The sequence below is a fragment of the Macrococcus epidermidis genome, from assembly GCF_003259695.1.
In the GTDB taxonomy this organism is placed as follows: Bacteria; Bacillota; Bacilli; order Staphylococcales; family Staphylococcaceae; genus Macrococcoides; species Macrococcoides epidermidis.
This window is the reverse complement of the sequence record NZ_PZJH01000007.1, coordinates 1-93,458: the sequence shown is the minus strand read 5'-3', so window position 1 is coordinate 93,458 and position 93,458 is coordinate 1. Positions and strand designations below refer to the sequence as shown.

Annotated in this window: 88 protein-coding genes, 3 tRNA genes, 1 other RNA gene, 2 pseudogenes, 1 riboswitch and 1 other annotated feature; of the genes and pseudogenes, 51 read left to right on the top strand and 43 right to left on the bottom strand. The window is 34.0% G+C overall.

The window, feature by feature from the left end; translation table 11 throughout:
- Positions 1–305: 305 nt before the first annotated feature.
- Positions 306–1,157 (bottom strand): patatin-like phospholipase family protein, encoded by an 852-nt coding sequence (locus BHU61_RS11580; protein ID WP_111717017.1) that lies wholly within the window; start codon positions 1,155–1,157, stop codon positions 306–308.
- A 129-nt stretch (positions 1,158–1,286) separates the two neighbouring features.
- Here BHU61_RS11580 and BHU61_RS11575 point away from each other — a divergent pair, with 129 nt between their 5' ends.
- The 5 genes from BHU61_RS11575 (at position 1,287) to phnE (BHU61_RS11555) (ending at position 5,675) form a co-directional block, all read left to right on the top strand.
- A complete protein-coding gene (locus BHU61_RS11575) occupies positions 1,287–2,174 on the top strand; it encodes a phosphate/phosphite/phosphonate ABC transporter substrate-binding protein (protein ID WP_111717015.1) in 888 nt (295 codons plus the stop codon).
- A 137-nt stretch (positions 2,175–2,311) separates the two neighbouring features.
- Positions 2,312–3,241: a phosphate/phosphite/phosphonate ABC transporter substrate-binding protein gene (locus BHU61_RS11570; protein WP_111717013.1), complete on the top strand. Its 930-nt coding sequence runs from the start codon at positions 2,312–2,314 to the stop codon at positions 3,239–3,241.
- 78 nt (positions 3,242–3,319) lie between these two features.
- Positions 3,320–4,093: a phosphonate ABC transporter ATP-binding protein gene (phnC, locus tag BHU61_RS11565; protein WP_111717012.1), complete on the top strand. Its 774-nt coding sequence runs from the start codon at positions 3,320–3,322 to the stop codon at positions 4,091–4,093.
- Positions 4,093–4,872, top strand: a complete 780-nt coding sequence (gene phnE, locus BHU61_RS11560) for a phosphonate ABC transporter, permease protein PhnE (protein ID WP_111717010.1) — start codon at positions 4,093–4,095, stop codon at positions 4,870–4,872. The genes phnC and phnE (BHU61_RS11560) overlap by 1 nt, the downstream gene beginning before the upstream one ends.
- Complete coding sequence (phnE, locus tag BHU61_RS11555) at positions 4,869–5,675, top strand: phosphonate ABC transporter, permease protein PhnE (RefSeq protein WP_111717008.1); 807 nt, start codon at positions 4,869–4,871, stop codon at positions 5,673–5,675. The genes phnE (BHU61_RS11560) and phnE (BHU61_RS11555) overlap by 4 nt, the downstream gene beginning before the upstream one ends.
- A gap of 74 nt (positions 5,676–5,749) precedes the next feature.
- Here phnE (BHU61_RS11555) and recR read toward each other — a convergent pair whose 3' ends face one another.
- From recR to treP, 8 genes are all read right to left on the bottom strand, one after another.
- Positions 5,750–6,346 carry a recombination mediator RecR gene (gene recR, locus BHU61_RS11550; protein ID WP_096077803.1) on the bottom strand — a complete coding sequence of 199 codons (597 nt, stop codon included), beginning with the start codon at positions 6,344–6,346 and terminating at the stop codon, positions 5,750–5,752.
- A gap of 1 nt (position 6,347) precedes the next feature.
- Positions 6,348–6,668 (bottom strand): YbaB/EbfC family nucleoid-associated protein, encoded by a 321-nt coding sequence (locus BHU61_RS11545; RefSeq protein ID WP_096077802.1) that lies wholly within the window; start codon positions 6,666–6,668, stop codon positions 6,348–6,350.
- Between the two features lie 18 nt (positions 6,669–6,686).
- Positions 6,687–8,348 (bottom strand): DNA polymerase III subunit gamma/tau, encoded by a 1,662-nt coding sequence (gene dnaX / locus BHU61_RS11540; protein WP_111717006.1) that lies wholly within the window; start codon positions 8,346–8,348, stop codon positions 6,687–6,689.
- Positions 8,349–8,466: 118 nt separating this feature from the next.
- Positions 8,467–10,176, bottom strand: a complete 1,710-nt coding sequence (locus tag BHU61_RS11535) for an immunoglobulin-like domain-containing protein (RefSeq protein WP_170122550.1) — start codon at positions 10,174–10,176, stop codon at positions 8,467–8,469.
- Between the two features lie 181 nt (positions 10,177–10,357).
- Positions 10,358–10,623, bottom strand: an RNA gene (gene ffs, locus BHU61_RS11530) — signal recognition particle sRNA large type.
- 47 nt (positions 10,624–10,670) lie between these two features.
- Positions 10,671–11,408, bottom strand: coding sequence for a trehalose operon repressor (treR, locus tag BHU61_RS11525; RefSeq protein WP_111717003.1), 738 nt, complete (start codon positions 11,406–11,408; stop codon positions 10,671–10,673).
- Between the two features lie 48 nt (positions 11,409–11,456).
- Positions 11,457–13,094: an alpha,alpha-phosphotrehalase gene (treC, locus tag BHU61_RS11520; RefSeq protein WP_111717001.1), complete on the bottom strand. Its 1,638-nt coding sequence runs from the start codon at positions 13,092–13,094 to the stop codon at positions 11,457–11,459.
- A gap of 97 nt (positions 13,095–13,191) precedes the next feature.
- The gene (treP, locus tag BHU61_RS11515; RefSeq protein ID WP_111717000.1) at positions 13,192–14,664 is read right to left on the bottom strand and encodes a PTS system trehalose-specific EIIBC component; all 1,473 of its coding nucleotides are present in this window, start codon (positions 14,662–14,664) and stop codon (positions 13,192–13,194) included.
- Positions 14,665–14,844: 180 nt separating this feature from the next.
- Between treP and BHU61_RS11510 the strand changes: the two genes are divergently transcribed.
- Positions 14,845–15,573: a serine hydrolase gene (locus tag BHU61_RS11510; RefSeq protein ID WP_111716998.1), complete on the top strand. Its 729-nt coding sequence runs from the start codon at positions 14,845–14,847 to the stop codon at positions 15,571–15,573.
- Here BHU61_RS11510 and BHU61_RS11505 read toward each other — a convergent pair.
- The 4 genes from BHU61_RS11505 to BHU61_RS11490 all read right to left on the bottom strand — a co-directional run bounded on the left by BHU61_RS11505 (position 15,552) and on the right by BHU61_RS11490 (position 18,191).
- Positions 15,552–16,460, bottom strand: coding sequence for a C40 family peptidase (locus BHU61_RS11505; protein ID WP_111716997.1), 909 nt, complete (start codon positions 16,458–16,460; stop codon positions 15,552–15,554). The genes BHU61_RS11510 and BHU61_RS11505 overlap by 22 nt on opposite strands.
- A complete protein-coding gene (locus tag BHU61_RS11500; protein WP_111716995.1) occupies positions 16,444–17,541 on the bottom strand; it encodes a dipeptide epimerase in 1,098 nt (365 codons plus the stop codon). Before BHU61_RS11500 ends, BHU61_RS11505 begins: the two co-directional genes overlap by 17 nt.
- 115 nt (positions 17,542–17,656) lie before the next feature.
- Positions 17,657–17,749: transfer RNA gene (locus BHU61_RS11495), tRNA-Ser, on the bottom strand.
- A 73-nt stretch (positions 17,750–17,822) separates the two neighbouring features.
- Positions 17,823–18,191 (bottom strand): nuclear transport factor 2 family protein, encoded by a 369-nt coding sequence (locus BHU61_RS11490; RefSeq protein WP_111716993.1) that lies wholly within the window; start codon positions 18,189–18,191, stop codon positions 17,823–17,825.
- 507 nt (positions 18,192–18,698) lie between these two features.
- On the opposite strand from BHU61_RS11490, the gene spn reads away from it, so the two are divergent.
- Entirely contained in the window at positions 18,699–19,007 is a 309-nt protein-coding gene (gene spn / locus BHU61_RS11485) for an SPIN family peroxidase inhibitor (RefSeq protein WP_111716991.1), read from the top strand.
- Between the two features lie 53 nt (positions 19,008–19,060).
- On the opposite strand, the gene guaA is transcribed toward spn, so the two are convergent.
- From guaA to xpt, 4 genes are all read right to left on the bottom strand, one after another.
- Positions 19,061–20,602 carry a glutamine-hydrolyzing GMP synthase gene (guaA, locus tag BHU61_RS11480; RefSeq protein ID WP_111716989.1) on the bottom strand — a complete coding sequence of 514 codons (1,542 nt, stop codon included), beginning with the start codon at positions 20,600–20,602 and terminating at the stop codon, positions 19,061–19,063.
- A 63-nt stretch (positions 20,603–20,665) separates the two neighbouring features.
- Positions 20,666–22,135: an IMP dehydrogenase gene (guaB, locus tag BHU61_RS11475; protein ID WP_099581613.1), complete on the bottom strand. Its 1,470-nt coding sequence runs from the start codon at positions 22,133–22,135 to the stop codon at positions 20,666–20,668.
- Positions 22,136–22,179: 44 nt separating this feature from the next.
- Positions 22,180–23,448 (bottom strand): nucleobase:cation symporter-2 family protein, encoded by a 1,269-nt coding sequence (locus BHU61_RS11470; protein WP_111716987.1) that lies wholly within the window; start codon positions 23,446–23,448, stop codon positions 22,180–22,182.
- Between the two features lies 1 nt (position 23,449).
- On the bottom strand, positions 23,450–24,025 hold the full coding sequence (gene xpt, locus BHU61_RS11465; RefSeq protein WP_111716985.1) for a xanthine phosphoribosyltransferase: 576 nt from the start codon (positions 24,023–24,025) through the stop codon (positions 23,450–23,452).
- Positions 24,026–24,123: 98 nt separating this feature from the next.
- Positions 24,124–24,225, bottom strand: a riboswitch (purine riboswitch).
- A gap of 369 nt (positions 24,226–24,594) precedes the next feature.
- On the opposite strand from xpt, the gene BHU61_RS11460 reads away from it, so the two are divergent.
- The gene (locus tag BHU61_RS11460) at positions 24,595–25,614 is read left to right on the top strand and encodes a YsnF/AvaK domain-containing protein (RefSeq protein WP_111716983.1); all 1,020 of its coding nucleotides are present in this window, start codon (positions 24,595–24,597) and stop codon (positions 25,612–25,614) included.
- A 128-nt stretch (positions 25,615–25,742) separates the two neighbouring features.
- The gene (locus tag BHU61_RS11455) at positions 25,743–26,351 is read left to right on the top strand and encodes a GNAT family N-acetyltransferase (RefSeq protein ID WP_111716981.1); all 609 of its coding nucleotides are present in this window, start codon (positions 25,743–25,745) and stop codon (positions 26,349–26,351) included.
- A 61-nt stretch (positions 26,352–26,412) separates the two neighbouring features.
- Here BHU61_RS11455 and BHU61_RS11450 read toward each other — a convergent pair whose 3' ends face one another.
- The 17 genes from BHU61_RS11450 to rpmH all read right to left on the bottom strand — a co-directional run bounded on the left by BHU61_RS11450 (position 26,413) and on the right by rpmH (position 39,139).
- Entirely contained in the window at positions 26,413–26,961 is a 549-nt protein-coding gene (locus BHU61_RS11450) for a YfbU family protein (protein ID WP_111716979.1), read from the bottom strand.
- A 230-nt stretch (positions 26,962–27,191) separates the two neighbouring features.
- Positions 27,192–27,434 (bottom strand): 30S ribosomal protein S18, encoded by a 243-nt coding sequence (gene rpsR / locus BHU61_RS11445; protein ID WP_096077771.1) that lies wholly within the window; start codon positions 27,432–27,434, stop codon positions 27,192–27,194.
- Between the two features lie 33 nt (positions 27,435–27,467).
- On the bottom strand, positions 27,468–27,998 hold the full coding sequence (ssb, locus tag BHU61_RS11440) for a single-stranded DNA-binding protein (RefSeq protein ID WP_099581623.1): 531 nt from the start codon (positions 27,996–27,998) through the stop codon (positions 27,468–27,470).
- Positions 27,999–28,022: 24 nt separating this feature from the next.
- The gene (rpsF, locus tag BHU61_RS11435; protein ID WP_096077769.1) at positions 28,023–28,313 is read right to left on the bottom strand and encodes a 30S ribosomal protein S6; all 291 of its coding nucleotides are present in this window, start codon (positions 28,311–28,313) and stop codon (positions 28,023–28,025) included.
- Positions 28,314–28,436: 123 nt separating this feature from the next.
- Positions 28,437–28,760 (bottom strand): hypothetical protein, encoded by a 324-nt coding sequence (locus BHU61_RS11430; protein ID WP_111716977.1) that lies wholly within the window; start codon positions 28,758–28,760, stop codon positions 28,437–28,439.
- Between the two features lie 21 nt (positions 28,761–28,781).
- Entirely contained in the window at positions 28,782–29,882 is a 1,101-nt protein-coding gene (ychF, locus tag BHU61_RS11425) for a redox-regulated ATPase YchF (RefSeq protein WP_111716975.1), read from the bottom strand.
- 12 nt (positions 29,883–29,894) lie between these two features.
- Complete coding sequence (locus BHU61_RS11420; RefSeq protein WP_111716973.1) at positions 29,895–30,086, bottom strand: DUF951 domain-containing protein; 192 nt, start codon at positions 30,084–30,086, stop codon at positions 29,895–29,897.
- A complete protein-coding gene (locus BHU61_RS11415; protein ID WP_379883827.1) occupies positions 30,076–30,963 on the bottom strand; it encodes a mechanosensitive ion channel family protein in 888 nt (295 codons plus the stop codon). Before BHU61_RS11415 ends, BHU61_RS11420 begins: the two co-directional genes overlap by 11 nt.
- A gap of 9 nt (positions 30,964–30,972) precedes the next feature.
- Positions 30,973–31,821 (bottom strand): ParB/RepB/Spo0J family partition protein, encoded by an 849-nt coding sequence (locus BHU61_RS11410; protein ID WP_111716971.1) that lies wholly within the window; start codon positions 31,819–31,821, stop codon positions 30,973–30,975.
- Positions 31,814–32,575 carry a ParA family protein gene (locus BHU61_RS11405; RefSeq protein WP_111716969.1) on the bottom strand — a complete coding sequence of 254 codons (762 nt, stop codon included), beginning with the start codon at positions 32,573–32,575 and terminating at the stop codon, positions 31,814–31,816. Before BHU61_RS11405 ends, BHU61_RS11410 begins: the two co-directional genes overlap by 8 nt.
- Before the next feature lie 112 nt (positions 32,576–32,687).
- On the bottom strand, positions 32,688–33,533 hold the full coding sequence (gene noc / locus BHU61_RS11400) for a nucleoid occlusion protein (RefSeq protein ID WP_111716967.1): 846 nt from the start codon (positions 33,531–33,533) through the stop codon (positions 32,688–32,690).
- A gap of 47 nt (positions 33,534–33,580) precedes the next feature.
- Positions 33,581–34,297 carry a 16S rRNA (guanine(527)-N(7))-methyltransferase RsmG gene (rsmG, locus tag BHU61_RS11395; RefSeq protein ID WP_111716965.1) on the bottom strand — a complete coding sequence of 239 codons (717 nt, stop codon included), beginning with the start codon at positions 34,295–34,297 and terminating at the stop codon, positions 33,581–33,583.
- Positions 34,298–36,172 (bottom strand): tRNA uridine-5-carboxymethylaminomethyl(34) synthesis enzyme MnmG, encoded by a 1,875-nt coding sequence (gene mnmG, locus BHU61_RS11390; protein ID WP_111716964.1) that lies wholly within the window; start codon positions 36,170–36,172, stop codon positions 34,298–34,300.
- A 12-nt stretch (positions 36,173–36,184) separates the two neighbouring features.
- Positions 36,185–37,567: a tRNA uridine-5-carboxymethylaminomethyl(34) synthesis GTPase MnmE gene (mnmE, locus tag BHU61_RS11385; RefSeq protein ID WP_111716962.1), complete on the bottom strand. Its 1,383-nt coding sequence runs from the start codon at positions 37,565–37,567 to the stop codon at positions 36,185–36,187.
- A gap of 131 nt (positions 37,568–37,698) precedes the next feature.
- A complete protein-coding gene (gene jag / locus BHU61_RS11380; protein WP_254256952.1) occupies positions 37,699–38,514 on the bottom strand; it encodes an RNA-binding cell elongation regulator Jag/EloR in 816 nt (271 codons plus the stop codon).
- Positions 38,515–38,535: 21 nt separating this feature from the next.
- Positions 38,536–38,883 (bottom strand): ribonuclease P protein component, encoded by a 348-nt coding sequence (gene rnpA, locus BHU61_RS11375; RefSeq protein ID WP_111716958.1) that lies wholly within the window; start codon positions 38,881–38,883, stop codon positions 38,536–38,538.
- 103 nt (positions 38,884–38,986) lie between these two features.
- Positions 38,987–39,139: a 50S ribosomal protein L34 gene (gene rpmH / locus BHU61_RS11370; protein WP_096078141.1), complete on the bottom strand. Its 153-nt coding sequence runs from the start codon at positions 39,137–39,139 to the stop codon at positions 38,987–38,989.
- Between the two features lie 456 nt (positions 39,140–39,595).
- Here rpmH and dnaA point away from each other — a divergent pair, with 456 nt between their 5' ends.
- The 12 genes from dnaA (at position 39,596) to budA (ending at position 54,481) form a co-directional block, all read left to right on the top strand.
- Positions 39,596–40,933 carry a chromosomal replication initiator protein DnaA gene (gene dnaA / locus BHU61_RS11365; protein ID WP_111716956.1) on the top strand — a complete coding sequence of 446 codons (1,338 nt, stop codon included), beginning with the start codon at positions 39,596–39,598 and terminating at the stop codon, positions 40,931–40,933.
- 173 nt (positions 40,934–41,106) lie between these two features.
- A complete protein-coding gene (dnaN, locus tag BHU61_RS11360) occupies positions 41,107–42,243 on the top strand; it encodes a DNA polymerase III subunit beta (protein WP_239242259.1) in 1,137 nt (378 codons plus the stop codon).
- Between the two features lie 170 nt (positions 42,244–42,413).
- On the top strand, positions 42,414–43,310 hold the full coding sequence (locus BHU61_RS11355) for an ABC transporter ATP-binding protein (protein WP_111716953.1): 897 nt from the start codon (positions 42,414–42,416) through the stop codon (positions 43,308–43,310).
- Positions 43,303–44,544, top strand: coding sequence for an ABC transporter permease (locus BHU61_RS11350; protein ID WP_111716952.1), 1,242 nt, complete (start codon positions 43,303–43,305; stop codon positions 44,542–44,544). Before BHU61_RS11355 ends, BHU61_RS11350 begins: the two co-directional genes overlap by 8 nt.
- A 129-nt stretch (positions 44,545–44,673) precedes the next feature.
- Positions 44,674–45,393 carry a DsbA family protein gene (locus BHU61_RS11345; protein WP_111716950.1) on the top strand — a complete coding sequence of 240 codons (720 nt, stop codon included), beginning with the start codon at positions 44,674–44,676 and terminating at the stop codon, positions 45,391–45,393.
- Positions 45,393–45,812 carry a disulfide oxidoreductase gene (locus BHU61_RS11340; RefSeq protein ID WP_099581655.1) on the top strand — a complete coding sequence of 140 codons (420 nt, stop codon included), beginning with the start codon at positions 45,393–45,395 and terminating at the stop codon, positions 45,810–45,812. Before BHU61_RS11345 ends, BHU61_RS11340 begins: the two co-directional genes overlap by 1 nt.
- Positions 45,813–45,961: 149 nt before the next feature.
- Positions 45,962–46,180: a S4 domain-containing protein YaaA gene (yaaA, locus tag BHU61_RS11335; RefSeq protein WP_096077751.1), complete on the top strand. Its 219-nt coding sequence runs from the start codon at positions 45,962–45,964 to the stop codon at positions 46,178–46,180.
- A complete protein-coding gene (gene recF, locus BHU61_RS11330; protein ID WP_111716948.1) occupies positions 46,180–47,289 on the top strand; it encodes a DNA replication/repair protein RecF in 1,110 nt (369 codons plus the stop codon). The genes yaaA and recF overlap by 1 nt, the downstream gene beginning before the upstream one ends.
- A 7-nt stretch (positions 47,290–47,296) precedes the next feature.
- The gene (gyrB, locus tag BHU61_RS11325; protein WP_111716946.1) at positions 47,297–49,219 is read left to right on the top strand and encodes a DNA topoisomerase (ATP-hydrolyzing) subunit B; all 1,923 of its coding nucleotides are present in this window, start codon (positions 47,297–47,299) and stop codon (positions 49,217–49,219) included.
- Between the two features lie 27 nt (positions 49,220–49,246).
- Positions 49,247–51,910 (top strand): DNA gyrase subunit A, encoded by a 2,664-nt coding sequence (gene gyrA / locus BHU61_RS11320; protein WP_111716944.1) that lies wholly within the window; start codon positions 49,247–49,249, stop codon positions 51,908–51,910.
- Between the two features lie 191 nt (positions 51,911–52,101).
- On the top strand, positions 52,102–53,769 hold the full coding sequence (alsS, locus tag BHU61_RS11315; RefSeq protein ID WP_111716942.1) for an acetolactate synthase AlsS: 1,668 nt from the start codon (positions 52,102–52,104) through the stop codon (positions 53,767–53,769).
- A 10-nt stretch (positions 53,770–53,779) separates the two neighbouring features.
- Complete coding sequence (gene budA / locus BHU61_RS11310; protein WP_111716940.1) at positions 53,780–54,481, top strand: acetolactate decarboxylase; 702 nt, start codon at positions 53,780–53,782, stop codon at positions 54,479–54,481.
- A gap of 41 nt (positions 54,482–54,522) precedes the next feature.
- Here budA and BHU61_RS11305 read toward each other — a convergent pair whose 3' ends face one another.
- The gene (locus BHU61_RS11305) at positions 54,523–55,332 is read right to left on the bottom strand and encodes an NAD(P)H-hydrate dehydratase (protein WP_099581668.1); all 810 of its coding nucleotides are present in this window, start codon (positions 55,330–55,332) and stop codon (positions 54,523–54,525) included.
- Positions 55,333–55,431: 99 nt separating this feature from the next.
- Positions 55,432–55,639: a binding site (T-box leader), on the top strand.
- Between the two features lie 51 nt (positions 55,640–55,690).
- Between BHU61_RS11305 and serS the strand changes: the two genes are divergently transcribed.
- From serS to BHU61_RS11270, 7 genes are all read left to right on the top strand, one after another.
- Positions 55,691–56,962 carry a serine--tRNA ligase gene (gene serS / locus BHU61_RS11300; RefSeq protein ID WP_111716938.1) on the top strand — a complete coding sequence of 424 codons (1,272 nt, stop codon included), beginning with the start codon at positions 55,691–55,693 and terminating at the stop codon, positions 56,960–56,962.
- Positions 56,963–57,225: 263 nt separating this feature from the next.
- Complete coding sequence (locus BHU61_RS11295; RefSeq protein ID WP_111717025.1) at positions 57,226–57,741, top strand: YceI family protein; 516 nt, start codon at positions 57,226–57,228, stop codon at positions 57,739–57,741.
- 140 nt (positions 57,742–57,881) lie between these two features.
- Positions 57,882–58,799, top strand: coding sequence for a DUF2232 domain-containing protein (locus tag BHU61_RS11290; RefSeq protein WP_170122549.1), 918 nt, complete (start codon positions 57,882–57,884; stop codon positions 58,797–58,799).
- A gap of 24 nt (positions 58,800–58,823) precedes the next feature.
- Positions 58,824–60,791 (top strand): DHH family phosphoesterase, encoded by a 1,968-nt coding sequence (locus BHU61_RS11285; protein ID WP_111716934.1) that lies wholly within the window; start codon positions 58,824–58,826, stop codon positions 60,789–60,791.
- A 2-nt stretch (positions 60,792–60,793) separates the two neighbouring features.
- Positions 60,794–61,240 (top strand): 50S ribosomal protein L9, encoded by a 447-nt coding sequence (rplI, locus tag BHU61_RS11280; protein WP_111716932.1) that lies wholly within the window; start codon positions 60,794–60,796, stop codon positions 61,238–61,240.
- Positions 61,241–61,258: 18 nt separating this feature from the next.
- Positions 61,259–62,656: a replicative DNA helicase gene (gene dnaB / locus BHU61_RS11275; RefSeq protein WP_099581677.1), complete on the top strand. Its 1,398-nt coding sequence runs from the start codon at positions 61,259–61,261 to the stop codon at positions 62,654–62,656.
- Positions 62,657–62,975: 319 nt separating this feature from the next.
- A complete protein-coding gene (locus BHU61_RS11270) occupies positions 62,976–64,271 on the top strand; it encodes an adenylosuccinate synthase (protein ID WP_099581679.1) in 1,296 nt (431 codons plus the stop codon).
- A gap of 81 nt (positions 64,272–64,352) precedes the next feature.
- Here BHU61_RS11270 and BHU61_RS11265 read toward each other — a convergent pair whose 3' ends face one another.
- Positions 64,353–65,240, bottom strand: coding sequence for a YitT family protein (locus BHU61_RS11265; protein WP_111716930.1), 888 nt, complete (start codon positions 65,238–65,240; stop codon positions 64,353–64,355).
- Between the two features lie 130 nt (positions 65,241–65,370).
- Here BHU61_RS11265 and BHU61_RS11260 point away from each other — a divergent pair.
- The 13 genes from BHU61_RS11260 to BHU61_RS11200 all read left to right on the top strand — a co-directional run bounded on the left by BHU61_RS11260 (position 65,371) and on the right by BHU61_RS11200 (position 75,413).
- Positions 65,371–65,445, top strand: a tRNA-Glu gene (locus BHU61_RS11260).
- 17 nt (positions 65,446–65,462) lie between these two features.
- Positions 65,463–65,535: transfer RNA gene (locus BHU61_RS11255), tRNA-Asp, on the top strand.
- Between the two features lie 170 nt (positions 65,536–65,705).
- Positions 65,706–66,407, top strand: a complete 702-nt coding sequence (gene yycF, locus BHU61_RS11250) for a response regulator YycF (RefSeq protein ID WP_096077737.1) — start codon at positions 65,706–65,708, stop codon at positions 66,405–66,407.
- A 6-nt stretch (positions 66,408–66,413) separates the two neighbouring features.
- Positions 66,414–68,252 carry a cell wall metabolism sensor histidine kinase WalK gene (gene walK, locus BHU61_RS11245; protein WP_111716928.1) on the top strand — a complete coding sequence of 613 codons (1,839 nt, stop codon included), beginning with the start codon at positions 66,414–66,416 and terminating at the stop codon, positions 68,250–68,252.
- Positions 68,245–69,558 (top strand): YycH family regulatory protein, encoded by a 1,314-nt coding sequence (locus BHU61_RS11240; protein ID WP_170122548.1) that lies wholly within the window; start codon positions 68,245–68,247, stop codon positions 69,556–69,558. The genes walK and BHU61_RS11240 overlap by 8 nt, the downstream gene beginning before the upstream one ends.
- A complete protein-coding gene (locus BHU61_RS11235; RefSeq protein ID WP_111716925.1) occupies positions 69,558–70,349 on the top strand; it encodes a two-component system regulatory protein YycI in 792 nt (263 codons plus the stop codon). The genes BHU61_RS11240 and BHU61_RS11235 overlap by 1 nt, the downstream gene beginning before the upstream one ends.
- A gap of 17 nt (positions 70,350–70,366) precedes the next feature.
- On the top strand, positions 70,367–71,158 hold the full coding sequence (locus BHU61_RS11230) for an MBL fold metallo-hydrolase (protein ID WP_199798231.1): 792 nt from the start codon (positions 70,367–70,369) through the stop codon (positions 71,156–71,158).
- Positions 71,159–71,457: 299 nt separating this feature from the next.
- Positions 71,458–71,937 carry a 23S rRNA (pseudouridine(1915)-N(3))-methyltransferase RlmH gene (rlmH, locus tag BHU61_RS11225; RefSeq protein WP_111716923.1) on the top strand — a complete coding sequence of 160 codons (480 nt, stop codon included), beginning with the start codon at positions 71,458–71,460 and terminating at the stop codon, positions 71,935–71,937.
- 140 nt (positions 71,938–72,077) lie between these two features.
- Positions 72,078–72,596 (top strand): GNAT family N-acetyltransferase, encoded by a 519-nt coding sequence (locus BHU61_RS11220; protein WP_111716921.1) that lies wholly within the window; start codon positions 72,078–72,080, stop codon positions 72,594–72,596.
- The gene (locus BHU61_RS11215) at positions 72,593–73,015 is read left to right on the top strand and encodes a cytidine deaminase (RefSeq protein ID WP_111716920.1); all 423 of its coding nucleotides are present in this window, start codon (positions 72,593–72,595) and stop codon (positions 73,013–73,015) included. The genes BHU61_RS11220 and BHU61_RS11215 overlap by 4 nt, the downstream gene beginning before the upstream one ends.
- Positions 73,016–73,165: 150 nt before the next feature.
- Positions 73,166–73,534, top strand: coding sequence for a VOC family protein (locus BHU61_RS11210; RefSeq protein WP_111716918.1), 369 nt, complete (start codon positions 73,166–73,168; stop codon positions 73,532–73,534).
- 130 nt (positions 73,535–73,664) lie between these two features.
- Positions 73,665–74,888, top strand: a complete 1,224-nt coding sequence (locus BHU61_RS13630; RefSeq protein WP_242444255.1) for a GNAT family N-acetyltransferase — start codon at positions 73,665–73,667, stop codon at positions 74,886–74,888.
- A 24-nt stretch (positions 74,889–74,912) separates the two neighbouring features.
- The gene (locus BHU61_RS11200) at positions 74,913–75,413 is read left to right on the top strand and encodes an isochorismatase family protein (protein WP_111716916.1); all 501 of its coding nucleotides are present in this window, start codon (positions 74,913–74,915) and stop codon (positions 75,411–75,413) included.
- Positions 75,414–75,460: 47 nt separating this feature from the next.
- On the opposite strand, the gene BHU61_RS11195 is transcribed toward BHU61_RS11200, so the two are convergent.
- The gene (locus BHU61_RS11195) at positions 75,461–75,874 is read right to left on the bottom strand and encodes a carboxymuconolactone decarboxylase family protein (protein ID WP_111716914.1); all 414 of its coding nucleotides are present in this window, start codon (positions 75,872–75,874) and stop codon (positions 75,461–75,463) included.
- Positions 75,875–75,976: 102 nt separating this feature from the next.
- Here BHU61_RS11195 and BHU61_RS11190 point away from each other — a divergent pair, with 102 nt between their 5' ends.
- The 3 genes from BHU61_RS11190 to BHU61_RS11180 all read left to right on the top strand — a co-directional run bounded on the left by BHU61_RS11190 (position 75,977) and on the right by BHU61_RS11180 (position 78,188).
- Complete coding sequence (locus tag BHU61_RS11190) at positions 75,977–76,390, top strand: Lrp/AsnC family transcriptional regulator (RefSeq protein WP_111716913.1); 414 nt, start codon at positions 75,977–75,979, stop codon at positions 76,388–76,390.
- Between the two features lie 54 nt (positions 76,391–76,444).
- Entirely contained in the window at positions 76,445–77,290 is an 846-nt protein-coding gene (locus BHU61_RS11185; RefSeq protein ID WP_111716911.1) for a hypothetical protein, read from the top strand.
- A gap of 292 nt (positions 77,291–77,582) precedes the next feature.
- A complete protein-coding gene (locus tag BHU61_RS11180; protein WP_111716909.1) occupies positions 77,583–78,188 on the top strand; it encodes a helix-turn-helix domain-containing protein in 606 nt (201 codons plus the stop codon).
- Positions 78,189–78,299: 111 nt separating this feature from the next.
- Here BHU61_RS11180 and BHU61_RS11175 read toward each other — a convergent pair whose 3' ends face one another.
- Complete coding sequence (locus tag BHU61_RS11175; protein ID WP_111716907.1) at positions 78,300–78,716, bottom strand: VOC family protein; 417 nt, start codon at positions 78,714–78,716, stop codon at positions 78,300–78,302.
- Between the two features lie 159 nt (positions 78,717–78,875).
- Between BHU61_RS11175 and BHU61_RS11170 the strand changes: the two genes are divergently transcribed.
- The 5 genes and pseudogenes from BHU61_RS11170 to BHU61_RS11155 form a co-directional block, all read left to right on the top strand.
- On the top strand, positions 78,876–79,166 hold the full coding sequence (locus BHU61_RS11170; RefSeq protein WP_111716906.1) for a hypothetical protein: 291 nt from the start codon (positions 78,876–78,878) through the stop codon (positions 79,164–79,166).
- Positions 79,167–79,177: 11 nt separating this feature from the next.
- Positions 79,178–79,357: a helix-turn-helix transcriptional regulator gene (locus tag BHU61_RS11165; RefSeq protein WP_379883824.1), complete on the top strand. Its 180-nt coding sequence runs from the start codon at positions 79,178–79,180 to the stop codon at positions 79,355–79,357.
- 26 nt (positions 79,358–79,383) lie between these two features.
- Positions 79,384–79,551, top strand: a complete 168-nt coding sequence (locus BHU61_RS13490) for a hypothetical protein (RefSeq protein WP_170122547.1) — start codon at positions 79,384–79,386, stop codon at positions 79,549–79,551.
- A 35-nt stretch (positions 79,552–79,586) separates the two neighbouring features.
- Positions 79,587–79,700 (top strand): annotated as a pseudogene (locus BHU61_RS11160) (ZinT/AdcA family metal-binding protein); the annotation flags it as partial.
- 214 nt (positions 79,701–79,914) lie between these two features.
- Positions 79,915–80,535, top strand: a pseudogene (locus tag BHU61_RS11155) (ATP-binding protein); the annotation flags it as partial.
- Positions 80,536–80,664: 129 nt separating this feature from the next.
- Here the strand turns inward: BHU61_RS11155 and BHU61_RS11150 are convergent.
- Positions 80,665–82,248 carry a M20/M25/M40 family metallo-hydrolase gene (locus BHU61_RS11150; protein WP_111716898.1) on the bottom strand — a complete coding sequence of 528 codons (1,584 nt, stop codon included), beginning with the start codon at positions 82,246–82,248 and terminating at the stop codon, positions 80,665–80,667.
- Positions 82,249–83,494: 1,246 nt separating this feature from the next.
- Here BHU61_RS11150 and BHU61_RS11145 point away from each other — a divergent pair.
- Positions 83,495–83,875 (top strand): winged helix-turn-helix transcriptional regulator, encoded by a 381-nt coding sequence (locus tag BHU61_RS11145; RefSeq protein ID WP_170122545.1) that lies wholly within the window; start codon positions 83,495–83,497, stop codon positions 83,873–83,875.
- 131 nt (positions 83,876–84,006) lie between these two features.
- Positions 84,007–84,357, top strand: a complete 351-nt coding sequence (locus BHU61_RS11140; RefSeq protein WP_111716894.1) for a hypothetical protein — start codon at positions 84,007–84,009, stop codon at positions 84,355–84,357.
- 315 nt (positions 84,358–84,672) lie between these two features.
- On the opposite strand, the gene BHU61_RS11135 is transcribed toward BHU61_RS11140, so the two are convergent.
- From BHU61_RS11135 to BHU61_RS11120, 4 genes are all read right to left on the bottom strand, one after another.
- Positions 84,673–85,467, bottom strand: a complete 795-nt coding sequence (locus tag BHU61_RS11135; RefSeq protein WP_111716892.1) for a class C sortase — start codon at positions 85,465–85,467, stop codon at positions 84,673–84,675.
- Positions 85,464–86,366, bottom strand: coding sequence for a class C sortase (locus BHU61_RS11130; RefSeq protein WP_242444254.1), 903 nt, complete (start codon positions 86,364–86,366; stop codon positions 85,464–85,466). Before BHU61_RS11130 ends, BHU61_RS11135 begins: the two co-directional genes overlap by 4 nt.
- 64 nt (positions 86,367–86,430) lie before the next feature.
- Entirely contained in the window at positions 86,431–87,939 is a 1,509-nt protein-coding gene (locus BHU61_RS11125; RefSeq protein WP_111716890.1) for a SpaH/EbpB family LPXTG-anchored major pilin, read from the bottom strand.
- 48 nt (positions 87,940–87,987) lie between these two features.
- On the bottom strand, positions 87,988–92,268 hold the full coding sequence (locus BHU61_RS11120; protein ID WP_111716888.1) for a SpaA isopeptide-forming pilin-related protein: 4,281 nt from the start codon (positions 92,266–92,268) through the stop codon (positions 87,988–87,990).
- Between the last annotated feature and the right edge of the window lie 1,190 nt (positions 92,269–93,458).

Here is a 93,458-nt window from a genome sequence, read left to right as displayed (position 1 = left end):
CTTTGATTGCTTATGGCAATCACTCTTGGGAGTGAACTAAGTTCACTCAAATTATTGGAATTAACGTTGACATATTGTCATTCAGTTTTCAATGTTCATTGTGTTTGTCTTTCTGTCTCACAAGATTTAATTATACTCTCTTGTGTTTTGAAAGTCAACAACTTTTTTAAAAAAGTTTTTTTGTTGTCTTTCGAAGTGCTTGCCCCGTATGAGTTATCTCTACCGGACAAGATATAACTATACAGGGTTTCAAACACTATAACAAGCATAAAAATTACACTTTTGCTGCTTTTTTTAAACTTTTTTTAATTTTCTTTTGTATTAAGCCATTCTTTTATCTTCGGCAGTTGTTCTAAAGCATCTTGATAACCTAAATCATACATTGCTGAAAGCTTATCTCGATTCTTTTCCATACGATCAACTTTTAAATCTTTAGATGGACGAATTACAATTGCATGACCATTCTTTTCCTGGTTATCGACATATTGCAGTGTTTCATTATAAACTGCAGGACGTTTTTGCATCGCCTCATCTACTTTCTTATAACCTTTCACTTTAAAGTATTTAGAAAGTCGACTCGAACGTTTTATATATCCTTTCGGTCTCGTAAGTACAACAACATTATTGATCATGCCATCACGTTGTGCTTTTCTTAAAGGTATCGGGTCTGTAACACCACCATCCAGTAGCTTCTTACCATCGTATTCTACAATGGGTGCCATTAGCGGTAATGAACTTGATGCACGCAGAATCGTCATTAAGTCTTTCTTTAAATATGCTTTATTAAAGTATTCCGTTTCTCCTGTTTCACAGTTTGTGCACGCAATGACATATTCGCCTTTATATTGAAGAAAGTCTTCCATATTAAACGGCACATGCTCTCTCGGGATTTCATCAAAGATAAAATCCATTCCAAACATCTCTTTATTCTTTATATAGTTAGAAAAAGATAAGTAACGTTTATCATCTAAAAACTCTAAAGATACTTTCTTATTTCTTCCTTTCTGTTTAGAAAGATAAGATGCTGCCATGTTTCCCCCAGCTGAAACACCGATTACATAATTAAAATGAATATCATGTTCTAAAAAACAGTCTAATACTCCTGCAGTATATATCCCTCTCATACCGCCGCCTTCTAATACTAATCCAGTTGTCATTTTATTCACCTCATTATATTTAATAATTATAACAGGCTATATAGAAAATTTCTTATTGTAGAAGCAACAATTTTCTAATACATTAAAATAGCAATAAAAATATATCAATTAAACTCGAGGAGCAAATCAATGAAAAAATATTTATTATTACCGTTACTTATTTTAGTCCTATTTGGATGTAGTAACAACGAAACGCAAGAAACCTATCACCCAAAAACATTAAAGGTTCAGTTTGTACCTTCTCAAAATGCCGAAACTTTGGAAGCAAAAGCAAAGCCGTTAGGTAAACTACTATCTAAAGAACTGAATATGCCTGTAAAAGTATCGATCGCCACAAGCTATAATACTATAGTAGAAGCAATGCGTTCTAAACAAGCTGATGTTGCTTTCTTACCACCTACTGCATATGTTATGGCTCACGACCAGGGCGCTGCAGATGTGATTCTAAAATCACTCCACGAAACTGAAGTAAATGGTAAAAAATCAGTTACAGACTATTACAGAGGGCAATTTGTTGTTAATCGTGATAGTAAAATCAAGAATATTGAAGATATCAAAAATAAACGCATCGCATTACAGGAATCTACTTCAACATCAGGTTATCTTTATCCAGTTGGATTATTACAAGATAAAGGCATAGATATCGAAAAAGATTTAAAAACAGTGATGGTAAAAGGTCATGATAAAGCAATTACTGCACTTATCAATAACGAAGTGGATGTCGCAGCAACTTTCCAGGATGCGCGTGATTATTTAGAGAAAGACTATCCTCGTGTTAAAAAAGAAACACGTATCATTGCTGTAACGAAAAAAATTCCAAATGATACGATATCAGTGCAAGCTGATTTAGATAAAAAATTAAAAGAAGATATTAAAGGTGCATTTATCAAACTTTCAAAAGATAAAGCATCTAAAAAAATTATTAAAGAAATATATTCTCATGATGGATATGCACCAACGAATGATAAGTCGTACGACACAATTCGAAAATATGTTAAGGCACAAAGTAAGGAATAATATTTATGTATGTAAAAAATATATGTTTTGTTAATTTAGTGTAAATGGATTAACAAAAACTTAACTGTTCTCTTTTCTCATTTTTGCTAATATTAGTACTGTAGTTAAAAACAAAATTTCAAAGGAGCTTTAAAACTATGTTCACAAACACATTAAAGACAGCTGTTCCTGTAATTTTAGTAGCAACAGTACTAGGTGCATGTGGTGGAGAAAAGACAGCTGAGAATAGCAAAGAAGCGAGTAAAGGTTACACACCTGAAAAATTAACAGTTCAGTTCGTTCCTTCTCAAAATGCTGAAACATTAGAAGCAAAAGCAAAACCTTTAGAAAAATTACTTAAAAAAGAAATTGGTATTCCAGTAGAAGTTTCAGTTTCTACTAACTACAACACAATCGTTGAAGCAATGAAGTCAAAAAAAGTCGATGTTGGCTTCTTACCTCCAACAGCTTATGTATTAGCACATGATCAAAAAGCAGCGGAGGTATTATTACAAGCACAACGTTATGGTGTAAATGATGACGGTACACCGACAAAAGAATTAGTAGATTTCTACAAATCTCAATTTATCGTTAAAAAAGATTCTGATATTAAAAGCTTAAAAGATATGAAAGGCAAGAAAATTGCCATGCAGGATGTAACTTCAACAGCAGGTTACGTTTTCCCGGCAGTTGATTTAAAGAAAGAAAATATCGATCCACTAAAAGATATGGAAGTTACAACAGTTAAAGGACACGATCAAGCTGTTATCTCTTTATTAAATGATGATGTCGATGTTGCAGTAACTTTCCAGGATGCACGTAATATCGTAAAAGGTGATCAACCTAACGTATTTAAAGATACTAAAATCGTTAAGTACACAGAAAAGATCCCGAATGACACAATCTCTGCTCGCTCAGATATGACGGATGAGTGGAAGAAGAAATTAACAGATGCTTTCATCAAAATCGGTAAAGATAAAGAAGGTCAAAAAATCATTCGTGAAGTGTATTCTCATGAAGGTTATGTGAAGTCTGATGATTCTAAATTTGATATCATCCGTGAGTACGACAAAAAAGTTAAAGAATAACCCCTTCTTTAATTTGAATAATTAAATTAAGCTAAACTCAATTGATGAGTTTAGCTTTTTCTGTAAAGGAGCATTACAATGACACAAATTATTTTTAAAGGCGTCAATAAAGTTTATCCCAATGGACATGTTGGTTTGGATAACGTCAATCTAGAAATCAATAAAGGAGAATTTATTGTCATTGTCGGTCTATCTGGTGCAGGTAAGTCTACTTTATTGCGTTCGATTAATCGATTACACGAAATTTCATCAGGTGATATATCAATTGACGGTGTTTCCATCACTCAGGCAAAAGGCAATAAATTGTTAATGATGCGCAGGAATATCGGGATGATCTTTCAAAGTTTCAATTTAGTAAAACGTTCTTCTGTTATTCGTAATGTACTTAGTGGTCGTGTGGGATATCATCCAACATGGAAAATGGTGCTTGGATTATTCCCGAAGAAAGATAAACAAATTGCATTGGAAGCTTTAGATAGAGTAAATATCGTTGAAAAAGCATATAGTCGTGCAGACGAACTATCCGGTGGACAACAGCAGCGTGTCTCTATCGCACGCGCCTTAGCTCAAGAACCAAAGATTATATTAGCTGACGAACCTGTTGCATCATTAGATCCACTTACTACGAAACAAGTAATGGATGACTTAAAACGTATTAATCAAGAACTAGGCATAACTATTATCGTTAATCTGCACTTTGTAGATTTGGCAAGGGAATATGCTACACGTATTATTGGATTACGTGCAGGTAAAGTTGTGTTTGACGGACCGGTAGAACAAGCAACCGACAATGCATTTTCACATATCTATGGTAGAGACATTAAAGACGAAGAGTTGATGGGGGTTAAATAATGAAAAATCCCGATATCAAATCTACCGGTCACATAAAAGCGACATTTACAATACTATTGATATTATCATTGATTATCTGGAGCGGATGGAAGACCAACTTCAGTTTGTCCGGGCTAGCCTTAGGTGCGCCAGAAATGATGAACTTAATACGAGAAATGTTGCCACCAGATTGGAGTTACTTTAAAGAAATTGTTGATCCGATGCTGGACACTATTCGTATGGCGGTTCTTGGTACTACATTTGGATCATTACTCGCTATTCCTGTAGCACTATTATCTGCAAGTAATGTATTTAAATCAAAGTGGATTAATATACCAGTACGTTTAGTGCTCAATGTCATTCGAACAATCCCAGATTTATTACTCGCTTCGATATTCGTTGCAGTGTTTGGTATCGGCGCATTACCCGGGATATTTGCTTTAACCGTATTATCATTCGGTATTGTGGCAAAATTATTTTATGAATCTTTAGAGAATATCGATGATGGTCCGTTAGAAGCGATGACTGCTGTTGGTGCAAATAAATCAAAATGGATAACTTTCGGTGTTTTACCTCAAGCTATTGCGCCGTATCTTTCATTTGTATTATTTACATTTGAAATTAACATTCGTGCTGCAGCTGTACTCGGTTTAGTAGGCGCTGGTGGTATCGGATTATTTTATGATAAGACACTTGGCTACTTTGAATATCCAAAAGTAACAACTATTATTATTTTCACTTTGTTTATTGTTATGGTCATCGATTACGTGAGTACGAGAGTAAGGGAGCGTTTACTATGAGCAAAAACTACGATTATTTGAAACCTAAATCATCCGTACCCACTATTATTCGTACAGTTCTTATTATCATAATATTACTTACTATCTATATTTGGGCGTTTAGTGGAATGCCTAAAATTGAAATTAAAGAAAAGTCTTTTGAAATTTTATCAAATATCTGGAATGGTATTATCCACCCTGATACAGGATACATCTACATGCCCGAAGGAGAAGATTTATTACGCGGCTTATTAGAAACGTTTGCTATCGCTTTTTTAGGAACGATGATTTCTGCTGTACTATGTATTCCTCTAGCTTTTCTTTCAGCCCGAAACATTTCGAATCGATTCTTATCTGAAGTAAGTAAATTTTTCTTGAGTTTAATTCGAGTATTCCCTGAAATTATTATGGCGCTACTATTTATTAAAGCAGTGGGACCAGGTGCTTTTGCCGGTGTACTTGCCGTAGGTATACATTCTATAGGAATGCTCGGAAAGTTATTTGCTGAAGATATGGAGAATTTAGATATGGGACCATCAGAAGCTTTAATGGCAACTGGTGCCAATAAAACAAAAACTTTAATGTTTGCAGTTGTCCCTCAAATATTACCTGCTTTCTTATCATTCGTGTTGTACCGCTTCGAGATTAACTTACGAAGCGCCTCTATTTTAGGATTAATTGGTGCAGGTGGCATTGGAACTCCACTAATATTTGCACTCCAGGGACGCACATGGGATCGTGTCGGAATGATATTAATCGGTATCATCATTATGGTTATAATCGTCGATACTTTATCAAGTGCTATTCGAAAAAGACTAGTTTAAGCATTAATATTAATAGATATAAAAATAAGCATCGTCAATCAATGATTGACGATGCTTATTATTTTGAATGAACGTTATATCTCTGTTCTACCAGATATCGCTTTAGATAAAGTTACTTCATCTGCATATTCTAAATCGCCACCAACAGGTAAACCATGTGCTAAACGCGTTGTTTTAATACCAATCGGTTTAACGAGTCTTGAAATATACATTGCAGTAGACTCACCTTCAATATTTGGGTTGGTTGCCAGAATTAATTCCGTTACTTCTTCATCTTTTAAACGCGTTAAAAGTGATGGAATATTAATATCTTCCGGACCTACACCTTCCATCGGTGAAATTGCACCATGTAACACATGATACATCCCTTTATATTCGCGCATCTTTTCCATTGCAATAACATCTTTCGTCTCTTCAACAACACAAATCATAGAACGATCACGTGTTGTATCACTACAAACGTAGCAAGGATCCGTATCAGTAATATGACCACAAACTGAGCAATATGTCAGTTCGCGTTTCACGTCTACTAATGCTTTCGCAAAATTCATCACGTCATCTTCTTTCATATCTAACACATGAAAAGCAAGACGACTTGCAGTCTTCGGACCTATACCAGGCAACTTCATAAAACTATCGATAAGTTTCGATATTGGTGCAGGATAATGCATATTACATCATTCCTGGAATGTTTAATCCTTTAGTATGTTGTCCTAAACGTTGTGCAGTAACATCATCTGCTTTTGCTAATGCATCGTTTGTTGCAGCTAATACTAAGTCTTGTAACATTTCGATATCTTCTGGATCTACTACTTCTTCTTTAATGATGACATCTAGTACTTCTTTATGTCCAGAAACAACAACAGTAACCATACCACCACCTGCTGTCCCTTCAATTCTTTCTTCTTTTAACTTTTCTTGCTCTTCAGCCATTTTCTTTTGCATCTTTTGCATTTGTTTCATCATTTGTTGCATATTTCCGCCACCGCGCATATTCATTTCCTCCTAAGTTTAATCAATAATATTAATTGCATCTTCACCAAATAAATTTGCTGCTTCTGATACAATATCAACTTCTACAGGTTTCTCTTCCTGTTTTGGTTGTTTTCTATTCTCAATATAAGTATGTCGAACTTGTAGCCATTGAGAATCTGGTACTCCTACCATTTTAACTTGTTTTTTAATAATTGTGTATACTATTGCTTCAATCTGTTCTCTTTTTGCATCATCATTATTGACCATATCACAATGAATCTCTTCACCAAATTTAATAAGCACATGCGTACTACTTGCCGCGACAGGCTCTGAATGTTTCAGCAAGCTCACTAATGAACGCTGGCCTTGTGATTCAACGTGAGCAAGCAGCTCTGCCCAATTACTCTTCAAGAAGCTTAGATCCTCACGATTCGCATTATCAAGAACTGTTTCTATTTGACGCATTGAGAAAGCATTCTTGTTCTTCTTAGGCTCTTTCTTAGTTTTCTGAGGTGCTGATGCTTGGGTAGCACCTTGATTGATACGAGATTCTAAAGCATTGATACGCGCTTCAATATGACTTGTATCTACCACTGGTGTACCAGCATTGCTTTGTACACTTTGCTGAGATACAGCCGCTTCACTTTGTTTCACGAGCTCAGACAGTTTAACAATCAGTACTTCAAAATGTACGTTCGAATTGACAGAAAAACGCATCGCTACTAGCGTATCGTTAATCTTATCAATCATTTCATAAATCGTAGGTAATGCTAATGAATAAATTGCAGCATCACCTTTTTGATCTGTCGCAAATTCCACAATAACATCACGCAGAAAATAAATTAAATCATTTACCAGACGGGTAACTTCCTTACCATCCGCAAGTAATTGATGATACTGTTCAAAAGCACCTTTAACGTCATGTACAATCACTTTATCCATGAGTGACATTAAATCTTCACGACCGACACTACCCGTTACATTTAAAACATGATTTAACGTTAACTTCGCTTCACCAAATGCGATTGCCTGATCTAAAATACTTAATGCATCACGCATACCACCTTCAGCACTCGTAGCAATAAATTCAAGTGCCGCATCTTCATATTCGATACCTTCCTTGTTACAGACAAATGCTAAGTGGTCTTTAATATCAGGTAAAGCAATTGCTTTGAAATCGAATCGCTGACAACGCGAAATAATTGTAGCAGGAATTTTATGTGGTTCAGTTGTCGCAAGAATAAATATGGCATGTGCAGGTGGTTCTTCTAATGTCTTTAACAACGCATTAAAAGCACCCGTAGTAAGCATATGCACTTCATCGATAATATACACTTTATATTTGGATTCACCCGGTGCATATTTGACTTTATCACGAATATTACGAATCTCATCTACACCATTGTTACTCGCCGCATCGATTTCTATTACGTCAGAATTCGTTCCATTTGTAATCGACACACAAGTCGGACAATGATTACAAGGTTCACCCGTATCACTTTCCGTACAGTTAATCGCTTTCGCAAAAATTTTAGCGATACTCGTTTTCCCTGTACCACGTGGACCATTGAAAAGATAAGCATGAGAGATTTTATTTTTCTGAATTGCATTTTTTAAAGTTGTCGTAACATGCTTCTGCCCCACAACTTCTTCGAAAGACTGTGAACGAAACACACGATATAAAGCTTGATAACTCAAGTGAGTCCCCTCCAACAAAAATTAGTACTCTTATTATAACATTGAACGGAAAACCGTCCTATTAAAAGCATCAAAAAAAGCTTGAGGAAAAACCTCAAGCCTTGAAAACTTTAAATTATTATTTTACAACGACATAACGCGTCTTTTTAGCAGTGTTACCTTTGCTGTCTGTAGCAGAGTAGTAAAGTTTGTATTTACCTTTTTTACTTGGATTAACCTTACCTTTATATGTTACTTTAACATATTTCTTATCTACATAGTCATAAGCTTTAATACCCTTAGTATAAGAGAAGGTCTTTTTGCTGTAAGTTGTATTTTTAACACCAGAGATTACAGGTGCTGAGTCTACAACGGTTGCAGTGTTAGAAACATAGATATAGCTTCTTTCTTTACCTTTATAGTCTCTTAATTTTTCTCCATTTTTACCACGGATAGCGAATTTAACTGTGTAGCTACCAGGTTTTGAGAATGTAAACTTATTATCTTTAACAGATAATTTTGTTTTACTTCCAGCGCGTGTAACGCTCATTACTTGAATATTGAAATCTTTATTATTCATTTGAACATTACTATTTGGTTGTTCGTATAACTCAACATATACAGGTAATGTATATTTTTGACCCGCTTTAAATTGATAGCCATTGAATGAAGACATACCAGGACCATCAATTACAACTGGTGCAGGTGGTGCTTCAGGCTTTTTAATAAAGTTAATCTCAGCAGTTTGGTAGAAACTATCTTTGTTGAAAGTATATTTAGTTGTTGAAGGGTCTACAATATAACCTTCTTTTAAGTAATATGTTTTGATATCTTTTAATTGATCAGCAGTTAATTTATCCATCACTTCAGAATATTTATTTTCAAAGTTTGTTTCTTGTAATACTGTGAAGTTTGGAATTGCTGAGTCAATAACTTGTCCGTCACGTTTTAAAGTGAAAGTAACTAAAGCTTCGCTAAATTGGAAACCAGGTGTTTGTTTCAATTCAACTTTCTCAAAGTCAGCAACTTCTTTGATTGGTTTATCTGGATTTGCTAATTCAAAACCTTTAGGTAATTTTAAACCGTAGTTCGTTAAATCTCTTAAAGTATTTACTTCAATATAATCTGTATCTTTAGCAGGTGAAACTGAACCAGAAGATACTAATTTACCTGCAGATAATGGGAAGCTTGTTCTTCCATCAGCAGTAGTAAATTTAACAGTAACAGCATCTTTTAAAGGAATTTTAACTACTGTGCCCGCTTCTGAAATAGCCTTCGTTGCAGCTTTTAACTTTTCATTTTGAGCATCCACGTCAGCAGTTTTTGCTAATTTTTTTCTTAAATCTAAAGATGCACTTAATTCTTTAGTGAAGTTCGTTTGTAATTGAGTCGGTTTTAATTTAGTGTCCGCTTTCTTCTGAACTACAATCGCTTCTGCAATAGACTTATCTAAACGATCTTCTGCATTACGACGCTCTTGAACTACAATGACAGCACTTAATTTAGCATCTAAATTAGTTTTTGCTTTATTGTACTCTTCTACTTTAGAAGCTGCGTTACCAGAAACTTTTTTAGCAATACTAACTTCTGTTAATAAAGCTTTATAACTTGGATCAAACTTCATTGTTGTATCTTTTTCATACGCGGCTACAGTTTCTTCAGCGCGTTTGATAATTGTATCTAAGTCAGCTTTTGCTGCTGTTTGTTCTGCAGTTAGTGCAGGCGTAGTAGTTGTTGTACCTGTTGAAGTATTTGTCGTTGTTGTGTTAGCACTCGCTACCCCAGTTAAAATTGTTGTCGATAAAAGTACAGCTGCGATACTTGTAGAATATAACTTTGATACTTTCATTAAATTCGCCCCTTTTTCAATAATATTGATATCTACCTCATTATAATCAAATTGATACAAAATATCCATATTATTTACAAGTACTACACAATATTTACAATTTTAATCATTTTTAATGAAATAAAAAAACACGCCATATGACGTGTTCATCTATAAAAATTCTATTAATTTATAATTAAAGCCGTGCACCTTTGCTTTGAATAACAAACACAAGCGTTACCCAAGTCGACAGCTCAAAACCGGCTACCCCAGTCACATACAAAGTACCACTTAATGCTGCTTCCTTCCGGACCTGACATGATTCATGGGTTTATATTGGCTAGGACCGATCTCTCAACACTACGTATTCGGGTCAGACCTCACAACTTGTTACCCGAGGCAAAGGGATTAGGTCTTGCCTAAGCGGATTGCAAGTACAGGGAACCGCTACCTCCCCACTTAGCACGGTAATATTTATAATACTAAATCTAACTATATAATGCAACAATAAACTTCTACTTCTCTTTACCAATCGTTCTTCTCGAGAAATCTACAAACTTAAATTCACTTGCTCTATGTTTAGAAACGTTGTATTGAAATGGTGTCGCATCAGCAAGATGTACAATTGAGCGCACGACTGCTGCATACGGTGGTGTTGCTTCAACAAATAAATCTATTTCATATTCAGACATTGGTTCAAACGTAATTACTTTATTAGAATATGCAATTTTTAATCCTAAGCGACGTTCGATATAATCATAAATTGATTGTTCAGCAATTTCCTTAGAAAGTGCTGGCATCATTTCTTGAATAAAATAATCAGTATCTACGATGTTAACAAGATCATTCTTTCTTCTTGAACGAACAACTCTAAATAACTTCGTATCTTCACTAATATTTAACGCTTCCTGTACTTTCGGGTGATCTTTTGCCACAACTGTTTCAAAACTTTCCACTACAGTATGATAATCCATATTAAGTGATTGTTTTATCTCTTCGAAACTAATCAATTGTGACACCGGAAAGTTCAATGATTGATCATAAATAACAACCGATCCTTTGCCTTTGAGCTTTTGGATAAATCCATTCGTTTGTAATAAACTTAATGCTTTTCTTACTGTTTCACGTGATACGCCATACTTTTTTACAAGTAAGTTCTCAGATGGTAACTGTTCACCATGCTTGTACTCATCATTAATAATCTTTCCACTTAACTCCTGATAAATCTTTCGATACTTATTACTGTTCACCATGTCACCCCTATACTTTATGAATCAATTAGCATCAAAAAATCGGAAAGTTTATCGAAGAATAGAGATTGCTTGATAAGGTTCCAGTACATTTGAATGATATGTTCCATTGTTGATTAAGATGCTACCTTCAATATCTATTGAAGATGGCACATCAACCGGTTCATCTGTAAAGTTCGCTAATACAAGGATAGACTTATCATCAAGCTTTCTTTCATACGCAAAAATTTGCGGATGATCTTCTAATAAAGGTTTCACCTCTCCGTATGTGATAATATCTAAGTTATGTCTTAATTCAATTAACTTTTGATACGTATAAAATACAGAGTTTTTATCTGCTAGTGCTTGTTTTACATTGATTTGTTTATAATTTTTAGCCACATCAATCCAAGGTGTGCCAGTTGTGAATCCTGCATTTTCACTATCATCCCATTGTACCGGACTTCTTGAATTATCTCGTGATTTATCTTGTAATATATCTAATATTGCACCATTTGTAAACCCATTATCTGACATGATTTGATAGGCATTTGTAGACTCTATATCACGGTATTGACTAATATCGTCCAAATAAAGGTTGGTCATACCTATTTCTTCACCTTGATAAATATAAGGTGTACCTTGTAAGAAATGTAATGTTATCGCTAACATCTTCGCACTTTTTACACGACGCTCTTCAGTAGAATCATCTCCGAAACGGCTCACAACACGAGGTTGGTCATGATTACACCAGAAGATTGCGTTCCAGCCGCCACCTTTAGAAATACCAACTTGCCATTCGAATAAAATACGTTTCAATTCAATAAAATCAAACGGCATTTTAGTCCATTTTTCACCATCTTTATAATCTACTTTAAGATGATGGAAGTTAAAGACACTACTTAATTCATGACGATCTTCGCGCGTGTAGTTAATACAATGCTCTAAAGTCGTAGAACTCATTTCACCAACGGTCATAAATCCTTCTTTATCACCAAATGTATTGCGATTCATTTCATTTAAGAATTCGTGAACACGCGGACCATCTGTATAAAACTCTTTACCAATCTTATCAGAATCTTTATATTCCGCTTTAGAAATCAAATTGATTACATCAAAACGGAAACCATCCATACCAAAGTCAATCCAATAATTAATCATATCGTAAATTTCTTTACGCAACTTTTCATTTTCCCAGTTTAAATCAGCCTGAGTAACATCAAATAAGCGTAAATAATATTGATTCGTCACAGAATCTAACTGCCATGCATTACCACCAAACTTTGATTCCCAGTTTGTCGGAGGCTGTCCATCTTTCCCGTCTTTCCAAATATAATAATCGCGATATGGATTATCTTTAGATTTACGTGACTCAACAAACCAGTTATGTTCAGTACTCGTGTGATTGATAACAATATCAGACATGATCTTAATGCCACGTGCATGCGCTTCATCTAACAAACGCTTGAAGTCTTCTTTCGTACCGAAATCTGGATTAATCTCATAATAGTCGCTAATATCGTAACCATTATCATTCATTGGAGAACGATACACCGGCGTTAACCATAAATAATCTACACCAAGCGTCTTTAAATAATCTAACTTTTCAATAATACCGTTAATATCTCCCTGACCTTTGCCTGTCGTATCGTTAAATGACTTAGGATAAATTTGATATACAACCGACTTTCTCCAATCAGTAACTGCCATTATTAAAACTCCTAACGTTTTTTTTGATAATATAATTTTACAACGAACAACCTGTAAGTACAAGTTGTTCGTTGATTAATTTATTAACTATGAAATTTTATATATTTTTGTCTGATACGATAGGCTCCGCTACATCTTCACCCATCTTTTTCTTAGCGAAGTTTGAGAAGATTAATGTTAATACGATAGGTAAGACGATTGCAATAATCATACCAATTAAGAATGTCATTTGGAATTGAGATTGGATACTCATGATACCAGGCAATCCCCCTACTCCTACTTTACCTAACACTTGTTGTGAACCGAAGATTGCTCCTACTAAACCAGTCGTTAATACAGCTGCTATAAATGGGTATTTTAATGGAATGTTAACACCGAACATTGCAGGTTCTGTAACCCCTAACCAACCTGAGATACCAGAAGTTAATGCTAAACCTTCTTCTTTGACCATCTTTTTACGTTTGTATAAGAACCAAGCTGCAAATGCTGCCGAACCTTGAGAAATATTAGAGATTGCAAGGATTGGCCATAAGTATGTTCCGCCTAACGGAGAACTCATTAATTGGAAATCTACCGCTAAGAACATGTGATGTAAACCAGTAATTACAAGTGGGGCATATACTAATCCGTAAATTAATCCACCTAACCATCCAGCATTTTCAAAGATCATTTGAACAAAACCAGTGATTTGATTACCTAACCAGAAAGCAACTGGCCCAATGATAATGAATGATAAGAAACCTACTAATAATAATGCAACTGGTCCTACAACTAACATCTTAATAGAATCATGAACACGTTTATTCAAGAATCGTTCAACTTGAGCTAAACACCAAGTTGCGATTAAGATTGGTAATACTTGTGCTGCGTAGTTTAATTGTTGAACTTTTAATCCAAATACGTCCCACGTTGGGATTTCATTTAATTTACCAGTTTCAGCGTCTGCTAAACCGTATTGTGATGCTAGAGCTGGGTTAACCAACACTAAACCTAATACTAAACCTAAAATTGGACTACCACCAAACACACGCATCGCGCTCCAACCAATTAATGCAGGTAAGAAGTGGAATGGTGTTACAGCAATTAATTTAATAATTTCTGCTATACCTTTAAATTGTGGAAATACATCTACTACAGATTTTTTATCGTAAAACACACCTGGATCAAGTAATAAATTAGAAAGACCTAATAATAAACCGGCTGTTACGATTGCAGGTAATAATGGAATAAATACATCACCTAACGTTTTAATCGCACGTTGTAACGGGTTCATCTTTTCTGCTGCTGCTGCTTTTACATCGTCTTTTGAACTTTCACCGATCCCTGTTTCATCAACGAATACTTTGTAAGCTTCATCAACTGTACCTGGTCCAATTACGATTTGGAACTGGTTATTCGCCGCAAAAGATCCTTTTACTAAATTAATTTTATCTAAAGCTGCCTTATCTACTTTTGATTCATCTTTTAATGCTAAACGTAATCTTGTAACACAGTGCGTTGCTGCTGATACGTTATCCTTACCACCAATTGCACCAATAATGTCTTTTACTTCTTGTCTGTTGACTGCCATTCTGGTCAACTCCTTTGTTTTAATATGCATTCATTGTACACTGTCTATACAAGTATGTAAAGGTTTTCTGAAAAGGTTTTCAACATTAAAATTTTTATTTAAATATTATTTTTTTACACATTTTATCTTTATAAAGTTGTATTATATTGATATACAAGCAACGAAGGGGATGTGAAATATATGGAAAATAATCCAGTATTATTGCAGCATAATAATTTCAGCAGCACTTTAATGTCATTGAACGGTGATATAGTGTACAAATCAAATGAGAAGCAGGTTTATCCCTCTGCAAGTTTAATCAAATTACCAATCATGTTATATATCTTCGATCAGCGTTTGCATGATTTAGAGACAATCATTCCAATCGATGAAAAAGTGGAAGGTGCTGGTGTTTCTCCTTATTTATCACAAACTGAATATACTGTTCACGATTTAGTTACGTTAATGATTATTGTGAGTGATAATCGTGCAACAAATACATTGATTGAATGGATTGGCATGGATACTTTAAATGCATATTTCCTGCGCAATAATCTTGGTGATACGAAACTGCAAAGAAAGATGATGGATACAGAGCGTCGCGCACTTGGATATGATAACTTTACATCTGCACACGATATATTCCAAACGCTGTCACTCATAAAATCCCATGAACAATTTAAAGCGATGTTTCAAATTATGAAACAGCAACTTTTAAAAGATAAGACTTTGATGTATTTAACAGATGAAACAATAGAATTTGGAACAAAAACAGGTGACTTCGATAATGTGCATCACGATGCAGGGATTGTTCGATTTCAAGATAACGAAATTATCTTCGTTGTCTTAACAGATTATGATGATGCACAATTCATTCATCAGGCATTCCATGACCTAGGTTTATACTTTCAATCATTAATAAAGTCATAGACACGGCTTGCACCCACATATATATCTGAGTATAAACCAGATTCAATTGTTCTTTCTTCAATTGCGTTCGGTGTATTCGGTGAATGAATCATAAACCCGCTGCCAATATAAATGCCGATATGCGATATTTTATCGATATCTTTAACATCAGAGAAATATACTAAGTCTCCTGGTATTAAATCTTGTTTATCGATTGCTTTCGTTGCTAAATATTGTTCATGTGCATCTCGTGGTAAGGTAAAACCAAGATGACGATACATATGATAAACAAAGCCTGAACAATCATAACCGTAACTAGACATGCCACCCCACAAGTAACCTAGATCAACATACATTGAAGATGCTCGATACAGTTCGCGAAAACTTGGGTTCTGCTCAGGAACCCTATGTTGCTGTATTGCGATGGCATCTTTTTTTAGTTTTAATTGACCGTCCGGACTATTAACATATACATCATCATCTTCTATGTAGTTAATAGGTAATGTTGTGTTGAATGATAGCACATAGAAAGGCATATCTTCTTTATAGCTTAATGTCTTCGGCACAATAACACGTGCATATTGAATATTATCTGTTACTTCTATTTCACCAATATGAGATTTTGGAATAAATCCAGGATAACCACGACTATCACTTTCTGATCCTTGTTCCACACACACAACTTTACACCATTCATCACTCTCTTCAATCACTTCAAGCGGCTCTCCGTACAAAAGTTGCGTATCAATTCTAGAATCATCACAAAACGATAATTTCTGTTCTAAATTTAATTTGAGTAACCACTTTTGAATGTTTACTGGATAATCCGTTGCCTCAGAATCGATATCTCTAGCTTTACCTATACTACGCCATACTGTACTTACCGGTACATTACAAACTTTCTGCATCTCTTAACGCCTCCAATAGTTTTTCATTATCGATACCTAAACCGTTTCCTTCACTCAAACTTACTTTCGGTCCATCATATGTGATACCGCCTGAGATTGTTTTTTCTTCCAACATAAAAGGTGCATCAAAATCTACTTTTTCTATATTAAGCGCGAGCGCTAAGTGCATTGCTGCTGTAAGTGCTATATGTGACTCCATCATCGATCCAAGCATACACTGAATACCTTTAGCTCGTGCCACTTGATGAATCTGAAGTGCACCGTATATACCTCCTGACTTCATGAGCTTAATATTAAACCACGATACACCACCAAGCTTTGCGATTAACGCTGCATCATAGACATCAAACAAACTTTCATCTGCCATAATGTGTATATCACTTGATTGTGCTATATTAGACATCTCTAAATAATCTTTTCTATACATCGGCTGCTCAATACAATCTACTTCAATATGTTCATACTTTAAATAATCAATGAAACGGGAAGTATCCTCTTTACTCCATCCCTGATTTGCATCAATCGCTAACTTTAAATCTGGCACTACATCGCGAATAGCATGTATCCTCGCCATATCTAGATCGACATCATTACCAAGCTTCACTTTTAAAGATTCGAATTTTTCTTCAGCATACATAACAGCATCATGCGTCATTTCTCCTACACCATTCAAACTTACAGTATGACTTGTAGTTAATTTATGTGCACTAGCACTTTTGTTTAAATATTGATAGAGTGGTAAATTTGCTTCTTTTGCCAGCAAATCATAAATTGCCATGTCCAGTGCCGCTTTAGCACTCGTATTATTTACAATACCTTTCTGTATTATTGGCAATAAATCTGTCGATACTTTTTGTTCAACGAGTTTTGGTCTTAAATACTGTATCGCTGCGACAATACTTTGAACCGTATCACCGGTAATAACAGGAGTAGGTACCGCTTCTCCTACTCCTACCAACCCAATATCAGTTTTAATAAACACAATGATACTTTCAATCACATCTGTTTCACGAAGTGCAGTTTTGAACGGCTTTTTGAGCTTTGAAATTTGTCGTTTAATATCGATATCTTCAATAATCATCCCATCACCTCATAAATTTTCTGAATATTCTATAATTATATCAGAATATAAAAAAATGACTCAAAATTTATTGAGTCATTTAATATATATAAAAAGATGTAATTAGTCTAAATAATGGCGGAGGAAGAGGGATTCGAACCCCCGCGAGCCGTTAAGCCCCTGTCGGTTTTCAAGACCGATCCCTTCAGCCGGACTTGGGTATTCCTCCAAATAAGACAATATCAATCTTATAATAAACTCATAATACTGTCAATAATATTTACTAAGAAATATTAAAAAAATTAATATGTAGAGGCTTCAACGTGTGAAATCTTCCAATCCTTTTCAAATTTCACCATACTCATCGTTAATTCAAGCGGCCATGTATTTCTTGAGCCATATATTCTTGCATCTACTTTATTTTGTGCTACCAATGTCGCTTTTTTCTCTTTTAATATAATTTCGATATTTTCTTCTTTTGTAGAATAATATTTCATCGACTCATCTTCTATCGCTTGTAACCATTCTCTTTTCGGCTGCCTGACACCTGTCATATGTACTAATACACTACCATCCATCATTAAATTATCAATTGTTTCAGTATCTCTTTCAATCATTGCTTCATACAACTTTTTATATACCGTATAAACTTCTTGTTCAGGAGTATCCATAACATCGCCCCAATCATTTCTTTTATAATTCTTATACCCCGAACATTTATACGTTACTCTATATATTTTGTTTTCATTTAAAAATTTATATTTTTTAATTATTCTAAAGATGAAATTTCACAATATAAATAAAAGAAGATGAGATTTAGAATCCCACCTTCCACCAAATTATATTAAGTTGTAAGTCGCTATTCTTCTGTTTGAATGTCTGTGGCAATTTCATTAATCGCTTCAGCACATAACACTGTACCGTAAGCAATTGCAGATGCACCAATTACTTTAAAGATACCGTTCATTTCAATCACTCCTCTAATAAATATAACGATTGGCTGAAATTACTTTAGTTCTCACAGTCAATATCAACTGTATTTTCTCTTTACCCCCTCTTCTATTATCGAAACAAATTGCTTAACTAAATCTCAATAATTCTTAAAAGCCGTTCATAATCCACTTTTAAAAAATAAATCGTGCTAACATGTATGCATCAACTACAAAGGAGTGTTTTATATGAAATTTAAACATATTGTAATCGCAACAGTTGCAACAAGTGCATTATTTATAGGGGACGTTACTGTACATCAAGCTGAGGCAAGTGTCATTCAACAGAACGGTATAATATTGCATGATGATTCTAAGATGCTTGAGCACGAAGTGACATATATCGATTATTTAGTGAACCCTAACACAGATCAAGAAACTAAAGAGAGATTAGAGCAATACTTTGCGAATCAGGGTTTAAATAGTGTTGCTGAGATTGTATCGAAAGCAAAGCAAGATGGATTTGATGTGACTAAGTACGAATATTTACTGCATTAATGACAAAAGACCCTACAACCATTGTGGCTGTAAGGTCTCTTAAATTTATTATTCTATTCCCACTCAATCGTACTTGGGGGCTTAGATGTAATATCATAAACAACACGGTTAACGTGTGCTACTTCGTTTACGATACGACTAGATACTTTTTGAAGTACTTCCCAATCGATTCTAGCGAAGTCACTTGTCATACCATCGATACTTGTTACGGCACGTACACCAACTGTATAGTCATATGTTCTATAATCTCCCATAACACCTACTGAACGGATGTCAGGTAATACAGTGAAGTATTGCCAGATATCTCTTTCAAGACCTTCTTCAGCTATTACCTCTCTTAAAATCGCATCAGATTCACGTACGATTTCAAGCTTTTCTTCAGTAATTTCACCTAATACACGGATACCAAGACCCGGACCAGGGAATGGTTGACGCCATACTAAATGTTCAGGGATTCCTAATTCAATACCTAACGCACGTACTTCGTCTTTAAATAATGTATTGATTGGTTCAATTAACTCAAACTGCATGTCTTCCGGTAATCCACCTACGTTGTGGTGTGATTTAATCGTTTGTGCAGTCTTTGTACCTGATTCAATGATATCTGTATAAAGTGTACCTTGTGCTAAGAAATCCACACCTTCAAGTTTCGATGCTTCATCATCAAATACATATACAAATTCATTACCGATGATTTTACGCTTTTGTTCTGGATCAGATACACCTGTTAATTTACTCATAAAGCGTTCTTTCGCATCTACACGAATAATATTCATGTTGAATCCTTCACCAAACTGCTTCATAACCATATCGCCTTCGCCTTTACGAAGTAAACCATGATCGACGAAGATACATGTTAACTGATCTCCAATTGCTTTATGGATTAATACTGCAACTACTGATGAATCTACGCCACCACTCATCGCACATAATACTTTTTTATCTCCGACTTTTTCACGAATCTTCTCGATTTCGATATCGATGAAGTTCTCCATTGTCCATTCACCTGTACACTTACAGATTTCACGGATAAAGTTACGTAATAAGTCATTACCGTATTCTGAATGACGTACTTCCGGATGGAATTGAACTCCATATAAATTACTTTCAGCATTCTCAATCGCTGCGTATTTACAACTTGGAGAATTTGCGATCATTCTGAATCCTTCAGGAATATTAATTACTTTATCACTATGACTCATCCAGACAGTTTGTTCTTCTGGTAATTTTGTAAATAGTGAGTGTGTTTCTGCAGTAATGATTGCTTTACCGTATTCACGTTCATTGGCACGTTCTACAGTTCCGCCTAATAATTTTGTCATTAACTGCATGCCATAACAAATACCTAACACAGGTACACCTAAATTAAAGATTTCAGGGTCAACTGTAAATGAGCCTTCTTCATAAACTGAATTTGGTCCACCAGAAAGAATAATACCTTTTGGATTCATCTTTTTAATTTCTTCGATTGAAATTTCATGATCGTGAAGTTCTGAATAAACACCCATCTCACGTATACGACGTGTGATTAACTGATTATACTGACTTCCAAAATCAAGAACTAATATAAGTTCCTGTTCAAATGCCATTTCCATAGTTTGTTCTCCTTTTAGTTAAGTTAAGTTTATTATAATGTAATTTGTCGTTTGAAGATATTCTTACATTGAATAGTTTGGAGATTCTTTCGTAATTTGAACGTCATGTGGATGACTTTCGATTAATCCAGCACCTGTCATACGAATAAACATTGCTTCTTCACGTAAAGCTTCTAAATCTTTTGAACCAGTATAACCCATACCGCTTCTTAAACCGCCCATTAATTGGTATACAGTGTCTTGTAATGCACCTTTATATGCGATACGTCCTTCAATACCTTCTGGTACAAATTTCTTCGCATCTTTATCTTCCTGGAAGTAACGGTCTTTAGAACCTTTTTCCATCGCGCCAAGTGACCCCATGCCACGATATACTTTGTATTGACGGCCCTGGAAGATTTCAGTATCCCCAGGTGATTCAGTCGTACCTGCAAGTAATGATCCTAACATTACTGCATGTCCACCGGCAGCTAATGCTTTCGCGATATCTCCAGAGAATTTAATACCACCATCTGCAATAATTGCTTTTCCATGTTTCTTCGCTTCTGTTGCTGCATCATAGATTGCCGTAATTTGTGGTACACCAACACCAGCTACAACACGTGTTGTACAAATTGAACCTGGTCCAATACCAACTTTAACAACATCCGCGCCTGCTTCGATTAATGCACGTGTGCCTTCAGCTGTGGCAACGTTACCTGCAATTAAAGTTACTTCAGGGAAATGCTTCTTAAGTTCAGAAACCATCTCTAGTACACCTTTAGAATGACCATGTGCTGTATCGATAACTAACGCATCTGTTCCTGCTTCAACAAGTTTTGTCGCACGAGTAATCGTGTCTTTAGCAATACCAACCGCTGCTGCTACTAATAAACGTCCGTGTTCATCTTTTGCAGCATTTGGGAATTCAATAACTTTCTCAATATCCTTAATTGTGATTAAACCTTTTAAATGACCTGTTTCATCAACAATCGGTAACTTTTCGATTTTATGCTGCTGTAACATCTTTTCAGCTTGTTCTAACGTTGTTCCTACAGGTGCAGTTACAAGGTTTTCACTTGTCATTACATCTGAGATTTTAATTGAATAATCTTCAATGAAACGAAGATCACGGTTTGTTAAGATTCCTACAAGTTTCATTTCTTCTTCGCTATTAACGATAGGCACACCAGAAATACGGTACTTACCCATTAGATGTTCTGCAGCGAATACTTGTTCATCTGGTGTTAAATAGAAGGGATTTGTGATAACACCATTTTCTGAACGTTTAACCTTTTGAACTTCGTCAGCTTGTTGCTCGATACTCATATTCTTATGAATTACACCAAGACCACCTTGACGTGCCATTGCAATTGCCATCTTTGCTTCTGTAACTGTATCCATACCTGCTGATAACACTGGAATCTTTAAGTTTAAACGCTCTGATAAAGAAACGCTTAAATCTACAGTGTGTGGTAATACTTCTGAATGACCTGGCACTAATAATACATCATCAAATGTTAAACCTTCTTTTTGAAACTTGTTTTCCCACATAATTAACTTGACCTCCATATATTTTTAAAATTTTAGTAGTTCTATTATTTCACATTTTCACGTATTTGTTTATCATTTAATCCATTAAAAAATAAATTAAGGATAATAGCAGTAAACGTACCAATAACAATCCCATTTTGTGTCAACCATTCATAGTCACTACCAAACTTGCTGAAAGCTTCCGGTACTGTTGTTATACCTAATCCGATACCAACAGATACTGCAATGATTAATAGATTATCTTGTCTTGTGAAATCAATAGCACCTAGCATCTTTACACCATATGCCATGACCATACCGAACATTGCAATCATTGCCCCACCTAGAACAGATGTCGGGATAATCGTCGCAATTGCACCAAGTTTCGGAATCGATCCACATAACAATAATAAACCGACCATGCCATACATCACTTTATTTGATTTCACACCTGATAATGAAACGAGTCCTACGTTTTGTGAATATGCTGTATACGGAAATGCGTTGAAGATAGAACCTAATACAATTGCAATTCCTTCTGCACGATAGCCTTTTGAAATATCTTTTCTATCAATCTTTGTTTTTGTAATTTCACTCAGTGCAGAATAAACCCCTGTTGATTCGATCAAACTGACAATCCCTACAATAACAAATAATAAAATTGAGCCTATTTCAAATTTAAATCCTGCAAATCTAAATGGTTTCGGTAATTCGAACCATTGCGATTCATGTACGGCATTTAAATTTACTAATCCAAAGAATGAAGCAATTACTGTACCGATGACTAAACCGAGTAATATCGCGATTGAACGGATAAATCCAGTAGATAATCTATGAATAACTAATATAATGATTAAAGTGATTAAACCTAACAAAATATTAAGCGGTGCACCAAAGTCTTTACTACCTTGACCCCCTGCAAGGTTATTCATCGCTACCGGCATTAACGTAATCCCAATAATCGTTACAACACTACCTGTTACTACTGGCGGGAATATCTTTACCAGGTATGAAAAGAACGGTGAAATAAGTACGATAATAATCCCTGAAGCAAAGAGTGATCCATAAAGGACATCTATTCCGTGTTTTGAACCTACCATTATCATTGGGGTTACGGCAGTAAAGGTACATCCAAGTACTACAGGTAAGCCAATCCCGATACCTTTATATACTTGAAGGAATGTAGCAACACCACACATAAAGATATCGACAGAAACTAAATATGCCGTTTCTTGTGCACTAAATCCTAATGCATGCCCGACGATGATTGGAACAATAATTGCACCGGCATACATTGCAAGCAAATGCTGAACACTTAATAATAAATTTTTCATCTTATTCGCCTACCAATGTTACTTGATTATTATCTAAAGAAGCGATTCTACATAAACTTGTGACACTTAATCCTTTATCTATTAGTCTTTGGTATCCTTTTTGGAAGCTTTTTTCAACTACGATACCAATACCCACGCAACTTGCCCCTGCTTGATCTACTAAATCATATAATCCGAGTGCCGCCTCACCATTTGCTAAGAAATCATCAATGATTAATACTCGGTCATTTTCATTTAAAAACTTTTTAGAGATAATAACATGATTCGTTTTATTCTTCGTATAAGAATGAATATCAGTCTGATAAACTTCTTCTGTTAAAGTACTAGGCTGTGCCTTTTTTGCAAATAAACAAGGAACATCAAAATGCAATGCAGCCATAATAGCTGGTGCAATACCTGATGCTTCGATCGTCAGGATTTTTGTAACATTCTCATCTTTGTACGTTTCATAGAACGTTTTACCGATTTCATGCATCAGTTTAGCATCAATTTGATGGTTCAAAAATGAATCAACCTTCAAAATTCCTCCATCAATTACTACACCGTCTTCTTTAACTTTTTGTTGTAATAATTCCATAATGACCTCCATCACTTTATTAAAAATTGAAAAAGAATATAAAAAAAACTCATCTTAAATAAAATTTAAGATGAGTAATACGTGTATTTATATAAATAAATACAACTTTTATTACTCATAGTCACATCATTTACGGTAATGTGGTAGAAACGCTAAAGCCATATCCTTTAATTTATATGAGTTATTCTTATTAATAATATTTTATAGATAATATCAAAATTATGAGCAATTAGCAATACCACTTCAAAATGACGCATTATTCAAAATAATCAGTATTTATTTATATTGGATTAGTTATTTTATTTAATGTTTTAAATGGTCATATAACCGTGTTAACTATGAAATTCCCACTAAAACTTAATATTTTTTAAAAGATTTTTAATTTTTTCGTTAATTTTTTTATGAAAAAAGTATGCTTTTCTTCTATATATATGTCATTTATAATTCTCTAAATTTAGAAAAAATTCTTTTTTATTTGTGTTTACCTTTTAAGTTCACGGGTATCTATTTAGCATAACAACAAAACAACAGTCATCAAGCAACGACAATACAAACAATTTGGAGGTACGATGAAAATGAGAAACTTAGAAACATTTTTAAATGAAGAAAGTTTATTACGTAGAATCGACCAACTAAAATCACAAGGTATTGCAGAGCATGACTTACATGTCATTTCTAAAAACAAATTAGATGGTTCAGCTTTAGATTACACAGATGTACAATTTAAAGATGCTGAAGGTTCTTTCGGTGATAAAGTAGCAGCATTCTTCACTGGAGAAGACCCACAACATCGAGTGTTTGACAAATTAGAATTAAGTGAATCAGAACGTGTCGAGTATGATAATGCTGTAGACAGCGGAAAAATCTTATTATATGTAGATAATGATGCTTACACTACAGATGAAGGCGACACATTAAGACACAACGATGTTCCAGGTCACCTTAATGAAACTGACCATACTGGTCTTGGGTATGCAGCAAGTACAAATACTGAGACTGATGCACAATATGCTGAGAAACACAGAACAAACAACTTAAACAATGGAGAGGAAGTAGTAAATATGAATAACAATAACAATTACAATAACAGTGGATTAAGCTATGAAGAGTACAACAACTTATCAAGAGAAGAGCGTTTAAACTATTTAGATAGCGATTTAAGAGACCGTAACGACATTTCAGATGACGAAAAAATTCAATTACACGAAGAACGTTTACGTGTTAACAAAGATGTAGTTCAATCTGGTGAAGTTACAATTGACAAAAATGTAGTATCTGAGCGTCAAGAATTTGATGTACCAGTATCTCACGATGAAGTTACAATCGAACGTCGTAAAGTTAACGAAACAGTAGCTGATGGTCACTTCGATAACGATTTAGACGAAGAAACTATCCGTGTCCCTTTAACTGAAGAACGCGTATCTATCGATAAAGAAAACGTAGTATCTGAAGAATTATTAATCAAGAAAAATCGTGTAACTGACACTGAACACGTTTCAGAAGAAGTTCGTCGTGAAGAAGTTGAAATCGACGATACAAATGCACACCGTCGTAATGATTTAGATAATGACTTAACTGACCGTCGTTAATTACAACAAATAAACCTTTAGAAAAGCCCTTCGGGGCTTTTCTTTTTTTATGTAGAATTTCTAAAAGTGCTTTAAATGAGATGAAGTGATATAATAAGAATATTAAATAATGTAAATGGAGTATTAAAATGAAATTTTTACATCTTACAGAACCGGATCATTATTTTCAGCAATGTATGGATTTATATAATGCTGAATTTGATTATGAAATCCGAGAACCTATTGAAGTATTTACACAATCTTTTAATGTTAAAAGAAAAGATGAAGAACGTTATCATTTTATCGCCGCTTATGAGGATGATACATTGTATGGGTTTATTGCATTCCATTTAGAAGTGACATATCGTATTGGCTACATCGTATATCTTGTTGTAAATCCAGAAGTACGTGGTAAACAAATAGCGCGTCAGCTTATGGATGAGGCTGAAGATATTATGGTGAAACTTTGTGAGAATAATGGTACTGTACTCGAACATATTATGCTCGAATGTGAAAAAGATGGCGATGGTAATAGCCCACTTGACTCATTTTATAAGAAATTTGGTTTTTCAAAAACAGACTTCAATTATCATCAACCCGGTCTACATGAAGACGATCCTGTACCAATGAATTTGTATTTAAAAACAAGCAATAAAACAGAGGCACGAACAGCAATCGAACATATTTATCGTGTTAAATATATTCAATGTAATAATATTGACCCTAAAACAATCGATCATTTATTAGCTGAAATGTAACAAGAGATATATAGACAACATCTATATATCTCTTATTTTTATTTTTTATGATTATGTATAGCTACTTTAATATTTTACATAGCACTTCAAATGAAAGGTACGAGTTTATTTTGTGATGCTCATAAACATCTAACATACCTTGATAAGCTTTGATGCTTAACGGTTTTTTTGGAAGCGTGCTAAATAGTGATAAATCTAGCTTTCCTTCATAATGGCGCATTTCATGAAGATAAAAGAATGCGTATAACTCGTAATCCGTTTCTTCGTTAAGATTAAATCCTAAGAAAGAAAAATAAGGATGCTCTTTTAATACTTCAACCTCACTTTTTGTAAGTGCCATATATGACTTTGTCATATGTGCATACATAGAAATTACTGCTTCCACAAATTCTGTTACATAAGAAGGTATTTTTTCATATTCTAATGCCAGTTCTTCCAGCAGAATATGATTTTGAGTGTCAAGACCATCTCTCACAATCTTCTGATGTAATCGATGCATTTCAGCATTAGGTGGATCAAGCTTTTCTAAGATTTGATAGATTTTGTACAAAATCAATCGGTTAAATGGATTCAATTCAAATGAATGATTTGTATCCAGCCAATTGTTCATATCGGTCAACCTCCCTCCTAAATTTTATGTAATTATCAAAAGATATTAATAATTACAAAATTTATTATATTTACTTTTTATAACAATTTCAACATTTTAATTGTAAAATGACACTACAATTTACATTAAATTTTTATAATAAATATGAATTAAATATAAATTTTTTGAATATTTGATGAACATAAAAAATAAGCTGCAATCCTAATGGATTGCAGCTTATAAATTATATCTTATTGCTCATCTTTAACATATGGTAATAATGCCATATGACGTGCACGTTTGATTGCTACAGTTAACATACGTTGGTATTTAGCTGAAGTTCCTGTTACACGACGTGGTAAAATTTTACCGCGTTCAGAAATGAATTTTTTAAGCATTTCTACTTCTTTATAGTCGATATGTGTAATTCCGTTTGCTGTGAAATAACAAACCTTTTTACGACGACGACCGCCTCTTCTTGGTCCACCTGCCATGATTGTTGCCTCCCTTACTTACAATTTTCTTTATTAGAACGGTAAATCATCATCACTAATATCAATCGGTCCAGTTGCATTTGCAAATGGATTCGTTGATGGTGCTGATGTATTAGACTGTTGTTGATTGTTGTTATTATAATTTGATTGATAATTTTGACCTTGAGATTGTTGTCCATAATCACCTTGATCATAACTTGAATAGTCTTGACTCGGGTCATTATTTGAACGGTTTTGATTTGCATTCTTCGGTTCTAAGAACTGTACTGAATCACAAATTACTTCCGTTACATATACTCTACGGCCTTCTTGATTATCATAACTACGTGATTGCAATCTGCCATCTACCCCAGCTAAACTACCTTTGTTTAAGAAGTTATTCACATTTTCTGCTTGTTTACGGAAAACGACACAATTGATAAAATCAGCTTGTCTCTCTCCTTGCGCATTTGTAAATGTGCGATTAACTGCTAATGTAAATGTAGCTACTGACACGCCTGATGGTGTGACTCTGTATTCTGGATCTTTTGTTAAACGACCTACTAATACAACTCGGTTAAGCAAATAAATCGCCCCCACATGTTAGGTTTATTTTTCTTCTTCGCGTATAACGATATGACGGATAATGTCATCGTTGATTTTTGCTAAACGATCGAATTCGTTTGTAGCAGCATCAGTTGAGTTTACTTTAACGATTTGGTAGAAACCTTCTTTAAAATCGTTGATTTCGTAAGCTAAACGACGTTTACCCCAATCCTTTGATTCGATGATTTCCGCTCCGTTAGAAGTAAGAATTTCTTCGAAACGCTCGATTAAAGCTTTCTTAGCATCTTCCTCAATGTTCGGACGTACGACATACATAATTTCGTATTTTCTCATCTTTTACACCTCCTTATGGTCTATGCGGCTTTATTATTTAATAAAGCAAGGAATAATTTTCATTACTCACAATAGAGAATTATAGCATAGTTTACTTTTTTCATCAATCATTTGTTTTATAAATTACTGATGAACTTCATTTAATTGATAAGTCACCAGTTCTTTTGAATAGAATAATTTAATATCACCAGTGCGATGCAAATATACATATTCTTCATAATCTGAATCATCAGGATTTATTTCATCTGTTTCAATAATGTCTAAATAGCGTATCGCAGTCCTTGGAAACGAGACTTTATTATAGATTGAATCATTTAGTTTCACCGGTTCAGATAATGATACTGCCTGTACTAAATAATGATATGTAACATGGTACATCGGGTTTACTTTATCTTCAGACTTAATAATAATTTTGATACAGTATATGATTCGTTTTAATGGTTGCATGCTATGCTCCTGTTTGTTTAATTATACGTTAAATCTAAAATGAACAACGTCGCCATCCTGCATGATATAATCTTTTCCTTCTAAACGTACACGACCCGCTTCTTTTGCAGCAGTCATACCATTATGTTCAATTAAATCATCATAGCTTACAGTTTCTGCTCTGATAAATCCACGTTCAAAGTCAGTATGAATGATTCCTGCACATTGTGGTGCAGTCATACCACGTTTAAACGTCCACGCACGCACTTCTTGTACACCAGCTGTAAAGTAAGTAGCAAGACCTAATAAATGATATGAAGCTTTGATCAATTTATCTAACCCAGATTCTTCAATACCCAAATCTGCTAAATATTCTTTTTTATCTTCTTCATCTAATGCCGCTAACTCTTCTTCAATACGCGCACTGATAACAATGACTTGTGAACCTTCATTATCAGCATATGCTTTAATTGCTTTTACATGTTCATTTTCTTCGCCTGCCACTAAATCATCTTCAGATACATTTGCCACATATAGCATTGGCTTTGCAGTTAACAAGTGCATACCTTTAACAATTTTCTCTTGTTCCGGAGAAAATTCAATACTTCTTGCAGGACGTTCATTTTCTAGAGCTTCTTTAATAATTGCTAAGATTGATTCTTCAACCATTGCATCTTTATCTTTTTGTTTTGCCATCTTCTGAACACGTGCGTAACGTTTCTCAACAGATTCTAAATCCGCTAAGATTAACTCCATATTGATAACTTCGATATCATCAACAGGATTTACTGTTCCTGATACATGCGTGATATTCTCATCTTCAAATGCACGAACAACTTGACAAATTGCGTCAACATCACGGATATGAGATAAGAATTTATTTCCTAACCCTTCACCTTTAGAAGCACCTTTAACGATACCAGCGATATCAGTAAATTCAAATGCTGTTGGTACTGTCTTTTTAGGTGTTACTAATTCAGTTAATTTATCTAAACGTACGTCTGGTACTTCAACGATACCAACGTTAGGATCAATCGTAGCAAACGGATAGTTCGCTGCAAGTGCTCCTGCCTTTGTAATTGCATTAAATAATGTTGATTTTCCTACGTTTGGTAATCCTACAATTCCTGCTGTTAAAGCCATAATTTCTTCTCCTTATTCGGCCTGTGCCGTTATCTTTTTAATTTTTTTATTGAATTCTTGTCTTGGCAACATAATACTACGACCGCAACCTTCACATTTAATACGGATATCCGCACCTAAACGAATTACTTTAAACAGTTTCTCTCCACATGCATGTGGTTTCTTCATTTCAACAATTGTATTTAATTCATAATCATTTTGCATTGTGATCATCCTTATTTGGTTGATTGTACATAACAACACGTGGCATAGGTACGTGAATGCCATTTTGATCTAAAAATTCTTTAATATCACCACGTAATATTCTTGAAACTTTCACATGATTATTCGGTAAAGTTTCTGCCGACATTCTTATTTTTGTTTCTCCTGCACTAACCATTTCAACACCTAACATTTCAGGTGCTTTTACTAAATCAACATATTTCTCAGGTAATGTTAGTAAATACGGCTGCAATATTGATTCTATATGCGAAATATTTTCTTCACTTGATACGGAAATATCGAAGATTGCAATCGAGTTATTCACCGAGAAGTTTACAATTTCATTCATTGTGCCATTAGGCAAAATCGTAAGTTCACCTGTAAAAGATTTAATACGTGTTGAACGGAGACCAATAGATTGAACAGTCCCCTCTGCAACAGTAGTACCTGTTGTATTTATTCTAACATAATCTCCAACATCAAATTGATTTTCAAAGATAATAAAAAAGCCAGTAATAACATCTTTGACCAAAGTTTGTGCTCCAAACCCAATGGCGATACCCGCAATACCAGCCCCCGCAATAATACTTTCGACTTTCACACCAAAGTTACTCAGTATTGTCGTTAATACGATAAACCAAATCACATACGATGCAATACTTTGCAGTAGTTTAATCAAAGTTGTGTCACGCTTCGTTGATTGGGATAAATATGTTTTACGCCTTACTCTAAAAAATTGTTCAATGAATTTATGTACGACTCTAATGACAATAACGGCGAATAACAATAAAATAATCGACCATAAAATATCTGTCCCAATACTAATCCATAGTTTTGAATCAAAAAAGGTACTTTCTATTTCATTCATAATATCGTTCACTACATTCACCTACTGTGTATTCTCTAACAATGCAATAAGACGATTAAACTCTTCTTCAGAAGTAAACTCTATTGCAATTTTTCCTTTTTTACGTGATTTAGAAATTTCAACTTTTGTTCCTAAATGACGCTTTAAGTTTTCTTCATGTTTCACAAGAAACACTGGTTTTTTCTTTTCTTTCTTCGGCTTAGCTTCTGTATGATTTAAATCTTTAATATATTTTTCTAGTTCACGTACGCTCATCGATTCAGCGATTACTTTTTTAGCAACTGAAATCATTTCTTCTTCTGATTTTAGTCCAAGTAATGTACGTCCATGTCCGCCTGAAATTTTCTTTTGATCAATTAAATCTTTAACCGCATGTGGTAAATTCATAAGACGCAGCATATTCGCAATATACGGTCTTGATTTACCTAAACGATCTGCTGTTTCAGCTTGTGTTAAATTCAATTTATCCATTAGAAATTGATAGCTCTTCGCTTCCTCCAGTGGATTTAAATCTTCACGCTGTAAATTCTCAATCACCGCAAGTTCCATCATTTGTGTATCAGTTAATTGCTTAACGATTGCCGGAATCTTTACTTTACCTGCTAATTTACTCGCTCTAAAACGTCTTTCACCTACAACAATGTCATAACCTTTCACTGACTTACGTACAACGATAGGTTGCAGTACACCATGCACCTTAATCGATTCACTTAATTCGTTCAATGCCTGCTCATCAAATTCATGACGCGGCTGATATGGATTTGGTCGTAATTCTGAAAGACTGATATCTTCTACTAATTCATCCTGCTGGTTTTCCTGGAAAAGTGCATCTAAGCCCCTTCCTAATCCTTTACCTAAACCTCTAGCCATGGCGTACAACCTCCTCAGCTAAGCTCTTATAAGTCTTAGCTCCCGTTGAACGGGCATCGTATACATTGATCGGTTGCCCGTGAGAAGGTGCTTCTGATAATCGGACATTACGCGGAATAATCGTATCGTATACTTTTTCACCAAAGTGGTCTTTTACTTCTGCAATCACGTCATTACCTAAATTCGTACGTGCATCCAGCATCGTTAATAATACACCTTCAATTTCAAGCGATTGATTTAAATGGCGTTGTACTAAACGAATTGTATTCAGTAATTGACTCAAACCTTCTAGCGCATAGTATTCACATTGTACAGGGATTACGATTCCATTGGCTGCAGTAAATGAATTGATTGTGAGTAAACCTAATGAAGGTGGGCAATCAATGATGATATAATCAAAATCAGTATCTAACTCTTTAAATGCATATTTTAAACGTACTTCTCTGCTCATCGCAGAAACTAACTCAATTTCAGCTCCAGCTAATGCAATATTAGCTGGAATGATATATAAGTTTTCAACCGCTGTTTCTAAAACACATTTATTGATATTTACATCTTCAACAAGCATGTCGTACACTGAATTTTCTACGTTATTCTTATCTACACCAACACCACTCGTGGCATTACCTTGAGGATCAGTATCTACTAATAAAACTTTTTTACCAAGTTCCGCTAATGCAGCACTTAAGTTAACTGATGTTGTCGTCTTACCAACTCCACCTTTTTGGTTTGCGATGGCCAATATTTTTGTCATCAATATTCTCTCCTACTCATGTTTTTCATATAGTAACGATTATAACAATTTTATCGAATTTCTGCACAGACAATCCGTGAACAGAAAAAAGCGGATGAAAGTATCATCCACTTTATTGATTCATATCATTCTTAAATACTTTTATAGAAATTTCATAGAAATTTTCATACTCGGTATCTTTACGTTTTACTTTTACGCCGCTTTTCTCAACTGCTTTTAAACTTTCACCGATTGTATTGAATGCAAGCTTTAAATCTCTCGTAAAGCCAATACGTTTAGGTTTCACATCTTCTCCACCCAACATACGCTTAACACGTTCTTCTGTCTGCTTCACATTTAAATTTTGGCTTTTAATAATGTCCAGCATCTTTTTTTGTCCAACTTCATCTAATGCAAGCAATGCTCTGGCATGTCGTTCTGTAATTTGCTGCTTGCTCAATGCATCTAAAATCGGTTGAGATAAGCGTAATAGTCTTAACTTATTCGCAATAAACGACTGACTTTTACCTAAACTTGTCGCAAGATCCTGTTGCGTAATACCATCTAAGTCTAATAACTTCTTATAAGCTTCCGCTTCTTCAACAGCTGATAAATTTTCACGTTGAATATTTTCGATTAAAGCAATCGCAGCAGTTTCTTTGTCATTCATTTGTTTAACAATTACTTCTGTTTCAGCAGTGCCATTGAACTTTAATGCACGGAAACGTCTTTCTCCGGCAATAATTTCATACATACCTTCTTCAATTGGACGTACAACGATAGGTTGTAATAAACCATATGAACGAATGGATTCTGCTAATTCTTTAATCTTTTCTTCATCAAAAATTTGTCTTGGTTGATATCTGTTCGGTACAATGCGTTCTACTGGAACTGTAACGACATTACCGTTCTGACGTTGTACTTCAACATCTTCTTCTTTATCTTTTAGTCCAAATAATTTAGAAAAGGGTTTTTTCATATCAATCGACTCACTTTCACTTCAAAATACGATAACAATTTAGTATCTTACTTTAATAAAGGCTCTTTATTCGGTGTGCCTGGTTTGCGTGGATATTTTTTAGGTGTTTGACGTTTCTTTTCAATATTTAAAATATAACGCATACTATCTTCTTCTGGTAGCGTTAAAGGATGATTATGAATGACTTCTCCACCTAAAATTGAAATTGCAAATAAACCTTCTTCAACTTCTATTTCACCTTGGGCACCTTTTAACGCTATAAAATGACCACCTTTTTTAACAAGAGGTAGACATAATTCACTAAGTACTGAAAGACGAGCAACTGCGCGTGCTGTTACAACATCAAATGATTCACGGTACTCACTCTTACCAAACGTTTCAGCACGATCATGAATAAATCGAACGTTCGTCAAATCAAGTTCTGCACTTAAATGATTTAAGAAGTTGATGCGTTTATTTAATGAATCAACGATTGTCACTTCAAGATGAGGGAACATAATTTTTAATGGTATGCTTGGAAATCCAGCACCTGCACCAACATCACAAATGGATTGAACCTTCGTAAAATCATAATAGAAACTTGGTGTAATTGAATCAAAAAAGTGCTTTAAATATACTTCTTCTTTTTCAGTTACAGCAGTTAAATTCATTAGCTTATTCCACTCTACTAAAGTTTCATAGTAAATTGCAAATTGTTTTTGTTGTTTTTCAGTGATAGTAAAGCCTTTTTCCTGTAATTTTTGTACGAATTGCATCTCGTTCATCTAGTTCACCCTTTTAATTTTTCCCTGTTCAATATAGACTAATAAAATTGAAATATCTGCAGGATTCACACCTGAAATTCTTGAAGCCTGAGCAATACTTAAAGGTTTAACTTCCTTTAATTTCTGACGAGCTTCTGTCGCTAATGAATGAATATCATCATAATCAATATTTTCTGGAATTTTTTTATTTTCCATACGTTTTACTTTTTCAACTTGTTGTAATGACTTTTGAATGTAACCTTCGTATTTCGTCTGGATTTCTACTTGTTCAGCTACTGCTTCATCCACTGTAATATCACTGTCAATAAGTGACACAACTGAATTATAATCCATTTCAGGACGACGTAATAAATCAATCGCTAAAATACCATCTTTTAAAGCAGTTCCACCACGCGATGCAATCATACTTTGTGTCAACGCATTTGGTTTAATGCGCGTATCAGTTAAACGTTTTATTTCCTCGGAAATAGCAGCTTTCTTTGCAATAAATTTAGCATAACGCGCTTCATCTATCAAACCAATTTCTTTCCCGATTTCCGTTAAGCGTAAATCAGCATTATCATGACGTAATAATAAACGATGTTCTGCACGACTTGTAAGTAGTCGATATGGTTCATTTGTACCTTTCGTTACTAAGTCATCGATTAATACACCAATGTATGCTTCGTGACGCCCTAAAATTAACGGTTCGTGATTTAATACTTTTGCTGCAGCATTAATACCAGCCATCAAACCTTGACCTGCCGCTTCTTCATATCCACTCGTTCCGTTAATTTGTCCCGCAGTAAATAAGCCATCTATCTTTTTCGTTTCAAGTGTTGGCCATAATTGTGTAGGAACGATTGCATCATACTCAATCGCATAACCCGCACGCATCATGTCTGCTTTTTCTAGCCCAGGAATGGATTGTAACATTTGAAGTTGCACATGCTCAGGTAAACTTGTAGATAAGCCTTGTACATAGACTTCTTTCGTATTGCGTCCTTCCGGCTCTAAGAAGATTTGGTGACGTGGTTTATCATTGAAGCGCACGAATTTATCTTCAATCGACGGGCAATAACGTGGACCTGTTCCTTTAATCATGCCTGAATACATCGCTGATAAATGTAAATTATCATCAATCACTTTATGTGTTGCAGCATTCGTATATGTTAACCAGCAAGGTAACTGATCTAAGATGAACTCAGTCGTTTCGTAACTGAATGCACGTGGTACTTCATCACCAGGCTGAATTTCAGTTTTAGAATAATCAATTGTATTGCCATTCACACGAGGTGGTGTTCCCGTTTTAAAGCGCACAATATCAAACCCAATTTCACGTAAGTGATCTGCTAATGTGATTGATGGCATTTGGTGATTTGGTCCTGAAGAATATTTAATGTTACCTAAAATAATTTCTCCACGTAAGAATGTCCCTGTTGTTAATACAACAGCATCTGCATAATACGTTGTACCAATAATTGTTTCGACACCTTTTACTTTATCGTCTTCTATAATTAAACGCTCAACCATACCTTGCATAATATCTAGGTTGTCCGTATTCTCAATAACATCCTTCATTTCTTGTTGGTAAAGTACTTTATCTGCTTGAGCACGTAATGCACGCACTGCAGGACCTTTACCAGTGTTTAACATACGCATTTGAATATGCGTTTTGTCGATTGTTTTAGCCATTTGGCCACCTAAAGCATCTATTTCTCGAACAACAATCCCTTTTGCTGGTCCACCTACCGATGGATTACATGGCATAAAAGCGACTGAGTCCAAATTAATTGTTAGCATTAAAGTCTTTGCACCTTTTCTCGCTGCAGCGAGTCCCGCTTCAACACCTGCATGACCGGCACCAACAACAATTACATCATATCTTTGTTCCAAAATGTTTCCTCCTTATTTTCCTAAACAGAACTGGCTAAATAACTGATCGATTAAGCCGTCTGCAACAGACTCTCCAATCACTTCTCCAAGCAATTCCCAAGTTTTTATTAAATCAATTTGAATCATATCTATTGGCACGCCACTTTCAGCAGCCATAATAGCATCACTGATTGATTGTTTAGCGTCTTTTAATAAACTAATGTGTCGTGCATTTGAAACATACGTCATATCTTGATTCGATACTGTACCTTCAAAGAATAGATCACGAATCTTTTCTTCTAACTGTTCTATACCACTTTGGTCAACCATCGATGTCATCACAATTGGTGTATTTACACCAACCATTTGTTTCACCGCTTCAATGTCTAATGCTTGTGATAAATCTGTTTTGTTAATAATAACGATAACATCTTCATTTTTAATGACTTCAGCAAGCTGATAATCACTTTCTGTTAATGCTTCATTATAATTTAATACGTAAAGAATTAAATCAGCTTTGCTTAAAGCCTCGCGACTACGTTCAACACCAATCTTTTCTACAATATCGTCTGTTTCACGAATACCTGCCGTATCTACTAAACGTAAAGGTACGCCGCGTACGTTTACATATTCCTCTAATACATCACGTGTTGTTCCTGCGATTTCCGTAACAATTGCTTTATTATCTTGAATTAAATTATTTAACATTGATGATTTACCTACATTAGGTTTACCAACGATAACTGTTGATAATCCTTCACGTAAGATTTTACCTTGCGTACCAGTTTGTAATAAAGACTCAATGCTCGTCTTTATCTTCTCAGCTTCTGCTAATAGAAATTGATTCGTAGCTTCTTCTACGTCATCATATTCAGGATAATCAATATTAACTTCTACTTGGGCTAGAATTTCCAGGATTGATTGACGCAATCCTTTAATAAGTGTGCTAAGTCGACCTTCAATTTGCTGCATTGCAACTTTTGAGGCACGATCTGTTTTAGAACGAATAAAATCCATTGTCGCTTCTGCTTGAGATAAATCAATACGACCGTTCAAAAATGCACGTTTTGTAAATTCTCCTGGCTCAGCTAACTTTGCACCATTCGATAATGTTAGTTCTAGTACACGATTAACCGTCATAATACCACCATGACAATTGATTTCAACAATATCTTCTCTTGTATAGGTTCTAGGTGCACGCATTACTGCCACCATTACTTCTTCAACAACGTCATTTGTCTCAGGATCAATAATATGGCCGTAATTTATCGTGTGTGAATCAACATTGATTAATTTATGCTTACCTTTATATATCTTGTCTGCAATATTTATCGCTTCATCTCCAGAAAGTCTAACGATAGCAATGGCCCCTTCTCCCATTGGTGTTGAAATACTTGAAATTGTGTCGAATTCCATACATTGATCCTCCTTTAAATGTCCATTTGTTGATTGTAGTTTGAAATGTTAAAAATGAAAACACTTTTGCTTTAAATAAACAGATTAACTCTAAAAACTTAATGTTTTTAGAGTTAGTCAGAGTTATAGAATTAACGTGCTTTAATGACTAAATAACGGTGAGGTTCGCGACCTTCTGAATATGTTTCGATATTCTCGATATTGGTCAATATTTGATGCATAATTTTTCGCTCATAATTCGGCATAGGTTCAAACTTTACCGGTTTACGTGTAGCAACTGCTTTTTTTGACATATTTAATGCGAGATTTTGTAACGTTTCTTTACGTTTCTCACGGTAATTCTCGATATCCAGCGTCACAGTCATATAACCTTTTTCAATATGGTTATAATAATTTTGAGCAAGCAACTGCAGACTATTTAATACTTGTCCGCGCTTTCCGATAATTCGTCCAGCGTCATTTGATTCCAAATTAATTACAACTTCACTATTATTCTTAAAGCTGCTTGTAGCAGAAGTATTAATACCCATTTCCTGAATAATAGCCGTGATATATTTTTCAGTTTGATTCAGTGCATCTGTTTTTGCTTGTTGTTTTGATAGCGACTCTTTTTCAGTAGTAGCAATTATAACTACATCAGTATCAATAACCTTTTTATCGTCCGATTGTTCATGTTGCACGCGTTCAGTCTTAATCGTTTGTTCTTCTGTTTCCTGAGTTATGTATTCACTTCTATTTTTAACTGCTTCAATAGTAGAAAGCTTCTTTAATTCAGGATCAATTACAGTAAGTTTCACTTCTGCATCAGCTTTGCCAATACCAAAAAAGCCTTTCTTTCCTGGGTGAATAACATCAATCTTTACTTGTTTTTCTTGCAGATTTAATTCATCAAGTCCTTGTTGAATCGCAAGTTCAACAGTACCGGCTATATAATTTTTCTCTAACACAGGCATACCTCCATCATTAGATTAACTGATTCTTTTATTAAAACCTTTCGCAATCTTCATGACATGCTCCAGACTCTTATGAATCTCTTCAACTGTCATATCTTTTGAAGGGTTTCTGGCAATCACAATAAAATCATCTTTAATGATATCTTGTTTATGGCGCGTAAAACTTTCTCTAATCGCTCTTTTTATACGATTACGTGTCACAGCATTTCCAATTTTTTTTGACACTGAAATGCCTAATCTAAAATGCTCATTTTCCTGATTTCTTAGTCTATAGATGATAAATTGTTTATTAGCAACGGACTTACCTTGTTTATAAACTTTTTGAAAATCATCATTTTTTTTGATTCGATATGCTTTTTCCACGATACACCAACTTCTATCACTAAATAGATACTTTTATTCATTATACTAGAATACAGACCTGTTTTAAACAAAATAAAAAAGACCACTGAATTGTTCAGTGATCTTATGCTGATAATACTTTTCTACCTTTACGACGACGACGCGCTAATACGTTACGGCCGTTTTTTGTGCTCATACGTGCACGGAATCCATGAACTTTACTATGTTTACGTTTATTTGGTTGATAAGTACGTTTTACCACTAAAAACACCTCCATTAATTTATATTTCATCTATCGAATTTCGTCTAGTGATTTACAGTAACTATTGAAGTATATCAAAAGCGACGTCTAAAATCAACCTGTTTCTAAGAACAGATTGAAAGAAAGATATCCACTTATCCACATTTATTCACAGATTTTTGTGGATAATCATAAATCATATTTAACTTATTCTATAGTTATTCACATCCTAAATCACATATTCAACTTTACTTTTAAAGTCCAATGTGGTTAAGTATATGTTTGTGGATAAGTCGATGTAACACTTGATATTATAATCTCTTTTTGATAAGATTTTGATATGTTTCCTGTGGATAAAGAATTAGTTTATGACTTTTATCCACATTTTGTGTATAGGTTGTGGATAAACTATTCAAACCTGTGTTTTATGTTTATTCACATTTTTAATACTGTGTATAACTTTGAAATTTTTTTATAAGAAAGAGGAACATTATGAGTGGAATCGATACGATATGGGATAAAGTTTTAACAAAATTACAGACAAAACTAACGAACGCAAGTTACGATACTTGGTTTAGTGAAACAAAGATCAAATCTCTGGATAACAATCAAATCGTTATTTTAGCACCAACTTCTTTCAATGCAGACTGGCTGAAAAAAAATTATTTAAATTTAATTCAGGAAGTAATAGAAGAAACTATCGGAGAACATTTAAATATTAAAGTCATTTCTGATGAATTTGATGATTCCGATACTGATTTTCAGGCAAATAAGCCTGCTGAAAGACCTGCTTCTCAGGAAATTTTGCCAAGTCAACTCAACACTGATAATACCTTTGACACTTTCGTCATCGGAAGCGGTAATCGCTTTAGTCATGCAGCAAGTTTAGCAGTTGCTGAAGCACCAGCAAAAGCATACAATCCGCTGTTTATATATGGTGGCGTAGGATTAGGTAAGACACATCTAATGCACGCAATTGGTCATTACGTTATGGAACATAAGGAAAATGCAAAAGTCGTATATACTTCAAGTGAAAAGTTTACGAATGAATTCATCAATTCTATTAAAGACAACAAAACTGAAGAATTTAGATCGAAATATCGTAATGTTGATGTACTGCTTATAGATGATATTCAGTTTTTAGCTGGAAAAGAATCGACACAAGAAGAATTTTTCCATACATTTAACGAACTTCATCAAAATCATAAACAAATTGTAATTTCAAGTGATCGTGCTCCAAAAGAAATTCCTACTTTAGAAGAACGTTTACGCTCACGTTTTGAATGGGGATTAACGACAGACGTTACCCCACCTGATCTTGAAACACGTATCGCAATATTACGTAAAAAATCAGAGGAAGAAAATATAGAGATTCCAAATGAAGCAATGCTTTATATCGCCACTCAAATTCAATCAAATATTCGTGAACTTGAGGGTGCTCTGACAAAAGTTGTTGCCTATTCTAAATTAGTAAACCGTGAACTAAACTCTGATTTAGTAGCTGAGGCTTTAAAAGATATTATCGCTTCTAGTAAACCAAAGAAAGTAACGATTCAGGATATTCAGGAAGCTGTTGGTGCATACTATAATATACGTCTAGAAGATTTCAGTGCAAAAAAACGTACTAAATCTATTGCATTTCCTAGACAAATTGCAATGTACTTAGCACGTGAGCTTACTGACTTTTCTTTACCTAAAATTGGTGAAGAATTTGGTGGAAGAGATCATACAACTGTCATACATGCGCATGAAAAGATCAGAAAAAAATTAGAACATGATAATAGTTTGAAAAGTGATTTAAAAAATATCGAAAAAGATATCAAGGGATAAAGTTAAAATTGTGTATAACTTTTTGCGACATATAAACAAGTTATACACATGTGGATATCTACGCTTCACTCAGTTCAATAGACTTATCCACCTATTCACAGCCCTTACTACTATTATTACGATTTTAAAAGAGATAAAATATATATATAAATATCATTTTAAGGAGCTTATTCATTATGAAATTTACAATTCAAAGAGATCACTTTATTACTCAATTGAATGATACATTAAAAGCCATTTCCCCAAGAACAACTTTACCAGTGTTAACGGGTATTAAATTAGATGCTTTTGATAACAAATTAGTATTAACAGGGTCAGACTCAGAAGTATCGATTGAAATTACGATTCCTACTGAACAAGGCGACAATGAAATTTTATCTGTTGATACGAAAGGATCAATCGTATTACCAGGTCGTTTCTTTGTAGATATCATTAAAAAATTACCTGCAGATACTGTAACAATTGAAACAAACGATAACTTCCAGGCAAAAATTACTTCAGGACAATCAGAATTTAATGTATCGGGTATTGATTCAGATCAATATCCATTATTACCACAAGTAAGTGAACAAGAAGCAATAACTTTGCCAATTAAAGTATTAAAAAATATTATCAAACAAACTAATTTTGCAGTGTCCACGTCAGAAACACGACCAGTGTTAACAGGTGTTAACTGGATGATAAGTGATGGTATATTAAACTGTACTGCAACAGATTCACATCGCTTAGCTTTAAGAAAGTTGCAACTGGAAAACACGAACATTGAAACAATCAATGTCATTATTCCAGGAAAAGCATTAAGTGAGTTAAATAAAATTATTGATGATACTGAAGAAACAATCGATATTTTCTTTGCATCAAACCAAGTATTATTCAAAGTTGGTAATATTAACTTTATTTCACGTTTGCTTGAAGGAAATTATCCAGATACATCACGTTTATTCCCGGAAAGCTATGAGACGGCATTATCTATTAATAACGGAGACTTTTTCCACGCGATTGATCGTGCTTCATTACTCGCGCGAGAAGGAGGAAATAACGTTATTAAATTATCCGCTGTAGAGAATGCAGTAGAATTATCTTCTACTTCTCCTGAAATCGGTACGGTGAAAGAAGATGTTAAGACAAATAAATTTGAAGGAGAAGGTATCAAAATTTCCTTTAACTCAAAATATATGATGGATGCACTACGTGCCATTGATAATGATGATGTTCAAATCGAGTTCTTTGGAACGATGCGCCCATTTATTCTGAAGCCCGAAGAAGATGAAAATTTAGTTCAGCTTATTTTACCGATAAGAACATATTAATTTAAAAGCTTAAGCCAAATTCTGGTTTAAGCTTTTTGTTTTGACAAATAAAGTTTTTATTTTGACAAATATACTTGTCATAAAATATGAAATATATTACTATTTTAAGTGAGATAACATTATTTTCTTAAAGTATGGAAATCCTCAAAAACTATGATGGAGGTAGCAAAATGCTGATTCTGGAGAATGTTAGTAAAGAATTTAATGATTTCAAAGCAGTAGACAATGTCAATATTTCTGTACCTGCTGGTGAGATGCTTGGTTTCTTAGGCGGAAATGGTGCGGGAAAAACGACAACATTTCGCATGATTTTAGGTCTTCTATCTAAGACGGCAGGAATAATTACATATAACGGTAAACCGATTGATTATTCTGTCACTGACAAAATAGGTTACTTACCTGAAGAACGTGGCTTAAATCCAAAATTAAAAGTAAGTGAACAAATTCAGTATTTAGCCCAGTTAAAAGGTATGAACAAAAAGGATATTGATAAAGCTCTGGATTATTGGCTCGATCGTTTCGATGTACCAGAAAATAAAAATAAGAAAATCGAAGACTTATCTAAAGGTAATCAACAAAAAATCCAATTGATTGGTGCCATCATTCATAATCCATCACTACTAATCCTGGATGAACCATTTAGTGGTCTTGATCCAGTGAATGTAGAATTGTTAAAATCAGCTGTTAAAGAAATCAATGAAAATGGTGCTACGATTGTATTTAGTTCGCATCGCATGGAACATGTAGAAGAGATGTGTGAACATGTATGTATTTTGAATAAAGGTAAGACGGTTGTTTCAGGAGAAATTAAACAAGTGAAACATGATTTTGGCAAGAAAGAAATTATTATCGAAGGACAACATGATTTTAGTACGTTAGCGAATATTCCTGGCGTAACAAAATTTAGTCAAAATAAAAATGATGTGCGTATTCAAATTGCTAATGGAGAGGTAGCACCTATCATATTCGATGCTGTTAAACAAATGGGCTATGTTTCAAGATTCCAGGTCAATGAACCATCTCTAAATGAAATATTCATTGAGAAAGTAGGTAATAGACATGAATAAATTTATACCGACATTTTGGTTAACATTCTGGAAAAAAGTATCGAGTAAATCGTTTATCATTTCGACGTTGATCGTAATACTAGCGATTATCGCATTAAGTAACGCTGATAAAATTTATGATTTCTTTGATAAAAGTGAAGATGATATTACTGTTATTTCTTCCGAAGACAAAACATTATCAACCGTATTTAAAAATGAATATCAAAAATTAGATAAGAAAAAGAAGTTAAAGATAGTTGATCTTGAAGCGGGAAAAAAAGGTATAAAAAATGAAAAATATAAAGTATTGATTGATATTAAAGAAAATACAGATAAAACAATTGAAAGTAAGGTTTATACACTAGATAGCTTAGGAACAGATGAACTGATGCAGATACAATCAACATTGACTGCTTTTCAAAGCAATAATATTGCAAAGTCTCTAAATCTTGCGCCTGATAAATTAGCAAAAGTTTTATCACAGGCTAAAGTTGATAATGAAGTTATTAAACCATTAGATGCTAACGATAAAGTGTCAGAGGAAAGTAAAGCAGTAAATACAGCATTAGTGTATGCAGGAATCTTTTTAATTTTCTTTATTACGATTAACTATGGAAGTCAAATTGCTACAGAAATTGCTCAGGAGAAATCATCACGCGTTATTGAAATGATTGTCACAAGTATTTCACCAATTACACATTTAATGGCTAAGATTATTGGAGTCATTGCAGTAGCGTTGGTACAGATTATCATCTATGCGATTACAATTTTTGTATGTGTTCAAGTATTTAATTTAAATAAAACGATTGAAAGTTTTGGATTTAAATTTACACAGGAAAATGTTCGTGTACTTATGTATGCACTTATTTTCTTAATTTTAGGCTTATTGCTATATATCAGTTTAAGTGCGATTGTCGGTTCTCTTACAAACCGTATAGAAGATATAGGTCAAGCGATAATGCCGGTCACATTTTTAAATATGGCGGCATTCTATATTGCGATGTTTAGCTTAACAACACCAGACACAATGCTTGTTAAGATTACAAGCTTTATTCCTTTCTTCACACCACAAGTAATGTTACTCAGAACCATTTCTCAGAAAACGAGTGATGCTCAGATTATCATTGGTATCATTATTTGTATCGTTACAATTATTGCACTGTTTTTTATCGCAGCAAAAATATACAAGGGCAGTGTATTCAGTAACGATAAAGGACTGATTAAGAATTTTAAAAGAGCATTGCAAACAAAATAGTTCACAAAAGATTAACTATTTTATTGTGGCATTGTTATTTTATTTAATATAATATTTATACTATGTATTTTAAAAATATATAAAAATAAATAACAAATTGTGTATACACAATAAAGAGAGGTCAATTCGATGAAGAATAAAAGCTCATTAATTTTTACGATGGTTCTTACATTACTAGTTGTAGGAGCATTAGCAGCAATGGTGATTATGAAGCAAAAAGATAAAGCTGAAACAGATAGTGTCGACACATCGACAGTTGATTCTACAGTCAATAACAATCAAGGTAAAGATCCTGTGGACACTAATAAAGTCGATCTTAAAGGTCAACCGATGATGGGGAAAAAAGATGCGAAAGTTACAGTCATTGAATTTGGAGATTTTAAATGTCCAGCATGTAAATATTTTGATAGCAATATGAAACCTGAACTCAAGAAAAAATACTTTGATACAGGGAAAGCAAACTATTACTTTATTCATACACCGTTCCATGCTGAAGAATCAATTTTAGGCGGACTTGCTGGTGAAACAGTATTAAAAAATGATCCTGATAAATATTGGGCATTCCATGATGCATTATTTAAATTACAAACGCATAATGGTTCTCAAGATAAATGGTTAACGATATCTGCAGTTAAGAAAGCACTTAAAACAGCAGGCGTAAAAGACGAAGCAAAAATAGTTGATGCAATTAAAGCGAACAGTGAGAAAGCTGCTGTTCAAAAAGATATTGATTTATATCAAAAACACAATATCACTTCTACACCAACAATTATTGTTAACGGTAAAGCACTTGCTGATCCGATGAACATCGATGCGGTTACAGAAGCTATTGATAAGGCGTTAAAATAATGAAAAACACCAAATATTTTTATATTTCCTGGGTAATTGCACTGGTTGCGATGTTAGGTAGTTTATATTTTTCAGAAATCATGCATTATGTACCTTGTGAAAAATGTTGGTATCAAAGGATTTTAATGTATCCTTTAGTGATTATTGCTGGTTTTGCAGCATTTACAAATGCATATCACTATAAATATTTGATTATGACATTCTCTGTTATCGGGTTTTGTATTTCAGTTATTCACTATATGGAACAGAAGATTCCCGGATTTGCACCAATCAAACCTTGTGTTGGTGGTGTTCCTTGTAGTACACAGTATGTGAATTATTTTGGTTTTATTACAATTCCGTTTTTAGCGGGAACAGCATTTTTGTTAATTACAGTGATGATGCTACTCGTTAGAAAATCAAATGCAGATGCAAAATAAAGGATTTTAAAAACAATATGGAATGTTCATAAATAAAAACGTTGAATGATAAGCATTCAGCGTTTTTATTTATGTGAAAAGACATGCAATTTTTAATGATTAAAGGTATAATTATATAATGACTGACATGGAATAGGAGTGAACCGTGAATGGTAAATATAGTCGAACTAAATAGTGAGATTACGTTAGGTCAATTTCTAAAAGCAGAAGGGATTATCTCAACGGGCGGACAAGCGAAATGGTATCTGCAGGATAACCCGGTAATGTTGAACGGAGAAGAAGAAAACAGACGTGGTAAGAAGCTTCATCAGGATGATCTTTTAGAAGTTGAAGGCGAAACTTACAAGATTACTTACACGGAAGCATAATGAAGTTAAAATCATTATCCTTATCGCATTATCGTAATTATGATTCCGTCAAATTAGACTTTAGCGATGAAGTAAATATTTTGATAGGTATTAATGCACAAGGAAAGACAAATCTTTTAGAAGCGATATATTGTTTAGCGATGGCTAAAAGTCACAGAACTTCAAATGATAAAGAATTAATTACCTGGGGTGAACAATTTAGTCATATTGAAGGTGACTTAGCATACCGACATGGCGTCATGCCATTATCACTCACAATTTCATCAAAAGGTAAAAAAGCGAAAGTGAATCATTTAGAACAAAAGCGACTGACTGAATACATCGGCCATATGAATGTCGTTTTATTTGCGCCGGAAGACTTAAATTTAGTTAAGGGTAGTCCGCAAATAAGACGCCGCTTCATCGATATGGAAATCGGCCAGATATCTGCTGTTTATCTTAATGATTTATCCAACTTTCAAAGAATACTCAAACAAAAGAATCATCATCTGAAGCAACTTAAAATCTCAGGTAATAATGATACAACGATGCTTGAAGTATTGAATGAACAATTTGCGGAATATGCGGTAAAACTTACGCAGCGACGTAAATCATTCATTGAAAAACTGGAGGAACTTGCCCTACCTATTCATCAAGGTATTACAAAACAAAAAGAAAACTTAAAATTACAGTATGTATCAAGTCTTGAATATATTGATGACGTACAGGCCATGATTGAAGTCTGTGTTACATTGCTAAATAAAGAAAGTAAACGTGAGATAGAACGTGCACAAAGTTTATTTGGCCCACATCGTGATGATATTACTTTTGCCATCAATGATATTGACGTGCAAACGTACGGATCACAAGGTCAACAGAGAACGACAGCTTTATCAGTGAAGCTTGCTGAAATAGAATTGATTAATCTGGAAGTGGGAGAATATCCGATTCTATTGCTGGATGATGTATTAAGCGAGCTTGATGATTTAAGGCAGACACATTTACTTACGACAATTCAACATAAAGTTCAAACATTTGTAACAACAACATCAGTGGATGGTATTGAACATGAAACAATCAACAGAGCGAAATTATTTAATGTTTCTGATGGACATATTTCGACTAATTGAAGGCTAGGTGACAATCTTGGAACAAAATTTAGATCAATATGGTGCTGACCAGATACAAGTATTAGAAGGATTAGAAGCAGTTAGAAAAAGACCAGGGATGTATATCGGCTCTACTGCATCACGTGGTTTACACCATTTAGTATGGGAAATCGTTGATAATAGTATCGACGAAGCATTAGCAGGATATGCGGATGAAATTGAAGTAGTAATAGAAAAAGATGACTGGATTAAAGTTACAGATAACGGGCGTGGTATTCCTGTTGAAATGCATAAGAAAATGCGTCGTCCTGCTGTTGAAGTTATCTTAACAGTACTGCATGCCGGAGGTAAATTCGGCGGTGGCGGATATAAAGTTTCTGGTGGTTTACATGGAGTAGGTTCTTCTGTCGTTAACGCCTTATCATCGACTTTAGAAGTATATGTACATAAAGACGGACAAATTCATCATCAGGCATATCATCAAGGTGTACCTGCTTTCGATTTGAAAGTTATTGGTGAGACAGATAAAACTGGAACAGAAATACGCTTTAAAGCAGATCCGGAAATATTTACGGAAACAACAGTTTATGAATACGAAATTTTACAAAAGCGTATACGTGAACTTGCTTTCTTAAACAAAGGCATTAAGATTACAGTGCGTGATGAACGTGAAGAAGAAGTAATTGAAGATGAATACCACTATGAAGGTGGTATTAAGTCTTACGTTGAATTGTTAAATAAATCTAAAGAAGTATTATTTCCTGAACCGATTTATATTCATGATACGCGTGATGATATTGAAGTAGAAATATCAATACAATATAACAATGGTTACTCAACAAACCTTTTAAGTTATGCAAATAACATTCATACATATGAAGGTGGAACACATGAGGATGGCTTTAAACGTGCATTAACACGTGTTATTAATAACTATGGTGCTAAAAATAAACTGATTAAAGAAAACGATGAGAAATTATCAGGGGAAGATGTACGTGAAGGAATTACTGCGGTAGTGTCTATTAAACATGGTGATCCGCAGTTTGAAGGACAAACGAAGACGAAACTAGGCAATACAGAAGTACGTCAAATTACAGATAATCTATTTGCGGAAAACTTTGAAAGATTCTTAATGGAGAATCCACCAGTTGCTCGCATTATCGTTGAAAAAGGTATTATGGCATCTCGTGCGCGTCTTGCTGCGAAGAAAGCACGTGAAGTAACGCGACGTAAATCTGGCCTGGAAATTTCTAGTCTTCCAGGTAAACTTGCAGACTGTTCAAGTAAAGATCCATCAATAAGCGAATTGTACATCGTTGAGGGAGATTCTGCCGGTGGATCAGCGAAGTCTGGTCGCGATTCTAAGACACAGGCAATTCTTCCGTTACGAGGTAAGATTTTAAACGTTGAAAAAGCGCGATTAGATCGTATTTTAGGAAATAATGAAATCCGTTCTATGATTACTGCGATGGGTACTGGTATCGGTGGCGAATTTGATATTTCAAAAGCAAGATATCATAAGATTGTTATTATGACCGATGCAGATGTTGATGGTGCGCACATTAGAACACTATTACTTACTTTCTTCTATCGCTTTATGAGACCACTACTTGAAGCGGGATATATTTATATTGCACAGCCACCATTATTTAAAGTGGAACAAGGAAAGAAAAAATATTACGTCTATAATGAACGTGAATTAAATAAATTAAGAGAAGAATTACCAGCTACACCGAAGTGGCAATTAGCACGATATAAAGGTTTGGGTGAGATGAATGCTGACCAGTTATGGGAGACGACAATGAACCCTGAGAACCGTTCGATGTTACAAGTGACTTTAGGTGATGCGATAGAAGCGGATGAAGTTTTTGAAATGTTAATGGGTGATGTTGTTGAACATCGTCGTACATTTATCGAAGAAAACGCCGTTTATGCAAACGTTGATGTATAAAGATAGTATTTTAAGGAGGCGCCATTTATGGCTTTAGAGCACGATTCAAAACTACAAGACCAGAATATTGTCAAAGAGATGAAGGATTCGTTTCTTGACTATGCGATGAGTGTAATCGTTTCTCGTGCGTTACCGGATGTACGTGATGGTATGAAACCTGTACATCGTCGTATATTATACGGAATGAATAATCAAGGAATGACGCCAGATAAACCCTATAAGAAGTCTGCACGTATCGTAGGAGATGTTATGGGTAAATATCACCCACACGGTGACTCTTCAATTTATGAGGCAATGGTTCGTATGGCACAAGATTTCAGCTATCGTTATATGCTCGTTGATGGACAAGGAAACTTTGGTTCTATGGACGGCGATGGTGCAGCTGCGATGCGTTATACTGAGGCGCGTATGTCTAAGATTGCTATGGAATTAATGCGCGATATCAACAAAGATACGATTGATTTTACAGATAACTACGATGGTAACGAACGTGAACCAGTCGTGCTACCTTCTAGATTCCCAAACCTGCTTGTGAATGGTGCGTCAGGAATTGCGGTTGGTATGGCAACAAATATTCCTCCACACAACTTAACAGAAGTGATTAACGGTGTGTTAGAGTTAAGTAAAAATGCTGACATTTCGATTCCTGAATTAATGGAATTTATTCAAGGTCCTGATTTTCCTACTGCAGGCTTAATACTAGGACGTAGTGGCATCCGACGTGCTTATGAGACAGGTCGTGGTTCTGTCATTATGCGTGCGAAAACTTTAATTGAAACACGTCCTAATGGTAAAGAAACAATTATCGTAACAGAAATTCCTTATCAAGTGAATAAAGCACGTTTAGTAGAGAAGATAGCGGAACTTGCCCGTGATAAAAAGATTGATGGTATTACAGATTTACGTGATGAGACAAGTTTAAAAGAAGGTGTGCGTATCGTTATTGACGTTCGTCGTGATGCGAATGCCAATGTGATCTTAAATAATTTATATAAATTAACACCATTACAAACATCTTTCGGTGTGAATATGTTAGCGCTTGTTGATGGACAACCGAAAGTTTTAAATATCAAACAAGCAATCTATCATTATTTAGAGCATCAAAAAGTAGTGGTTCGTCGTAGAACGCAGTATAACTTGAAGAAAGCTGAAGATCGTGCACATATTTTAGAAGGATTACGTATTGCATTAGATCATATTGACGAAATTATTGCTTTAATTCGTGGTTCAAAAAATGATGCTGAAGCGATGGCAGGCTTAATGGAACAATTTAAGCTTTCTGAGCGTCAGGCACAAGCAATTTTAGATATGCGTCTGCGCCGATTAACAGGACTTGAACGTGACAAAATTGAAGAAGAATACCAGGAATTACTGAAATATATCGATGAATTAAGAGCCATCTTAGCGGATGAAGAAAAATTACTGGAAATTATTCGTGAAGAATTAATTGAAATCCGTGAAAAATATGGCGATGAACGTCGTACAGAAATTACTGCAGGTGGATTTGATCATTTAGAAGATGAAGATTTAATCGATGAAGAAAATATCGTTATTACTTTAAGCCATAATAACTATATTAAACGTTTACCAGCATCAACATACCGTACACAACATCGTGGTGGACGTGGCGTTCAAGGTATGAATACTTTGGACGAAGACTTTGTTAGTCAAATGGTAACGACGTCAACTCATGATAATGTATTATTCTTCACGAATATGGGACGTGTATATAAAGTTAAGGGCTATGAAATACCTGAACTGTCTCGTCAATCAAAAGGAATCCCAATCGTTAACGTATTAGAACTGGAAAAAGATGAAAAGATTAGCACGATGATTGCGGTGAAAGACTTAGAACGTGAAGATGCCTTTATTATATTTGCGACGAAACAAGGTATTATTAAACGTACGAATCTTTCTCATTTTGCGCGCATTAATAAAAACGGTAAGATTGCAATTAACTTTAGAGAAGACGATGAACTGATTGCTGTACGTTTAACAGATGGTAATAAACAACTAATTATCGGTACAAAAAATGCATCACTCATCCGTTTCGAAGAAGATAAACTGCGTCCACTCGGAAGAACAGCTGCAGGTGTAAAAGGTATTTCATTACGCGAAGGCGATGAAGTAATAGGACTTGACGTTATTGAATCTAATGGTGAACATGAAGTATTGATTGTTACTGAAAATGGTTATGGTAAACGTACGGGTGAAGCAGAATACCGTATTTCTAACCGTGGTGGTAAAGGGATTAAAACAGCAAGCATTACTGAGAAGAACGGTAATCTTGTTTGTATCACAACAGTTAACGGTGACGAAGATATTATGTTGGTGACGAATCAAGGTGTAATCATTCGTTTAGATGTTGCTGAATTCTCTCAAAATGGTCGTTCAGCACAAGGTGTTCGTTTAATTAAGTTAGGTGAAGGACAACTTGTTGCGACCGTTGCAAAAGTAGAGAAAGAAGAAGACGTCGATGTAATTGACGAAGATAAGTTGCCCGGTGAAGTGATAGCCAAACAAGAAACGACATTAACAGAAGAAGCATTAGAAGATAACAACGAAGATATTGAAGCTGAAGACGGCCATGTTGTTGGTACGCTTGAAGATGAAGAAGATGACACTCAAAAAGATATTTTAGAAAATTCATCTTTCGATGATATTTTTGAAGACGAAGAAGAAACAGAATAAATTAAAAAGACTAAAGCCCAATTTTTAAGTTGTGCTTTAGTTTTTTTATTTCCCGAACAGTATTGAAAACGCTTCAATATTGTTGAAAACGTTTTATATGTATTTTAAAGGCGTATCATTTGAAGTAAGCATGCATTCGTACTAGCATTTAAATTGTAAAAAATATAATTCTAATTAGGAGCGTTAATATTATGAAAAAATCTGGTGGAGATTTATTCGTTGATACATTAATTAATCATGGTGTGACACATGTATTTGGAGTACCTGGAGCGAAAATCGATAAAGCATTTGATGTTTTAGAAGATAGAGGGCCCGAAGTCATTGTGACACGTCATGAACAAAATGCGGCACTTATTGCACAAGGTATCGGTCGTATCACAGGTAAACCTGGTGTTGTACTTGTAACAAGTGGACCTGGGGTAACCAATTTAGCGACAGGATTAGTGACCGCAAATTCTGAAAGTGACCCGGTTGTTGCGATTGGTGGTAATGTTAAACGAGAAGACAGTTTAAAACGTACACATCAATCTTTAGATAACGCTGGTCTGATGAGTCACGTTTCTAAATATTCAGTTGAAGTTCAGGATGCAAACAGTATTTCTGAAGCAGTTACAAATGCATTCCGTGCCAGTGTTGAAGGGCGTAAAGGTGCAGCTTTTGTAAGTATACCTCAAGATGTTATATCTGCAGAAAACGTGGAGGTAAATGCGATAGAAGTAAAAGAACCACCTGTTTTAGGACCGGCACCTAATTTTGAAATTGATACTTTAGCTGAAAGAATTAAACAAGCCAAGTTACCTGTATTTTTACTTGGTATGCGTGCATCATCTGAAGAAAATACTGCCGCAATAAGAAAATTTATGACGAATAATGCGATACCAGTTGTAGAAACCTTCCAGGGATCTGGCATTATTTCAAGAGAATTAGAAGAACATTTCTTCGGACGTATTGGATTATTTAGAAATCAACCCGGTGATGAATTATTAAAACATGCAGATTTAGTGATTTCAGTGGGTTATGATCCAATTGAGTATGATCCGGTGATTTGGAATAAAGAGAATGAAAAAACAATTATTCATATTGATGAAGTGCAAAGTGATATTGACAATCATTATGCACCGGTAACGGAATTGATCGGTAATACTGCGCTCACAATTCAACGATTAGATGAAAAATTAGAGCCAGGTGATATACAGCTTGATGAAAATGCTCAAAAAATATTATTAAATATTGCAAATATGATTCAAAAGAAATATGAATTGCCTGAAGATTACATGAATGCTGAGAAAGTAAATCCTAAACATATCGTTAAAGCAGTACGTGAATTAATTGATGATGAAACGACAGTTACTGTAGATGTAGGATCTTTATATATTTATATGGCACGTTATTTTAGAAGTTATGCACCACGTCATCTCTTGTTCTCAAATGGGATGCAGACATTAGGTGTAGCACTGCCTTGGGCGATTGCAGCATCAATTGTCCGACCAGGTAAAAAAATCGTTTCTATGGCGGGAGATGGAGGTTTCTTATTCTCAGGTCAGGAACTTGAAACTGCAGTAAGACTTAAAGCGCCAATCGTACAACTTATTTGGAATGATGGCTATTATGATATGGTTAAATTCCAGCAGGTAAGTAAATATGGTAAAGGTGCAGCAGTTGACTTAGGTCCTGTTGATTATGTTAAATATGCAGAATCTATGGGTGCAAAAGGATATAAAGTGAATCACTCTAGTGAATTAGAAGATGTACTGAAGAAAGCAATGGCAGAAGAAGGACCAGTTATCGTAGATATTCCTGTAGATTATAGCAACAATGCAAAATTAATGGAAGATTTATTACCAGACGCTACAAACTAGGAGGATAACGATGAATAACTTATATCAATATTCAACAATGGGTGCACTTGTAGGAGGTATGTTTGAAGGTACATTTAAATTGTCAGATGTACTTTCAACAGGAAATTATGGTATCGGAACAATGGATGGCTTAAATGGTGAACTGATTGTTTTGGACGGCACACCATACTTAATTGAAAGTACAGGGAAAGTACGTATTGTATCACCTGAAGAAACAACACCATTTGCAAGTATGATGGACTTTAACCCGACCAAGACATTAACTTTTAAAGGTAGTTTAAATAAAGAACAGTTAGACGAAGAAATATTAAAAGCAATGCAGGGTATGAACTATTTTCATGCAATAAAGATTACAGGTAAATTTAAATTGATTAAAGCAAGATCAGTGAAGAAACAACAACAACCCTATCCGAAACTAGTCGAAGCAGTGAAAGAACAGGGCTATTTTGATATTCAAGATACAGAAGGGACGTTGTTTGGATTTTATACACCCCATTTTATAATGGGTATTGGTGTTGGCGGTTATCATGTACATTATTTAAGTGATGATGAGACACAAGGTGGTCATGTATTTGATTATGAGATTGAAGACGTGAAAGTTGAACTTGCCTTGCAGGAAGATTTTATCTTAAAAATGCCGGATACCAATCATTATCGTGAAAATGATTTGAATGATCCGGAAATGCTTAAAGATATAGAGGCAAGCGAATAGAAAAAGCAATCCTGAATCAGTTGATTCAGGATTGCTTTTTTCTATGCTTCTAACTTCTTCATCATATATGGTAATTCATCGATAATACGACTTGCTGGTACAACATACATTTCCTGGGCTAATTGATCTCCGATTAAGCTATGAATAAATACAGCTTGTTTAATAGCTTCTTCTGTATCGAATTGACCTAGGAAACTTGCAATAATACCTGCTAATGCATCTCCCATACCGCCTGACGCCATTGCTGCATTACCGACAGTAATTTTATAATCACCGCTTTTTAAATATAATTCTGTTTCATGTTTCTTTAATATAACATGTGCACCTAGTTCATCAGCTTTAGCACGGTTACGTTCAGGTGTCTGTTCTGCAATAGGAATGCCGCTTAATCGTTCCCACTCCATTTGGTGGGGTGTGAAGATAACGTTACATTTCGGTAATGGATGTTTTAATTTGCTTAATATAGTAATAGCATCACCATCTATAATTAACGTTTGATGTTCCTGAATGTGTTGAAATAATAATGTTAAAACATTATTACCCTGGAAATCCAGACCAAGTCCAGGACCGATTAAAATACTATCTGCATTGTCTATTAGTTTTGTCAGACGTTTTATATCATTAATGTCAGATACCATTGCTTCAGGACATCTTGAATGCAATGCTGTATGATTTGTATTGTGTGTAGCAACTGTTGTGAGTCCGCCACCACTGTATACACAAGCACGAGCTGCCATCATAATAGACCCACCCATATTCTGGTTGCCACCGATGAGCAATATGCGACCGTAATCCCCTTTATGTGTAAGTACTTTGCGTTTTGGAATGCTGATAGACTCAATAATTTGCATTATTATTCTCCTTATAATGTGATATCCTTATTCGCTATAGAATGACATAAATAGTTGTCATTCTTATATCTATATGATACTATATTATCAAATAAGATAATAAATTTGTCATTTGGGATAAGTAATGTTGAGGTAATTTTTAGAGACATAGCGGTTGGTGAAAGCTATGATACTACATACATGAAATTCTACCCATAATTAAAGTTTGGCAAACCGGTGATGAGCCGTTATGTAATGGAGAGAATAGTTGAGACGAAAGTTTTAACTATTAATTAGGGTGGCAACGCGTAAATACCACGTCCCTTTTGGGGATGTGGTATTTTTTTGTACCCAAAAATAAAATTAGGAGGCAATCAACATGTTAGACATTAAATTATTTAGAAATGATGCTGAGTTTGTTAAGAAAAAATTAGAAATGCGTGGTATTGATACGTCAATCGTCGATGAAATTTTAAATTTAGATTCAAAAACACGTGAATTGACTGCACAGACTGAGGAGTTAAAAGCAAAACGTAATAAAGCAAGTGAAGAAATCGCACTTAAAAAACGTAATAAAGAAAATGCAGATGATGCAATCGAAGCAATGCGCGCAGTTGGTGATGAGATTAAAACGATCGATGCAGAATTAAATACAGTATCTACAGATTTACGTGATAAATTAGTACGTTTACCTAACTTGGTAAGTGATGAAACACCTTTCGGTAAAGATGAAGATGATAATGTAGAAGTACGTAAATGGGGTACACCACGTGAGTTTGATTTCGAAGCGAAAGCACACTGGGATATCGTTGAAGATTTAAAGATGGCTGATTTTGAACGTGCTGCTAAAGTATCTGGTGCACGATTTGCGTTCCTAACTAAAGATGGTGCGCGTCTAGAGCGTGCTTTAATGAACTTTATGCTGGATACTCATCGTGAAAATGGCTATCAGGAGATGGTGACACCACAACTTGTAAATGCTGATTCTATGTTCGGTACGGGTCAATTACCGAAGTTTGAAGAAGACTTATTTAAAGTTGAAAAAGAAGGATTATATACTATCCCTACTTCAGAAGTGCCTTTAACAAACTTTTATCGCAATGAAATTATGACATCTGACATGTTACCGACTAAATTTACTGCGATGACAGCTTGTTTCCGTAGTGAAGCGGGATCAGCGGGTCGTGATACACGTGGTTTAATTCGTATGCACCAATTCAACAAAGTTGAGATGGTTCGTTTTGAAACACCTGAAAATTCATTTGCAGCATTAGAAGAGATGACACGTCATGCTGAAGCAATATTAGAAAAATTACAAATCCCTTATCGTACGATTAATTTATGTTCTGGTGATATTGGATTTGGAGCAGCAAAAACATATGATGTTGAAGTTTGGTTACCAAGCTATAACGCATATAAAGAAATTAGTTCTTGTTCAAATATGACTGATTTCCAGGCGAGACGTGCAAACATTCGTTTCAAACGTGATAAAGATGCGAAAGCTGAATTTGTGAATACATTAAACGGATCAGGTCTTGCTGTAGGTCGTACATTTGCAGCAGTTGTTGAAAACTATCAAAATGAAGATGGTTCAATTACTGTTCCGGAAGTACTTGTTCCTTACATGGGCGGACAAACAGTTATTAAATAATCTGGATAAAAAAATAAATTGTTTAAAATAATTTAGACAAGGTATCTGTAAAAGAGGTATCTTGTCTTTTTATTTTAAACATATGGTAATCAAAAAAATAAAAAAACAAAATAATATATTTTTTATACTTGTATATATTTAATATATCTGATATATTAAATATATAAGTTAGAAATAAGGAATGATTACATATGTTTAAAAAACTTTTTGGTAAAGACAAAGCAACAAAAACTAAAACAAATAACGAAAGAGGTAATTTAACAATGACAAACTTTACTTTAGACAAAACACACTCAGGAATTGACTTTTCGATTAAACACATGATGGTTTCAAAAGTTAAGGGAGAATTTACAGATTTCGATGCAACAGTTACTGGTGATATCAATGATTTATCTTCTTTAAATGTTAAAGCATCAGTTAAAGTTGATTCAATTGATACAAACAATGCTGATCGTGATGGTCATTTAAAATCTGGAGATTTCTTCAATGTAGAACAATACCCAGAAATCACTTTCGTATCTAAATCATTAACAAACAACACAATCACAGGTGACTTAACAATCAAAGATGTAACAAACGAAGAAACATTTGATTTAGAATTCAACGGAGTTCACAAAAACCCAATGACTGGTGGAGATGTGACTGGTTTAGTAGTATCAGGATCAATCAACCGTGAAAAATATGGTTTAACTTGGAACCAAGCGTTAGAAACTGGCGGCGTTATGGTTGGTAAAGACGTTAAATTTGAAGTTGGTGCGGAATTCTCAATCGAAGGTTAATTAATAATTTTTAGACTGCCTAATTATTAGGTAGTCTTTTTTTGTATTTTTAATAAAAATGTACATACATTGAGGTATTTTAAGTAAAGTTGTAAAATAGAATAGTTATAGAAATATTTTTTAGAAAGTGAGAATTTATGTTGAAGTTTGATTTAAGTAAGACAATTATCGTTACGATGATTATGATGATGGCAACGTTACTGATAAATTTCTTGCCATTTATGGCATTCATTATCGCTCCGTTTTTGCTTTTACCGACTGTATATTTGTTCTGCAGGTCGCGTAATAGTTTTTATATCATGAGCTTAATCGTAATACTTATTACTATTTTTATGTCGATATTTACGATGCAGGTCATAATGGGATCGATATTTGCTGGGTATATCATAGGTCAATTATTGATAGAACGTACATCAAAAGAACGCATGCTATATATCCTTACAGTTTTTTATAGTATATATACACTTGTATCGATTATCTTCCTTCAGGTAACTGACTATTTACCTAAAGTACAGACGTGGTTTAAGCCAACAATTGATATTTATAATGAATACTTGTCTAAAGGTGTTAAAGAAGGCACAATTCCTGCTTATCAGTTAGAAATGTTTAATACAAGTATGAATGAAGTGATTAAACAAGTGCCTGGAATTGTTATTTTAGCGCTATTTTTATTAGCCTTATTACAATTGGTGATAACTTTACCTGCATTACGCCAGTTTAAGATTGCAACACCTAACTTTAGACCGTTATCTACATGGCAGATGCCGAAAGTACTATTAATTATTTATTTATTTGTACTATTAGCGCATTTTGGAATATCAGAAACTGATTATGTTCCACTCGGAATCGTGATAAACTTAAGATATGTATTAGAGTGGATGTTATTCATTCAAGGATTATCTTTATACAGCTATTTTATAAAGATGAGAAAGATTCATCCGATTGTCAAAGCTTTTATATTCTTTATCGCGTTTTTATACGCGCCCATTACGCAACTTTTCGGAATTATTGATTTGATGGTAAACTTAAAGAAAAGAGTGCCGAAAAAGTTTAAGTAATAAATAATTTAATGAGGTGTCACAATGAATAGAAAGTACAATAAGCAAACATTAATTATGCCATTTATTGTTATGTGTCTCGCAGCTTTTATTGTCACAGGAATACTTTATACGGTACATCCTATGACAGCGATGGTTACATTCGGCATACTTTTTGTCATCACGTGCATCAGTCTTTTCTATTTAAGATATGGTATCAGACACAACGAATCTTATATTGCGAATTTATCAACATCTATTGATAAGGGAAAACGTTATGCAATTAGTGAATTACCCATCGGTGTCATTCTTTTAGATGAAAATGAGCATATTGAATGGCATAATCATTTTATTAATGAGAAGATTACTGCCCCTATTATTTCAGAATCTATTCATGATTTGTTTCCTAATTTGCTGAATCAACTTAAAAATACAGGCGTAAAAGAAGCTACTGCCAACTTTGAATCTTACAAATTTAAAGTAACATATGGTGAAAATTTAAATACTTTGTATTTCTTCGATATTACCGATAAAGTTGAAATAGAACAATTATATGATGAAGCTAAACCTATTATTGGAATATTGTTCCTGGATAACTTTGATGAAATTACACAAAACATGGCTGATGCACAACGTACGGAAATTAATAGTATGATGTCGACTGAAATTAATAAATGGGCTGAAGAAAATAACGTATACATTAAACGTTACCAATCAGATCAATATATGATGTTCTTTAATCAAAAGATCTTACATAAAATTGAAGAGACAAAATTTAATTTATTAGATAATATTCGTGATAAAAGTCGAGAAATCAAAACACATATCACTTTGAGTGTCGGTATTGGTGAAGGTTCTGAAAATTTACTGGATCTTGGTACTTTAGCTCAATCAAGTTTAGATTTAGCACTTGGCCGTGGCGGCGATCAGGTAGCGATTAAGAACATGAATGGAAACGTTCGATTCTATGGTGGTAAAACTGATCCTATGGAGAAACGTACACGCGTTAGAGCACGTGTTATCTCTCATGCACTCCGCGATATTTTAATCGAGGGTGAAAACGTCATTATTATGGGACATAAACGTCCTGATATGGATGCGATCGGTGCTGCAATTGGTGTTGCACGCTTTGCTAAGATGAACAATTTAAAGGCAAATATCATTTTAAATGATTATGATGTTGATGATACTTTATCCCGTGTTATGGCTGAAATTGCAGAAAAACCTGAGCTCGATGAAATATTTGTGTCTTCTGAAGAAGCATGGAATTTAATGACGAAGAAGACGACATTGGTTATCGTAGATACACATAAACCTGAAATGGTGATTGATGAAAGTATATTAAATAAAGCGTATCGTAAAGTGGTGATCGATCATCATCGTCGTGGTGAATCATTTATCGATAGTCCACTGCTTGTGTATATGGAACAATATGCAAGTTCTACAGCAGAGCTTGTAACTGAATTACTGGAATATCAACCGACAGAACATAAGTTGACGCGTTTAGAGGCAACGGTAATGCTTGCCGGTATTATTGTTGATACACGTAACTTTACGCTGCGTACAGGTTCCAGAACATTTGATGCAGCAAGTTTCTTAAGAAACCATGGTGCTGATACGATTCTTTGTCAGCATTTCTTAAAGGATGATATTGAAACGTATATTAAACGTTCAGAAATTATTCGTACCGTGCAGTTAGAAGATAATGGCATAGCAATTGCGCATGGCCCGGTAGGTGAGATCATTCATCCGGTTATTGTTGCACAAGCTGCTGACGAGCTTTTAGGTATCGAAGGTGTTGAAGCATCTTTTGTGGTGGCAGAGCGAAAAGAGAATGTCATCGGTATTTCTGCGAGATCGTTAGGAGAAATAAATGTTCAGCTTGTTATGGAAAGTATGGGTGGCGGTGGTCATTTATCAAATGCTGCAACACAACTTGAAAATGTCACGATCAATGAAGCAATTTTGCAATTACAACAAACTATAAATGAACAAAGTGAAGGAGAAGATTAGTTATGAAAGTTATATTTACGCAAGATGTTAAAGGAAAAGGTAAAAAAGGCGAAATTAAAGAAGTACCAGTAGGTTATGCAAATAACTTCTTATTAAAGAATAAATATGCTGTAGAAGCTACACCAGGAAACTTAAAGCAGTTAGAAGCACAAAAGAAACGTGTTGAGTTAGATAAGCAACATGAATTAGAAGAAGCGGAAAAACTAAAAGAGAAATTAGAATCACTGGAAGTAAAAGTAACAGCGAAATCAGGTGAAGGTGGCCGTTTATTTGGATCTGTAAGTTCTAAACAAGTAGCTGATGCTTTAAATAAGCAACACGGTATTAAACTTGATAAACGTAAAATGGACTTACATGATGGTATCAGAAGTCTAGGTTATACGAATGTACCGGTTAAATTACATAATAAAGTAAGTGGTACATTAAAAGTTCACGTTACAGCAGAATAAAATTTCGAGGAGGATAATATGTCAGATTATCTTGAAGGTAAGAAACTGCCTTTTAATTTAACAGCTGAGCAATCTGTATTAGGTGCTATCTTTATTGATAATGAAGTATTATCTTCTGTGCTTGAAACATTATTGCCGCTACATTTTTACAGACAAAGTCATCAGAATATATTCCAGGCAATGCTTACTTTATCTGAACAAAACGATGTTGTAGATATCATCACTGTTATGAATCAAATGACGCAGGACGGAACGCTTGAAGCGAGTGGCGGTGAACTTTATCTTATTGAATTGTCAGAGAAAGTTCCTACTGCTAGAAACGTTGATTTCTATGTGGATATTGTTTACCGTGATGCTGTAAAGCGTCGTTTAATTCATGTTGCTGATAGTATTATGGCAGATGGGTATAATGAGTCACTTGATTTGGAAACATTACTTGCAGATGCTGAAAAACGTATAATGGAAGTATCAACCAATCGAGGCGCAGATGGATTTAAAGAAATTAAAGACGTGTTAACACAAGTCTTTAATAATGCGGAAGAACTTGATAATAATAAAGGGCAAACGCCAGGCATACCAACCGGATATCGTGACCTGGATCAGATGACTGCAGGTTTTAACCGTAATGATCTGATTATTATTGCTGCACGACCATCAGTTGGGAAGACAGCGTTCGCTTTAAATATTGCCACACAGGTGGCTACAAATGATCATCCGTATACGGTAGCGATATTTAGTCTTGAGATGGGTGCGGATCAACTTGCGACACGTATGATTTGTAGCACAGGGAATGTTGATTCAAATCGTCTGCGTACTGGACAGATGGACGGAGAAGATTGGAATCGTTTCACAGTCGCTGTTGGTAAATTATCTCGAACAAATATTTTTATTGATGATACGCCAGGGATTCGTATTACAGATATCCGTTCAAAATGCAGACGACTTCATCAGGAACATGGACTGGATATGATATTGATTGACTATCTACAGTTGATTCAAGGGTCTGGAAGTCGCTCAAGTGAAAATAGACAACAAGAAGTCTCTGAAATTTCACGTATGTTAAAAGCATTAGCACGTGAATTAGAATGTCCTGTGATCGCTTTATCTCAGTTATCTCGTGGTGTAGAACAACGACAAGATAAGCGTCCGATGATGAGTGATATTCGTGAATCCGGATCGATTGAACAAGATGCGGATATTGTTGCCTTCTTGTATCGTGATGATTATTATAACCGTGGACAAGGCGAAGATGGCGAAGAAGTGGAAGTTGATGCAGGTGCACAAGATGAGAATGGGGAGATAGAAATTATTATCGCCAAGCAGCGTAACGGTCCTACAGGGACTGTTAAACTGCACTTCTTGAAACAATATAACAAATTTACTGATATTGATTATGCACATGCGGATATGATGTAAAAAAACTATAAAACACGTACTTTAAATCAAAGGATATATTTAAAGTACGTGTTTTTGTTTGTAATTTACAAATAAATTTCATGAATGTTTGTACTTATTATATTGATTTTTGAATAAAAATATTAAATTTCAAAACGAAAAAACAGTATAAATCAAATGCAATAAAGAAAAATATTCATTTATACATTCCTAAATACATAAAACCTTAATTCATGAGGAAAAATTATGTATAATTATTAATGTTCGGTTTTTGGTTGATTTTTCAGCTATATATTGATAGAATGGCTAAGGTTAGTCAAGAAAATTTGGAGGTGCACGCATGTCATCAATCGTAGTTGTTGGGACGCAGTGGGGAGACGAAGGTAAAGGTAAAATCACAGATTTTTTAGCTGAACAGGCAAATGTGATTGCTCGTTTTTCAGGTGGTAATAATGCAGGTCATACTATTAAATTCGGTGGAGAAACGTATAAATTACACTTAGTACCATCAGGAATTTTCTATTCAGATAAATTATCAGTAATCGGTAATGGCGTTGTTGTAGATCCGGTTGCTTTATTAAAAGAATTAGATGCATTAAATGAACGTGGTATAAGTACAGATAACTTACGTATCTCAAATCGTGCCCAAGTTATTTTACCGTACCATTTAAAACAAGATGAATTAGAAGAAGAAAAGCGTGGCGACAATAAAATCGGTACAACGAAAAAAGGTATTGGACCGGCATATGTTGATAAAGTACAACGTATCGGGATTCGTATGGCTGATTTATTGGACGAAGAAACATTTAGAGCAAAGTTAGAAGAAAACTTAAACGCTAAAAATGAATTATTCGAAAAAATGTTCAATGCTGAAGGATTCACTTTTGATGAAATCTTTGAACCTTACTTTGCTGCAGGACAACGATTGAAACAATACACAGTGGACACTGCAAAAGTATTAGATGACGCTTTCGAAGCAGAAGAAAAAGTATTGTTTGAAGGTGCACAAGGTGTGATGCTTGATATCGATCATGGTACGTATCCATTTGTTACATCAAGTAACCCGATTGCAGGTAACGTAACAGTTGGTACTGGTGTAGGACCAACTTTTGTTGATAAAGTTGTAGGCGTATGTAAAGCTTATACATCACGTGTAGGAGATGGGCCATTCCCAACTGAACTATTCGATGAAGATGGGCACCATATCCGTGAAGTAGGTCGTGAATACGGTACAACAACAGGACGTCCACGCCGAGTAGGTTGGTTTGATTCAGTTGTATTACGTCATTCACGTCGTGCGAGTGGTATTACAGATTTATCAATTAACTCTATTGATGTATTAACAGGTTTAGAAACTGTTAAAATCTGTACGGCATACGAATTAGATGGTGAAATTATTACTGAATACCCTGCTAACTTAAATGCATTAAATCGTTGTAAGCCAGTATTTGAAGAGTTACCTGGATGGACTGAAGATGTTACTGGTGTTAAGACGATGGAAGAATTACCAGATAATGCACGTCGTTATTTAGAGCGTATTTCTGAATTATGTAATGTTAAGATTTCTATCTTCTCAGTAGGACCAGATAGAACGCAAACAAACTTACTTGAAGATTTATGGCAAACTGATAAATAAGCTTTAGATAAATGATAAATATAAAAATAGCAATAAAGGAATCTATTAAAATAGACTACTTTATTGCTATTTTTGTATGTTTTAATGAATATCTCTCTTTTTGAATCTTCCGCCTTTAACTTCCGATACGTTGCCGATTGCAACAAATGCACTTTCATCATAATGATTAACGATGTCTTTTAATTTAAATTCTTCTAGACGAGTAATGACACAGAAGATAACTTTCTTATCTTCACCAGTATAAGCACCTTCTCCAGTTAAATATGTAACACCACGACCTAAACGGTCATTAATAGCATCACCAATTTCTTCGTGCTGATCACTTATAATCCAGACAGATTTAGATTCATCTAAACCTTGCTGGACGATATCAATCGTTTTAAAAGCAATAAAATAGGCGATTACTGAATACATTGCTGATTCCCATGTAAAGATGAATCCGGCAGCAACATAGATGAAGAAATTAATAACCATAACGATTTCTCCGACTGAAAACGGAGATTTATTACTAATAAGAATGGCAAGAATTTCAGTGCCATCTAATGAACCACCATAACGAATGACGAGTCCAACACCAAGGCCAAGAATCACCCCACCAAAGATAGTAACTAGAAATTTCTCATCCGCAAAAGGAGGAACGGGATGTAATAGAGCTGTACCAATTGATAAAATAGTAATGGCATATAAAGTTGATAGAGCAAATGTTTTACCGATTTGTTTATATCCTAGGTAAAAGAATGGGATATTTATTAAAAAGATAAATAATCCAAGAGGTAGTTCAAGTAAATGTGAAGCCATAATTGAAATACCTACAATACCTCCATCGAGTAATTTGTTAGGTACTAAAAAGAGTTCGAGTGCCACTGCCATGAGAATTGCACCTAAAGTAATGAAAGAAAAACGCTTAATCTTTTCTTTTAAAGGCAGCTTGTTGTGTTGTTTTACCACTTTTTCCAAGGGTATCGACATAACATGCTCCTTTCTTTAATAATTCAGAGTATATATATCAATTATACTAAATTTTTTAATATTTTTTAAAAATAATGCTTGATAAATGTAAATTCAACATGCTATAATCAATCTTGTGCTATTAATTAATGGCCCCTTGGTCAAGCGGTTAAGACACCGCCCTTTCACGGCGGTAACACGGGTTCGAATCCCGTAGGGGTCACCATTTAATTTAATACATTAGGTCCCGTGGTGTAGCGGTTAACATGCCTGCCTGTCACGCAGGAGATCGCGGGTTCGATTCCCGTCGGGACCGCTAATTAGTAAGGCAATCGCCTTACTCATTCATATTTAGAAGTTAGACTTTTGTCTAGCTTCTTTTTTTATGTGGAAGGTATAAAATGCGACCTTATAGAAAAAAGTACAAAACAGTGGTAAATTATAGAGTAGGATATTATTGAATTTTACCAGAGAAGAGGGACGCCAATGTCGAGAAAAATCGTTGTTGTAGATGATGAAAAACCGATTGCAGATATATTAGAATTTAACTTGAAAAAAGAAGGCTATGAAGTACATGTTGCTTATGACGGTGATGATGCTGTAGATCTTATCTATGATGTGCAACCAGATATCGTATTGTTAGATATCATGTTACCTGGTCGTGATGGTATGGAAGTATGTCGTGAGGTGCGTAAGAAATATGATATGCCGATTATTATGTTAACAGCTAAAGACTCTGAAATTGATAAAGTATTAGGCTTAGAGTTAGGCGCTGACGATTATGTTACGAAACCATTCTCAACACGCGAATTGATTGCCCGTGTTAAAGCGAATTTACGTCGTCATTACACACAGGCACAAACTGAAGAAAAAGAAGAGTCGACAGATATCGTTATTAAAGATATTATCGTTTATCCTGAAGCATATTCTATTAAAAAGCGTGGTGTAGATATCGAACTTACGCATCGTGAGTTTGAGCTATTCCATTACTTAGCAAAACATATCGGGCAGGTAATGACGCGTGAACACTTACTGCAAACAGTATGGGGTTATGATTATTTTGGAGATGTGCGTACAGTGGACGTTACTATCCGTAGATTACGTGAAAAAATTGAAGATGATGCAAGCCATCCGGAATATATCGTAACACGTCGTGGTGTAGGATACTTCTTACAAACGCAGGAGTAGTGCAGAATGAAAACGTTATATAAAAAGCTTCAATCTTTGCACATTAAACTCGTTGTAATCTATGTATTACTTATTATTATCGGTATGCAGATTATTGGGTTATATTTTACGAATAACTTAGAAAAAGAGTTAACGAAAAACTTTGAAACAAATATTAACCAGCAAATAAAATCAATCAATTATGATATAAGAAATATATATAAAGAAAATAAAAAAACACCGAATAGAATACAACGAGAGATTCAAAAGACTGTTGATGAATATGCATTGCGTACAGAAATCGATACAATCCGTTATGTTGATAATTCAGAAGTTATTTTAGCGACAAGTAGCGATTCAAACCGTGAGAGTATTAATCAAAAGATTAATGATAGCCAGATTAAAATGTCTCTTTCTTTAGGTAAAACAAATGATCGTGTAAAACTGCGTGATGATCCCGGTGGTAAAGTACGTGTCTGGATTAAAAATTTCCCGATCAAAGATAACAATAAAATTTTAGGTGTTATCCATGTCGAGGAGTCCATTGAACCGGTTTACGCACAACTTATGAAGATTAACAGTATCTTTATTATCGGTACAGGATTGTCTTTATTAATAACAATCATATTAGGATTCTTTATTGCCCGCACTATTACGAAACCAATTTCAGATATGCGTAATCAGGCATTAGAAATGTCAAAGGGTAATTATACAAATCGTGTTAAAGTTTATGGAAATGATGAAATCGGTGAACTTGCTTTAACATTTAATAACTTATCGAAACGTGTGCAGGAAGCACAAGCGAACACTGAAAGTGAGAAACGTCGTCTTGATTCTGTAATTACACACATGTCTGATGGTGTTATTGCGACGGATAGACGTGGACGTGTACGTATTGTAAATGAAATGGCATTAAAGATGCTCGATATGAATAAAGATGAAGTAGAAGGTCGTCACGTATTAGATATTTTAAATATTGAAGAGCATTATTCGTTAGATGAATTACAAGATATCGCTGGTGGTATTGTTATTGACCTTAATGAGAAAGAGCAGTTAATTGTGCGTGCTTCATTTTCTACAATTATTCAGGATACAGGATTTATTACGGGTTACATTGCCGTATTACATGATGTTACTGAACAACACCACGTTGAGAATGAACGTCGTGAATTCGTAGCCAATGTTTCACATGAATTGCGTACGCCGCTAACTTCTATGCGCAGTTATATAGAAGCTTTAGAAGAAGGTGCATGGAAAGACGATGATTTAGCACCCCAATTCTTAAGCGTTACACGAGAAGAGACTGATCGTATGATTCGTCTTGTAAATGACTTACTGCAATTGTCTAAGATGGATAACACAGATGATCATCTTAATAAAGAACTGATTGATTTCAATATGTTCATTCATAAAATTATTAATCGTTTTGAAATGTCTGAAGGTAAAAATGCTACGCTTATTCGTGATATTCCGAAGACGGGTATATTCGTTGAGATTGATCCGGATAAGATGACACAAGTATTTGATAACGTGATTACGAATGCATTGAAATATTCAAAAGGTAAAAAGAAAGTTGAATTCCACGTGAAACAAAATACTTTATTTAATCGTATGACCATTCAAATTAAAGATAATGGTATTGGAATTCCATTGAATAAAGTAGATAAAATCTTTGATCGTTTCTTCCGAGTAGATAAAGCAAGAACGAGAAAAATGGGTGGAACAGGTTTAGGACTAGCCATTAGTAAAGAAATCATTGAAGCACATAATGGACGTATTTGGGCAAATAGTAAAGAAGGATTCGGTACATCAGTTTATATTACACTTCCGTGTGAAGTATTAGATGACGGTGATTGGGATGTTTAAGAGTATCTTAAAAGGGATTATTCTGTTAACACTCGTGATATCTAGTATAGTGTTGACCTATAAAATATGGAACTTTAGACCGAACCTTGCAAATATCGAAACGTCTATTACTAAAACAAATACAGCACTTAGTCCAAAAAATGTAGATGATATCAACAGTATCTTTCTACCCTATCAAGTCGTTGTATATTCAGATAATAATATATATGGCACAACAGATAAGGATATGTTACTTGAATTTGTTAAACGCATTTCAAGTTTAAAAGTTTCTGACATTAGTGATAAAAATCAAGGTATTTCATATATGTCTAAATCTTTAAAAGATAAATTTGTTATTTTAGATTATGCTGGTGAATTACCTGTTGCCATGTATTTAACAGATATTTTAGACAATACAGTAAAAGGTGATAGTAACGCGCAATTTAAACGCATTATTATTGATAGTCATAAACAACAAAATATCATTCTTTACATGATGACAAATGATAATCGTATGTTAGAAATTGAAACAAATGGTTCTAGTAAAGCATTTAACACATTAGTAAAATCATCTCGTAAATCGATGGAGAGTTATACAGGTGTTATTACAAATGAAAGAACAACTGATGAATTAACAAGTTTATATGTACCGGAAAAGCCGAAACAAACGCAAGCATACAGCTACCTGGCAGATAATATTAATGTAGATGACATTAACAAAGCGGTACTCGGCGATAAAAATAGTATTATTGAACGTTCGGACAACAATCGTTCTAAAACTTACAATTCAAACACAGGTATTGTAAAGATGACGAATAATGAAAACTATAAATTTAATAATTTATCAGAAGTCGATCATGGGAAACCAAATCCGATGAATAACTTGATTAATTCATTTAATTTTATTAGTGAACATCGCGGATTTACGGATGACTATCGTTATTTTGGCGTAAGGCATGCGGATAGTGCAATTAAATATCAAATGTTCTTCAAAGGATACCCGGTATTCAATCGTCGTGATTTATCTGAGATAGATATTATTTGGGGAGACGATAACATTTATGAATATAAACGTGGACTGTATACAACAAGCGTAGCAGTACCAGCAAAGCAAAAAGTTAAACAACTCCCGACAGCTGAAGAAGTACGTTTTGCATTAGCATCGAATAAACATTATCAATTTGAACGTGTATCGAACATGATGATTGGTTATAATATGGAACGCTCAGATGAAGAAACCATTCAATCAACGTTATCATTTAAACCTGCATGGTTTATTAAATATAATGATGAATGGAAAGAGTATGATAATGGGAGGCTGAAATAATGGATTGGAAACATGCCACATCGTTATTTATCTTTGTATTCCTGATTATCAATATTGCTCTAGGCTTTATCTATCATGAGAAAGTTCAACGCGCAAATATTGTTGAAGATGCTAAATCAGAACGTATTGATTTTGATAAAGAAGGTATCAAGTTACCAGAACTACCTTCTGCTAAGCATGTGATGATGAATATTATGTCTGCAAAGAGTGCTGGATTTACAGAAAACTCAGCTGACTTTGATAAAAAAAGCGATGAATTAAAAACAGTCGTAACTAGTGAAGTCAAACCTAAAATTAAATTATCTAAAATCGAAGAAAGAGCGATAATTAGTGGCTTAAAAGAGTATATCAATATTGAAATAGATAAAGGAAAAGAATATACACTTAGTGGCATAGATAGAAAAAAACATACTCTTTACTTTGATCAAGTATATGGCAAGTACCCGATTCTAAATAATGATAAAGCACAGCTCGCATTTCGATATAATGATAATAATGAAGTGACAACTTATAAACAAACCTATCTTAAAGATATACAAGAAGGACTAGGAAAGAATAACGAAAAGAAAAAAGTGATTCCAGCGAAAGAAGCGATTGAAGTATTGTACTATAAAACAGCTTTAGAACGTGGCGATACAGTGACATCAGTGAGGCTTGGATACTATTCAATCGTACGAGAAATACGTGGACAAGTGCTGAAGCCAACATGGCAAATCGCTGTACGAAAAGCAAATGGTACGTCGACTACTTATTATGTAGATGCTGTGAATCCAGAGCAACCAATATTGTAAATTAAGTGAGTGATTTGATGATTAATATGTCAGTACTAGCAAGTGGTAGTACGGGGAATGCAGTGTACGTTGAAAGTGAGAAAGGATCGCTACTCGTCGATGCAGGACTAACAGGCAAGAAGATGGAAGGTTTGTTTGAACAAATCGGCCGTAAAATAGAAGATTTAAATGGGATACTTGTGACGCATGAACATATCGATCATATTAAAGGATTAGGTGTGCTTGCAAGAAAATATAAGTTACCGATATATGCGAATGAAAAGACGTGGGAACGCATTAATCGTGCTGATGGAAAAATACCCGATGAGCAGAAATTCATTTTTAATCCATATGAAATTAAGACATTAGCAGGAATGGATATTGAATCATTTAATGTTTCGCATGATGCGGTAGATCCACAGTTCTATATCTTCAATAATAACTATAAAAAGTTAACGGTGATTACAGACACAGGGTACGTATCAGACCGTATGAAAGGTATGATACATGGATCAGACTGTTTCGTATTTGAAAGTAATCATGACGTAGATATGCTACGCATGGGACGCTATCCATGGAGTACGAAACAACGTATATTAAGTGATATGGGACATGTATCCAATGAAGATGCGGCGTATGCGATGAGAGATGTGATTACAGGAAGTACGAAACGTATCTATCTATCGCATCTATCACAAGATAACAATATGAAAGACTTAGCGCGTATGAGTGTTGAGCAGGTGCTGAATAAACATGATATCGATACAGTGAATGAAGTGATGATACATGATACAGATAAAGCAGTACCGACGAAAATATATGAAATTTAGTGGTAATATATCAAACTAAATAAAAATATCGAGTAAATAAATTATTAACAAGTGGATAAGTCAGGTTATTCACGAAAAAATGTGTATAACTAGGGATAACTTTGTGGATAAGTACCGATTTATACACAATGTATAAAGATGTCCGGTAAAATGGGCATCTTTTTTTATTTTTATACAGAGTAAAATGTTACATTTGCTATTATTAATGATGAAAATATGATTATAATAGGGTTGTGAAATGTGCATATGTGAGTAACTTGTGGATAACTAGGATAACTTTATAAAAGGAATGAATAAAAATGAAAATAACAATTATAACTGTGGGTAAATTGAAAGAAAAATACTGGAAAATGGCAGTAGATGAGTATGTGAAAAGATTAGGTGCCTATACAAAAATGGAACTGATAGAAGTCGCAGATGAAAAAGACTTTGATAACATGAGTGAAAAAGATATTGAAATTGCGAAGGAAAAAGAAGCACAGCGTATATTATCAAAAATAAAAGACGATAGCTTCGTGTATACACTTGAGATATTAGGAAAGCAACTAGACTCATTGCAACTATCTAAAGACATCGAACAAAAAATGAATACCGGAAAAAGCCATCTGACATTCATCATTGGAGGATCAAACGGACTACACCAAAGCGTGCTGGACAGATCAAACTACGCCCTATCATTCAGCAAGATGACCTTCCCACACCAAATGATGAAAGTCATTCTACTTGAGCAAGTGTATAGAGCGTTTAGGATTATTAGGGGGGAAAGTTATCACAAATGATGCGGTTTTTTTCTAGAAAATACCGCAGTCTTTTGAGATACACTCATGCTTATCATAAATAATGAGGTTTTTAACAATCTTCTTTAACGTTTTTTTAAGTACACTTTACATAAATTATTGAAATAGAGAGTGAGATTTTTATGACTATACTAGAAACAGAACGTATGATTTTAAGAGAATTACGAACAGAAGATAAATTCTCTCTTTCTAAAGTATTATCTGATTCTGAATCTATGCAATTTTACGATCATCCGTTTAATGAGCATGAGATTGAAGAATGGATTAAGTGGAATATCGAAAATTATGCTATATATAATTGTGGTCTATGGGCGGTTATTCTGAAGGAGGATGGGACTTTTTTAGGTGACTGTGGTATAACGATGCAAAATATTGATGGAGAAGTACTACCTGAGATTGGATTTCATATTATTAAAGAATACTGTAATAAAGGTTATGCGTCAGAAGCGGCAAAAGCATGTATGGAGTATGCTTTTGATGTATTAGGGTTTGAACAAATATATTCATATTCAACTATAAATAATTTACCATCTCAAAAAGTAGCATCAAAAATTGGGATGAAGAAACATAAAGTATTTGAAAAGAACGGGTTACAACATATTGTTCAAATAGCTATCAAAGAAAAGGAGAGTATAATATGAGTATCGAACAAAAATTATTTGATGAAGCTAAATCTTTTATTATTAAACGTTTCCCTAAAGGATGGGGAGGTGCTGCAGCGATGTATTCCAAGAAAGGTGAAATTTATATTTCAGTTGCTCCCGAGGTTATAAATGCTTCAACAGAATTATGTATTGAAACAGGTGCAATTTTAGAAGCTCATAAATTTGATGATATTATTACACATAGTATCTGTGTAGTAAGAGATGATGAGAATAGTGAATTTAAAGTGTTAACACCATGTGGTATATGCCAAGAAAGATTACTTTATTGGGGTAACAATGTTAAGGTGGCTGTCACTAATGATAGTAGCAATTTAGAATATAAGACATTAAAAGAGTTACAGCCGTTCCACTGGACAAATGCATATGATGATATCGAATATAAAGAGTACTTATAAAACCTAAAGGACAGTGTAGAAAAGTAAGGAGTTAAGCATTGCTCGTTTTGAGTAATGCTTTTTCTTATAATCAGTAATAAATTTAAAGTATTATTACTCTCAAAAGTTAAGTGATAATATATAGCTATGAATAACTTGGGGGTATGATAAATGGATAATTATAATGGATTAGACCATGTACAAGTGGCAGGTCCAAAAGGCAAAGATACAATTGCAATTGAATTTTATGAGGGAGTTTTAGGATTTAAGCATATCGAAAAACCAGACACTCTTAAGAGTAGAGGTGGTGCATGGTTTGAAATTGGGAGAAATCAACAGCTACATTACGGTGTAGAAGATGATTTTCGTTCTGCAAATAAGGCGCATCCAGCATTTATAGTAAAGAATTTAGAAACTTTAACAGCTTTATTAAATAAAAAGGGCTATGATTTTATTAAAGACGATTTATTGCCACACGCAAAAAGAATATTTTTATATGATCCTTTTGGAAATAGATTAGAATTCATGGAATTAAAATAAGTGTTCTAGTGAATTACGCCTATAAAGTTGAACTGTAAACCTCAACTTTATAGGCGAATATTTTATAAATTACCTCACTCTTAACCGATACGCTGAGTCGTATCATAAATAATAGTGGAAGGTGATGTGCATGGATTACAATAGACTGTATCAAAGATACATAGGGAACTATAAACCTTTACCTAAAGATATTAAATCGATAATAGACCTTATAAAGAACCGTTTACGAGGATATGAAATTCCACTGGAAAGTTTGAGTAAAGAAGAGTACATATATGATGACGATATTGATGAACATCATGTTTACAAACTATTTCATGTAAATGACGACGATATCGTTAATGAGTATATAGATGTAGAAGAATCTTTAAGTCCAGAAGAAATAGCTCAAGATAAAGCTTTATTTTTAACAGAGTGGTCAGAAGAAGAATGGGAAGCAATTAATAAAAAATATTATACGGATGATATGAAATTTAAACATGACTACGATAAGCTGATTATTAAGCACAATGAGCAAAAAGCATTTTCAATAATATTAGAAAGTATTGATGATGTTAATATTTCAGCTTTCAAAATACTTGGCAGTAGTCAAAAAGCATTTGATTTATTAGTGTGTTATATAGGTATTATAGGAGTGTATGTGAGCATGAGATACAATGATTTTAACCAGCCCATTGGAGAACCGGTTAGCAATTTTACAGTAGGTGCACGTCCTGATATTTCTGTTTTAAATGGTGAGAGTGTAAGAATAGAAAGAATCAGTCCTTCACACTTTGAAGATCTTTTTGAAGTGTATGGAAGTTTGTCATCTGAAGATAGTTTGACATATATGTCTTTTGACAGATTTGAGAGTAAAGAAGCGTTCAAATCGTTTTTTGAACGTCTATTAAATTCAGATGATCCATACTATTTGTCTATCATTGAAAATAAATCGAATAAAGTGGTAGGGTGTTTTTCTCTTATGAGAATTGATCCTAAAAATAGAGTTATAGAAGTAGGGAGTATTGTATACTCTAATAATTTGAAAAGAACAGTACTTGCAACTGAGGCACAATATTTATTAATGAAATATGTATTTGAAGTGTTATGTTACAGGAGGTATGAGTGGAAATGTGATAGCTTAAATGATCCTTCCAAGAAAGCAGCTGAAAGATTAGGTTTTACTTTTGAAGGGACTTTTAGACAGGCGATTGTTTATAAAGGTCGTAATAGAGACACAAATTGGTATTCAATTCTTGATAATGAATGGCCAAATATAAAAATGTGTTTTGAGAAATGGTTAAGTGCATCAAATTTCGATGAGAAAGGACTTCAAATGCAATCTTTAAGAGAGATGATAGCTAGTAGTAGATGAATTTACAGAGATAGGTGGATTAATATGACAAAAGCAGATGCTTTATTAGTAATTGATATGCAAAACGGTGTGTGTTTTGAAAATGGAAAAATATATGATTATGAAGGTTTAGTTGATAGAATTAACAATGTAATCGAAGCATATCATAAAGAAAATAAGCCAATTATATTTGTACAACACGAAGATGAGGATTTAGTCCAAGGTACGAAGACTTTTGAGGTTGTAGATGATATCAAAAAAAGTTTAGGAACACATAATATTTATAAAACGCATGCAAATGCGTTCTATCATACGAATCTTCAACAAGTACTTGAGGAATTAGAAGTGAAATCACTTGAAATTTGTGGTGCTGAAACACCGTTTTGTGTGGATTCAACGGTGAAATTTGCACATGGTTTAGGATATAAATTATATATGAAAAGAAACATGACATCGACCAACTACAATGATATTATGACACCTGAAGAATCAGTAAAATTTTATGAAATGATTTGGGACAAAAGATTTGTTGAATTTATAGATTAAAGAAGAGGTAACCGTATTTTTGTGGTTACCTTTTTGATGTATGATGTTTAATCTTCAGCAGTAAGTTTTAATATCGATCCAAAATGCTGTTGAGCTGTAGTGAATAAAGTAAAAGTAATTAATTCAATAATTTCTTCATTTGTCATTGAATCTTTTAATAACTGAATAGTAGATTCAGGTACATTTTCTTTCATTTTTAAGTACACTTCTACAAAACCAATACAAAGTATAGATTTTTCGTCTTGAAATTTATTAGTAGGTCTACCCTTTGCTTTGCAGTAAAGACATCCATTTTCTTGCGCAAGTACTCTTCTTAATTCTTCTTTTAATTCTTTACTCAATGCGCCGTCTTCACTTAAAACGTCTGCTAGGTTATTCCAAGGGTTAAGGATAATTTCATTGTGTCCTAATAATTTTTGGAAAGGTGTATCGCCTATCTTACTATAATTTATTAATGTCATATTATCATCTCCTTGAATTAATAATATACGTGATATAATTAAGAATTAATAAATTAAATAAGGAATTAAAGTATATGAGCTTTAATAAAAGAGGTAATTTAAATGGAAGACTTAATTAATGAGAAAATATTAAATACATTAGAAATGAACAGCCGAATTACGATTAATGAGTTAAGTAAACAGGTGAATTTATCTGCTCCAGCGGTAAGAGAACGAATAAATAAAATGGAGGAGCAGGGAATAATAAAAGATTATACGATTAATATTGATTATAAGAAGTTAGGATATGATGTTGAGATTCTAATTGAAATTATCATTAAAAATAATAGATATAAAGATTTCAAGGAGTTCATATCTGAACAGGATAATGTTGAATTTTGTTATCGTGTATCAGGAGAAGCATGTTTTGTTTTTAAGGTTAGATTGGAAAATATGGGCGCAGTCGAATCATTTATTGATCTATTACAGCCATACGGACATACAAAAAGTCAGTTTATTTTTTCATCATTTATATAATATATAGATAATTTATTAACAAGTATCATTTTTATTAAGGTTGGGTGTAAATATATGTTATTTAAATATTTCTTGAACTTAATATTAGAGGATGAGGAGTCTTTTGGTATTGATCCATATCCAGATTCTTTAAAGATTACAGAAGGCATAATTAGTGATGCTCAAAATCGATTAATTACTATTGAAGTACATGCAAAAGATATCGAACCTATATTTATTAGACTAGTAAAAGATAAAAAATTTGAATCAATAATTGATGGATATGGGATGTACGTTGATAGAGAAACTTTAGATTTTGAAGATGAAGCAGAACAAGGATATTTTCTCACAGTATTACTGGACAAAAGAAATGAACCTATATTTATTTGGGATCCTCTTATCGGTAAATTAAGTTATGATCAATCTATTCAATCATATATCAAGTGTGATAATGAAAACCTAAAACCACCATATTTATTACCTGTGGAGAAAAGTGAGATGCTTATTGTGGGAGGCATAATATATACAGGTAATGACGCTTATCTGTTAGAGATGGAAGATGATTATCGAGAGCGTTTGTTAATGAAGATGATGAACCATAAGAAATCAATTTTTATCAAAGGTAAAGAATTGATGGATTATTTGACGGAAAACCATATAGATTATCGAGAAAAGTGTAATCATATATTTTTTGATTATAAGTTAGATGATAATACCATTAGAGAATTAATGAACTGTACTAGTCATGATGGTAATTATAATGTTCAGGGTATGTATTTTTTAGATGAAAATTTAGATTTAGACACAGTTCATTTTGAAAAGTATAGAAAAAGATTTGTGATTGAGATTAAGAATGAACGAGCATTTTATATCAGTACTGGAAGCGATGATTCATATGCATTTAACTTAAATACTAGATAAATGTTACTAAAATTGATTGCTTACTTTCTCAGTTAATAATTAATCTCAGGTACTTGTCTAGTTATTAACTGATTGGTTTTTATTTTTACAAGTTAACCTCACTCTTAAACGATACGCTGAGTCGTATCATAAATGATGCGGTTATTTTCTTAGAAAATATTATAAATAAGTAATAAAAGTATTACTGACGCCCTTTGTCGCTTTGTTGTCGGCTCATTGTCACTTTACTGACGTGTAATAATTTGGAGATATTTAGTATACTTTTCCTAACCAATTGGAAAGGAATGAGGTTATGAAAGAAAATAATAATGTTGCTCAACTAAGAAAAGCCAAGGGATGGACACAAGAAAGATTAGCTGATGAAGCTAAGTTAAGTGTGCGAACAATTCAAAGAATTGAAAAAGGTGAAGAAAGTAGTTTGGAAAGTATGGGACTTGTAGCAAATGTGTTAGCAGTTCCTATAAGCGATTTATTCAATCAAAATAGTGTAGACGATGAAAACAATATGATAAAAGATTATTCATATGAACAAATGGAACAAATAAATGAACGTCGCGCAAAGAAAAAGTTGTTTCTGTTATTTATTATTATATATAACTTTTTCATGTTATATGTTGGGGCACAACTAGAACATATTAAGGATGAAAAATATGCTTTGATATTTAGTATACTATGGGTTGTATTATTTATATGTGGATGGATTCTGTTGATGTATATAAGAGAATCATATTGGAAAAAGAAATTGGATAAATTATACCCTTTAACTAAAAATATAGATATTAATAAAAAGGCTGAAAAAAAACCAGAATATAAATATGTAGAAATTGCATCACAAATATGTTGGAGAATAGTAGTACCATTATTGTTTATTCTTAAATTTGTGCTTCATGTAATATGAAAATGAAATAGATAAATAATACTTTCATTGTGTCTATGTTCAGAATATAGTCTAATTTTTTTATTTCCTCGGAAATATAGATAGTAGCGATGAAAAATCGCTACTTTTTATTTAATATTTTTTTGAAACACTACCCATTAACTTCTCAAAATCTTCATCACTAATATTCGATTCCGTTAATGTTATTTGATAACCATCAGGATCAATGATGGTCATCTCAATCGCATTCCGCGGTATCTGTTCTAACGGTTGTAACACATACTTCTCGGATATCGACTTTGCAATCGTTTCTATATCATCAACAAGAAGATTAATGAAACAACCATTTCCACTAGTAAAGTCATCAGACTGAATCAGCATAATATCCTGATATTTTTTCAGTCTTAGATGATTCATTATTACTTCATTTGATTCATTACGAAACTTGAATACACTTTGAAATCCTAAAGTGTGACGATACCAATTCTCAGCTTTTTCACTATCTCTCACCAATATTTTATTAAACAACGGCATTTGATAGAATTCCATGTCATCACCTCCTTACTTAAATCGTAAGGTATAACGCGACGTTAGAGTAAAGAGGAAAATATGTTGGGAATGATAAATGTTAAAAGTTCTTTACATTTTAGTGTAAAAATTATACTATAAGAATGTAAAGAACTTTTAACATTTTGAGGAGGGATTTAGATGAGAAAACCAGATGAGATGGAATTACATCAATCAAACCAAAGTATTAAATTGAGTTGGATATTCGGTATGGGGATGCTGCTGATTATGAGTATCTCTCACTTTGTCGTTAACGGTAGTCTTTCTAATTCATTTTTAGTGATGTTATCAATGTTGATAGTTTATCGAGTTAATATAATGATGATGCAAAGTAAAATGGGAAATGACAAAATAAAACCTATTGTAATAACAATGTTCCTTGTATTCGCAATTTGTCTAGTACTAGGTTTGGTATATGGATATTTAAGCTGATGAAAAACAATTTGAAGATATTAAGAAAAGAGAGAAAAATAACCCAAGAGCAATTAGCAAAATCAATGGGTGTAACGAGACAAACTATTATTGCTATAGAACAAGATAAATACGATCCAACCCTAAAGCTTGCATTAGCTTTAAGTGAATACTTTGAAGCGACTGTGAATGAAATCTTTTATATGAAATAGAACATCTCAAAGGAGGGATAATATTTATGAATAAAGATCTGAAATTTACTAATTCTGAAGAAACGATTAAACCAGGAGAAAGAGTAATTATCGAGTTTAACTTCCCGAAAAATTTGAACTTTGTCGGAAGAGCAGACAAAGTGCTAGAAAAAATTATTAAAGAAAATGATGGAATGATTAAGAAAGCTGACTAATAATAACGGTTAGCTTTCTTAGAAATTTTAACCGCTTATACATGGGTGATGATCGCACTGCTTTATTAAAAGAAATGGAGCATTGGCCAACTTACTACCCAAGTGATTTAAAAGGTGAAGAAGTTAAAGAAGAAATGTTAGCACATTAATTAAAGAGAATGAGACATAAGTCCTTTCCTCTTAAGATTAACAGGATAAACGGCGGAACAGAAGTTGCCGCTACGACAAAAACCGAACGAAAACTATAAACAAAGAGCTGTAGTAACCCAAAAAAGTTAAACTATTTGGAATGGAGAAATGCATTCCATTTTTTTATGCGATTTTACATTTAGACTACTTTCTTAGAACCCAAATTTATCTACTTTAGATATCTTAGAAAAAATAATAATTAAAGAATCTGATACTCGATTAAGAAATAAAAAAGAGAGATATAGAAAAGCTGCGAATTTATCTGTGATTAATGCCAGATTAGAAAACTTAATCTATTCACCAAAAAGGAAATTGAAGTCCGAAACAATTGAGCAACTATCTACAAATGACTATATACTTTCCAATAATAATGTCATTATTCAAGGTGCCACCGGCACTGGTAAAAGTTACATCGCTTGTGCTTTAATAAATCATGCGATTGATAATGGGTATAATGGATTATTCTTTAGAATGACAGACTTATTAAGTAAGCTACAACAAGCTGATTATAATAATAGTTTGGACAGGCTATTAAAGAAGATTAGCAGAGCAGATATTTTAGTGATTGATGATTTTTTATTAACAAATACAACTGAACAAGAACAAAAGTATCTAATGGAGGTATTCGAAATAAGAAGCCGTGAAAAATCATTAATACTTTGTTCACAAATGAATTCCGTAGAATGGCATAAGATATTAGGTGGTGGAGCCATCGCAGATGCGATTTTAGATCGTGCTGTATCAAAGTGTTATAAAATATTTTTAGAAGGAGAATCATTAAGAAAAATCAAATAAAACACATGTACTAATTGACCGATTTTTATGGTTATATAAAGACGCCGTATGCAATAATACCCAAAGAGAGGTGCAGGCAAATTAATAAAACGGCAACTTCATATAAGTCACCGTTTAAATGCGTATTAATTATTTATTGATAAAAAATTTATGGAATATTTTATTTAATACATAAGGCACTTCTTCTGAAACACTTTTAATATCAATGCGCTCAGTGAGTTGATGTGCATCTTTACCAAAAGCTCCAATATTGATGACTGGAGCTTTTAATTTTTTCATTGCATCAAAAGGAATGTCATAAGTTCTTCCAAAACCAGGTGTATTTGAACTGTAAATGTGTTCATCGGAAGCTTCGTGAGTATAATTTACATAGCTTAGATCAGAGATGCCATTAAAATAATATATCTTCTGTGTCTCTCGATTAAATTGTTTTTTCATCTGTTTGATAGCATATTTAGAAATAGATTTAATTAGTTTTTGTTGTCCGCTATTTACAGATGGGTAATAGGGAGGATTTAAATATGTAACGACTGTATAATCATTGCTACTGTCTAACAACAGTAACTGTTGAATAACTTCCTGTGCATATAATCTTTCATCACTTAAATTTGTATCATTTAAAATCTTATCAACGACTGATTGACCATGTTTGTCAATCATTGACTGCATGAGTTTTTCATAAGTGATAACTTTGATAGGCGGTAATTCTTCATAGTACAATTTTAAATCATTCGTACACGTTTTCATCGTTTGTTCAATGATAGTATTAAATTTTTTGAAAACTTGAGCTGAACTTTGCTCAAATAAAAATACATTATAATAGCTTACAGCCATAAAAGGTGTTTGTACATTATATTCATCTTTTAAATCCTTCATATATAAACTCACTGGTAATGGAGATATTTCATCTTTATATTGTTCTGTAAGTAATGGATTATATTCGATTTCTGAATTAATTCGACTGATAAGATAATTTGCACTTAATCCCTTCAGAGGTTCACCGACATGAGTTTCTTTACCATAAACAAATACCGAAGGCATTATTTTTCCTATACTGCCATTATAAATATAGTACTGTTCATCGTCAGGGTGTTGACTAAATGCAGGTTCGCCGTTCATTATTAGCAATAATTTCAGATTTTCCTGTTCAATAAAATCTGATAAATCATTTACGGCACTTCTCATACCTGAAGAATTCACTTCCTCATCAGGTACAGTTAGCAAAATAATATTGATTGGCCATGATTCATTGATTGCTTTTTCAAGTAAACTCAGATGCATCATGAGACCAGATTTCATGTCCATTACACCACGACCAAATAGATATTTATCAGATTTTATATCTGATTGCTGATCATCATTAAAGCTATCTAAATTTTTCTGAAATGCTTTATTTAAGGCATCACAATCGAATGCAAGTGATTGAAAGGGACCGAAGTCATTGGTATCGACCGTATCATAGTGACTCATCAAAATGATTGTGTCATCGATATCATGAGAACGATATAGTGCTACCACTGCGTTTTTGTGATCGTAAGTTTCAATAAATTTAATATGTGATTCATTTTTATTAAAATATTCTAATTGTTTTAATGTCCGTTTGATATAAAACGGAAAATTGACTTCACCTTCACTATTAGTTATGCTGTCTTGTTTTACGAGTTCTTTAAGTAGTTTTAATCTATCTTCTGATGTTTGCCATTGTGAACGCATTGTAACTCTCCTTTAAAAATAAAATATTGATAAGCATTTGAAATTTCATATTTTTCAGACAAATATGAGTTTTCTACTACCAATTATACATATATTTTCATAAATTAAGTATTGTTAATTATAATTTTATTTATGCCGATAGTAAAATTAAGCTGAGAACTAAAAAAGCCTTCTGTGCTAAACTCAATATGTATTTTCGACCAAAGCAAACATAAAGAGTTAGCACAAATGGCCTATACACATCTTACACGGAGGAACTTGAGTGCATAGAATCATATTACTACCAGAAAATTTCAGTTAGTGAGCTCTGCCGAATAGTTAAACGGTCATGGCAGGCTGTTTATAATGTATTTAATGGTATATCTGCACTGGAGCTCTATCAGAACTATAAGAAGAGAAAATTCCATTTTGGAAAACGTAAGATTGTCCTTCCCAAGTATCGACTCAGTTATAGTCACCAAAAGATAGCCGACGGCTGGACACCCGATACAATCATAGGCAGAAATGAAGAATCTATTAGCTGTCCTGTTGAACCGCTGTCCAGAATGTTCAAGGATGATATTCTGCATGTTCATTCACTTCCTATGAAAGGGAATAGAAAGCCTAAAGTTTATCATGAAAAAAGAGGGCGTCAGGCTTTCAACGTTATATTTCAGAAAAGACGGTTGAATTTTCTGACTTTGATACAGAGTTCGGCCACCTTGAAAGAGTTACGATTGTCCATCGTCATCATGGTAGCGTAGTCATCGGTAGTGAACCCCAACAATTGAACTTTTTATTAAGTTACTTTCATTAAAGCAAGATTTCTGTATTCTACAAGAGTCTTGCTTTTTAATTTTGTCTTCTTTCTGATGATTTTTATATTTAGCTTTTAGTATAAACTGTTATTAAATTATATTTTTTCATAATACGACCTATTTTCCGCCTATATACTATAATACCTAATTTATTTAACTGATTTTTAATTCATCTTGTACCAAAGTTCTTTCTATTTTAGTTAAAAGTACTAACAATAGTTTTTTCTAATTCTAAATCATCATTTTTAGTTTATTTGGATTCGTTTTTTAAAATCATAATAAGTGCTTCATCTATATTATATAACGGTTATTTTTCATCTTTAAAGTAGTCATTTTGTACATCGATGATAAGTAATGCTTTATTCATTTTATTCTCTCCCTTTTATTTGATAAAATATTATAATTAATTTAATTATAAGTAGACATTACTATGTGGAAGAACTATGTTAATGGAACATACTGATTTAGAAATCATAAGAATGTTAAAGCAAGATAGCAGATTAACTAATAAAGAAATTGGTGAAAAAGTTCATATGAGTGGGCAGGCTGTAGGTAATAGAATTAATCATTTGATTGAACGTGGCGACGTCTCTCAAATTACAATTAAGAAGGGTTATGAAGATACGCAATATATTGGAGTCTTTTTAAATGGTAGTTTTTACTCTCAAATCGAATCATTGGTTATGGAGTATGACGAAATAGAAGAATTTCAAAAGGTTAGTGCGCGAGCACGTTATATCTTGAAGAGTCATTTTGATAAAGATGGATTAAAAGAATTTATTCAATTGTTATCAAAATATTCAAGGTATACAGTGGAAGTTGTTATATAGATAACTAGTAAATTTATTTGTCATTTTTAAAATAGAATTTAGACTATAAATTGAACCTACGTATAAAAGTTAAATAAATTAAGCATATTTATATTATCCTTAAAATATCATATTATAGGTGGTTATACATAATGGGCTACGTTAATTTATTTATCAACTGGAAGAATCAAAATCTGGAAAGTATGAAGAAACAGGTATCAGCCTCTTTAAAAGCTAAATTTATTTTTAATGGTTCTAGAGAAGTTAACTATAACTATTGTCAAACAATTAATCTTTTAAAGAAGAGATTTGAAAAAGAGCAAGATTGGACTTTTGAGGTTCTGAAAAGTTACACAAGAAGTGATGAACAGATTGTAGTTACAGATATTATAAGAGAAAATCATGACTATGCTTTAATTGAGCCTCTAGCTGTTTGTCTCCTTACATTTAAAAATCAGAAGTTAATACGCTTACATATGGAGGCTGAGTTAGTAAGAGATTAATCTTTTGAACAGCAAAAAATTTGTAATTGGAGTTTTCTATATATAATAAGTCTGCTAAATGAATTATTAAATCAATCTTAGCTGAATTATAAAGTATATATTTGAAACGTAATAGAATCCTTATATACAAATATACTCAATAAAGTAATGTCTACATACTTATAAAATTTTTAACTTGAAGAATGATATCAATACTATGAGAATCAAACTATGAAAACGTCCAAAGTCGTATTTGCTTTGGAGTTTTTTACACTATTAATTCTTGAAGGATTTCACTTAGTAAGTGACTTCTTTACAAGGAGTATGTTGAAATGTTTATTTTCTCTTTGACACTAAAAATATATAGGTCATCATAAACACGAGACATAAAACAAGCCATGAATCTGATAATACTTTAATTTGTTCATACCATGACTTCTGCTGAATAGGTTGCGCTTGCTGTTTGATAATTTGTTTCGGATGCGCACGCTGTGCATAGATAAGTAGACGTTTACTTCCATCTGGTGTACATGTAAGTAACGTAATAATATCTTTACCTTTTTTGATATCCATTGCTTCAACTTTATCCGGTGTAACAATTACTCTGTCATAAACTTGATAGGTGAGTTTCTCTTTAAAGTTATTCACGATGACTTTATCACCGTTCTTCAAGCGATCAATATGCGTGAACCATTCCTGAAACGGTGAATAAGAGTGTGCTGCAAGAACACTGTTTGTTGAGAGTCCACCAACGGGATAACTCGTTCCAGTCACTCGTGATACACCTTTATTTAAGTTTTTCGGTGTTGCGCCGTCAAATACAGGATAATGTAATTTCAGCTTTGGGATCTTAACTGTTGCGATAATTTCTTCCGATTTCTTTAGTATTGCATCTTTTCCCTTTGGTCTTGCCTTTACCTCTGGAGAAGTAAGCTGTTGCTTTCTGCTTCTCACAGCATCATTATATGCCATTTGTTGCTTATACCTGCTTTTAGTTTGTTCATCAATACGACTATTATCAAGCTGCTCAGCTTGTTTCGTCGAATCATAATTGTAATAAATCTTTGCGATAATTGGATAGATTGCAATTAATAAACCACAAATAAACAAAAGATTTATGATATGTTTCACTGATTATCACGGCGCCTTTTCCTTTTAATGTATCTATATAATAAATATAATAAAATACTGACACCAATGCCAATTAAATAATATTTATACACTGTAAGGAATTTCATCCACCATGCTTCTTGAGCCGCTTCATGTGCTTTTGCTTCTTCAGGTGTATAAGGTATACGATGTCCTTGTACAATTAGACGATGTGAATTAATCATATAAGGTGTACATGTAAGGAGTGTAACTCGGTCCTCACCCTTTATAATGCGTAATTTCTCGACTTCATTTGGTTTAATCACTTCTATATGATCGACTTTATAAGCAATCGTTTCTTTAATGTTAGTGATATAGATTTTGTCACCTTTTTTTACTTTATCTAAATCTGTAAACAGCATTTTGTCCGGTAATCCGCGATGCCCTGTAATGACTGCATGTGTCGTATCTCCACCGACAGGTAGTGATGTGCGTTCGAGATGCCCGAGTCCTTTTTGAAGCACACGTTCTCTTGTTCCAGCAAATAACGGCAGTTTTTGATGAATACGTGGGACTTCGACGTATCCCATTTGTTCGTTCACTTCAAGCATCTTTGCATATAATGCTTTACCTTCTGCTTTATCCTTTGCACTGAATGTATCTTTTATAAATTCATTCGTTGCGAGTGTTGAATTGTATGCTTTCGCTTTTCGAATACGTGTATCAACATCTTTATCAACTAATTTACTCACTTCTTTATCGAACTGATTCACTTCACTACTTGATTGATAATCATAATAAACTGCACTAATCATCGGATACAGTAATATTAAAGCGCCTGCTAAAAAGATTAGTGAAAAGACGATATTAAATAATAGATTACTTTTCTTTTTATCTGCTTGCTTTTTTGAGTTTTGCATTTCCTCTGGACCTTTCTTCATGGTCATCCTCCTTTCTGTATAAAAATAAGGGCAGACAAAGTGTCTACCCTATTTCATATGTTGATTATGATTGTTGTCTTTTTCTGTAAACAATAATAGCTGCTGCCATCATCATAAGACCAACGACTGTGAATAATACAGTACCCATACCACCTGTGTTAGGGATAGATGTCTTTTTGTTGATAATTTCTTGTGGTGCTGCTGTAGCTTGAGCTGTAGCAGCTGTAATTGCTGTTGGATCAGAGTAGTATGAAGTAGCGTTTACTGTAAATGTAGTTTCAGGGTTCGTTGGAATTGTGTATCCAGCAGGTGCTTTAACCTCTACTAAGAAGTAATCAGTTGATCCTGTATTATTTGAACCGTCTGCTCCGTAAGATAAACCTTTCACTTCAAATTTACCAGCTGCATCAGAAGTAAATTTAGTTGCTTGAGACTGATCAGTTGTCCATGTAGCCGTTAAAGTTGTTGCGCCTTGTACTAAGAACTCACCAGCTGCATTTTTAATAACGAATTCTGCACCTTGTAATGTTCCTGAAGCTCCGTCAGTCTTAACGAAGTTTTTACCGCCTGTGTATACTTTAGGAATGTCTGTTGGTGGTACTTCTGGTGGTGGTGTAGTTCCACCTGGTTCAGTAGTGATACCGTGACCATTATCAAAGTTTAATGTTGCACCGTTAAGGATTGGTTGTCCCATAATTGCTGTATTGTTGATCACTGTAGGAATCATGATGTTTACTTTACCTGTTGTACCTGCTTGACCTAATTTAGTAAGTCCTGTTGCTGTGAAATCAACTTTAACAACACGTGTTGCTGTATCATAAGTTACGTTGTAGTCAGTAGCGTTAGTTAATGCTGCACCGTTTAATTCTACTGTTACTTTATCTACGCCTTGGAAATCTAATTTTGTATCAATTTTATCTGTTACTGTGTATTGTTTGTATTCTTCGATACCTTTAACGATTGTTGGTTGAATTAACCAGTTAAATTCGTCACCTACGTTGAATGAAGATGATTTGTTGCCATCAGTTTTTACGTCTTTATCGATTGTCGGTGTATCTTCTAAAGTATTCTTTGGATAAACATGTAAGTCAGTAATGTAACCCGTACCATCTTGATTTGTAATAGGTAAGTCTAATCCAAAAGGTACAGCGTTAGATGTTTTAACCGCTGTTGATGGATCTTCGATGAACCAGTATTGACCTTCTGCTAAGTTAGGTACAACAACAGTACCGTCAGCTGCAGTTTTTGCTGTTGTTCCTAATTTTGCACTACCTACATATGCTTGAACTTCTGCATCTGTATCATATGCTGAGATGTTAGCTTTCATTGTTGCTAATTGTTCAGGTGTAACTTTCCAGTAACTAAATGAAATACCTGAAATCGGGTCACCTGTTGGTGTTTCAGTACCTGATAATTCTCCATAAGTTGCTTGTCTTTCAGTATCACCTGTAATTTTGTGAATTGTCAGGTTTGTTGTTGGTGCTGCTGCAAAAGCATTTGTTAATGGTGTAAGTATACTCATTAATAATGCAAGGACAAAAATAACGGAAAAGCGTTTTGTAATTTTAGACATGTAAGTATGTCCCCCTTTTTATTTTTTATATTAATCGCAGGTTAAGCGTTAATGTCTTTTTCTTTTTAGCCAGATGGCTAATAATATCAATCCAATACCTACAACTGTAAAGATAACTGTCCCCATACCACCAGTATTAGGTAGCATTGATTTATTATTCGCTACGTCTTTTTTAACGACTGTTGTACTATTGATTTCTACTGTGATTGGTGTTGCATCTAATTCGTATCCAGCAGGTGCTTTCGTTTCAACAAGTGTATACGTTCCAAACGGTAAATTAGTAAAACTTATGACACCTGTACTATCCGTTGTCTTAGTCATTACGACCTTACCAGTACTATCACGTAACTCGAATGTAGCACCTGATAAAACTTTTGCTGTATTACCCGCTTCATACTTTTTCACTTCCAGACTACCAACCGCACTTTTATTGATGAGCTGGTAAAGAAGAGTACCTGTATAGAGCTTGCCATCTACAGTGATGTCACCGTTAGAAGCTACCACCACTGCATGAGTTGCACTATCTAATAGATAACCTTGTGGTGCTGTTATTTCTTTCAACGTATAATTCCCGGGTGATAAATTAGTGAACTGAACAACCCCGTTCGCACTACTTGTTGCCTGTACGACCTTACCAGTACTATCAGTAATCGTGAATACTGCACCAGCAAGTGGTTGGTTTGTATCACTTAACTTATTAAATGAGAAACTATAGGTTGGCTGACTGAATTTCGCTTCCGGAATTGGATAATCTCTTAGAACAGTACTCGTTGGTGTCGGTTGTAAAGTCGTTCTACCATTCATCGGATACCACTGACTGTCCACGAAATTTGGATCACTTGTACGAAGCGTGACATTGTAGTTAATGTTCACCCATTCACCTTTACCAAGTGTTAACCCATTGATTTTAATTGTGCGTGTTGCCGCATCATACGTGACAGTAACACCATTTAACAATGCAGGATTTGATGCTGTTAATGTGTAATCAGAAGCATCGAATCCATTGTTTGACCCAAGATCTAAATCATACATGGTACCGATTGGGTCAGTCACTGTACCACTGGCAATACTCTTAATTGTTGTTTGCGCAATATTGCTTAATATATTCGGCAAATCTTTTGCAGTATCCGTTGCTAAAAATGCATTTGCTTGTTTAGAAGCTATGTTATTCAAAACATTGTTCATTTCAGTCGGGGTAGCCCCGTCTGTGTTAATTGTATTGTTTGTCTCTAAACCGATTGAAAATATTTCGTATTCAGGGTGGGCAGCACGAATAATTTTAGCTTCAGATATTGTCGGCTGCCCATGATTTGTTATCGATACACTACCAATAGAATAAGCAAAATTTCCAGCCGTTGAGCTGAGAGGAAATAGTTGCCCATCTCCTACACGCGTTGTACTAAAAGCAGTAATATTTTCCGGCGATGTCGCTGCTGTTCCTTTATAACTGAAGGTAGGTGCCCCGTCAGTTAACACTATCATTATTTTCTTGGCTGTCGCACGAGCAGTTGATAACATTTGAGAACCTGTGCGAATACCTAGTTGTGTAAAAGTGTGTCCTGTTCCTGTATTAGGACTTACATCAGTTTGGTAAATGCTTGGTATCGCACTTTTAATTGAGGTAGGATTCGTTTGAAAGCCCGTTTGACTTACAATGTTTGACGCAAAGTTAACAACCCCGATGCGCGTATCCGTTGCACTACCAGTATTAGACTTAGTAATTTGATCAACAAAGGTATTGACGCTATTTTTCATATTTTGCCATCTAGACACTCCATTAGTCCCCACATAATTCATACTGTAAGAATTATCTACTACTAATACAATGTCCAAAGGAACTTGGGATCCTGTTTCCCTTCCTTGTGTCTTTAAATCAATCGAATATTTATTAGGTGTTGAGGTAGGTTGCGTTGCTTTCCACAAGAATCCTTCGTTATACTCGACTGGTTGAGGCACTCTATTTCTATAAAGACCTCTTTCATCCCAGGTCATATTATTAACATCACCAATGTACGTCGGGCTAGGCTCGACAATAGGCAAACCATTCCCAGGCGTTGGAACGCCTGCACTAGATAGTACTGTTGCCTGTGCTTTGTTACTTACAATCCCCGTATTACTCTTTGCCTCTGCATAGATTACTGTACCAGCAGCTTGCGGACGATAAAGCTCGACATAATAACGTCCATTTGAGTCGGCTTGCGTACTCCCAAGGACTGTACCAGAAGCATTCGTGATTGTCACAATACTATTTGGTGATGCTGTTCCTGAGACACTCGTTTGATTATCATAAATTGTTCCGATTGTTGTATTTAACATGTCTGTAACTGTAATTTGTGTATTTGGACTGACGTTACCTGCAACATCTGTGGCATTAACAGTTATTATACTTCCAGTAGATTGAGGAGGTATAGAAATCTGAAATTTACCTACACTGTCTGTTGTTCCGGTTAATTGTGTTCCATTTGATAAAATCACCGTTATTTTAGAACCAGCTTCTGCACTTCCTGTTAACAGTGTAGTAGTTGTGTTGACAGCATTAACAACCGGCGCATTTGGCGGGGTAGTATCAGCTAAATTTAACGTCCCTGTTATCGTAAAATTTTGCGTAATATTTTTAGCGATAAATTGAGCTGCAGGTGAACTGCCACCAATATTCAGAGTATATTTCGATAAACTCTTATTTGTAATAGTGGTCGAAAAACTGATGATCCCGGCATTGGCCCCTTGTCCAAGAGAAGAAACAATTCCCTCCACACTTTTATAGGTTGTATTGTAAGTTAAGTTCGTAGTAGAACCATTTGATAACATCATCTTAAAGCTCGAAGTATCTAATGTTTGTCCCGTACTAAATACCATATTATACAGAAGAGCTTGAATTGTATGTGTAGTAGAACCATTTCTTCCAATTGTGATTGTCCAGTTAATTTTTGTACCATCTGGACTCAATGTCGCATTCATCGTCATCTTGTCACCCGTTGTACTATGTACAATGGGTGAGTCAGTCGTAAACGTTGAATTTGCTGTTGTCGTCGTTAACGTTTGAATGTTTGATGAATCAATCGTCAGTGATGGAAAAGCAAAAGCTGACACTCCTGTAGGAGCAGCATCCACTGCTACGACTGAATCTTCTACGGGTTGAGCTGTCACTGTGTCTACTGAATCAACTGAAGCTACATCACTTGAGTTTATAGTTTCCGTTGTTGCAGCTTCAGTTGTTGGGTCTTCGGTCGTCGGGTCTTCTGATGAATTTTTTGTGTTTGCTTCCCCATCAGAAGTTGTTGCCGGAGACTCTGTTGTTACTGCGTCTTCTTTTTGAAGTGTGATGTTATAGTCACTCACGCTCACCTTATAACCGTCAATCGCCTTCACACTTACCTCGTATTCAATTGGTGTACCATCATCATTTTTTTCAGGTAGGTTTTCAAACTGATACGTATCACTACTCTCAACAGTTAAAGTATCTACTTTTTCACCGGTTGTCTTGTTCATTAATGTTAGTTCAAGCGGTTCATTAGAAGGGTTATCTATAATACCTTTAATAGTCGTTTCAAGATACGTATGTGTAATCGTATGCTGATCAACTGTCGTCTTATAATTACCAGTAAGAGATGACGTTACTTCGTACTTAATCTCATTACCTTGATCATCAAACTTTCTTACATCGTTAAAAATATAAGAACCGTCTGGATTTACAACTACTCTCATCACTTTCTCCTGCGTATCAGCATTCACGAGTATTACTTCACTGTCAGGTTGTGCGATGTCAGATGGAAGTTGTTCAAATACTACGTCACCTTTAATTTCAAATGTTTGATACACAGCATCCGTCGCTTCAATCGCTGCACCATTATTCATATGCGTTAAAGTGAGACGATAATCTGTTTGATTCTGATCCTGGATTGCTGTTGTTAAATCGAAAGATAAACTTTGATTATCATCTTTTAATACAATAATGTAATCAGGACGAGCAGAATCTGGTTGCGTGACCTCTGCACCATACGTTGCTAACTGAGTATTCAGTGCGTTGAGGTCTAAATTTTGTTTCCCCTTAAGACTGAGCGTTACTTTCTTATCGCTTAACTGTTGTTTCGCTGAATTTATAGTGATATGCCAGTCAATCGTTGAATCAGTATGATTCATTGCAGTGACTTGCAATAATTCACTATTATCACTTGATCTTGTTACAGTATCTGCTGAAGCAATACCACCAAACAATTCAGTGAATAGTACGTTAAGCAATAATATTATTAAAAATACACTGTTAAACTTTTTAATAATATCACCTTCTTTTCTATTTAAAAATTTATATAATTTTTTATTTATTATCAAAAAAATATCTTATAAATTTTTATTTATATTGTGTACTTAGTATATTCATATAGTTAAACATTAAAAAGAGACATTTTATTTAAAAATGTCTCCTTTTAACTTCAAAAAATATTTTTTCACAATCTTAGATATATAAAAAACTAGTATTTAAAAGTATAATTCTTTCATTATTGTGAATATATCAAGTATTTAAATCCTGTATATTTTTATTAAATTTTTAAAATTCATTTTAAAATCTATCAAACAATTTACAATAAATGCATCTATACATACGGTATTGCAAGTAATATGTATTGTTTTATTAATATAATATACTAGTTTTTATGTAGCGATTTTTATTATTTATATATAAAAAAAAGAGAAGTATCAACATTTTGTTGATCCTTCTCTTCATAATTACTTACTATTTAATTCGAATAAACGAAATGATTATTTACGACGAGCACCAAATAATGCTAATACAGAATCTACAAAACTTTTGTTGTTTTCTTCACCTGTATCAGGTTATATACTTTTACTGATTTGAAAAGCTATTAAAGTTTCTGTATGTGCAACTGTAGCTGCTTTTGTTTATGTTGATTTTGCATTATGTTACTAATAACGTTATCAAAACGTACTGTCTCCACGACCGCCAGTTGAAATAGGTATCTCTACATTAATAGGAGATGGTATCCCAACATTGTAGTCCCCTTAATAGAAAAATCGAAAAAATGAAAATAGGTAGTTTAATTACTGTGGGCGAAAATATTTAGCAAGCTAATTAAGGATTCTTATTTGAAGGTGGAACTAAAGTAAGACTATTAATACATGATTCTTGAATTTTTTGACTACGGAGCATACTAAAGATATGTACAATCTATGAAAAGATTATTTGAAAGTCTATATTATGGATTCGGGAACAGTAAGTGTTACTTTAAAATAGCTAATGTCTCTCCTTTAGTTTAATAAAGTTAATATATAAGACTTTCAGCCTATACTTAGAGATAAATTTCATGATAGAGGTATTATCGAAAATATTTTTGAGAAGAATAAACGAACGGGGATGGTGGTGATATTGAAAAATGAAGATTTAAAAGGTATGATGGAAAATGGGTGCTGAACCCTTAATTTGAGACATAACAAAAAAGCATCTCAATTAGGCTGCTTGTTTTCGATATTCTATCGGAGATAAGTAGCCTAATTTTTGTTGA

Excerpts from the sequence above, each read along its gene's own strand:
- BHU61_RS11580 (WP_111717017.1), bottom strand. The coding sequence starts at position 1,157 with ATGACAACTGGATTAGTATTAGAAGGCGGCGGTATGAGAGGGATATAT.
- BHU61_RS11575 (WP_111717015.1), top strand. The coding sequence starts at position 1,287 with ATGAAAAAATATTTATTATTACCGTTACTTATTTTAGTCCTATTTGGA.
- BHU61_RS11570 (WP_111717013.1), top strand. The coding sequence starts at position 2,312 with ATGTTCACAAACACATTAAAGACAGCTGTTCCTGTAATTTTAGTAGCA.
- phnC (WP_111717012.1), top strand. The coding sequence starts at position 3,320 with ATGACACAAATTATTTTTAAAGGCGTCAATAAAGTTTATCCCAATGGA.
- phnE (WP_111717010.1), top strand. The coding sequence starts at position 4,093 with ATGAAAAATCCCGATATCAAATCTACCGGTCACATAAAAGCGACATTT.
- phnE (WP_111717008.1), top strand. The coding sequence starts at position 4,869 with ATGAGCAAAAACTACGATTATTTGAAACCTAAATCATCCGTACCCACT.
- recR (WP_096077803.1), bottom strand. The coding sequence starts at position 6,346 with ATGCATTATCCTGCACCAATATCGAAACTTATCGATAGTTTTATGAAG.
- BHU61_RS11545 (WP_096077802.1), bottom strand. The coding sequence starts at position 6,668 with ATGCGCGGTGGCGGAAATATGCAACAAATGATGAAACAAATGCAAAAG.
- BHU61_RS11535 (WP_170122550.1), bottom strand. The coding sequence starts at position 10,176 with ATGAAAGTATCAAAGTTATATTCTACAAGTATCGCAGCTGTACTTTTA.
- treR (WP_111717003.1), bottom strand. The coding sequence starts at position 11,408 with ATGGTGAACAGTAATAAGTATCGAAAGATTTATCAGGAGTTAAGTGGA.
- treC (WP_111717001.1), bottom strand. The coding sequence starts at position 13,094 with ATGGCAGTTACTGATTGGAGAAAGTCGGTTGTATATCAAATTTATCCT.
- treP (WP_111717000.1), bottom strand. The coding sequence starts at position 14,664 with ATGGCAGTCAACAGACAAGAAGTAAAAGACATTATTGGTGCAATTGGT.
- BHU61_RS11510 (WP_111716998.1), top strand. The coding sequence starts at position 14,845 with ATGGAAAATAATCCAGTATTATTGCAGCATAATAATTTCAGCAGCACT.
- BHU61_RS11505 (WP_111716997.1), bottom strand. The coding sequence starts at position 16,460 with ATGCAGAAAGTTTGTAATGTACCGGTAAGTACAGTATGGCGTAGTATA.
- BHU61_RS11500 (WP_111716995.1), bottom strand. The coding sequence starts at position 17,541 with ATGATTATTGAAGATATCGATATTAAACGACAAATTTCAAAGCTCAAA.
- BHU61_RS11490 (WP_111716993.1), bottom strand. The coding sequence starts at position 18,191 with ATGGATACTCCTGAACAAGAAGTTTATACGGTATATAAAAAGTTGTAT.
- spn (WP_111716991.1), top strand. The coding sequence starts at position 18,699 with ATGAAATTTAAACATATTGTAATCGCAACAGTTGCAACAAGTGCATTA.
- guaA (WP_111716989.1), bottom strand. The coding sequence starts at position 20,602 with ATGGAAATGGCATTTGAACAGGAACTTATATTAGTTCTTGATTTTGGA.
- guaB (WP_099581613.1), bottom strand. The coding sequence starts at position 22,135 with ATGTGGGAAAACAAGTTTCAAAAAGAAGGTTTAACATTTGATGATGTA.
- BHU61_RS11470 (WP_111716987.1), bottom strand. The coding sequence starts at position 23,448 with ATGAAAAATTTATTATTAAGTGTTCAGCATTTGCTTGCAATGTATGCC.
- xpt (WP_111716985.1), bottom strand. The coding sequence starts at position 24,025 with ATGGAATTATTACAACAAAAAGTTAAAGAAGACGGTGTAGTAATTGAT.
- BHU61_RS11460 (WP_111716983.1), top strand. The coding sequence starts at position 24,595 with ATGAAAATGAGAAACTTAGAAACATTTTTAAATGAAGAAAGTTTATTA.
- BHU61_RS11455 (WP_111716981.1), top strand. The coding sequence starts at position 25,743 with ATGAAATTTTTACATCTTACAGAACCGGATCATTATTTTCAGCAATGT.
- BHU61_RS11450 (WP_111716979.1), bottom strand. The coding sequence starts at position 26,961 with ATGAACAATTGGCTGGATACAAATCATTCATTTGAATTGAATCCATTT.
- rpsR (WP_096077771.1), bottom strand. The coding sequence starts at position 27,434 with ATGGCAGGTGGACCAAGAAGAGGCGGTCGTCGTCGTAAAAAGGTTTGT.
- rpsF (WP_096077769.1), bottom strand. The coding sequence starts at position 28,313 with ATGAGAAAATACGAAATTATGTATGTCGTACGTCCGAACATTGAGGAA.
- BHU61_RS11430 (WP_111716977.1), bottom strand. The coding sequence starts at position 28,760 with ATGCAACCATTAAAACGAATCATATACTGTATCAAAATTATTATTAAG.
- ychF (WP_111716975.1), bottom strand. The coding sequence starts at position 29,882 with ATGGCTTTAACAGCAGGAATTGTAGGATTACCAAACGTAGGAAAATCA.
- BHU61_RS11420 (WP_111716973.1), bottom strand. The coding sequence starts at position 30,086 with ATGCAAAATGATTATGAATTAAATACAATTGTTGAAATGAAGAAACCA.
- BHU61_RS11410 (WP_111716971.1), bottom strand. The coding sequence starts at position 31,821 with ATGGCTAGAGGTTTAGGTAAAGGATTAGGAAGGGGCTTAGATGCACTT.
- BHU61_RS11405 (WP_111716969.1), bottom strand. The coding sequence starts at position 32,575 with ATGACAAAAATATTGGCCATCGCAAACCAAAAAGGTGGAGTTGGTAAG.
- noc (WP_111716967.1), bottom strand. The coding sequence starts at position 33,533 with ATGAAAAAACCCTTTTCTAAATTATTTGGACTAAAAGATAAAGAAGAA.
- rsmG (WP_111716965.1), bottom strand. The coding sequence starts at position 34,297 with ATGAACGAGATGCAATTCGTACAAAAATTACAGGAAAAAGGCTTTACT.
- mnmE (WP_111716962.1), bottom strand. The coding sequence starts at position 37,567 with ATGGAATTCGACACAATTTCAAGTATTTCAACACCAATGGGAGAAGGG.
- rpmH (WP_096078141.1), bottom strand. The coding sequence starts at position 39,139 with ATGGAGGTGTTTTTAGTGGTAAAACGTACTTATCAACCAAATAAACGT.
- dnaA (WP_111716956.1), top strand. The coding sequence starts at position 39,596 with ATGAGTGGAATCGATACGATATGGGATAAAGTTTTAACAAAATTACAG.
- BHU61_RS11355 (WP_111716953.1), top strand. The coding sequence starts at position 42,414 with ATGCTGATTCTGGAGAATGTTAGTAAAGAATTTAATGATTTCAAAGCA.
- BHU61_RS11350 (WP_111716952.1), top strand. The coding sequence starts at position 43,303 with ATGAATAAATTTATACCGACATTTTGGTTAACATTCTGGAAAAAAGTA.
- BHU61_RS11345 (WP_111716950.1), top strand. The coding sequence starts at position 44,674 with ATGAAGAATAAAAGCTCATTAATTTTTACGATGGTTCTTACATTACTA.
- BHU61_RS11340 (WP_099581655.1), top strand. The coding sequence starts at position 45,393 with ATGAAAAACACCAAATATTTTTATATTTCCTGGGTAATTGCACTGGTT.
- yaaA (WP_096077751.1), top strand. The coding sequence starts at position 45,962 with ATGGTAAATATAGTCGAACTAAATAGTGAGATTACGTTAGGTCAATTT.
- recF (WP_111716948.1), top strand. The coding sequence starts at position 46,180 with ATGAAGTTAAAATCATTATCCTTATCGCATTATCGTAATTATGATTCC.
- gyrA (WP_111716944.1), top strand. The coding sequence starts at position 49,247 with ATGGCTTTAGAGCACGATTCAAAACTACAAGACCAGAATATTGTCAAA.
- alsS (WP_111716942.1), top strand. The coding sequence starts at position 52,102 with ATGAAAAAATCTGGTGGAGATTTATTCGTTGATACATTAATTAATCAT.
- budA (WP_111716940.1), top strand. The coding sequence starts at position 53,780 with ATGAATAACTTATATCAATATTCAACAATGGGTGCACTTGTAGGAGGT.
- BHU61_RS11305 (WP_099581668.1), bottom strand. The coding sequence starts at position 55,332 with ATGCAAATTATTGAGTCTATCAGCATTCCAAAACGCAAAGTACTTACA.
- serS (WP_111716938.1), top strand. The coding sequence starts at position 55,691 with ATGTTAGACATTAAATTATTTAGAAATGATGCTGAGTTTGTTAAGAAA.
- BHU61_RS11295 (WP_111717025.1), top strand. The coding sequence starts at position 57,226 with ATGACAAACTTTACTTTAGACAAAACACACTCAGGAATTGACTTTTCG.
- BHU61_RS11285 (WP_111716934.1), top strand. The coding sequence starts at position 58,824 with ATGAATAGAAAGTACAATAAGCAAACATTAATTATGCCATTTATTGTT.
- rplI (WP_111716932.1), top strand. The coding sequence starts at position 60,794 with ATGAAAGTTATATTTACGCAAGATGTTAAAGGAAAAGGTAAAAAAGGC.
- dnaB (WP_099581677.1), top strand. The coding sequence starts at position 61,259 with ATGTCAGATTATCTTGAAGGTAAGAAACTGCCTTTTAATTTAACAGCT.
- BHU61_RS11270 (WP_099581679.1), top strand. The coding sequence starts at position 62,976 with ATGTCATCAATCGTAGTTGTTGGGACGCAGTGGGGAGACGAAGGTAAA.
- BHU61_RS11265 (WP_111716930.1), bottom strand. The coding sequence starts at position 65,240 with ATGTCGATACCCTTGGAAAAAGTGGTAAAACAACACAACAAGCTGCCT.
- yycF (WP_096077737.1), top strand. The coding sequence starts at position 65,706 with ATGTCGAGAAAAATCGTTGTTGTAGATGATGAAAAACCGATTGCAGAT.
- walK (WP_111716928.1), top strand. The coding sequence starts at position 66,414 with ATGAAAACGTTATATAAAAAGCTTCAATCTTTGCACATTAAACTCGTT.
- BHU61_RS11240 (WP_170122548.1), top strand. The coding sequence starts at position 68,245 with ATGTTTAAGAGTATCTTAAAAGGGATTATTCTGTTAACACTCGTGATA.
- BHU61_RS11235 (WP_111716925.1), top strand. The coding sequence starts at position 69,558 with ATGGATTGGAAACATGCCACATCGTTATTTATCTTTGTATTCCTGATT.
- BHU61_RS11230 (WP_199798231.1), top strand. The coding sequence starts at position 70,367 with ATGATTAATATGTCAGTACTAGCAAGTGGTAGTACGGGGAATGCAGTG.
- rlmH (WP_111716923.1), top strand. The coding sequence starts at position 71,458 with ATGAAAATAACAATTATAACTGTGGGTAAATTGAAAGAAAAATACTGG.
- BHU61_RS11220 (WP_111716921.1), top strand. The coding sequence starts at position 72,078 with ATGACTATACTAGAAACAGAACGTATGATTTTAAGAGAATTACGAACA.
- BHU61_RS11215 (WP_111716920.1), top strand. The coding sequence starts at position 72,593 with ATGAGTATCGAACAAAAATTATTTGATGAAGCTAAATCTTTTATTATT.
- BHU61_RS11210 (WP_111716918.1), top strand. The coding sequence starts at position 73,166 with ATGGATAATTATAATGGATTAGACCATGTACAAGTGGCAGGTCCAAAA.
- BHU61_RS13630 (WP_242444255.1), top strand. The coding sequence starts at position 73,665 with ATGGATTACAATAGACTGTATCAAAGATACATAGGGAACTATAAACCT.
- BHU61_RS11200 (WP_111716916.1), top strand. The coding sequence starts at position 74,913 with ATGACAAAAGCAGATGCTTTATTAGTAATTGATATGCAAAACGGTGTG.
- BHU61_RS11195 (WP_111716914.1), bottom strand. The coding sequence starts at position 75,874 with ATGACATTAATAAATTATAGTAAGATAGGCGATACACCTTTCCAAAAA.
- BHU61_RS11190 (WP_111716913.1), top strand. The coding sequence starts at position 75,977 with ATGGAAGACTTAATTAATGAGAAAATATTAAATACATTAGAAATGAAC.
- BHU61_RS11185 (WP_111716911.1), top strand. The coding sequence starts at position 76,445 with ATGTTATTTAAATATTTCTTGAACTTAATATTAGAGGATGAGGAGTCT.
- BHU61_RS11180 (WP_111716909.1), top strand. The coding sequence starts at position 77,583 with ATGAAAGAAAATAATAATGTTGCTCAACTAAGAAAAGCCAAGGGATGG.
- BHU61_RS11175 (WP_111716907.1), bottom strand. The coding sequence starts at position 78,716 with ATGGAATTCTATCAAATGCCGTTGTTTAATAAAATATTGGTGAGAGAT.
- BHU61_RS11170 (WP_111716906.1), top strand. The coding sequence starts at position 78,876 with ATGAGAAAACCAGATGAGATGGAATTACATCAATCAAACCAAAGTATT.
- BHU61_RS13490 (WP_170122547.1), top strand. The coding sequence starts at position 79,384 with ATGAATAAAGATCTGAAATTTACTAATTCTGAAGAAACGATTAAACCA.
- BHU61_RS11150 (WP_111716898.1), bottom strand. The coding sequence starts at position 82,248 with ATGCGTTCACAATGGCAAACATCAGAAGATAGATTAAAACTACTTAAA.
- BHU61_RS11145 (WP_170122545.1), top strand. The coding sequence starts at position 83,495 with ATGGAACATACTGATTTAGAAATCATAAGAATGTTAAAGCAAGATAGC.
- BHU61_RS11140 (WP_111716894.1), top strand. The coding sequence starts at position 84,007 with ATGGGCTACGTTAATTTATTTATCAACTGGAAGAATCAAAATCTGGAA.
- BHU61_RS11130 (WP_242444254.1), bottom strand. The coding sequence starts at position 86,366 with ATGAAGAAAGGTCCAGAGGAAATGCAAAACTCAAAAAAGCAAGCAGAT.
- BHU61_RS11125 (WP_111716890.1), bottom strand. The coding sequence starts at position 87,939 with ATGTCTAAAATTACAAAACGCTTTTCCGTTATTTTTGTCCTTGCATTA.